This window comes from Sporosarcina sp. Y838 (genome assembly GCF_056786515.1).
Genome location: NZ_JBXCJD010000005.1, coordinates 124,789 through 240,131, shown reverse-complemented (window position 1 = coordinate 240,131; position 115,343 = coordinate 124,789). Strand labels below are relative to the sequence as shown.

At 39.6% G+C, this 115,343-nt stretch carries 109 protein-coding genes, 1 riboswitch and 2 other annotated features (2 of these 112 only partly in view); of the genes, 73 read left to right on the top strand and 36 right to left on the bottom strand.

The window, feature by feature from the left end:
* Positions 1-1,586 carry the 5' portion of a catalase gene (locus AC1TO4_RS09435; RefSeq protein WP_482105105.1) on the bottom strand. It extends 10 nt beyond the left edge of the window, so the window shows 1,586 of its 1,596 coding nt (coding positions 1-1,586); its start codon is at positions 1,584-1,586; the stop codon falls past the left edge of the window.
* Positions 1,587-1,802: 216 nt separating this feature from the next.
* Between AC1TO4_RS09435 and AC1TO4_RS09430 the strand changes: the two genes are divergently transcribed.
* On the top strand, positions 1,803-2,408 hold the full coding sequence (locus AC1TO4_RS09430; protein WP_482105169.1) for a YitT family protein: 606 nt from the start codon (positions 1,803-1,805) through the stop codon (positions 2,406-2,408).
* Positions 2,409-2,436: 28 nt separating this feature from the next.
* Here AC1TO4_RS09430 and AC1TO4_RS09425 read toward each other — a convergent pair whose 3' ends face one another.
* The 4 genes from AC1TO4_RS09425 to AC1TO4_RS09410 form a co-directional block, all read right to left on the bottom strand.
* Positions 2,437-2,799, bottom strand: coding sequence for a hypothetical protein (locus AC1TO4_RS09425; protein ID WP_482099882.1), 363 nt, complete (start codon positions 2,797-2,799; stop codon positions 2,437-2,439).
* 260 nt (positions 2,800-3,059) lie between these two features.
* On the bottom strand, positions 3,060-3,983 hold the full coding sequence (locus AC1TO4_RS09420; RefSeq protein ID WP_482105104.1) for a DsbA family protein: 924 nt from the start codon (positions 3,981-3,983) through the stop codon (positions 3,060-3,062).
* Positions 3,984-4,024: 41 nt separating this feature from the next.
* Positions 4,025-4,447 carry a nitroreductase family protein gene (locus tag AC1TO4_RS09415; RefSeq protein WP_482105103.1) on the bottom strand — a complete coding sequence of 141 codons (423 nt, stop codon included), beginning with the start codon at positions 4,445-4,447 and terminating at the stop codon, positions 4,025-4,027.
* A 12-nt stretch (positions 4,448-4,459) separates the two neighbouring features.
* Positions 4,460-4,594: a hypothetical protein gene (locus AC1TO4_RS09410; RefSeq protein WP_482105102.1), complete on the bottom strand. Its 135-nt coding sequence runs from the start codon at positions 4,592-4,594 to the stop codon at positions 4,460-4,462.
* A 164-nt stretch (positions 4,595-4,758) separates the two neighbouring features.
* Here AC1TO4_RS09410 and AC1TO4_RS09405 point away from each other — a divergent pair, with 164 nt between their 5' ends.
* The 8 genes from AC1TO4_RS09405 to AC1TO4_RS09370 all read left to right on the top strand — a co-directional run bounded on the left by AC1TO4_RS09405 (position 4,759) and on the right by AC1TO4_RS09370 (position 12,423).
* Positions 4,759-5,979, top strand: a complete 1,221-nt coding sequence (locus tag AC1TO4_RS09405) for an MFS transporter (protein ID WP_482105101.1) — start codon at positions 4,759-4,761, stop codon at positions 5,977-5,979.
* 11 nt (positions 5,980-5,990) lie between these two features.
* Entirely contained in the window at positions 5,991-6,461 is a 471-nt protein-coding gene (locus tag AC1TO4_RS09400; protein WP_482105100.1) for a DinB family protein, read from the top strand.
* Positions 6,462-6,721: 260 nt separating this feature from the next.
* Positions 6,722-7,132 (top strand): MarR family winged helix-turn-helix transcriptional regulator, encoded by a 411-nt coding sequence (locus AC1TO4_RS09395; protein WP_482105099.1) that lies wholly within the window; start codon positions 6,722-6,724, stop codon positions 7,130-7,132.
* A gap of 4 nt (positions 7,133-7,136) precedes the next feature.
* Positions 7,137-8,312 carry an MFS transporter gene (locus AC1TO4_RS09390; protein WP_482105098.1) on the top strand — a complete coding sequence of 392 codons (1,176 nt, stop codon included), beginning with the start codon at positions 7,137-7,139 and terminating at the stop codon, positions 8,310-8,312.
* 322 nt (positions 8,313-8,634) lie between these two features.
* Positions 8,635-10,236, top strand: a complete 1,602-nt coding sequence (locus tag AC1TO4_RS09385) for a BCCT family transporter (protein WP_482105097.1) — start codon at positions 8,635-8,637, stop codon at positions 10,234-10,236.
* 154 nt (positions 10,237-10,390) lie between these two features.
* Complete coding sequence (locus tag AC1TO4_RS09380) at positions 10,391-11,065, top strand: SOS response-associated peptidase (protein ID WP_482105096.1); 675 nt, start codon at positions 10,391-10,393, stop codon at positions 11,063-11,065.
* A 15-nt stretch (positions 11,066-11,080) separates the two neighbouring features.
* The gene (locus tag AC1TO4_RS09375) at positions 11,081-11,788 is read left to right on the top strand and encodes an NAD-dependent deacylase (RefSeq protein ID WP_482105095.1); all 708 of its coding nucleotides are present in this window, start codon (positions 11,081-11,083) and stop codon (positions 11,786-11,788) included.
* A 71-nt stretch (positions 11,789-11,859) separates the two neighbouring features.
* On the top strand, positions 11,860-12,423 hold the full coding sequence (locus tag AC1TO4_RS09370) for a hypothetical protein (RefSeq protein ID WP_482105094.1): 564 nt from the start codon (positions 11,860-11,862) through the stop codon (positions 12,421-12,423).
* 57 nt (positions 12,424-12,480) lie between these two features.
* On the opposite strand, the gene AC1TO4_RS09365 is transcribed toward AC1TO4_RS09370, so the two are convergent.
* Positions 12,481-13,095: a DUF3298 and DUF4163 domain-containing protein gene (locus tag AC1TO4_RS09365; protein WP_482105093.1), complete on the bottom strand. Its 615-nt coding sequence runs from the start codon at positions 13,093-13,095 to the stop codon at positions 12,481-12,483.
* Positions 13,096-13,784: 689 nt separating this feature from the next.
* On the opposite strand from AC1TO4_RS09365, the gene AC1TO4_RS09360 reads away from it, so the two are divergent.
* Positions 13,785-14,216, top strand: a complete 432-nt coding sequence (locus AC1TO4_RS09360) for a YkvA family protein (protein ID WP_482099871.1) — start codon at positions 13,785-13,787, stop codon at positions 14,214-14,216.
* 79 nt (positions 14,217-14,295) lie between these two features.
* On the opposite strand, the gene AC1TO4_RS09355 is transcribed toward AC1TO4_RS09360, so the two are convergent.
* Both AC1TO4_RS09355 and AC1TO4_RS09350 read right to left on the bottom strand, forming a co-directional pair.
* On the bottom strand, positions 14,296-15,156 hold the full coding sequence (locus AC1TO4_RS09355) for an SAM hydrolase/SAM-dependent halogenase family protein (protein ID WP_482105092.1): 861 nt from the start codon (positions 15,154-15,156) through the stop codon (positions 14,296-14,298).
* A gap of 662 nt (positions 15,157-15,818) precedes the next feature.
* Positions 15,819-18,935 carry an efflux RND transporter permease subunit gene (locus AC1TO4_RS09350; protein WP_482105091.1) on the bottom strand — a complete coding sequence of 1,039 codons (3,117 nt, stop codon included), beginning with the start codon at positions 18,933-18,935 and terminating at the stop codon, positions 15,819-15,821.
* 145 nt (positions 18,936-19,080) lie between these two features.
* Here AC1TO4_RS09350 and AC1TO4_RS09345 point away from each other — a divergent pair, with 145 nt between their 5' ends.
* The 6 genes from AC1TO4_RS09345 (at position 19,081) to AC1TO4_RS09320 (ending at position 24,608) form a co-directional block, all read left to right on the top strand.
* Positions 19,081-19,920 carry a TetR/AcrR family transcriptional regulator gene (locus AC1TO4_RS09345; protein ID WP_482105090.1) on the top strand — a complete coding sequence of 280 codons (840 nt, stop codon included), beginning with the start codon at positions 19,081-19,083 and terminating at the stop codon, positions 19,918-19,920.
* Between the two features lie 78 nt (positions 19,921-19,998).
* The gene (locus AC1TO4_RS09340) at positions 19,999-20,373 is read left to right on the top strand and encodes a nucleotide excision repair endonuclease (protein ID WP_482099867.1); all 375 of its coding nucleotides are present in this window, start codon (positions 19,999-20,001) and stop codon (positions 20,371-20,373) included.
* A 149-nt stretch (positions 20,374-20,522) separates the two neighbouring features.
* Positions 20,523-21,785 (top strand): hypothetical protein, encoded by a 1,263-nt coding sequence (locus tag AC1TO4_RS09335; protein ID WP_482105089.1) that lies wholly within the window; start codon positions 20,523-20,525, stop codon positions 21,783-21,785.
* 257 nt (positions 21,786-22,042) lie between these two features.
* Positions 22,043-22,783 (top strand): metal ABC transporter ATP-binding protein, encoded by a 741-nt coding sequence (locus tag AC1TO4_RS09330; protein WP_482105088.1) that lies wholly within the window; start codon positions 22,043-22,045, stop codon positions 22,781-22,783.
* The gene (locus AC1TO4_RS09325; protein WP_482105087.1) at positions 22,780-23,640 is read left to right on the top strand and encodes a metal ABC transporter permease; all 861 of its coding nucleotides are present in this window, start codon (positions 22,780-22,782) and stop codon (positions 23,638-23,640) included. The genes AC1TO4_RS09330 and AC1TO4_RS09325 overlap by 4 nt, the downstream gene beginning before the upstream one ends.
* Positions 23,641-23,672: 32 nt before the next feature.
* Positions 23,673-24,608: a metal ABC transporter substrate-binding protein gene (locus AC1TO4_RS09320; RefSeq protein WP_482105086.1), complete on the top strand. Its 936-nt coding sequence runs from the start codon at positions 23,673-23,675 to the stop codon at positions 24,606-24,608.
* A gap of 48 nt (positions 24,609-24,656) precedes the next feature.
* Here the strand turns inward: AC1TO4_RS09320 and AC1TO4_RS09315 are convergent, their stop codons facing one another.
* Genes AC1TO4_RS09315 through tenA form a run of 4 tightly spaced genes read right to left on the bottom strand, consistent with a single transcriptional unit; the run spans position 24,657 to position 27,793 of the window.
* A complete protein-coding gene (locus tag AC1TO4_RS09315) occupies positions 24,657-25,631 on the bottom strand; it encodes an ABC transporter substrate-binding protein (protein ID WP_482105085.1) in 975 nt (324 codons plus the stop codon).
* Positions 25,628-26,368, bottom strand: coding sequence for an ABC transporter permease (locus tag AC1TO4_RS09310; protein ID WP_482105084.1), 741 nt, complete (start codon positions 26,366-26,368; stop codon positions 25,628-25,630). The genes AC1TO4_RS09315 and AC1TO4_RS09310 overlap by 4 nt, the downstream gene beginning before the upstream one ends.
* On the bottom strand, positions 26,365-27,114 hold the full coding sequence (locus AC1TO4_RS09305; RefSeq protein ID WP_482105083.1) for an ABC transporter ATP-binding protein: 750 nt from the start codon (positions 27,112-27,114) through the stop codon (positions 26,365-26,367). The genes AC1TO4_RS09310 and AC1TO4_RS09305 overlap by 4 nt, the downstream gene beginning before the upstream one ends.
* Entirely contained in the window at positions 27,101-27,793 is a 693-nt protein-coding gene (gene tenA, locus AC1TO4_RS09300; protein ID WP_482105082.1) for a thiaminase II, read from the bottom strand. Before tenA ends, AC1TO4_RS09305 begins: the two co-directional genes overlap by 14 nt.
* Positions 27,794-27,900: 107 nt before the next feature.
* Positions 27,901-28,004, bottom strand: a riboswitch (TPP riboswitch).
* 148 nt (positions 28,005-28,152) lie between these two features.
* Here tenA and AC1TO4_RS09295 point away from each other — a divergent pair.
* The 3 genes from AC1TO4_RS09295 to brnQ all read left to right on the top strand — a co-directional run bounded on the left by AC1TO4_RS09295 (position 28,153) and on the right by brnQ (position 34,103).
* Complete coding sequence (locus AC1TO4_RS09295) at positions 28,153-29,313, top strand: exonuclease SbcCD subunit D (protein ID WP_482105081.1); 1,161 nt, start codon at positions 28,153-28,155, stop codon at positions 29,311-29,313.
* Positions 29,310-32,387 (top strand): AAA family ATPase, encoded by a 3,078-nt coding sequence (locus tag AC1TO4_RS09290; RefSeq protein ID WP_482105080.1) that lies wholly within the window; start codon positions 29,310-29,312, stop codon positions 32,385-32,387. Before AC1TO4_RS09295 ends, AC1TO4_RS09290 begins: the two co-directional genes overlap by 4 nt.
* Before the next feature lie 360 nt (positions 32,388-32,747).
* Positions 32,748-34,103: a branched-chain amino acid transport system II carrier protein gene (brnQ, locus tag AC1TO4_RS09285; RefSeq protein ID WP_482105079.1), complete on the top strand. Its 1,356-nt coding sequence runs from the start codon at positions 32,748-32,750 to the stop codon at positions 34,101-34,103.
* Positions 34,104-34,471: 368 nt separating this feature from the next.
* Here brnQ and AC1TO4_RS09280 read toward each other — a convergent pair whose 3' ends face one another.
* The 4 genes from AC1TO4_RS09280 to AC1TO4_RS09265 all read right to left on the bottom strand — a co-directional run bounded on the left by AC1TO4_RS09280 (position 34,472) and on the right by AC1TO4_RS09265 (position 37,333).
* Entirely contained in the window at positions 34,472-35,113 is a 642-nt protein-coding gene (locus AC1TO4_RS09280) for an ISL3 family transposase (protein WP_482099855.1), read from the bottom strand.
* A 357-nt stretch (positions 35,114-35,470) separates the two neighbouring features.
* The gene (locus AC1TO4_RS09275; protein WP_482099854.1) at positions 35,471-36,133 is read right to left on the bottom strand and encodes a GntR family transcriptional regulator; all 663 of its coding nucleotides are present in this window, start codon (positions 36,131-36,133) and stop codon (positions 35,471-35,473) included.
* Between the two features lie 93 nt (positions 36,134-36,226).
* Positions 36,227-36,799 carry a VanZ family protein gene (locus AC1TO4_RS09270; protein WP_482105078.1) on the bottom strand — a complete coding sequence of 191 codons (573 nt, stop codon included), beginning with the start codon at positions 36,797-36,799 and terminating at the stop codon, positions 36,227-36,229.
* 15 nt (positions 36,800-36,814) lie between these two features.
* The gene (locus AC1TO4_RS09265) at positions 36,815-37,333 is read right to left on the bottom strand and encodes a GNAT family N-acetyltransferase (protein ID WP_482105077.1); all 519 of its coding nucleotides are present in this window, start codon (positions 37,331-37,333) and stop codon (positions 36,815-36,817) included.
* Positions 37,334-37,459: 126 nt separating this feature from the next.
* Between AC1TO4_RS09265 and AC1TO4_RS09260 the strand changes: the two genes are divergently transcribed.
* The 4 genes from AC1TO4_RS09260 to AC1TO4_RS09245 all read left to right on the top strand — a co-directional run bounded on the left by AC1TO4_RS09260 (position 37,460) and on the right by AC1TO4_RS09245 (position 40,768).
* Positions 37,460-38,056, top strand: a complete 597-nt coding sequence (locus tag AC1TO4_RS09260) for a 3D domain-containing protein (RefSeq protein ID WP_482105076.1) — start codon at positions 37,460-37,462, stop codon at positions 38,054-38,056.
* Positions 38,057-38,301: 245 nt separating this feature from the next.
* Positions 38,302-38,976, top strand: a complete 675-nt coding sequence (locus AC1TO4_RS09255; protein ID WP_482105075.1) for a 3D domain-containing protein — start codon at positions 38,302-38,304, stop codon at positions 38,974-38,976.
* 190 nt (positions 38,977-39,166) lie between these two features.
* Positions 39,167-39,622 (top strand): helix-turn-helix transcriptional regulator, encoded by a 456-nt coding sequence (locus AC1TO4_RS09250; RefSeq protein ID WP_482099849.1) that lies wholly within the window; start codon positions 39,167-39,169, stop codon positions 39,620-39,622.
* 414 nt (positions 39,623-40,036) lie between these two features.
* Positions 40,037-40,768 carry an SDR family NAD(P)-dependent oxidoreductase gene (locus tag AC1TO4_RS09245; RefSeq protein ID WP_482105074.1) on the top strand — a complete coding sequence of 244 codons (732 nt, stop codon included), beginning with the start codon at positions 40,037-40,039 and terminating at the stop codon, positions 40,766-40,768.
* Positions 40,769-41,214: 446 nt separating this feature from the next.
* On the opposite strand, the gene mnmM is transcribed toward AC1TO4_RS09245, so the two are convergent.
* Complete coding sequence (gene mnmM / locus AC1TO4_RS09240) at positions 41,215-41,802, bottom strand: tRNA 5-(aminomethyl)-2-thiouridylate-methyltransferase MnmM (protein ID WP_482105073.1); 588 nt, start codon at positions 41,800-41,802, stop codon at positions 41,215-41,217.
* Positions 41,799-42,758 (bottom strand): tRNA modification radical SAM protein MnmL/YtqA, encoded by a 960-nt coding sequence (gene mnmL, locus AC1TO4_RS09235; protein WP_482105072.1) that lies wholly within the window; start codon positions 42,756-42,758, stop codon positions 41,799-41,801. Before mnmL ends, mnmM begins: the two co-directional genes overlap by 4 nt.
* Positions 42,759-43,095: 337 nt before the next feature.
* Between mnmL and AC1TO4_RS09230 the strand changes: the two genes are divergently transcribed.
* The 3 genes from AC1TO4_RS09230 to leuS all read left to right on the top strand — a co-directional run bounded on the left by AC1TO4_RS09230 (position 43,096) and on the right by leuS (position 47,405).
* Entirely contained in the window at positions 43,096-43,785 is a 690-nt protein-coding gene (locus AC1TO4_RS09230) for a CoA transferase subunit A (RefSeq protein ID WP_482105071.1), read from the top strand.
* A gap of 16 nt (positions 43,786-43,801) precedes the next feature.
* Positions 43,802-44,461 carry a 3-oxoacid CoA-transferase subunit B gene (locus AC1TO4_RS09225; RefSeq protein ID WP_482105070.1) on the top strand — a complete coding sequence of 220 codons (660 nt, stop codon included), beginning with the start codon at positions 43,802-43,804 and terminating at the stop codon, positions 44,459-44,461.
* A gap of 42 nt (positions 44,462-44,503) precedes the next feature.
* Positions 44,504-44,730 (top strand) — a binding site (T-box leader).
* Positions 44,731-44,993: 263 nt separating this feature from the next.
* A complete protein-coding gene (leuS, locus tag AC1TO4_RS09220) occupies positions 44,994-47,405 on the top strand; it encodes a leucine--tRNA ligase (protein ID WP_482105069.1) in 2,412 nt (803 codons plus the stop codon).
* A 99-nt stretch (positions 47,406-47,504) separates the two neighbouring features.
* Here leuS and AC1TO4_RS09215 read toward each other — a convergent pair whose 3' ends face one another.
* The gene (locus AC1TO4_RS09215; RefSeq protein ID WP_482105068.1) at positions 47,505-48,788 is read right to left on the bottom strand and encodes a BaiN/RdsA family NAD(P)/FAD-dependent oxidoreductase; all 1,284 of its coding nucleotides are present in this window, start codon (positions 48,786-48,788) and stop codon (positions 47,505-47,507) included.
* A gap of 321 nt (positions 48,789-49,109) precedes the next feature.
* On the opposite strand from AC1TO4_RS09215, the gene AC1TO4_RS09210 reads away from it, so the two are divergent.
* The 3 genes from AC1TO4_RS09210 to AC1TO4_RS09200 all read left to right on the top strand — a co-directional run bounded on the left by AC1TO4_RS09210 (position 49,110) and on the right by AC1TO4_RS09200 (position 52,425).
* Positions 49,110-49,421 (top strand): hypothetical protein, encoded by a 312-nt coding sequence (locus AC1TO4_RS09210; RefSeq protein ID WP_482105067.1) that lies wholly within the window; start codon positions 49,110-49,112, stop codon positions 49,419-49,421.
* A 662-nt stretch (positions 49,422-50,083) separates the two neighbouring features.
* The gene (locus tag AC1TO4_RS09205) at positions 50,084-51,706 is read left to right on the top strand and encodes a putative polysaccharide biosynthesis protein (protein ID WP_482105066.1); all 1,623 of its coding nucleotides are present in this window, start codon (positions 50,084-50,086) and stop codon (positions 51,704-51,706) included.
* Positions 51,706-52,425 carry a pseudouridine synthase gene (locus AC1TO4_RS09200; RefSeq protein WP_482099840.1) on the top strand — a complete coding sequence of 240 codons (720 nt, stop codon included), beginning with the start codon at positions 51,706-51,708 and terminating at the stop codon, positions 52,423-52,425. Before AC1TO4_RS09205 ends, AC1TO4_RS09200 begins: the two co-directional genes overlap by 1 nt.
* 235 nt (positions 52,426-52,660) lie before the next feature.
* On the opposite strand, the gene AC1TO4_RS09195 is transcribed toward AC1TO4_RS09200, so the two are convergent.
* Complete coding sequence (locus tag AC1TO4_RS09195; RefSeq protein ID WP_482100110.1) at positions 52,661-52,882, bottom strand: DeoR family transcriptional regulator; 222 nt, start codon at positions 52,880-52,882, stop codon at positions 52,661-52,663.
* Positions 52,883-53,154: 272 nt separating this feature from the next.
* Here AC1TO4_RS09195 and pepV point away from each other — a divergent pair, with 272 nt between their 5' ends.
* Genes pepV through AC1TO4_RS09170 form a run of 5 tightly spaced genes read left to right on the top strand, consistent with a single transcriptional unit; the run spans position 53,155 to position 57,977 of the window.
* Entirely contained in the window at positions 53,155-54,558 is a 1,404-nt protein-coding gene (pepV, locus tag AC1TO4_RS09190) for a dipeptidase PepV (protein ID WP_482105168.1), read from the top strand.
* 2 nt (positions 54,559-54,560) lie between these two features.
* Complete coding sequence (gene dat, locus AC1TO4_RS09185; RefSeq protein ID WP_482099839.1) at positions 54,561-55,415, top strand: D-amino-acid transaminase; 855 nt, start codon at positions 54,561-54,563, stop codon at positions 55,413-55,415.
* Positions 55,416-55,447: 32 nt separating this feature from the next.
* A complete protein-coding gene (locus tag AC1TO4_RS09180; protein WP_482105065.1) occupies positions 55,448-56,425 on the top strand; it encodes a nuclease-related domain-containing protein in 978 nt (325 codons plus the stop codon).
* A gap of 29 nt (positions 56,426-56,454) precedes the next feature.
* Positions 56,455-57,102 (top strand): tRNA (guanosine(46)-N7)-methyltransferase TrmB, encoded by a 648-nt coding sequence (trmB, locus tag AC1TO4_RS09175; RefSeq protein WP_482099837.1) that lies wholly within the window; start codon positions 56,455-56,457, stop codon positions 57,100-57,102.
* Positions 57,103-57,128: 26 nt separating this feature from the next.
* Positions 57,129-57,977 (top strand): YtnP family quorum-quenching lactonase, encoded by an 849-nt coding sequence (locus AC1TO4_RS09170; protein ID WP_482099836.1) that lies wholly within the window; start codon positions 57,129-57,131, stop codon positions 57,975-57,977.
* A 49-nt stretch (positions 57,978-58,026) separates the two neighbouring features.
* On the opposite strand, the gene AC1TO4_RS09165 is transcribed toward AC1TO4_RS09170, so the two are convergent.
* Positions 58,027-58,341: a hypothetical protein gene (locus AC1TO4_RS09165; RefSeq protein WP_482099835.1), complete on the bottom strand. Its 315-nt coding sequence runs from the start codon at positions 58,339-58,341 to the stop codon at positions 58,027-58,029.
* Positions 58,342-58,518: 177 nt separating this feature from the next.
* Between AC1TO4_RS09165 and AC1TO4_RS09160 the strand changes: the two genes are divergently transcribed.
* The 9 genes from AC1TO4_RS09160 to AC1TO4_RS09120 all read left to right on the top strand — a co-directional run bounded on the left by AC1TO4_RS09160 (position 58,519) and on the right by AC1TO4_RS09120 (position 68,238).
* Entirely contained in the window at positions 58,519-59,592 is a 1,074-nt protein-coding gene (locus tag AC1TO4_RS09160; RefSeq protein WP_482105064.1) for a M42 family metallopeptidase, read from the top strand.
* 96 nt (positions 59,593-59,688) lie between these two features.
* A complete protein-coding gene (locus AC1TO4_RS09155) occupies positions 59,689-60,210 on the top strand; it encodes a DUF84 family protein (protein ID WP_482099833.1) in 522 nt (173 codons plus the stop codon).
* Positions 60,211-60,310: 100 nt separating this feature from the next.
* On the top strand, positions 60,311-60,844 hold the full coding sequence (locus AC1TO4_RS09150; RefSeq protein ID WP_482105063.1) for a hypothetical protein: 534 nt from the start codon (positions 60,311-60,313) through the stop codon (positions 60,842-60,844).
* A gap of 43 nt (positions 60,845-60,887) precedes the next feature.
* Positions 60,888-61,706, top strand: a complete 819-nt coding sequence (locus AC1TO4_RS09145; protein WP_482105062.1) for a DUF1444 family protein — start codon at positions 60,888-60,890, stop codon at positions 61,704-61,706.
* Positions 61,703-62,308: a YtpR family tRNA-binding protein gene (ytpR, locus tag AC1TO4_RS09140; protein ID WP_482105061.1), complete on the top strand. Its 606-nt coding sequence runs from the start codon at positions 61,703-61,705 to the stop codon at positions 62,306-62,308. The genes AC1TO4_RS09145 and ytpR overlap by 4 nt, the downstream gene beginning before the upstream one ends.
* A gap of 112 nt (positions 62,309-62,420) precedes the next feature.
* Positions 62,421-65,363 (top strand): DNA translocase FtsK, encoded by a 2,943-nt coding sequence (locus AC1TO4_RS09135; protein WP_482105060.1) that lies wholly within the window; start codon positions 62,421-62,423, stop codon positions 65,361-65,363.
* A gap of 112 nt (positions 65,364-65,475) precedes the next feature.
* Complete coding sequence (murC, locus tag AC1TO4_RS09130) at positions 65,476-66,789, top strand: UDP-N-acetylmuramate--L-alanine ligase (protein WP_482105059.1); 1,314 nt, start codon at positions 65,476-65,478, stop codon at positions 66,787-66,789.
* 183 nt (positions 66,790-66,972) lie between these two features.
* Positions 66,973-67,455 carry a DUF948 domain-containing protein gene (locus AC1TO4_RS09125; protein WP_482099827.1) on the top strand — a complete coding sequence of 161 codons (483 nt, stop codon included), beginning with the start codon at positions 66,973-66,975 and terminating at the stop codon, positions 67,453-67,455.
* A gap of 51 nt (positions 67,456-67,506) precedes the next feature.
* Positions 67,507-68,238, top strand: a complete 732-nt coding sequence (locus AC1TO4_RS09120) for a YtxH domain-containing protein (RefSeq protein WP_482105058.1) — start codon at positions 67,507-67,509, stop codon at positions 68,236-68,238.
* A 50-nt stretch (positions 68,239-68,288) separates the two neighbouring features.
* On the opposite strand, the gene AC1TO4_RS09115 is transcribed toward AC1TO4_RS09120, so the two are convergent.
* Complete coding sequence (locus tag AC1TO4_RS09115; RefSeq protein ID WP_482105057.1) at positions 68,289-70,379, bottom strand: cell division protein FtsA; 2,091 nt, start codon at positions 70,377-70,379, stop codon at positions 68,289-68,291.
* Positions 70,380-70,588: 209 nt separating this feature from the next.
* Here AC1TO4_RS09115 and AC1TO4_RS09110 point away from each other — a divergent pair, with 209 nt between their 5' ends.
* Positions 70,589-71,674, top strand: coding sequence for a bifunctional 3-deoxy-7-phosphoheptulonate synthase/chorismate mutase (locus AC1TO4_RS09110; protein WP_482099824.1), 1,086 nt, complete (start codon positions 70,589-70,591; stop codon positions 71,672-71,674).
* Between the two features lie 74 nt (positions 71,675-71,748).
* Positions 71,749-72,747: a catabolite control protein A gene (gene ccpA, locus AC1TO4_RS09105; RefSeq protein ID WP_482099823.1), complete on the top strand. Its 999-nt coding sequence runs from the start codon at positions 71,749-71,751 to the stop codon at positions 72,745-72,747.
* Between the two features lie 154 nt (positions 72,748-72,901).
* Here the strand turns inward: ccpA and AC1TO4_RS09100 are convergent, their stop codons facing one another.
* Genes AC1TO4_RS09100 through AC1TO4_RS09090 form a run of 3 tightly spaced genes read right to left on the bottom strand, consistent with a single transcriptional unit; the run spans position 72,902 to position 75,364 of the window.
* Positions 72,902-74,068, bottom strand: coding sequence for an acetoin utilization protein AcuC (locus tag AC1TO4_RS09100; protein WP_482105056.1), 1,167 nt, complete (start codon positions 74,066-74,068; stop codon positions 72,902-72,904).
* Positions 74,065-74,712 carry an acetoin utilization AcuB family protein gene (locus tag AC1TO4_RS09095; protein WP_482105055.1) on the bottom strand — a complete coding sequence of 216 codons (648 nt, stop codon included), beginning with the start codon at positions 74,710-74,712 and terminating at the stop codon, positions 74,065-74,067. The genes AC1TO4_RS09100 and AC1TO4_RS09095 overlap by 4 nt, the downstream gene beginning before the upstream one ends.
* A 19-nt stretch (positions 74,713-74,731) precedes the next feature.
* Entirely contained in the window at positions 74,732-75,364 is a 633-nt protein-coding gene (locus AC1TO4_RS09090; RefSeq protein WP_482099820.1) for a GNAT family N-acetyltransferase, read from the bottom strand.
* A gap of 177 nt (positions 75,365-75,541) precedes the next feature.
* Here AC1TO4_RS09090 and acsA point away from each other — a divergent pair, with 177 nt between their 5' ends.
* Positions 75,542-77,260 carry an acetate--CoA ligase gene (gene acsA / locus AC1TO4_RS09085; protein ID WP_482105054.1) on the top strand — a complete coding sequence of 573 codons (1,719 nt, stop codon included), beginning with the start codon at positions 75,542-75,544 and terminating at the stop codon, positions 77,258-77,260.
* Positions 77,261-78,144: 884 nt separating this feature from the next.
* On the opposite strand, the gene AC1TO4_RS09080 is transcribed toward acsA, so the two are convergent.
* From AC1TO4_RS09080 to AC1TO4_RS09070, 3 genes are all read right to left on the bottom strand, one after another.
* Positions 78,145-80,985: a transglycosylase domain-containing protein gene (locus tag AC1TO4_RS09080; protein ID WP_482105167.1), complete on the bottom strand. Its 2,841-nt coding sequence runs from the start codon at positions 80,983-80,985 to the stop codon at positions 78,145-78,147.
* A gap of 195 nt (positions 80,986-81,180) precedes the next feature.
* On the bottom strand, positions 81,181-81,666 hold the full coding sequence (locus tag AC1TO4_RS09075) for a site-specific integrase (RefSeq protein WP_482105053.1): 486 nt from the start codon (positions 81,664-81,666) through the stop codon (positions 81,181-81,183).
* 379 nt (positions 81,667-82,045) lie between these two features.
* Positions 82,046-82,201, bottom strand: coding sequence for a Spo0E family sporulation regulatory protein-aspartic acid phosphatase (locus AC1TO4_RS09070; RefSeq protein ID WP_482099814.1), 156 nt, complete (start codon positions 82,199-82,201; stop codon positions 82,046-82,048).
* A gap of 223 nt (positions 82,202-82,424) precedes the next feature.
* Here AC1TO4_RS09070 and AC1TO4_RS09065 point away from each other — a divergent pair, with 223 nt between their 5' ends.
* The 5 genes from AC1TO4_RS09065 to tyrS all read left to right on the top strand — a co-directional run bounded on the left by AC1TO4_RS09065 (position 82,425) and on the right by tyrS (position 85,608).
* Positions 82,425-82,532 (top strand): DUF6877 family protein, encoded by a 108-nt coding sequence (locus AC1TO4_RS09065; RefSeq protein ID WP_482105052.1) that lies wholly within the window; start codon positions 82,425-82,427, stop codon positions 82,530-82,532.
* A 274-nt stretch (positions 82,533-82,806) separates the two neighbouring features.
* Positions 82,807-83,046 (top strand): hypothetical protein, encoded by a 240-nt coding sequence (locus tag AC1TO4_RS09060; RefSeq protein ID WP_482105051.1) that lies wholly within the window; start codon positions 82,807-82,809, stop codon positions 83,044-83,046.
* 238 nt (positions 83,047-83,284) lie between these two features.
* Positions 83,285-83,527, top strand: coding sequence for a hypothetical protein (locus AC1TO4_RS09055; RefSeq protein ID WP_482105050.1), 243 nt, complete (start codon positions 83,285-83,287; stop codon positions 83,525-83,527).
* Positions 83,528-83,676: 149 nt separating this feature from the next.
* Positions 83,677-83,862 carry a hypothetical protein gene (locus AC1TO4_RS09050; RefSeq protein ID WP_482105049.1) on the top strand — a complete coding sequence of 62 codons (186 nt, stop codon included), beginning with the start codon at positions 83,677-83,679 and terminating at the stop codon, positions 83,860-83,862.
* A gap of 231 nt (positions 83,863-84,093) precedes the next feature.
* Positions 84,094-84,290 (top strand) — a binding site (T-box leader).
* A 52-nt stretch (positions 84,291-84,342) separates the two neighbouring features.
* Entirely contained in the window at positions 84,343-85,608 is a 1,266-nt protein-coding gene (tyrS, locus tag AC1TO4_RS09045) for a tyrosine--tRNA ligase (RefSeq protein ID WP_482099807.1), read from the top strand.
* 150 nt (positions 85,609-85,758) lie between these two features.
* Here tyrS and AC1TO4_RS09040 read toward each other — a convergent pair whose 3' ends face one another.
* On the bottom strand, positions 85,759-86,571 hold the full coding sequence (locus AC1TO4_RS09040) for a cobalamin-binding protein (RefSeq protein ID WP_482105048.1): 813 nt from the start codon (positions 86,569-86,571) through the stop codon (positions 85,759-85,761).
* Between the two features lie 169 nt (positions 86,572-86,740).
* Complete coding sequence (locus AC1TO4_RS09035; RefSeq protein WP_482105047.1) at positions 86,741-87,046, bottom strand: DUF3243 family protein; 306 nt, start codon at positions 87,044-87,046, stop codon at positions 86,741-86,743.
* Positions 87,047-87,220: 174 nt separating this feature from the next.
* Here AC1TO4_RS09035 and AC1TO4_RS09030 point away from each other — a divergent pair, with 174 nt between their 5' ends.
* Positions 87,221-87,406, top strand: a complete 186-nt coding sequence (locus tag AC1TO4_RS09030; RefSeq protein ID WP_482105046.1) for a hypothetical protein — start codon at positions 87,221-87,223, stop codon at positions 87,404-87,406.
* Between the two features lie 263 nt (positions 87,407-87,669).
* On the opposite strand, the gene rpsD is transcribed toward AC1TO4_RS09030, so the two are convergent.
* Positions 87,670-88,272 carry a 30S ribosomal protein S4 gene (gene rpsD / locus AC1TO4_RS09025; protein ID WP_482099804.1) on the bottom strand — a complete coding sequence of 201 codons (603 nt, stop codon included), beginning with the start codon at positions 88,270-88,272 and terminating at the stop codon, positions 87,670-87,672.
* 559 nt (positions 88,273-88,831) lie between these two features.
* Here rpsD and megL point away from each other — a divergent pair.
* Positions 88,832-90,043, top strand: a complete 1,212-nt coding sequence (gene megL, locus AC1TO4_RS09020) for a methionine gamma-lyase (RefSeq protein ID WP_482105045.1) — start codon at positions 88,832-88,834, stop codon at positions 90,041-90,043.
* 54 nt (positions 90,044-90,097) lie between these two features.
* Here the strand turns inward: megL and AC1TO4_RS09015 are convergent, their stop codons facing one another.
* Positions 90,098-90,577 (bottom strand): GAF domain-containing protein, encoded by a 480-nt coding sequence (locus AC1TO4_RS09015; protein WP_482105044.1) that lies wholly within the window; start codon positions 90,575-90,577, stop codon positions 90,098-90,100.
* 192 nt (positions 90,578-90,769) lie between these two features.
* On the opposite strand from AC1TO4_RS09015, the gene ezrA reads away from it, so the two are divergent.
* The 8 genes from ezrA (at position 90,770) to rarD (ending at position 98,818) form a co-directional block, all read left to right on the top strand.
* Positions 90,770-92,461: a septation ring formation regulator EzrA gene (ezrA, locus tag AC1TO4_RS09010; protein WP_482105043.1), complete on the top strand. Its 1,692-nt coding sequence runs from the start codon at positions 90,770-90,772 to the stop codon at positions 92,459-92,461.
* A gap of 94 nt (positions 92,462-92,555) precedes the next feature.
* The gene (locus tag AC1TO4_RS09005; protein WP_482105042.1) at positions 92,556-93,686 is read left to right on the top strand and encodes a cysteine desulfurase family protein; all 1,131 of its coding nucleotides are present in this window, start codon (positions 92,556-92,558) and stop codon (positions 93,684-93,686) included.
* 3 nt (positions 93,687-93,689) lie between these two features.
* Positions 93,690-94,892, top strand: coding sequence for a tRNA uracil 4-sulfurtransferase ThiI (thiI, locus tag AC1TO4_RS09000; RefSeq protein WP_482105041.1), 1,203 nt, complete (start codon positions 93,690-93,692; stop codon positions 94,890-94,892).
* Positions 94,893-94,972: 80 nt separating this feature from the next.
* Positions 94,973-95,182: an alpha/beta-type small acid-soluble spore protein gene (locus AC1TO4_RS08995; RefSeq protein WP_482099798.1), complete on the top strand. Its 210-nt coding sequence runs from the start codon at positions 94,973-94,975 to the stop codon at positions 95,180-95,182.
* A gap of 176 nt (positions 95,183-95,358) precedes the next feature.
* Positions 95,359-95,568, top strand: coding sequence for an alpha/beta-type small acid-soluble spore protein (locus AC1TO4_RS08990; RefSeq protein ID WP_482099798.1), 210 nt, complete (start codon positions 95,359-95,361; stop codon positions 95,566-95,568).
* A gap of 176 nt (positions 95,569-95,744) precedes the next feature.
* Positions 95,745-95,957, top strand: a complete 213-nt coding sequence (locus tag AC1TO4_RS08985) for an alpha/beta-type small acid-soluble spore protein (protein ID WP_482099796.1) — start codon at positions 95,745-95,747, stop codon at positions 95,955-95,957.
* 173 nt (positions 95,958-96,130) lie between these two features.
* Positions 96,131-97,702, top strand: a complete 1,572-nt coding sequence (mbcS, locus tag AC1TO4_RS08980; protein ID WP_482105040.1) for an acyl-CoA synthetase MbcS — start codon at positions 96,131-96,133, stop codon at positions 97,700-97,702.
* 186 nt (positions 97,703-97,888) lie between these two features.
* The gene (gene rarD / locus AC1TO4_RS08975) at positions 97,889-98,818 is read left to right on the top strand and encodes an EamA family transporter RarD (protein ID WP_482105039.1); all 930 of its coding nucleotides are present in this window, start codon (positions 97,889-97,891) and stop codon (positions 98,816-98,818) included.
* Positions 98,819-99,062: 244 nt separating this feature from the next.
* Here rarD and AC1TO4_RS08970 read toward each other — a convergent pair whose 3' ends face one another.
* Positions 99,063-99,863 carry an NAD kinase gene (locus tag AC1TO4_RS08970; protein ID WP_482105038.1) on the bottom strand — a complete coding sequence of 267 codons (801 nt, stop codon included), beginning with the start codon at positions 99,861-99,863 and terminating at the stop codon, positions 99,063-99,065.
* A 104-nt stretch (positions 99,864-99,967) separates the two neighbouring features.
* On the opposite strand from AC1TO4_RS08970, the gene sppA reads away from it, so the two are divergent.
* The 8 genes from sppA to AC1TO4_RS08930 all read left to right on the top strand — a co-directional run bounded on the left by sppA (position 99,968) and on the right by AC1TO4_RS08930 (position 109,151).
* A complete protein-coding gene (sppA, locus tag AC1TO4_RS08965; RefSeq protein WP_482105037.1) occupies positions 99,968-100,981 on the top strand; it encodes a signal peptide peptidase SppA in 1,014 nt (337 codons plus the stop codon).
* 12 nt (positions 100,982-100,993) lie between these two features.
* Positions 100,994-101,584 (top strand): RDD family protein, encoded by a 591-nt coding sequence (locus AC1TO4_RS08960; RefSeq protein WP_482105036.1) that lies wholly within the window; start codon positions 100,994-100,996, stop codon positions 101,582-101,584.
* A 30-nt stretch (positions 101,585-101,614) separates the two neighbouring features.
* Positions 101,615-102,121, top strand: coding sequence for a thiol peroxidase (gene tpx, locus AC1TO4_RS08955; RefSeq protein ID WP_482099790.1), 507 nt, complete (start codon positions 101,615-101,617; stop codon positions 102,119-102,121).
* A gap of 59 nt (positions 102,122-102,180) precedes the next feature.
* Positions 102,181-103,092, top strand: coding sequence for a class I SAM-dependent methyltransferase (locus AC1TO4_RS08950; RefSeq protein WP_482099789.1), 912 nt, complete (start codon positions 102,181-102,183; stop codon positions 103,090-103,092).
* A 63-nt stretch (positions 103,093-103,155) separates the two neighbouring features.
* Entirely contained in the window at positions 103,156-104,346 is a 1,191-nt protein-coding gene (locus AC1TO4_RS08945) for an acetate kinase (RefSeq protein ID WP_482105035.1), read from the top strand.
* A 283-nt stretch (positions 104,347-104,629) separates the two neighbouring features.
* Complete coding sequence (locus AC1TO4_RS08940; protein ID WP_482105034.1) at positions 104,630-105,550, top strand: HNH endonuclease; 921 nt, start codon at positions 104,630-104,632, stop codon at positions 105,548-105,550.
* A 660-nt stretch (positions 105,551-106,210) separates the two neighbouring features.
* Positions 106,211-107,416, top strand: coding sequence for a quaternary amine ABC transporter ATP-binding protein (locus AC1TO4_RS08935; protein ID WP_482105033.1), 1,206 nt, complete (start codon positions 106,211-106,213; stop codon positions 107,414-107,416).
* A 1-nt stretch (position 107,417) separates the two neighbouring features.
* Positions 107,418-109,151 (top strand): glycine betaine ABC transporter substrate-binding protein, encoded by a 1,734-nt coding sequence (locus AC1TO4_RS08930; protein WP_482105032.1) that lies wholly within the window; start codon positions 107,418-107,420, stop codon positions 109,149-109,151.
* A gap of 263 nt (positions 109,152-109,414) precedes the next feature.
* Here the strand turns inward: AC1TO4_RS08930 and AC1TO4_RS08925 are convergent, their stop codons facing one another.
* Positions 109,415-109,867, bottom strand: a complete 453-nt coding sequence (locus AC1TO4_RS08925; protein ID WP_482099784.1) for a universal stress protein — start codon at positions 109,865-109,867, stop codon at positions 109,415-109,417.
* A gap of 305 nt (positions 109,868-110,172) precedes the next feature.
* Here AC1TO4_RS08925 and ald point away from each other — a divergent pair, with 305 nt between their 5' ends.
* Positions 110,173-111,291: an alanine dehydrogenase gene (gene ald, locus AC1TO4_RS08920; protein ID WP_482105031.1), complete on the top strand. Its 1,119-nt coding sequence runs from the start codon at positions 110,173-110,175 to the stop codon at positions 111,289-111,291.
* 76 nt (positions 111,292-111,367) lie between these two features.
* Here the strand turns inward: ald and AC1TO4_RS08915 are convergent, their stop codons facing one another.
* Positions 111,368-112,465, bottom strand: a complete 1,098-nt coding sequence (locus AC1TO4_RS08915; RefSeq protein ID WP_482105030.1) for a M24 family metallopeptidase — start codon at positions 112,463-112,465, stop codon at positions 111,368-111,370.
* A 107-nt stretch (positions 112,466-112,572) separates the two neighbouring features.
* Here AC1TO4_RS08915 and AC1TO4_RS08910 point away from each other — a divergent pair, with 107 nt between their 5' ends.
* Complete coding sequence (locus AC1TO4_RS08910) at positions 112,573-113,253, top strand: metal-dependent hydrolase (protein WP_482105029.1); 681 nt, start codon at positions 112,573-112,575, stop codon at positions 113,251-113,253.
* 162 nt (positions 113,254-113,415) lie between these two features.
* Positions 113,416-114,723 carry a DRTGG domain-containing protein gene (locus tag AC1TO4_RS08905; RefSeq protein WP_482099780.1) on the top strand — a complete coding sequence of 436 codons (1,308 nt, stop codon included), beginning with the start codon at positions 113,416-113,418 and terminating at the stop codon, positions 114,721-114,723.
* A gap of 36 nt (positions 114,724-114,759) precedes the next feature.
* On the opposite strand, the gene AC1TO4_RS08900 is transcribed toward AC1TO4_RS08905, so the two are convergent.
* Positions 114,760-115,080 (bottom strand): YtpI family protein, encoded by a 321-nt coding sequence (locus AC1TO4_RS08900; RefSeq protein ID WP_482099779.1) that lies wholly within the window; start codon positions 115,078-115,080, stop codon positions 114,760-114,762.
* A gap of 92 nt (positions 115,081-115,172) precedes the next feature.
* Between AC1TO4_RS08900 and AC1TO4_RS08895 the strand changes: the two genes are divergently transcribed.
* Positions 115,173-115,343, top strand: partial view of a DHH family phosphoesterase gene (locus AC1TO4_RS08895; RefSeq protein ID WP_482105028.1) — the 5' end (the start) only. Its footprint extends 765 nt past the window's final position; 171 of the gene's 936 nt are visible here — the first part of the coding sequence; its start codon is at positions 115,173-115,175; the stop codon falls past the right edge of the window.

The following is a 115,343-nucleotide window of genomic DNA, read 5'->3' as shown; positions in this document are numbered from 1 at the left end:
TCGGCTTTATGACCCTTTCGCACCGCTTCATCAGGTGCCTTATCACCGTCTCTATTACCGAGAGGTTTTTGACTCGAACCTTCTTTTGTCGAGTGGGCCAATCCGTCACGTAAACGACGCCCGTATTCTTCGTCAGCTTCTTCTGCAAGAGCAATCATTTTTTCTTGGATGCGCTGGTCGCAATTGGAAAGGTCTGACACCAGGTTTGATATTAAATCATCTCGTTCCCAGTCTTCAAACATGCGATACGTATCCCCTGCTTGTTTTGTATTGCTTTGTCGATCAATCGACTCCCTAACGAGATTACCTTGAATGTAAGGTGAGTGTTCTGTTCCATCCTGTGTAGCTTCTTTCAATCCGCCTAAAATTGAAGGCTCATAGTTAATATGCGGGTTCTGACCAGGGGCTCGGTCAACTTTAAGCTGCATCTGCCCACCGCTCTGATTCGTCGCAACCCGTTTTTTTGGTGCGTTGATCGGAAGTTGCAAATAGTTTGCACCGACGCGGTGTCGCTGCGTATCAGAGTAGGAGAATGTACGCCCTTGGAGCATTTTATCATCAGAGAAATCGAGGCCATCTACAAGGACACCTGTACCGAATGCAACTTGTTCCACTTCCGTGAAGTAATCTTCAGGATTTTTGTTTAGGACCATTTTGCCGACAGGTAGCCAAGGAAACTGATCCTCAGGCCATAACTTTGTATCGTCAAGCGGATCGAAATCAAGTTCATGATGTTCATCGTCGCTCATAACTTGGACTAGCAGCTCCCATTCGGGATATTCGCCGTTTTTGATAGCGTCATATAAATCCTGTGTCGCGTGATTGAAATTAGTTCCTTGGATTTCACTTGCTTCTTTTTGAGTCAAGTTTTTAATACCTTGTTTCGGTTCCCAATGATACTTAATAAGTACAGCGACCCCGTCCTTATTCACCCATTTATACGTATTGACACCGGAGCCTTGCATCATGCGGTAGTTGGCAGGAATGCCCCAAGGTGAATAAACGAATGTTACCATATGGAACGATTCAGGTGAGCTCGCACAAAAGTCGAAAAATCGTTCACTGTCTTGAATATTCGTAATTGGATCGGGTTTAAAAGCATGAATCATATCGGGAAACTTAATCGCATCTCGGATAAAGAAAATTTTTAAATTGTTCCCGACAAGATCCCAGTTACCGTCTTCTGTATAAAACTTTACGGCGAAACCACGTGGGTCACGAAGTGTCTCAGGCGAGTGCCCACCATGTATTACGGAAGAAAAGCGAACAAATACAGGTGTTTGTTTCCCTTTTTCTTGAAAAAGTTTCGCGCGTGTATACTTGGAGACCGGTTCCTTGCCAGCTGTTCCATATGCTTCAAAATAGCCGTGTGCGCCCGCTCCACGAGCGTGAACGACGCGTTCAGGAATTCGTTCTCTGTCGAAGTGACTAATCTTCTCCAGAAAATCGTAGTTTTCCAAAACGGCAGGACCTCGATTGCCGACAGTCCTTATATTCTGGTTGTTTGTAACAGGGTGCCCCTGTCTATTCGTCAATGTGTCTTCATGTTCTTCAGATGATTTGTTATTAGATGGATTTTCAGACAAATGATAGCCTCCTCTTTGATGTGACGAAACGTAGGCGATGCAACTCAACCGCTGATTTATCTTAATAAGGTATTTCATTCATTCTTTGCACTATTTTAAAGGGATTAATTCCCGTTCCTTCTTTAATTATAATGAATTGTCGTTATTGGGTTAAGAAATGTCCAAGTCAATCATATACATCTATAAAGTAAATAAAATAGGTGGGATCCTGTGTACATGTTCGAAAAAGCGTTAACTATATTTCTAGGCAGTTTGTTAGTCGCAGTTGGTGTGAATATGTTTCTTGTTCCGTTTGAGTTGTTGGATGGCGGTGCACTTGGAATTAGTTTGATTTTTCATTATGCGATGGATGTTAAGGTGGGTCTTACGTTTCTTATCGTAAGCATTCCAATCTTCATGTTGGCTTGGAAGTACTATCGTTCGTTTTTCTACCACGGAATCCATGGCATGTTACTTTCATCCCTACTTATAGATCTATTGTATCCATTACATATGATTGGAAGGGAATTGGTAACTGTTCCACTAGTAAGCGCGATTTGTGGCGGAATCATTATCGGTACGGGAATAGGCATGATGCTCCGTCTCGACATTAGTATTGGAGGAACTGATTTACTGGCACAAATGATCGCAAGAAAATTGATGATTAATCCAGGCATTATGATATTTAGCGTTGATATACTGATTGTTACAATAGGAAGTCTGCTGATACCTTCAATTCACATAGTATTGTCAATTGCGACAGTGTTCTTTGCCGGTCTAACAATGAGTCTGATTGTAGCTAAAACTGGGAAAGTAAGAGGTGCAATTATGGAGCTGAATTGAACAAATATGTTGAATGAAATTAAATCTTTTATGTTTCTTCTTTAACTCCGACATTATTGAATCCGTTGTAAATATCAATTGAATTTGTCACGATGATCGCTAATAAGATGGAAGTCTTACTTATGTCGATTATGAAAGTGATTTTCTCTGTAGTGCTGTCGTAGAGTTCTACCATATACGGTACAAATTCAGGATTGAACAAGTTCGGATTTAATATAATGGACAAAAGGAGCGCAGTCCAAAGTACATTGACAATAAAATTTCCGCCTGCAATTCTAGTTGTCCATTCTAAACCAGTGGATTTATAAACAGACAAAGACAATTCAAACGTAATTAATATTAATAAGAAAGGAAAGTAATAAAGCATAGTATCCCCATTCAAAGCAAACATGAAAGCATTCCCTTCCGCCGTTGTATGATTATCCTAAAGTATTGCCAAATTAATGATGAAAAATAAGCTCGCGGATATGTTTTTTGAGACAAACTAGGAATGATTGATATGTATGAATAACTTAACCGGAATTTGGAGTTGGATAGTGAAAGAGGGGATACAAAAACAAGACCGAGTGTCGATCAACTAGGTCTTGTTTTTGTCATTATTCATGATTTCAAATACTATCGATGTCTCGCTGCATTGATCATCGAGTAGTGCTATCCGATGATTGTAATATACTTTTCGCCAAGTACTTCCTTTGTTTCAAAATCGGTATTGACCAATTGTTCACTTACGAAAGCTTCAAAATCTTTTTCCTCAATTGCAAAAAACTCTTCGATTTCACGTGAGAATAACAGTTTCTCTTTTTGGATTAAGGTCAATAAGTTGGATAGTTGTTTCGGTTGTATAGTATCCCCCGGGAGGATTTGTTGTAGTGCTGCAATGTACTGTTCAAGCGCACGTGCTCCTACAATTTTGACACCTTTTTTCTCTTCATTCAATATAACGATTGTAGGGAAGCCACGAACGCCTAGTTGCCGCACAAGCTGAAAATCTTCATGCAAAGAAGTTTCCGCTTCTGGCAGTTTCGATTGTCTGATGATTTCTTCCCCGTTAAGTCCGACACTATCGACAAGCTCTATTAACATGTCGTCTTCTGCAATGTTTCTATTGAAAGCGAAAAGAGCCTCCCGTGCACGTCGTAAAAATGCGTTTGCAAGATCCGGGCCTTGCTGATCTATCACTTTAAAAACGCGGGAAGGAATGAAGGAAGATTTGATTGGATTATCATGCCAGAGAGTTCCATCAATCGGCATGCGGGAATGTTCACCAACCTCTCTCCAGTGATCGGCAACGTCCACAGGCCCATTGATGCCATTTGCAGTATCCGAAAAGCCATCCCAGTTTTCCAATAATCCACCCATCAATGTATGCATATTGAAGTATTGACCGTATTGCGATTCAAATTTGCGGAGTACGGGTTCCAATGCCCAGCAATGGGAACAAATTGGATCCGTTACATAATACAGATCGGCTTTTTTTGTAGGTGCAGAGAGGTCGATGAATTCCATTACGGTATCACCACCAGGCCCGCATATGCCTGTTTCTAAGTCGCACATCATGTTGTTTTTCGTTTCCATTTCGATTCCTCATTTCTATATTATGACTACTTCAAATTTTTTTAATCAATCCAAGTTGTGAATTCACTAAAATTGGTCTTTTTAAAAGACTTCGGTTCCATTTCGGGATAACCGAGGTAGATAAATGCAAGAACTTCACCTTTTTCGGATAGTCCAAAAAAGTCTCTTACATTCGGATGATAACAAATTGCACCTGTTCGCCAGATTGCACCTAGGCCTAACGCGTGAGCAGTCAACAGCATATTTTGGATACTGCTACTGACAGCGGCATATTCTTCTTTTTCAATGATATTCTCTTTTTCTCCCGGTTCCATACCAACCGCGATAATAACGGGGGCGCGCAGGGGATTCCTTTTGCTTCGTTCAATTTTCGATTGACTACTCTCGGACGGCGGATCTTCCTGTTCAGCACTTGTAATCTCTCCTAGGACTTTACCTAACTTTGTTCTACCATTTCCTCGCAATACGAAGAATCGCTAAGGTTCCGTCCTATGATGGTTGGGTGCATAAGTACCCGATTCAATAATCTTTTCAATAAGATCCACTGGTACAGCCTGTTCCGTTACTAGTGGAATGCTTCTTCGTGTTTTGATTGCTTCATGTATGTTCAAATGAGTCGCCTCTTTCTATTGGTGGTCAATCATTACTACATAAGTATATCGACATAAGAAGCTATAATCATTAATTTCGAATTATAAAGCATCCAAATACTCTGAAATTGATATATACTTGTTCTATGAAGTTTTTATCAGCAAAGAAAGGACGTGAGAATCAAATGACAAAAATAAAAGAAGCAGGTCCACTGGGAAATCCCGTATATCCAATCATGTTTGCAATCGGTGGTGTCCATTTGCTGAACGATACGCTGCAAGCAGTGGTTCCCGCAATGTTTCCCGTCCTTGAAAAGGAAAGGGGACTTACCTTCACTCAACTTGGATTCATTTTTTTCGCTTTGAATATGGTTGCATCCGTTTTACAACCGGTTGTCGGGTATTTCAGTGACCGAAAACCGAAACCATATGCATTACCGATAGGGATGATGTTCTCATTTGTAGGAATAGGAGGGATTGCCCTTTCCCCGGACTACTGGATGATTATTGTCTCTGTTATGTTTCTCGGGTTCGGTTCCGCAATTTTTCATCCGGAAGGGTCAAGAGTATCTTTCATGGCGGCAGGATCGAAGCGTGGACTTTCTCAATCTATTTATCAAGTAGGTGGAAATTCTGGACAGGCATTAGCCCCATTGATCAGTGCATTTATTCTAGTGCCACTTGGACAAATAGGAGCGGCGTTATTTATGCTTGTCGCAGCACTTGGTATTTTCATCTTACTAAAAATATCCGCTTGGTATAAAAAACAGCTTGATCAGGAGAAGTTGAACAATCGCAAGAAAGTGTTGCTATCATCCATAGGAAAGCTAACAAAAAAACAAGTGGGAACAGCGCTTGTATTACTGCTTGTCATCATTTTTGCCCGTTCATTTTACGTTACGAATATCACTAGCTTTTTCATCTTTCATTTAATGGATAAGTATCAGCTTATTGATAAAGAAGGGCTATTATACATATTCTTGTTTCTTGCACTCGGAGCGGTGGGGACGTTTTTCGGCGGGCCAATGGCTGATAAATTTGGCAGAAAGAATATCATAGTTCTTTCGCTCGCTGTGCCGATACCCTTATGTCTACTGCTCCCATACGTCCCGTTATGGGCTGTTGCCCTATTACTCATGACCATTGGGTTTTTCATTATGCTCAGCTTTTCAGTTACGGTCGTCTATGCCCAAGAACTTGTTCCGAGCAAAATTGGGACGATGGCAGGGCTGACAGTGGGTCTGGCATTTGGTATGGGAGCGATTGGATCCGTCGTCATCGGAATGTTGATGGACCAGCTTGGTATTTTCCCGACAATGATTATCGTTTCATTTTTACCTATTATTGGTCTTGTCGGTTTAGCGCTACCACGTGATCGGAAAATGACGGCTGAAACTGCTTTGTAAGGAGAAAAGTGATGAATAAATATTGTGGATATGCACTAAATCAGCTGAAGGTTTCCATTAACTCCATTCGTGAGTTAGTAAATCAATTAGATGACCATTCATTACAAATTAGACCTACGCCTAATAAATATTCAATTGGAGAGTTATTGGAGCATTTGGCAACAATTTGTGTAGCAGATTACCAAATCGCTGAAGGTGCAAGCAGGGATGAAATGACAGCGTATTATTCAACGATTAAATTGGCTTCTCTAGAAGAAATTAAAGATGCATTGTTGAGTAATTATACTTTTGTAGAAGAAAAATTCGCCACATTTAATGCTGAAGAATTGCATATGAAAATGACTTCTTATTGGGGGACTACATATTCAAGATATGAATGGTTGCTAGAAATAGTGGCTCATGTCTATCATCATCGGGGGCAACTTCATTCAATGCTAGTCCATTGTTGTGGGGTGGATCATGACGTACAGCTATTTGAATAGTTGTAGCTAAACATGTGTATAGATACTTAGAAATTAGTTGTGTATTGTTAAATTTTATCTCCATATATTATAAGGTTGGCAGTATTATTACTTACACTGTTCATCTAGATGAAGCGGAAAGGTTCTATAAACCTATTGAATTATTATGACAAGTGATCCCCGTACATTGGGATTGCTTGTTTTTTTCTGTTTACTTTACAAGCTTTGGTTGGCGAAGTATGATTAAATAGTTAGCTAGGTAAACAAAGGAGTTAATATGTATGAATCCACTATTTCATGAACTATTTCAAAAGACCCGTATGTTGAGTAAAGAGTTAAATAAAACGCTGAAAAAATATGATTTATTTGCGGCGCAATGGACGGTGTTATATTGTGTTAAGCAGCATGAGGAAATGAAATTAACAGATATATGGAAGTATTTAAATGTGGAAGCCCCAACAATTACGAGGACTGTCAGTCGCCTTGAAGACCTCGGGTGGGTCAGGACATTTGAAGGAATAGATCGAAGAGAAAAAGTTGTATGTCTTTCTGAAGAAGCGATAACAAAGTTCCCGCTAATAGAGGCATCAATTATTGAATTTGAGAATGAGTTTCTAAAAGATCTGTCAAAAGAAGATGAGCTGTTATTAATGGGTTTATTGAAAAGCCTTGATAAGGAAAGGAGTGAGTAAATTAGTGAAAAAAGAACCCATTTGGACTAAACCTTTTATAAGTTTATTTTTCACAAATATTTCAGTTTTTACTGTATTTTACGGACTCGTCACTACATTGCCACTTTATGCGGTTGGCGTGTTAAAGCGTACAGACGAAGAAGCGGGTTTATTAATGACGATATTCTTACTATCTGCAATTGTTGTCAGACCTTTTACGGGCAAGATATTGGATATTGTAGGGAAGCGGAAAATGTTATGGAGTGCCCTAGTCCTCTATTTGATATGCACAATCCTCTATTATTTTATCCAACCATTTGCAGGACTTCTAGTATTGCGGTTTGTGCAGGGGATATGGTTTAGCATTATCACTACGGCGGCGCTGTCAATAGCTGCAGACATAGTGCCCATGAAACGAAGAGGCGCGGGCCTTGGTTATTTTAATATGTCGACCAATTTAGCTGTTGTTCTTGGCCCATTAATTGCGTTATATCTAATTCAAAATTACTCGTTCGATGTGTTGTTTATTGTTCTAAGTATTCTAATGGTTATAGGTGTCCTTACATCCTTATTGACGCCGGCTGGAAATATTTCAGCAAAAAGTATTGGACTAACTAAATTGAAAATAGGAGACTTATTTGAAAAAGGAGCGTTGCCGATAGCTATGCTTGGTAGCTTAATCGCTTTGTCATATGCAAGCGTATTGTCGTATCTATCAATTTACGCACAGGAAAAAGGTCTCCTAGCACTCGCAAGCGCTTTTTTTCTAGTGTTTGCAGCTGTGATGCTCCTGACTCGTCCATTTACAGGTATGCTATTTGACGAAAAAGGTTCACAATATGTAATCATTCCCGGATTTATTTCATTTGCACTTGGTCTTTTCCTATTAGCAAATATGGATTCGGCAGTGTCCTTTTTAGTGGCAGGAGCGTTTATTGGATTTGGTTATGGAGCGCTCATACCTAGTTTTCAAACACTTGCTGTACAGTCGACAAAGCATGAAAGAAGTGGATATGCGACTGCTACATTTTTTACGTTTTTTGACACGGGACTTGCTCTTGGATCGTACGTTTTAGGTTTGGTGGCTTTCCATTATGGTTATCAATCAGTTTACGTCATGTCAAGTGCTCTAGTATTTGCTGTATTTATCCTTTATTTACTAATTATACGAAGAAGAAAAAGAAACGAACAAACAATATAATTTGATAGAAAAGTCGAGTTGATAGGATGCACTTCGCCTAGATAGTCTCATTCCCTATAAAAATATGTTTTAAACAATTTCTTTTTCTTGGCCGCCTCAAGTGGTTTAACCACTAGTCTAACGGCTTCGGCTCCCCCTAAGAAGGCATTAGCGCTCAAAATAGATAAGTGAAAGTTGAACCTGGAATATATGGGTTCATCTTTTTTTTTGAAGAAAAACTGAGATATTTTAAATATATTTCATTTAGGTAGACATTTGCACTTTAGAGTGAAGTGCTTTAGGGTATATAGTTATTAACTAAATTAATAGGGGTCGGTTTTCTTTGGACAAAAAGTTTTGGAAGAATCCAGTATTTTCAATTTCAGCATCAGTTATTTTTGTGCTAGTGCTATTAGGAGCGGTTTCACCGATACAATTCGGATATGTAGCAAATTTATTGTATGATTTTACAACGGTGAACTTTGGCTGGTTTTACCTGCTTACTGTATTTATTATAGTCGTATTTCTAGCTGGTCTGGCAATCAGTAAATTTGGTGCAATTAGAATAGGTGGAGATGAGGAGCGACCTGATTATCCATTTTTCACATGGATTGGTATGTTATTTTCGGCAGGATTTGGAGTAGGTCTTGTTTTTTGGGGTGTAGCGGAACCGATGAGTCATTATTTCACCTCACCGATTGAGGGCGTCGAGCCGCATTCAGAACAGGCGGCGCGGGTTGCGATGGGTTACTCATTCTTCCACTGGGGCATTTCACAATGGGCAATTTTTGGAATTGTCGGATTAGTAATCGGTTTTCTGCAGTTCCGAAAGAAAAAAGATGGACTCATTTCAACTGCATTAGAACCACTCATTGGAAACAATAAAAAAGTGAAGATTGGCATTGATTCCTTTTCTGTCATAGCCACTGTCATGGGTATTGCCACCTCACTTGGGCTCGGAATTTTACAAATGAGTGGGGGATTAGAGTCAGTTTTCAAAATTGAAAGTACGTTCACTATACAGTTAATCATCATTATTATTGTCTTTATATCTTATATGATTTCCGCATCCTCAGGATTGAATAAAGGTATTCGGTATTTGGGGAATTTCAACTTAGTATTGGCAATTGCGATGCTATTATTCTTCTTTATTGTAGGTCCAAAAGTATTTATTTTAGAAACGTTCACTTTAGCACTTGGTGATTACATAACGAATTTCATTCAATACAGTTTACGTTTGCAACCTTATCAAGGAGGAAGCTGGGTACAAGACTGGACAATATTCTATTGGGCATGGACAATTGCTTGGTCACCTTTCGTGGGCGCTTTTGTTGCACGTGTATCCAAAGGGAGAACGATTCGAGAATTCATCGTTGGAGTGATGGTTCTTCCACCGGTTTTCGCATGTATGTGGATTGCAACTTTGGGTGGGACAGCGCTTTACAGTGACTTGAATAACGGCACAAAAATAGCAGAAGCTGTAGAAGCGGATGTTACATCGGCAATTTTTGCGACATTTGAACACATGCCTTTTACAGGATTAATGTCCGGTTTGGCAATTCTATTAATATTCACATTCCTTGTCACTTCCGCAGATTCTGCAACATATATCCTTGCTAGTATGACAACAAATGGGAGTCTATTTCCGCCCCTAATTGTCAAGATGACCTGGGGAGTACTTATGTCCGCAATCGCAGCGGTGTTATTGTACGCGGGAGGTCTGGATGCGCTCCAATCCGCTTCTCTAGTGGCTGCCTTGCCATTCACGGTACTCCTTCTACTACTGGTATTCGGAATGGGGAAATTGTTGAAAAAGGAACCTATTACAGTCAGACCTTCAGATATTAGAAATTTTGAACGTGTGGAAAAGGAAGCGAAGAAAAAGGCAGGAACTGATAAACCGCAAGTACCTTCATCTAAAAGAAGGAACCAACAGAAAAAGTAAATTATAATCAAAAAATGCAAGCCTCTAGGTGATTAGGGCTTGCACTTTTTTTTATTAGACTACATACTCATCAGTTAACGACGTTTCACATGATTCAAACATACAACAATGGTAGAGTTAGGTAAACAAATTCCATTTACAAAGGAGGATTTCTATGTGTGGTCGATTTACATTGTTTGCCCCTTATTTTGAAATGATCGAACGCTTTGACATTGAAGTAGCATTTCAGGAAAATGATTATATTCCGAGTTATAATATCGCGCCTTCCCAACAAGTTGTTGCCATTATCAATGATGGGAGGAAAAATCGATTGGGTCATTTGCGGTGGGGGCTTATCCCTCCTTGGGCAAAGGATGAGAAAATTGGATATAAAATGATCAACGCAAGAGCTGAGACTGTTTCAGAAAAACCGAGTTTTCGAAATTCATTTAAGAAGAAACGATGCCTTATTCCAGCGGACTCCTTTTATGAATGGCAGAAAGTAGAGGATGGAAAAGTACCAATGCGCATCAAATTGACATCTGATGAGGTATTTGCTATTGCGGGTCTATGGGAGTCATGGGTTTCAACGGATGGAAGTATCATTCATTCGTGTACAGCCATTACGACAGTGCCAAATGAGTTAGTAAAACCTATTCACAATCGTATGCCTGTCATACTAAAACGTGAAAATGAGGCGGCTTGGCTTGATCCTAAAAATGAAGATATCGAGTTATTAAAAAGTCTATTGATGCCATTCGATGAAAAACAAATGGAGGCATACATTGTTTCTACTGCAGTTAATTCGCCGAAAAACAATGAAAAATCTCTAATTATTGAAGTTTGTTAAGAAGGAGGACTTCGAATGTTGGCGGAGTTAATGGAGAAATCAAATTATACTATTGTCTATACAGGTGCTGGTATGTCCACAGAAAGCGGTTTACCTGATTTTCGGTCTGCAAAAACTGGGCTATGGGAAAATGAAAGTCCTGATCAAGTTGCAAGTACAGAAGCTTTAAATCTTGATGTAGAACGGTTTTTTTCCTTTTACCGTCAACGTGTGCTTGGAGTAAAAGATTGTAGTCCGCATAAAGGCCATAGTATCTTAGCTAAATGGGAAAAGGATGGGCTTATACAAGGGGTAATTACCCAAAATGTTGATGGGTTTCATTCTGTTGCTGGCTCGAAAAATGTGATGGAACTGCATGGCACGCTGCAACAAGTCCATTGTGAATCTTGTGGGAAAGAATTCGGAAATGAGATGTATGAAGAAGAACGTTTCTATTGTAAATGTGGTGGCAAATTGCGACCATCTGTTGTTCTATTCGGAGAAGGGCTACCGGAAGATACTTTCATGAAGGCAGTGGAAGAAAGCGAACGGGCCGAGTTATTCATTGTATTAGGCTCATCACTGACTGTCACACCCGCAAATCAGTTTCCGCTTCTAGCAAAACAAAATGGGGCAAAGCTCGTTATAGTTAATATGGAACCAACGTTATTTGATGATTACGCAAATCTAGTCATTAATGGTCGACTGATTGGTGAAGTATTAATGGAAGCGGACTTCAATTAATCTCGTGAAGTAGCGAAACTTACTCGTCTGCAAAACGAACTAATAATAAATCGACCGAGAGGAGGTTTATTATGAAAAAGAAATTGATTTTAATTCCCTTGTGTTTATTTTTACTTTTGCTAGTGTTTTATAGGCCATTGCCCGTGGTAGCTTGTTCGTGTATGGAGCTACCTCCTCCAGAAGAAGCGCTTACTAATGCAACAGCTGTTTTTAGTGGGGAAGTAATTGCAATTAAAGATAGTAAGGGGATATATGGGGAAATGGGGAAAACGGTCAGTTTCAAAGTGAGGGAAGTATGGAAGGGCGACAATGGATCGGATATTTCCGTAGTTACAGGAAGTGATTCGGCAAGTTGTGGAATAGACTTTATAATTGGAGAAGAGTATATAGTGTATGCTCACGCATCGGATATGTATGGCAAGACGGTGCTTTCAACTACACTTTGTGACCGGACGACTGAGTTAAAGAATGCTACTGATGATATTTCTATGATTGGCCAAAGCCAAGTTCCGAAACAGCCTGAAAAAACTACTGAAACGTATGATGCGAATTACTTATTATACGCCGGATTCATTTTTGTTGCAGGATTAGTTGGTATTTTTGCTTGGACGCGTATGAGGAAAACTAAAGAGTAAGAAAAAAGCCTAATACTTTTTAGTAGTCTTAGTATTAGGCTATTTATTGCGGAGAAATTAAGTGAATGCCATCATCCGGTCTAGTGGGCCATCTGGCTGTATAATATCTGCCAGATCTTTAATGGGAATCGGGAAGTATGGGAAGCCCCAATAATATGGCGTAATTTCATAAAGCTGAAAATAGATGACAAGAGATGTATCTGCAATATAAAAGTCTTGGTCGCCGCGAATACCTTTGAAAGGAGGATCTAGAAGGTCGATATCCCAATCTTTAATTCTTTCTTCAATAATACCTGACAATTTTTTCACATAATCACTGTCCGTTTTGAATAATTCTTTCAACGAATACGCTTTACCTGTTTTTGTATCAAATGTGAGTGACTTAATGATAGTCATCCCATGCGCACCGCCTGTAAATGAATAAACGATTAAATTCAAACTGAGGATACCGCGCTGATTGTTTTTTAACTCGTAATAGGCTATCAATTCCACAAGGTCTTTATCGTAAAAACTTTGCTCTACTAGTATTTTATTCAGTGCAGATATAATAGCGTGATTAATTTTGCTTTGAACATTTGAGTTGGGCAATTGAGTAACAACTGGATAATAGACTTTGACGTTTGGTATAGCGTGGGGCAATTTTTTTGTTGCAATTGATACAGGAAAATCCATAGCAGCAATCCTTTCCTTTATATGAGGTAGTTCATCATATGTAAGGATGGATTAGGAAAGTCAAAAAACAGAGAATGAAATCCTAATGTTATTAGAATTTCACACACACACTCTTTTGTAGGACACAGCAAATTTCTGAATTCGGTCTTTAATTTCATCCCGTACTTTTTGAAAAACCATCCATTTCTCTTCTTCAGATCCTGTCGCACGAGCAGGATCATTGAAGCCCCAGTGCAAGTGAGAGATGTAAGGAGGAGTTATCGGACAGTTGTCGTTAGGATTTACACATAGTGTGATGACGTAACTAAGCCATAACTAGAACATTTTCATCAATTAGCTGAGAAGATTATTCGCTAATATCAATTCCAATCTCGCGCATTGCATCTACAGTTTTCAGATTTTAACCTTGAGCTTCAATTTCTGCTGTTTGGACTTCAAACGTATTACTCAAAATCTATCTCCCGAAACTTTTGGCAAGCGTTTTTAAATACTATTCAAGTTGAATTGTGATTCATAAACTTCCCCTTACGTAAAATTAGGGCTTAATCAAACTTCATTCATAACCATATAAGCAATTGGTTATGTATTGAAATGGTATTTTATAGGCAACTCGCTTATCCTGTCGAATGACACTCCACGCTGTTCCGTGTACAATTAAGGGAACGGACATTTAAGGTGGAGGTTTAGGTATGCATAAAAAACAAAAAGATTATGAAGATACTATGAAGAATTTCAATCCGGAACTATCTAACCATGTGGCAGAAAACCATTACTCTGATGAAAACTTTTGGAACAAAGTGAAGAAGCACGGGAAGCAAGCAGGGAAGACAACCGTTTATTACAGTTTGCTCCTCTATTATGCGGCGAAAAGTCCAGCGGTACCAAAATCAACGAAATTGATAATTGTAGGGGCGCTTAGTTATTTGATATTCCCAATCGATCTCATTCCAGATTTTATACCTGCAGTCGGATTGGTTGATGATGCGAGTGTCATTGCAACTGCTGTATATAAGGTTATCTCTCATATTGACGCTGATATGAAATTAAAAGCAAAAGTGAGATTGGAAAAATTATTTGGTGATAAATTACACGATGAAGAAATAGACAATCGATTCTTATAAAGGAAAATGCTAACGTGGGAATGAATTCCGCGTTAGCATTTTTTGATTGGTATAATGGTTTTCTTGGAATAATAAAAAGTTAATCATACCCAATTCGCGTTGTTTTACGAATAACAACCTCCCAGTTTGTTCCTGTGCCAACACGGTATGCGTCCGCAAAAGAACCTTGATTGATGGCGATACCGATATTGTCGAGTGAATTTACATAGACGAGGGGCTCACCGATATGCAAATCTGCAAATGACCTTCCGAAGGTCATTATATTGTTATATATGGTTCGGCCATCTGTTGTTATAGAAACTTCAATTGAATCACCGTACTGCTCCACAATTTCCCCGAATTGTAACCTGCTAATATTCGTCCACAGATTGCCGAATGGGCGATCGATAATATCGACTATCCCTGTAATTGTTTCATTCGTAATTGTCGACATTTTTAAAGGTAGTGTAATAATCGTTGAAGGATCAGCTGAAGGACCAATATCTTCAAATTGGATTACCCCAGCAGCAAGCCGGGCACCCGTGTAAGCAAAAATATCACGGCCATGGAACGTATGGGATTCGCCAGAGTTAGGGAGCCGGTTTTTTGTTTCATCGATTACCCGGACTTCAGTAATGTTGATGAATTGCGAAACGTGCGTTAATGTTCCGTTATCCGGTGTAATGATGTATTGGTCATTTACTGTTTTTGCAACTACAGCACGCCGATCAGAACCTACACCAGGATCTACGATGGATACGAATACGGTTTCGCTCGGCCAATAACCAATCGATTGCAATAAACGATAGGACGCTTCCCAAATATTATATTGAGGAATTAGATGTGTAATCTCAAAAATCGGAATTCCACGTTGAACTGAGTTTGCTACTCCATGCATTGCACTAACTGCACCATCACTTTTTCCGAAATCCGATTGAAAAACTAATAAACCTTTTGTCATTATTAAACCACTCCTCATTTTTATATAATATGTACTTCTAAACAAAAAAATCCCGCCCAAATCAATCGCCAATCGATTGAAAAGGACGAGATATAAACTCGTGTAACCACCTTTTTTCGCTACTCATTCACATGCGTAGCCTCAACAAGTGCAGAATCCAATCATAACGGATTCTAAACTGTGGTTTTGGTAACGGGTACCAAAACCCGCAAACATCTACTAATGCTAAATTGCACGTTCAATGAAGAGCTCAGAGACCATTTTTCTAGTGGAACCTTTCTGCTTCTTTTCATCTGCCGAAGCTTTCTGTCAGAAATGTACACACTTTACTTTTCTCTTCATCGCCTATTCATATTAATGAATAATTTACATGGTTTCGAATGAAAAGTCAAATGATTCGAGGTTAATGAGATACCAAGAAAAAACCAGTCACTGGATGGAGGGCACTGAAAAAGTCCGATATCCTTCAATTCCGTTGATTTTCGTTCCGAGCGGACGCTTTCCGCGGGCACGGCTTCAGCCTCCTCGTCACTGCGTTCCTGCGGGGTCTTCCGCTCGCGCTGTTCCCGCTGGAGTCGCCGCTCTCCACTAAAATCAACTAGTTCTTATTATAATAAAGAACTTTTTCAGTGGTCTCACTGGATGGACTGGTTTTTTCTAAGTTATACTATTTTCTTGTTTTTCTTGCGGAACTTCCCTAAAAACTCATAAACAATTGGAACAAAAATTAGTGTAAGCAATGTCGAGCTTGTTAGGCCACCGATAACAGTAACACCAAGTCCTTTGGAAATGAGTCCGCTACCTTCTCCACCGATAGCTAGAGGAATCAATGCACCTATTGTAGCGAGTGCTGTCATTAGAATTGGACGCAGTCTTGTAGTGCCCGCTTCCAAAATGGCGTCTCTAGTTGCCATTCCTTCATTTTCTTTATTTATGACGCGGTCAATTAAAACAATCGCATTTGTTACGACAATACCGATTAGCATTAGCATCCCAATCATTGCCGAAACACTGATTGTTTCACCAGCAATCCATAAACCAACCAACGCTCCAATTACTGTGAAGGGAAGAGAGAATAAGATTGCTAATGGTGCAAGTCCGCCGCCAAAAGTTACGACCAGGATCAAGTACACGATAGCAATGGCAGCAAGCATTGCAAGCCCAAGCTGAGTAAACGCCTCTGCGATATCTTCTGTTACGCCTGCCGTATTAACTTCTATATTTGAAGGGATATCGAGATTGTCTACTTTTTCCTGGATAGCTGTAGACGCTTTTGCAACATCTTTTGTTGTTATTTCCGCTGAAACACTCGCGAATAATTTACCATCTTTACGAGAAATTGTATCGGAAGTTGTGCCTTCTTGTAAGTCAACTAATTCAGAAATGGCGATTTCCATACCAAGTGGTGACTGTACTTTTTCTTCAAGTAATTCAGTGATTGTTTTATGTTCTTTCTTATCTTCATTGATTAATACTTCGATTGTATTATTACCATCTTCAATTTTAGTCAACACTTCTTGCTGGTTGTTCGGATAGAGGACCATTCCGACTTGTGCAGCAGTTAAACCATACTGTGTTAACTTTTCTTGATTGGCAACGAGTGTATATTCTTTATATTTTCTAGTTAAACTTGTTTTGACATTCTTTAAGTCATTGTTATCATTCATAATCTTTTCGATGTCTTCAACAACAGGTTCAATTTCTTTTAAGTTATTTCCGTAAACGTAATAACTCACTGCATTACTGGAACCGCTTGTTGAAAAGTCCTGTGATTTCCATTCACCTTTAGTTGCGCGTTTTTGGAGTTCTAAGATTGTTGTTTCTTTCACCTTCGTAAAATCAGCCGTATCATTATCGAACGTCACAAACAGGAGAGCCCCGTTTGAAGCGCCAGGCGCCATCGGATTTTCTCCGCCGACGGAAGCTTGAACGACGTTAACATCTTTCAAATCCAATAGATACTCTTCCGCTGATTCAACATAATTGTTTACAGTTTCAAGCGTTTCGCCAGGTTCTGGGGTAAACGTAATATACATTGTTTTCTGTTCTTCATCTGGAAGGAAACTCACACCGATAACAGGAGCAAGGAATAAGCTACCAACCAAAAGTGCGATTGAAACGAGAGAAGTAATCAGTTTATGATTTAATGTCCAATTTAATATCTTTCTATAAGAAGCGGCCATTTTACTCGGTTTTTCTTTGTGGCTACTCGTAGTCGAGTAAAGCTGTTTTTTGAATAATGAATGTGCAAGCATTGGCACGATTGTAATCGCTACAATTAATGAAGCAAGCAGTGCAAATACGATAGTCAAAGCGAAAGGCATGAACAATTCGCCAATCATGCCGTTAACTAAAGCGATTGGCAAGAAGACTGCAATCGTAACGAGTGTGGACGACATGATTGGTTTAAACATTTCTTTTGTCGCTTCTCGTACAAGTTCTTTACCTTTTAACTTTTCTGTTGGAAGAGACATACGTCTAAATATATTTTCTACAACTACAATGGAGTCATCGATAACACGCGCAATTGCAACAGTCATTGCACCAAGTGTCATCATATTCAATGTAATACCCATCTGATTCAAGAATATGATTGCAATTAGAAGAGACATTGGAATAGACACAATTGAAATTAGTGTCGATTTAAAGTTACGTAGGAACAACATAATAATAATTACCGCAAAGATTGCACCGAACAATGCTTTACTAATCATTGTATCAACGGATTGTTGAATGGGTTCACCTTGATCAAGTGTTGTTGAAATTTTGACGCCATCGTTCTCTTTTTCAAAATCTTTCATGAGGTCTTTTACTTCTTCGACCACCACTAATGTATTGGCATTTTGAGATTTTACAACTTGAACAGCGATCGCTTCTTTACCATTCATTCTTGAAATGGATTCGGCTTTTCCGATATGTTCAATCGTTGCGATCTCACCCAGTTTAATTGAAGGCAGTTGTGCAGTTGTAGGATTCGTGCCGACAGAGGGTGTAGGTGATGCTTCGGGTTGTATTGCAGCGCTTGGAGTACTAGCTGGCATTACTGGAATCAGTATGTTCTCCAAATCTTCAACAGTCGCGATATTACCATCAATGACTACCGATTGCTCTTCTCCATCAAATTGGAACAAACCAAGCGGCATCGTCACATCAGAGCCTTTTACAATTTGTTTCACAGTATCTTCATCCAAGTTGTTTGCGGCTAGTTTTTCTTGATCGAATGTCAGAATGACTTCTTCAATTTGTTGCCCGGAAACTGCAACACTTGAAACGCCGCTAATTCCTTCGAGGTCAGGTACCAAAGAATCTTGAACTTTTACAGTTAACGCTTCTAGGTCAACATTGCTGTCAGAAACACTAAGGGCTAGAATCGGAAATGCATTGATGCTGATTCTTCCTACAGTTGGATCCATCGCGTTTTCCGGCAATGTGATTTTAGAAAGAGCTTCGTTTACGTCATCTTCCGCTTGCTTCATGTCAGTCCCAAACGAATATTCAATTTGTAGAGAGGAAGCATTTTGGTATGATGTGGAGCTAACCGATGTAACTCCGTTTAAGCTATTTAATGCTTTTTCAAGTGGTTCTGATAGTTCATTCACCACTTGGTCAGGTGTGGCACCTGGGTAAACCGTTGTTACACTAACGATAGGAATTGTAATATCTGGTATTGTTTCCAAATTCATTTTCGAACCGGAATAAATACCGGCAGCAGTTATAATAAGTGTGACAAGCCATACAGCTAATTTGTTCTTCATTACAAAATTAATAATTGAATTCATATGTACCTCCATTGAAATTTTTGCTTTGACCTACTAGTCATTATGGTTTATCATTGGATATAATTAGTAAAACTATGCCTTTTCATAATAACTGACCGGTCAGTCATGAGTCAAGTTAAACAATATTAGACGTGGGGGTTTTAATTTGTCAGATAAAAAGTTATTGATTATCGAAAAAGCATCGGAGCTTTTTGCGAAACATGGTTTTGAGGCAACGTCGGTTCAAGAGATTACAGATGCATGTGGAATTTCAAAAGGTTCTTTTTATCTCTCATTTAAATCTAAAGAGAGTCTTTTTTTTTCGATATTTGAATACTTTAGTACAAAGTTACTTGACCGAATGAGTGGTATCTATCAAATGGAAATCACACCAAGAGGTCGTTATGAACAATTTTTCATTATTCAATTTGAAGAAATAGCCCGTTATTCGGATTTTATTCTAATGCAGATGAAGGAAAAAACCAGTCCTATTAATGAAGAAATGCTTCGCCTCATGAATAAATTACGTGGAAAAGCATATGAGATGTTAGAAACACTTCTATTAGGAGTGTATGGTGAAGATATTCGTGTGCATTTGCCTGATCTCGTTGTCATGTTGAATGGTATTATCCATGGTTATGCGGAAATTGTTGTGTTCAATTTAAAAATGCTGAATTATCCAGAATTGGCAAACTACATCGTTGAACGGTCGGATTCCATTGTTAATGGGTTAACACAACCTTTGTTAAAGAAAGAACAGTTAATAAGTACTGGCGGAGTTGTGTGTTCGATTAAGCTTGAGGAAATAGTTAAAGATATTGACATGATTAAAGAGAAAATTGAAGATAAGGATGACGGGATTTATATAAGTTTAGATGTAATTGGAGCAGAACTTTTAAATAACAATATTCGAAAACCCGTCATTTTCGGTATGATTTCAAATTTGCGGGAAAGTGACTTAACAGAGGAGCTAGTAAATAAAATAACACAGTTCCTAAATCAGTGACTACTTAGCCATTCTTCGCTTTCTAAGCAGTTTTATGGTAGAATTTAAGTTCATAAAAGAAGAGGACGTGACGTTTAATTGATCACAATTACAATACCAAATCCTGATGTAACGATTGTACAACGCAAACAAGAAATGGGTCCGGATGCTGCGCCAATCAAACCAGTTTATGGATTTATTGATTTACATGAAATACCGCGTGATAAAGGCGGAATCATCTTGTTTTATAACAACAAAGATGAATTGTTATTTGCAGGAAAAGCCCGCAAACTTCGTCAGCGCGTGAAAAAGCACTTTGAAGATGCTGTCTCACCAATTAAAGACCACCGCAATGAAGTGAATAAGATTTCAATTATCGTTGTCGAAGAACCGATGGACCGTGAAATTTATGAAACGTATATCATTAATACACAACGCGCGAAATACAACGTTGATAAAGTATTTTTCGAATAAACAAAAGCGGAAGCGCCTATGCGTGAAATCACCATGTTAACACTTATCCAATATACATGATTTTATTATTATCTAAGCAACTACAGAGCTGACTGCCATGTGCAATCAGCTCTTCTTTTTGACTACATACATAGGAAAAGGGTGGAGACATGGACAAGAGATTACAAAAGATTGTCGATGAAGCGCAAGAAATTTTTGGTCTAGATGCGTACAAGTTGGAAAGACATTCGATCCGTAAAGAAAGGGACACTTCGGGGAATGCATATTATTTGTTCAATATGGAGTGGTTTCCTAAAGCGTTAAATGAGCCAATCGAAGAAGATTATAATCCTGAGGGTACAGCGATTGTTGAATATGCTATTCAAAAGCAATGCTTTAGTTCTGTGTTATTCGTGCAAGGTAAATCATTTTCCACAAAAACTCACTTTCCCAATCAAAGCGTGGAGGAAGTAACCGTGTGGCTTGAAAAAGAAACTGGACTGCTTTACAAACGAGATTTCAAATTAACGCGAGCGAGTGCAAATGGTTTTCAATTTAAATCAGATATCGACGGAATCTATATTTCTCCGAGCTGTATGATTGAAATTGATTTTGATAACGCAGGAAAACTGACTTCGTATCATTGGTACGGAACACCGCCTTCCCAGGAGCTCGTTGAGCAAAGAAAATTCACGTTGACACTTGAAGAAATTGAACCCATTGTAAAAAAACAGCTTCAACTCGTAAAATTACCATCTGAATCGGAGAAACGGTTTATTCCTGTCTATGCAATGGAAGAAGTATATGTAACGGTGGATGGAGAGCGAGTAATCCCGTTTATGGAACATGAACGTTCTGAAGTGAAAATTGAAGAAATAATTGAATGGGACAAGCCGTTGGAAGAGCCTATCAATCGGGAAGAAATCACATTTTTTAATGACGCAAGCGTAGAAGATGCATTCAGAAACGTTGGTGCATTTGATAAACTGACGTTGTCAGATGAACAAATTGAACGTAGCAAACATATCGTTCGTGATGTCTTGCGGACAGAATATCCTAATGACACTGGAAAATGGACGCTATCCAAAATTCAGCTTCAAGAAAAGCTCATCGAAGCACACTGTAAATTTATTGAATTAGATTCAACGTCTTTCAATCGGAAAGTAGTAGTATTCATGAACCCGGAAACGATGGCGGTACTAAATTATTTTGATAATGGATCGATGTCCGAAATGTTTGATGCATTTTCACCTGCAGAAGATGCTGTAGTGACACATGAAGAAGCTTTCGAAAAAATGGTTTCCTATATTACACTTGACCCTACATATGTCTATGATGAAATCACAGGTAAGTATATTCTATGCGGTTTGCTTGATGCGGCAGAAGCGGTAGATGCAGTAACTGGTGAAATTATTTTATTGGAAGATATATAAGACTTTACTAAACGTGAAAAAAGAGGATGCCATGAAAATGGTATCCTCTTTTTTTGACAGTGTAAATAATTGCTAAACTAATACTTTACATTTAATCTGTTATAACTTATTATGAAGATAATAAGTTTCCTTAGGGAAACAAAAGTGAGGTTCATTTTTTTAACCATAAAGTTTTCCTAGGGCAAAAAAAATTTACTATAAAAGTTGCCTTAAGGAAACTTTTGCATATATATATAGATATATGGAGGTGTGTAAATATGAAAGATGCAATAATAGTTTCGAATTTGCATGTGTCGTATTTCGGAAAAGAAGTGTTACATGATATTGGATTTACGATAACCGAGGGGAAATCAGTTGGGATCATTGGACCGAATGGAGCAGGGAAGTCCACTTTGCTTAAAGTATTACTAAATTTGATTTCAAAAGATAAAGGTGATATTACAATCCTTGGCTCCACGTTGAAAGACGTACGGAAACGAATTGCATACGTTCCGCAACGCAGTACAATTGATTGGGATTTCCCTATTACTGTAAAAGATACGGTTCTAATTGGTACGTATCCAACAGTTGGACTATTGAAAAGACCCGGTCGGAAAGAGAGAGAATTGGCTCTGAAATGTCTTGAAAAGGTAGATATGAAAGAGTTTCAGAATCGGCAAATTGGAGAGTTATCTGGCGGCCAGCAGCAGCGTGTTTTCTTGGCCAGAGCACTTGCTCAGCAGGCGGATTTGTTTTTACTCGATGAACCATTTGTAGGGATTGATGCTACGAGTGAAGAGATGATTGTGAAGATTTTAAAAGAGTTACGAGATGAAGGGAAAACGATCATTGTTGTTCACCATGATTTGAATAAAGCGGAAAAGTATTTTGATGAACTGCTGTTATTAAACAAAGAGTTAATTGCGAAGGGCAGTGTCAAAGAGGTATTTACGCCTAAAATGATTTCAAAAGCGTACGGCGGACAATTATCATTCCTTGATGAGGTGATGGCGAAATGATTCATTTCTTTGAAGCTGTCATGCAATATGGTTTTCTGCAAAAAGCGCTCATTACATCTGTGATGGTTGGTATCATTAGTGGCGTTATTGGTTGCTTTATTATATTAAGAGGAATGGCCCTCATGGGGGATGCGATATCTCATGCTGTATTACCTGGTGTCGCAATTTCCTTTATGCTGGGCATCAATTTCTTTATCGGGGCAGTAATAACAGGTATTTTAACGGCTGTAGGTATCGGTTTCATCAACCAGAATAGCCGTATCAAAAATGATTCAGCAATAGGCATCATGTTTACAGCAGCATTTGCTACTGGGATTATTCTAATCACTTTTCTAAAGAGCAGCACGGATTTGTATCATATCCTCTTTGGGAATGTGTTGGCGGTTAGACCTTCTGATATGTGGATGACACTTGTTGTTGGTATTTTCGTTTTGTTAAGTGTGTTTTTATTTTATAAAGAATTGCTTGTCAGCTCGTTTGACCCGATTATGTCTCAGGCATATGGACTTCCGACTAAAATGATTCATTACTTTTTAATGGTTTTGCTAACACTTGTCACTGTTGCATCGTTACAAACAGTGGGCATCATTTTAGTAGTTGCGATGCTCATTACACCTGCTTCTACAGCTTATTTATTGACTGACCGACTATCTTCAATGATCTTCTTATCAGCAATATGTGGAACGATTTCAGCGGTCATCGGTTTGTATTTGAGTTTTACGTACAATCTCGCTTCTGGCGCAACGATTGTACTCGTCGCAACTGCATTATTTTTTACGGCGTTTATATTTTCACCGAAACAAGGACTATTGTGGCGGGCTATTCGAACAAATAAACAAAAATCAGCAGTTTCTTAAATGCAAATTCAAAATAGGGGGAAAGTTTTTTTATGAAAAAAAATATTATGCTGGTTGCGATGATTGTTGTAGGAGTCTTTTTGTCGGCATGTGGCCAAGGTACGTCTGCTCCAAAAGAGAAGGGTGAAAAACTGCAGGTTGTTGCAACGTATTCAATTATCTACGATATTGTAAAAAATGTCGGAGGAGACTTGGTTGATGTTCGAAGTCTGGCGCCGATTGGATCAGACCCACACCAATACGATCCACTTCCGGAAGATGTCGTTTTGACGACAGATGCGGATGTTGTTTTTTATAATGGGCTAAATTTAGAAGAAGGAAATGCATGGTTTACTAAATTGATGGAAACGGCCGGGAAGTCTGGCGTTGATGCGCCAGTATATCGTGTAAGTGAAGGAGTTAAGCCGATGCTCCTCAATTCGGAGGACCATAAAGGGGAAGAAGATCCCCATGCTTGGCTCGATGTACGAAATGGCATAAAGTACACAGAGAATGTCCGTGACGCATTGAAGAAATTAGACCCAGATAATGCGGCTAAGTATGATGCTAATGCGGATGCTTATAGTGCTGAACTTCAAGCCCTTCATGAAGAGATTATACAAAAAATGAATGAAATTCCTAAAGAACACCGTATACTCGTAACTAGCGAAGGTGCGTTCAAGTATTTCTCAGATGCGTATGATTTTAGTGCGGCTTACATTTGGGAAATCAATTCACATCATGAAGGAACTCCTGAACAGCTGACAAATATCATTTCTACAATTAAAAGCGAAAATGCTCGGGGCTTATTTTTAGAAACGAGTGTCGATCCCCGAAGCATGGAAATGGTATCTCGCGAAACTAATGTGCCAATTAAAGGGAAAATATTTACAGATTCCTTAGGGAAACCAGGTGAAGATGGGGATACGTATATAAAAATGTTGAAATGGAACACGGACATGATTTTTAATGGTTTGAATGACCAATAGACTACAAAGCGGCCTGAACTTTCAAATGGAAAGTTCAGGCCGCTTTTGTCATTTTAGATTAATAAAAATACCATCTAGATTTACATCTTTCTTTAATAATCCATATTCCTTCATCCATTCGGCAGTTACTTTCCATGTTTCTTCATCTTGTTCCCCAAATGTATGAGGAGCTTTCATTTTGGGCAGTAGAATTGACAGAGATTCTTTTTCAACCTCTTCTACGAGTGGGAAATTGGCTGTATCCTGATTTTTCAATAGAATCGATAGTGCTGCTTCAGGATCTTTTTCAATATCATCAAACGCTCTTGCGGAAGCTCGCCAAAATGCTTCAATGTTCTTCTGATCTTTCTCCCATGTATCATCACTCGTTACGACAACAAGCTCATAAAACGAGGGTACGCCGTAATCTGTAGGATCCATCACCCCAGTTGGGTAACCTTCAAATTCGAGCAGGGGTACTTCATGATTGATGTATGCACCAATTACAGCTTCTGCACTTTTCGAAACGAGTGATGAATTCAATTCAAATCCTACATCTACCATTTTCGTTTTATTATAATCGGCTCCGTCCGCTTCCATCACTGTTTGGAGAATGGCTTCGTTCAGTGGAATCCCTGTATAACCAATTGTCTTCCCCTCTAAATCTTTAGGTGTTTTAATCCCGGTTTCTTTTAAAAATGCGACATGATTAAGCGGAGATCGGACTAGGGCTCCGACCGATTTAACATCTATGTTCTGCTCGGATTTTGCAATAATGACATCCGGTTGATAGGTGATTCCCATAGTTACTTTACTAGCGGCTGCAAGATTAATGGGATCTGTTGGATTTGCAGGAAATTGAATATCAACTTCAATTCCTTCTTCTTTAAAATAGCCTTTTTCCTGTGCGACATACAAGAAACTGTGAACTGCATTTGGATACCAGTCGAGCATGATGCTTACTTTATTGTCTTTTTCTGCATTACAAGCGCTCAGCAGTAAAATAAGTGCGATGCATGATAGGGATAATATGATTTTCCTCAATTTTTAGTCCTCCATTTTAACAGTCGATTTTCAATGAATGTGATTCCCATGAAAAATGTAATTCCAACGAGGGTCAGTACAAGAATAGGTGCAAATACAGCTGCACCATCGAACTGCGTCATCATTCGGCGACTAAAGTATCCAAGACCAGCCTGCGCCCCGAGCCATTCCCCGATTGCTGCGCCAATCACACTCAGTGTAACGGCAATCTTCAATCCTGAAAAGAAGTGGGGTAGGGCAGTGGGAACAGAATATTTCAAGAAAATATCCTGTTTTTTTGCGCCCATTGTTAAAAAAAGCTCGCGCATTTCTTTACTTCCAGAAGATAGCCCGTCGTATGTATTTACAGTAATCGGGAAAAAGGTGATGAGTACTGTAACTGCGACTTTACTCCAAATTGTGTATCCGAACCAGAGTACAAAAATAGGTGCAAGTGCAATAATAGGAATCATTTGTGAAGCTATTAAAATCGGATAGAGCGCTTTTCGAACTCTGGGACTGGAAGACATCCAAACGGCGATTGCAACTCCTGAAATAATTGAAATGGCTAGTCCGATGATAATTGTTAGCAAAGTCATCGGTAAGTGCTTTAACAACAGTATTTCTTTTAGCTCCCAAAAACGGATTAAAATTTGAATAGGAGAAGGCAAGATGAATGGTTTATCGTAAAGTCTTGCACCTAGCTCCCAGATGCTACCGAATAATGCAATGATCAGAAGGGGGGTAATGTTTTTCATTGCATTACCTCCCTACGTAGCGTATTTAGCAATTGTTCCTTTAGCTCAAGCAAATCCGTTCGATGTAAATCACTTCTTGTTCTAGGCCTTTCAAGTGGAACTCTGATTTCTTCGAATGAAGTCACCGGCTCATTTCTTAACAGGAAAATACGGTCTGATAAAAATAGCGCTTCTTCAACGTCATGTGTAATGAATAACACAGTAGATTGATGTATCTTCCATTGATCAATTAGCCACTCTTGCATTGATAACTTAGTTATCGCATCTAATGCAGAAAAGGGTTCATCCAGCAGGAGAAGGGCATTTCCGGAAAGGACAGCGCGCAAAAAAGCGACTCGCTGTTTCATCCCGCCAGAAAGTTCTGTCGGATATTTTTTTTCTGTACCGCCAAGACCGAACTCCTTTAATAACGGTAATACCTGATTGCTTGCAGACTGCTGTTTCATCCCTTTTAGTTCAAGTGGGAGACATGCATTTTCTAAAATCGTGCGCCAAGGCAGAAGCAAATCCTGCTGCGGCATATAACCGACGCTACCAAGGCGGCGGTTGTTTTGAACCCCATCGAGTGAAATGGTGCCAGAAGTAGGTTCATCTAATCCTGTTACAAGTCGGAAGATGGTACTTTTACCGGAACCACTAACCCCGATTATTGAAATGAATTCACCGGGTAGTACATTAAATGATAGATTTTCCAGTATGTTGTTGCTTGAATGATAAGCGAATGATACATTGTCAAACGATAACATTGGAGTTTTCAACCTCGGGCCACATCTGTTTCGTATTGGCCATATCCCAAAACATATATTCATAGCGAGTTGTATTAAGGAAGATTTCTTCGAGCTTTAATAGTTCATGTTCAGGTTTTCCTTCTGCAGATTTATTCATCAAATCGATACACCAGATTGCGAGGTCGCCGAAATCTTCGGACGAATACATGCGTATCCAATCACCGTATAACGGATGTTCAGCTGCACCTGGAATCGCATTTAGCTCTTTACCTATTTCCCAGTAACTCCACGCGCATGGAAGAAGTGCAGCCATAACTTCGGCGACAGTACCGTTTTGGCTGACATGTAACATGTAGTGCGTATAGGCAAGCACGATAGGAGAGGGCTTTGCATTTTCTAGTTCATGTTCAGAAATACCGAACCGGAGCGCATAACTACGATGTAGTGCCATTTCTGTATTCAGTGTGCCATCAAGTAGCGTAGCGAACTTGCCCATTGTTTCCAAGTCGTCGGCTTTTACAGCACCAATTGCAAAAACTTTTGCATAATCAATCAAATATAAATAATCTTGTACCATGTAGAATCTAAATTTATCGGGGTCTAGGGTACCATTGCCAATCCCTTGAACGAACGGATGGCTGTGATTCTGTCTCCAAATTGGTGTTATTTTTTCCAGTAAGCGGTCAGTAAACTTCATCTCTCCAACACTCCCTAAAATTGATAGCCAACCAAAAAAACCACTCCTTGAAAAAGAAGTGGGTTGTAGACTGTCAATTGTATCTGCAAAAACAGACTGGCAGAAATATTGTGTCAGCACCTCTTCCTTACGCTGGTATTAACCAGTTCAAGTTATAAGGGTCAAGACACATGCCTCTCTCAGCTCTGTTAGAGCACCCCTAGCGGTGGATCTTATGAAATTGGATTCATCTCTAATATAAGCATAGAAAAATTGGGAGGTCAACCTTAATTTTGGAATTGAAAAAAGGAATGCATGTTTCATTTTTCTCGGTTTGTCCTGTAAAGTAGTAGAAAAGATCATTGAAAGGGGAAATGACAGTGAAGTTTTTCCATACTGCAGACTGGCATTTAGGTAAGCTTGTTCAAGGCATTTACATGACAGACGGACAACGGTATGTTCTTGACCAATTTATAGAGGCAATCATAGAGGAGAAGCCCGATGCGGTCGTCATCGCAGGGGATTTGTATGACCGGGCAGTACCGCCAACAGAAGCCATTGCGTTGCTCGATGAAGTGCTCGAACGAATCACCATAGAACTAGGGACGCCGGTCCTCGCTATTAGCGGTAACCATGATAGTCCTGGGCGTCTCCATTTTGGCAGCGGATTGATGCGAGCAAACGGTTATCATATAGCCGGTCAACTGACGAAAGTTATTGAGCCGGTCGTTTTGACGGATGAATTCGGCGAAGTCCATTTTCACCTGGTTCCATTTGCAGATCCTTCCGTCGTGAAACATATACATGGAGATGAAACGATTGCGAATCATAATGACGCGATGAAAAAAGTGATAGAAGGGATTCGCTCCCAGATGTCAAATAGTGCGCGACACGTTTTTGTTGGACATGCGTTTGTAACACCTCATGGAGAAAGCGAAGACAACACAAGTGATTCGGAACGGCCACTCGCGATTGGCGGTGCGGAATACGTATCGGCACATCTTTTTGAACCGTTCCATTACACGGCACTTGGTCATTTGCATCAGGCGCATTATGTATTGAATGAGTCAGTCCGTTTTGCAGGTTCGCCGATGAAATATTCGATTTCAGAAGAACATCATAAAAAAGGTTTTTTCATTGTCGATATGGACGCTGATGGACACACCATTATTGAAAAACGTGAGTTGAAACCGGAACATGATATGCGGACGGTCGAAGGTACGATGGAAGATATCTTATTGCATCCTATAAGTGAGGATTATGTTTTCGTGAAATTGCTGGATGAAACGCCGGTTTTATTTCCAATGGAAAAAGTTCGTTCGGTCTATCCGAATGCGATGCATGTTGAGCGTAAAATGGTCAAGCTGACTGCGAATAGAGTGGACGAACAACAGAGGACGGAACATGGTAAACACGATGATTTAACATTATTTAAAGCATTTTACGAAGAAATGAAAGGCGAGGCGGCAGATGCGGAAACGGAAGAATTGTTTGCGCAAGTTCTCCATGAAGTTATGCAGAAGGAGGGGACGGGACTTTGAGACCTATTCAATTGACGATGACAGCGTTCGGTCCGTATAAAGGGACGGAAACAGTCGATTTTAGGGAATTGAAAGACAATCGGCTATTCGTCATTTCAGGTGCGACCGGGGCTGGGAAAACGACGATATTCGATGGAATTTGTTTTGCATTGTACGGCCAGGCGAGTGGAGAAGACCGGACGGATATCCGGGCGATGCGAAGCGACTTTGCTGACGATACAGTCCAGACAGCCGTCGAGCTGACATTTGAGATACATAACAAGAAGTACCGTATCATGCGTCAAATCCCTTATCTGAAAAAAGGAAACAAGTCCGAAACGGCTGCGCGCAGCGAGTTTTATGAACTTACGGTAAACGGGGAAGTACCGCTGGTCGATAGGCAAATCGTTTCTGAAATCAACAAAAAGGCGGAAGAACTGATTGGTTTCACACAGGCGCAATTCAGTCAGATTGTTATGTTGCCTCAAGGAGAGTTCCGGAAATTTCTGACATCTGATACAGAAAACAAAGAAACAATTATGCGTAAAATATTCAAGACGGATCAGTACCGTGAAATTGTGGAGCAGTTGAAAGGGCAGAAAGACGGTGCACAGGCGACGCTTACCAAAGAAATGCAATTAAGCGAAGGGCATATTGGTCAAATAACATCCTTACTGCCGGAACGGGAATCCTCAGTTTTTACTGTCTTGGCAAATGAATATTATAACGTGAACCAAGTCGTACTAGGATTGGAAGAGGAACTCACATTTTATCAAGAAAATACAGTTATCGTTAAAAAAAGCTATGATGACGCATATTTGAAGCATACAAAAATGCAAGAAATGTATCACGCTGCGAAAAGCATGAATGAACGCTTCGTTGAACTGCAGCAAAAAGAGTCGAATTTAAATGGGTTAATAGAACAATTGCCAATTATGGAGCGTAAAGAGCACCAGATAGTCAATGCGGAACGGGCTGTTTCCATTGGTGAAATCGAGATGCAGTTTCTCTCATTGAAAGCGGAAGCTGTAACCAAATCAAATGAATTTAAGATAGCCAAGCAAGCAGTGCAGGTTGCAGCAGAAAAGATGGAAGATGCTAAACACCAATTTCATGTTGAAGAAGGAAGAAAAGTGCAACGTGAAAAACTGGCTGAAAACTTGACTCGATTAAATGACTATCTTCCGGCAGTTGCAAGTTTAGCGGCTAAAGAAGAGGCTTTAGATGTACTGAAAAAAGAAAACATTCGTTTAGAAAAAGAGCTCGCTGCATTGGTTGGGAAAACAGAAGAAGAAAATGTTAAGCTTGACAGTTTGAAACTAGAAATCGATAACTTTGAAAAAAGGCTTGTTATGTATGATGAACGTATTGATCAACTAAATGAAGTGAATGAAAAATGTAAAGTGCTGGATGAATTCATCGCCATGCAAAATCGGGTGAATGTATTGGAAAAAGAAAAGAGCGTCCAAGAAACGAATTATAAGACGTGTAAATCGGAATATGATGCAGTGGAACAACTGTGGTTGGATAACCAGGCAGCGATGTTGGCAGAGTCACTTATAGACGGGGAATCGTGCCCGGTGTGTGGAAGCGAACATCATCCCGTCAAATCGCATAAAACAATTGAAGTGGTCGTATCAAGGGAACAGCTTGAGTCGGAAAAAGCTCGGTTAACAGAAGTCGAGGGGCAATTCCGAAATACGACAATCACCTATCAAAATGCAGTCGAACAGAGAAATGGCATAGAATTGGAAATGAAACGGCTTACAATAGAAGTAGATGAAAATAATCTGCATGAGTCCAGAGTAAATTTAGAAAGAGAAGTAGCTGTTCTTCGTAATGAAAGGAAACTACTGGTTGAACTAAAAGAGAAAGCAAAAAAGCAAGAAATAATTGCCACGCGATTCGTGACAACTAAATCTGAGATGGCACTTACATTGTTTCAACAGCAATCTTCTTACAATACTCAATTAGCCGTTTTGCAATCGACAGTACAGACAATCCCGGAAGACGTCCGCATCCATTCTCTTTTACAGCAGCGAATTCTCGAAACAGAAAAGAGTAAATCGGAGTTGGACCGTGCTTGGGAAACGGTGCAGAAAGTACGTGAAGAAGCAATACAACAACTGACAACGGCAAAATCCTCTGAAATTCATGCAGTAAAATCTTTAGAGGAAATAGAAGAGAAGAGAAACCATGCCGAAAATAGATTCAAAGAAGTATTACAGAAATCGGCGTTTCCGACTGAACAGGCTTATCGTGAGTCAAAAATGACTGAAGCAGACCGTAATTCATTGAAGGAACAAGTTGTGGAGTTTAAACAGCGGCTTCATACTTTGCGCGAAACTGTAGCTGAGTTACGATTGATGCTCGAAGGAAAAGAAATGACGGATCTAGCTACCCTGGAAATAAAAGTGACTGAATTAAAAAATGGTTATGAATCAGCCCTTACTGATTACAATGCATCATCGGAATATGAAAAGATTGCATTTGGTTTGAAAGCGAAACTTGTGGAATCGTCTGCAAAAGTGATTGAACTTGAGCGGATATACGGAAAAATTACTGACCTTTACGATGTTGTTAGAGGACAGAACGGATTGAAGCTATCATTCGAACGCTATATTCAAATTGAATACTTGGAACGAATCATTCAATCTGCGAATGAACGGTTGAAAGAAATGTCGAATGGCCAATTTGCCTTAATCAGAAGTGATAGGCAGGAAGTGAGAGGCAGGCAAAGTGGGCTAGGTCTTGACGTTTACGATGCTTATACAGGGCAAACGCGGGATGTGAAGACACTGTCAGGCGGTGAAAAGTTCAATGCATCTCTCTGCTTGGCATTAGGTATGGCGGATGTCATTCAAAGCTTCCAAGGATCGGTTTCAATCGATACGATGTTCATTGATGAAGGATTCGGTTCACTTGATGAAGAGTCACTGAACAAAGCGATTGATACGCTAATTGACCTGCAAAAGTCAGGGCGCATGATTGGTGTCATTTCTCACGTTGAAGAACTGAAAGCGGCATTCCCTGCGATTCTTGAAGTGAAAAAGTCGAAAGAAGGGCATAGTCAAGCAGAGTTTTTGATTAAGTAACCCATTGAGTAGCTTAGGTGAAGTTAACTTTCTACGGAATCAGGATTGTAATTAATGCTTCGGACGAAATCGTTATTTGTCAGGGCGTTGCGCATTTTCGAGATTGCTACATGAGTTAATTTAGATCTCGGACTAAAGTTGAATAAGGGTTCCAGAAAAGGGTAGACTGATGACGTTCTTAAGGATAAAAGGGAATATTTAGAGTTGTAAAAAGATACCTGTTGCTGTTATGAGCTACAACAGGTATCTTTAATTAACTTAAAGTGATATATTGCATTTAGGAAGAAATAAGCGTATTATTATTTTAGCAATATATTGCATACATAAAATGGACGCTAACATCGAGGGGGAACTAGAATTATGCAAAAGCAGTTATCATTTTCATCGTATCTTGCCATCGGCTTGATGCTATTCGCACTATTTTTCGGAGCAGGGAACCTTATTTTCCCAGCACAGCTTGGACAATACGCTGGAACGAACATGTGGCCGGCTGTAATCGGGTTTTTGATTACTGGCGTTGGGCTTCCATTTCTCGGTATCCTAGCGATGGGCTTCTCAGGAAGCCAAAATCTACAACAACTAGCAAGTCGGATTCATCCAGTTTATGCAATTATTTTCACATCACTTCTCTATTTAACAATTGGTCCGCTCTTCGCAGCTCCACGTACTGGTGCAGTTGCATTTGATATCGGAATCGCTCCATTTATTAGCGAGGATTATATTCAGATTGGTTCAATCATCTTTACTTTGTTATTCTTCGGTCTAACATTATGGTTATCATTAAATCCCGCGAAAATTGTTGATCGGGTTGGTAAAATCCTTTCACCAGCACTCATCGTTCTGCTGATGGCTTTGTTGGCCATGGTTATTATAAAACCAATGGGTGTAATTCAGCCCCCGCAAGGCGATTATACAAGTGGCGCATTAGTAAAGGGAGTAATGGAAGGCTATAACACTATGGACGCACTCGCTTCACTCGTCTTCGGAATCATCGTCATTAACGCAATCCGTGCGATGGGTGTGACAAGTAAGCGTGATATTTTACTAGCTACAGCCAAAACAGGAGCGATTGCGACAGCGTTTCTTGGTCTTATCTATGTAGGGATTGCTTACTTAGGGGCGACAAGCACGGAATTATTTGGTCTGCTAGACACAGGTGGCCCAGTCTTGAGTGGCGCATCTTCTCATTACTTAGGGACATTTGGATTAGTTATGCTCGCTGTTGTAATCATTCTCGCATGTTTGACCACGAGTATCGGATTGATCACAGCATGTGGTGAATATTTCAATACAATTCTACCGAAAATCAGCTACAAAGCATTCGTAATTTTCTTCTCAACATTCTGTTTTGTTATTGCGAATTTTGGATTGGCAAATATCATTACTTATTCAATTCCAGTTTTGATGTTTTTGTATCCGCTCGCGGTTGTATTAATGATCCTTACGTTCTTATCACCATTATTCAACCATTCACGTATGGTTTATGTATCAGCTACGGTCGTAGCATTTATGATTAGTGTAATTGATGGATTCAAAACACTTTGTACTTCACTGGAAATAGATTATTTTGGTTGGTTAGCGCCAATTGTATCATTTTATGAACAAGTGCTTCCTTTCTATAGTCAAGGACTTGGCTGGTTACTACCGGTTTTCATAGTCATATTAATAACTGGAATAATTGCACGCATACAGAAAAAAACGATAACAGAAGCATAATAAAAAGTCGGTCCTCATTGAGGGCCGGCTTTTTACATGGTTCTTTGTCAAATGACGTTGGCGAAGAATAGTAGCCAACCATAATTTGGTTATTGTAGGGCTATCCAAGAAGTCAGTAAAGCTGATTTTTTAGGATAGTCCTTTTTCATATAGGCCTCCATGTATCCCGTTGTTTTCCGTTCCAGATGGACGCTTTCCGCGGGCACGGCTTCAGCCTCCTCGTCGCGAAAAGCACGCTCCTGTGGGGTCTTCAGCTCGTGCTGTTCCCGCTGGAGTCGCCATCTTGCACTCCAAACAACTACTATTGCACTTGTATAGGACACGAAAATAGACAAATGAATTTCAAACCTATAAAACCCACATAAATGTTATGCAGCTTCAAAATGGGATTGTCCTTGTTTTTGCTGTTTAACCGATGGTTTTAACTTAAAGTGTAATAGGATTCGTTTTCTGTAGTTCTGGAAGTTTCTATATCCATAGGCGACACGATTCAATACTTTAATCTTATTGTTATTCCCCTCAATTCTTCCGTTATTATAGGGGTAAATAAAACTATTTTCTATAAACGGAAGATGTTTTCTCAACGTATTTAAATTCGTTCTCATATAATTTGAAATAAAAGGTGAAACAGGTGTTGTCAAACAAGACGATAGTGCCGGGAAGTTCTTATTTGACATGAATTCCATTATCTCTTGATAAAGTTCATAGTTCTCTTTTAGTGCAGGATCATAATCCAACATCTCGTCTACAATACTTTGTCCTGTACGTTGTCCAAACAATGAGTAATACTTATATTCTACGCTGGATAATTGTGTCCCGTTTTTATAGAATGTAAAGTCGGTATTTTTCACACCGCATTTCACGCAATGTGTGGGAGTATAGGTTAACTTCCCGGAAATGTATTTACACCTTTTTCCTTTATAGGTTCCTTCTTTTACACAATTTTCGTCAACATTAATGTTTTCGTCTTGAATATCAAGCAAAGATTTAATACTATTAGAATATGACAAGTGAATTCCCTCCTGGATGATGGTTTTAGTCGACTTTTATTCTACAGGGAATCTCACTTGTCTTCTATTTATATTGAACTTATGACTCCTACACTTTCTAGCTTATTGGAGTGCAGAGCGGCGACTCCTGCGGGAACAGCGCGAGCCGAAGACCCCACAGGAGCGCGATCTTCGCGACGAGGAGGCTGAGGCCGTGCCCGCGGAAAGCGTCCGCTCGGAACGGAAATCAGCGGGTTGCAGGATTACTTTGTCCCATATATTTATAAAAAATGACGTTAGTGAAGATCCTCCTCATCTCCTTTAAAAGGGATGGGGGTTTTCTTTCACCAACGTCATTTATTGTACAACCTTTTACATTTATTCGGATTTTATAGAATGAAATTCCTCGATTGCACGTAACCAATTTCCACGCATAATAGAGGAAACTGCCAAAGCATCTCGTTCTTTCATTGAATTGATGATTAAATCATGCTCATCAATCGACTTTTCAGTCAAAATAATCGAGTTATGGAAGAATAATCGTCTGACGTGTGCTTGAAGTGATGCTACCATTGTTGTGATGTATGAATTATTCGCTACATCAACGATGATCTGGTGGAACTCTTCGTCGATTTTCAATGCTGCAAAATAATCTTCCGTATAGACTGCACGAGCGAATCTTCTATTCGTGCTATCAAGTAAGTTAATCGTCTCTTCTGTTAGCTGGGGAATTGCCAATTCAGCGGATAATGCTTGTAACGCGGCAAGCGGTGGTAAAAGGTCTGTGATGGAGTCTTTTTCCACTTCTGTCACTTGCGTTGCTTTACCAGGGTACATCTTCACAAATCCCTGTACTTCAAGCAGTTGCAGGGATTCCCGGATAGGTGTCCTGCTTACGCCCAAAGCCTGAGCGAGTTCTGTATCATTCAGCTTTTCACCTGGATGTAAAGTACCATCAATAATCCATTGCTGTAATTGGTTAAATGCATTTTCTTTCGCTGAAACTCGAAGCGGCATTGCATGATTTGTCGGTACCGGCATTGTGAATCACCATCCTGTATTTGTCGTCGCTTCTCTAGTATACAATAAATTGAAGCTGGTTGGAAGATATGCAATATATTACGTTCGATATTTTTATTTTTTATAAAGACGGACAAATGCAGGGGAATATTTTCTAACAATACGGTAGGCACTGTAACCAAGTATGCTACCTACTGTATTCAACCATAAATCATCGATATCACTGCTTCGAGCCTGAAATAATTGAGTTGTCTCTATAAAAAGAGAGAGAAGGAAACCGACAAGTGCAACTTTCCAAAATTGGTTGAACCTGATCCATAATAATGGAACCATAAAGCCGATTGGCACAAAGATACATATATTACCCAAAAAATTAATGATGAACGGCTGCCAAAAGTTTAATTCTGTAATGGCATAATAATTATCCTGGAAAACTCTGAAAGGTATTAGATTTAAATTTGAAAAAGTACGTGTAACAACTGGTCCTGTGTAGAGAAAGGTTAGGATTGTTTGAGATAATACCGCAGTCATGAATAAAAGAAAGACAACGACACCGGTTTCGTGGAACCCATTAATTTTCTCGGAACCATGGAATTTATTGTAAACAATCCGAAAAAACAGTATGAAGGGCAAAGCAATTAGTAAATAAGGAATCATTTCCAAGATATATCCTATTATAGTTGTCATCGCATTCACCTAACTTTATTTTATGTATCGCTTATACTTCAATGATATATCTTGATCTTCTACGGATGTACCATATGCAAGCTCTTCGTATTGAAAGATGAATCCGCGTGCCTCATAAAAAGGGATGCCGTAATCGTTTCCTTTTGCGACAGAAACCCACTGCTCGCTTGCCCCATATGAATGCTTTTGTATTTTAGTGGCAAAATCCAGTAGACGTGTACCAATTCCCATTCCACGCATTTCAGGATCCAAATAAAAGACATATATTTCGCCAGAATTACTATTCGTCATACCGCCAGCGATTGCTCCGACAATCTTCCCGTTCATTTCAGCTATAAAGTAACCGTGCCACTCATTACTAATTGAGACGATTTCCTGTTCAATACGTTGCACGTTGTAATATTGTTTAATCAATTTTTTAATATAATCTTTGGAATATAGCCTATCATATGTGAACCAGTGACTTTTCACGAGTAGTTCAGTAACAGCTTTGGTGTCATTTCTTGTCGCATTACGAATAGATATTTTTTTCATTACATACCTCTCTTTGTTTGTAATATGTGTCCTGTTTTTGTAACGCTAAAGGTAGCTAAATGTAATGTTCTTGTAATAAACGATTGTTAGTATTAATTATAGACTAAATAGCAGGGAGTAGAAAAATTGAGAAAACTTCTATTGACACTCGTTCTTACGATGGCATTGCTAGTCAGCGGTGCTCAAGAAAGCATGGCAGCATCTTCAAATTACACAGTGAAGAAAGGCGATTCGTTATATAAAATTGCCAAGGTTCATAATGTATCTGTTTCTAAGTTGAAATCATGGAATAACCTCAAGTCAAACACAATACACCCGAATATGAAACTGAAAGTCATTTCCGCAGGGAAAGTAGTTAAGAAGAAAGCTACACCCAAAAAAGCAGTCAAATCCACTAAAAAAACACCATCTCGGTCAGACTCCGATAATGTAGTTAAAGAATTCACGGTTTCAGCAAGTGCTTTTACTGCGAGTTGTAATGGATGTTCGGGGATTACAAAAACAGGTATTAACCTGAAAAGTAATCCACACTTGAAAGTAATTGCTGTCGATCCGAAAGTCATTAAACTCGGAACAAAAGTATATGTAGAAGGTTACGGTTACGCAGTCGCCGGCGATACAGGAAGCGCCATCAAAGGAAATAAAATCGATGTGTTCTATCCGACAAAAAGCGAAGCGTTTAAATGGGGCCGAAAAAACGTGAAAATAAAAATACTTAAATAACAAAAGGCCATTATTCCAATTGGGATAATGGCTTTTTTGTGAGTTGCTAAGTTACGTAGTATCGCACCTTGATTAACTACAATAAGAGAAATGTTGATTCTGGTTATAAACCGCTTCGATTCTAGAGAAATAATTTAATGGGCTTTTTTGGTTATTTGTAATGAAAAAGATAACTCGTTGTAACGTTCTTGTAATACAAGGTGGGGAAGCTGACACCTTAGAATACAAAACAAGGAGACGAGTAAATGAAAAACTATCTTTTGGCACAAGTATTGACAATCGCTTTATTGGTTGGTGGAGCACAGGCGGTTTATGCATCATCTCAAACAGATATAGTTAGAATCGGAGATACGCTATACCAAACACCCAAAATGTTAAATGAAACAAAGAAGGAGTCTACATCAATTTCAAACTATACAGTTAAAAAGGGAGACACGCTTTTCAATATTTCTAGAATGCATAATACAACAGTCGCAAATATTAAATCAAGTAATAATTTACAGTCGAATATAATATCTCCAAATCAAGAAATAATTATTGATTCAAATGCGAAGGCAAGTGGGGAATCAACCGCAGCTGCAGAAAAGCCTACTTCAAAGATTGTATCGCGTTCAGCTGCCACTAATGTCGTCAAAGAGTTCACCGTAACAGCAACTGCTTATACAGCTTATTGTAGCGGTTGTTCCGGTATAACGAAAACAGGTATTAACTTAAGAGAAAATTCAAATCTGAAGGTGATTGCAGTTGATCCGAATGTTATAGAGCTCGGTACAAAAGTTTTTGTCGAAGGATATGGATATGCAATCGCAGGTGATATTGGCAGTGCCATCAAAGGGAATAAAATCGATGTCTTCATTCCTACAAAGAGCGAAGCATTTAAATGGGGACGCAAAACCGTTAAATTATCTATTATCGAATAAGTGTATTTTTACGTCAAAAACATAATTTGAACGTGTAAATATGATAAGGGCTAGTATATAAACTGTACCTCCAATTGAGTTACAGTTTATATAGATAGCCCTATTTTTGTTTGCATATATTTGCTATATAATAAATTCGGGTGTAAAATTACACCAATTGGTGTAATTAGTAACCTAGGAGGTGGAAATGATGAATAAAGGGCAGGTAATAGAAATTATTTCAATAAAAATGAGACTAATTCGGTTGGAAAAAAGTTATTCACAAGAGAAAATGGCAGACATTATAGGTATTTCAAAAAAGACACTTATTCAAATCGAAAAAGGAAGAACGTTAGCGGGTTGGACAACTGTAATTACGGTTTGTGCATTATTCAGGGACAGTGAAATTTTGCGGTCTGTTTTAGGGGATGAACCACTAGAAATCATTGAAACACTTGCACATAACGGAATAGATAGGCCAAGAGATAAATCCATGGGGGGCAGAATTTGGTGGAATGAAATTGATTGTAAAGGGAATTTTCGATTGCAACAAAATGTGATCAGCAAACATTATAGAATTTTAGATAACAATAATTATCGTTGGTTTAGTTCGTTTGAAGAGCATGAAGCTATCATGCGTTTAAGCGAGTTGTCGATTGGGGAGTGAATGGATAGTTATAAGGGGTTTCATGAAAATACTATGGTTGATTGTTTCATTAATACCGGTATCTTTCCTATTTCACTACTATGAATATGGGCAGCATATTAAGCGAGAGGAAGCAAGATTTCTATTTGTTGGTTCTATATTATTCATTCTAGTAACAGGTTTATTATCGAGAAATATAAAATTAAGGTATGTTTTCTTAGTCAATATTGTTACTGGAATAGGATCGTTATTGTTGGCTTCAAATTTCATTGATGACGGTGGTTGGTTTAAACCCGTTGGCAGAGATGGGGCAGTTATAATTAGTTCGTTCGTATTTCTGATAGGACAGCTGTTAGTAAGATTGATTTCTCGAAATTTCTTAAAATGATTAACATGGAATTTTTGTTGAGTATGTATACAGAAAGGGTGGAATGAATGAATATGTATATTGTTACAGGTGCGTCAAAAGGGATTGGCTATGAACTTATAAAACAATTAAGTGCTAAGGGACATTATGTTATTGGAATTGCACGCACTGTAAGGGAACTGGATGGGGTAAAGTTTGTCGAAGCAGATCTTACTGAAACAGATATGCTAGAAACTCTTATGGATGAAATTTTATTTACCGCTCCGGAGAAAATTACTTCATTCACACTTGTTAATAATGCCGGAACGGTTGACCCCATAGGGTTGATTGGGACAGTGAATGCAGAAGAAATGACAAGTGCTTTAGCGCTCAATTTGACAGCTCCTATGATTCTTTCAAATGCATTCATTAAGAAATTAAAAGATTGTGAAGGATTGAAGCGAATTGTGAATATATCTTCCGGAGCGGGCCGCAATGCTTATGAAGGCTGGGGGACATATTGCACAACGAAAGCTGGACTTGATCAATTTTCGCGCGTGATCACACTAGAACAGGAAAGTGCGGCGTTTCCCGTGGGAATTGTATCTATCGCGCCGGGCATTATTGATACCGATATGCAGGAGACTATTCGGGGAAGTAAGGAAGAGGCATTTCCACTCCTTGGGCGTTTTATAGACTACAAAGAAAAAGGCTTGTTAAGCAGTGCAGCACAAACAGCCACGAGTCTGATAAAGTTTATGGAGAATGTAGACCTGAAAACGATAGATCCGATTGCCGATTTGCGGGATTATGAAAAGTGAATAGTTGAACTTAATATGACGCGTATTGAATAGCCATTAACTAGCATAAAAAATGGCGAGAAGGGATTGTAAATCGCCATTTTCATGGGACTATTTCCGGCTCGCTTTCGGCGAAATAATTACGACACTATTACCGAGGAGCAAATGTGGCTAGAAGTGACTCCATCACGTCTAGCCACACTGTGCGCCCATGCTGGGCGCACGTAAATAGGGATGCGACGAAGTCACATCCCTACTTTTCAAGACTTCTCGATAATGGTTTAGAAGTTGTTCAATTCAAAGCGAACCAAAAGCAATTCTACACGTAGTGCCCAGTATTTGATCAAGTTATTTTATGGTTAATCAACAGCCGTGACTCAAGATACAATATTTCCAGCTATTCCATATCTAATTAAAGATAATAAAAGGTTGCAACTGATTTAATAACAATCAGAGCAACCTTTTATTTATTCCACTTGTTTAACTATTTTAAAGTCTTTCATTTTTTCCATAGCAATCAAAAATGGAGGGTTATTTCGTTGATTGATCATCTGGTAACGAATTACGTGTACGTCTGCCTGGTGCAAACTTGTTACATAATCTAAAAGTGCGTCCCGTTCTTCAGCGCCGCCTTCATGTCCATCATAGACAGAAATCGCAATTATACCGCCTTTTTTTAACAATCCAAGCATCTTGTGGATAGCTTGAATTGTGGATTCTGATTGTGTAACAATCGATAGATCTTGACTATGTGGCAAATAGCCGAGGTTGAAGACCGCACAACCAATTTGCCCATCGACGTACTTTTCAACGTTCGCATGACTATCCAATATGAGTGAGACCCGTTCTTTTAAGTCGCCTAAATGTTCAGCAGTTGAATCGAGTGCGGATTGCTGTATATCGAAAGCAAAGACGCGGCCAGTTTCACCGACATGTTCTGCTAGGAAAAGCGTATCATTCCCGTTCCCAGCCGTTGCGTCGATAACGGTTTCTCCTACATGAACTGTATCTTTGAATAATTGTCTTGCAAAAGGGAGAATCCGATGCAACTTCAAATCAATTCGACCGCCCTTTTGTAATGTTTCCCTTGCCAGCTATCACGACGTTCGAGTTCTTTGTCAATGCCGTTTAATACTTCCCATTTTGTGACACTCCACATCGGTCCTATCATCAATTCAATCGGACCATCGCCTGTAATACGGTGAACAATCATTTCAGGAGGGAGGATTTCAAGTTGATCAGCTACAAGATCAATGTACTCCTGCTTTTCTAGAAATTCAAGCTGACCTTTTTCGTATTGCTTTACCATTGGTGTCCCTTTTAATAAATGCAAAAGATGAATTTTTATACCCTGGACGTCAAGTTTTGCAACTTCACGTGCAGTTCCCATCATCATATCGTAATCTTCAAGTGGTAAACCATTAATGATATGGGTACATACCCTGATGCCATGTTTACGCAGTTTCTCGACACCTTCTACGTATGATTTGAAATCATGAGCTCGATTGACAAGATTTGCGGTCTTTTCATGGACGGTTTGAAGTCCTAGTTCAACCCACAAATAAGTACGTTCATTCAGTTCTGCCAAATACTCCACAACATCATCGGGCAAGCAATCTGGACGCGTCGCGATTGACAATGCGACAACACCTTCTTGCGCCAATGCTGCTTCAAACTTCTCTTTTAACTTAGGGAGTGGAGCGTGTGTATTTGTATACGCCTGAAAATAAGCCATGTATTTGCCGTCTTTCCATTTCTTATGCATTCTTTCACTAATCTCTGCAAATTGGACCTCGATTGGGTCAACACGATCTCCGGCAAAATCACCAGAACCTGCAACGCTGCAAAATGTACAGCCACCGAAAGCGACCGTACCATCTCGGTTGGGGCAATCAAAACCTGCATCAAGTGCAACTTTCATCACTTTAAATCCGAATTCATCCTTTAAGTGTCGTGACCATGTATGATATCGTTTCCCTTCAGTAGGGAATGGTAAGTTCAATTTATCCACTTCATTCACTCCTCTAACAGTTGATTATATCATGGTTTTACATTGTAGTAACATTTGAATTATGGAACATAAGGTGTTTGTCTTGTCGGAATATAAAGAAAGTCATTAGCTTCAGTTGCTTTGAGTGTGAACAGAGGCGGTCTGTTTATCTAGAAAGTATGGCATCTCATTATTGGGATGTTTATTAACGTCATCGAAAATTCACTTTTATTAAATTTAGAAATGATTAATACCATTTTGATTAAATGCTTTCATTGCAAGATCTTCTATAGAATGATTTAATTGAAGGGATAGATAATTGTGACTTAATTAGCAATATTTAAAAGGGGGATGTAAAATGAAACCGATTTATAAGTCAGCAAAAGATGCTGTTGCACAGGTAGAGGATGGCGCAACATTAATGGTTGGTGGATTTGGGCTCGTAGGGATTCCTGAACAGCTCATTTTAGCACTAGTTGAAAAAGGCGTAAAAGACCTTACTGTCATTTCAAATAACTGTGGAGTCGATGAATGGGGACTTGGACTTCTACTAAAGAATAAACAGATTAAGAAAATGATTGGCTCATATGTGGGAGAAAATAAAGAATTTGAACGACAAGTGCTTTCCGGTGAAATTGAAGTCGAGTTAACGCCCCAAGGAACGTTAGCCGAAAAAATCCGTGCAGGCGGAGCTGGTATTCCGGCATTTTTCACGCCGGCCGGTGTTGGTACATTGGTAGCTGAAGGAAAAGAAGTTCGGATTTACGATGGCAAAGAATATGTCCTAGAAGAAGCGTTGCGCGCAGACTTTTCACTTGTCCGTGCAGCAACAGCCGATCAATTTGGTAATCTGATTTACAGTAAAACAGCACAAAACTTTAATCCGATGATGGCGGCAGCAGGGAAGTTCACGATTGCTGAAGTAGAGGAAATCGTTGAAACGGGAGATTTAGATCCTGCAGCAATTCATACACCGAGTATCTATGTGCAAGGACTTCTACAAGCTAAACAGGAAAAACGAATTGAGCGTCTGACGACTCGCGAATGAAAGGGGAATGTGTGATATGGGAGAAGTGAATGTAAGGGAAAGAATTGCTAGACGGGCTGAAAAGGAAATCGAAGATGGGAACTATGTCAATCTTGGAATAGGTATGCCAACGCTTGTCGCAAACTATATTTCGCCGGATAAAACAGTCGTGCTTCAATCAGAAAATGGACTACTAGGTATCGGACCTTATCCGAGCTCCGATGAAGTCGATCCGGACCTGATTAACGCAGGAAAAGAGACGGTCACATCAATTCCAGGTTCTGCATACTTTAACAGTGCAGAATCGTTTGCGATGATTCGCGGAGGACATGTCGATGTTGCCATTCTAGGTGCCATGGAGGTTTCCGAAAATGGAGACCTCGCCAACTGGATGATTCCTGGTAAAATGATTAAAGGAATGGGAGGCGCGATGGATCTCGTTCATGGCGCTCGCAAAATAATCGTTATAATGGACCACGTTGCAAAGGATGGATCAGCAAAAATTAAAAAAGAGTGCTCGCTACCGTTAACAGGTAAAGCAGTCGTTCATAAAATAATTACAGAGCGTGCTTTAATAAATGTGACTCCTGAAGGACTTGAATTGAAAGAAGTGTTTGAGGGTTTTACAATTCAAGAAGTTATCGATTCGACGGAAGCTGAATTAATTGTAAAAGACGTTATTGAAGGCGTGAAATGAAGGTTGTTAAAGTGCCACAATTCGGGTAAACTAGAAGCAATAGCTTTGGCGTAGATGAGGAATAGTAATCTTTGCTGTCGATTTTAGAGAGCAGGCGGTTGGTGAAAGCCTGTATGACGGAGATGAACTCGCCTCGGAGCCTGCATTGGTGAACTACTAAACAGTAAATCAGTAACCCGTGCCGTTGTCCGCGTTAAGGAATCAAGTTGGGCGGTTTTTCCGTCAATTTGGGTGGCACCGCGGGAATCTATAGTACTCTCGTCCCTTATCTTTTTAAGGGACGGGAGTTTTTTATTTTCATCCAGCCGGTGTTCATGCACCGGCTGAATGAAAATAAAGCCTCCGGCGGATGTCACAGATTTTGAAGGGAGTTAAGAGGGCAGTCTAATTTCGCGACGTCCTGTCGCAACGACTGCATGACCTACAAGGAAGGATGTAGTTCAATCCTTCCCCCCTGTAGGCCTCAAGCTCGATTCAAAATCTGGACGCAATTACGCCGAGGCGCAATTGATTTAAATAGGAGGAATTGTAAATGAGTTATAATCACGGGCAAATTGAAAAGAAATGGCAACAGCACTGGAAGGACAATAAAACATTTAAAATGATGGATGATCCATCAAAACCGAAGTTCTTTGCGTTAGATATGTTTCCATATCCATCGGGGGCGGGTCTTCATGTTGGGCATCCCCTAGGCTATATCGCGACAGACATTTTAAGTTCATTCAAACGGAAGCAGGGCTATAATGTCCTTCATCCGATGGGCTGGGATGCCTTTGGACTTCCGGCCGAGCAATATGCGCTTGATACAGGAAATGATCCCGCTGAATTTACAGCGAAGAATATAGCGACGTTCAAGCGTCAAATGAATGATCTCGGATTTTCATACGATTGGGACCGTGAAATTAATACAACGGATCCATCTTATTATAAATGGACGCAATGGATTTTCATCCAACTTTACAACAAGGGCTTGGCTTATGTTGATGAAGTAGCTGTTAACTGGTGCCCAGCACTAGGTACGGTTTTAGCGAATGAAGAAGTGATTGACGGCAAGTCAGAACGTGGCGGTCATCCAGTCGAGCGACGTCCGATGCGCCAATGGGTACTGCGTATTACAAATTACGCAGATCGTCTTCTTGAAGATTTGGATGAACTGGACTGGCCGGAAAGCTTGAAAGATATGCAACGTAACTGGATTGGTCGTTCAGAAGGGGCGCAGCTGACGTTCGAAATTGATGGAACTGATCTGACGTTTGAAGCATTTACAACACGTCCGGATACGATTTTTGGTGCGACATATGCAGTGCTTGCACCAGAATTAAAATTGGTTGAACAAGTGACTACTGCAGAACAGAAAGATGCAGTCGAAAAATATCTAAATGAAGTGAAAATGAAAAGTGATCTTGAACGAACAGATCTTGCGAAAGAAAAAACTGGTGTCTTTACGGGGGCTTACGCAATCAACCCTGCAAGCGGTGAAAAAATGCCAATCTGGATCGCGGATTATGTTCTTGCGACTTACGGAACGGGTGCAATCATGGCGGTTCCTGCACATGATGAGCGTGACTATGAGTTCGCAAAAGAATTTGACCTTCCAATCATTGAAGTTGTAGCAGGCGGCGACGTTTCTGCAGAAGCGTATGTTGGAGATGGCAAACATGTCAATTCAGGTTTCCTTGACGGATTAGGGAAAGATGAAGCAATTGAAAAAGCGATCGCTTGGTTTGTTGAAAATGGCAAAGGCGACAAGAAGATTACATTCCGTCTTCGTGACTGGCTGTTCTCAAGACAACGCTACTGGGGCGAGCCGATTCCAATTATCCACTGGGAAGATGGCACGATGACACCAGTTGAAGAAGCGGATTTACCACTCGTATTACCGGTAACGGATAATATCAAACCAAGTGGAACGGGTGAGTCTCCACTTGCAAACATCGAGGAATGGATAAATGTGACACATCCTGAAACAGGTATGAAAGGTCGCCGCGAAACGAATACGATGCCGCAATGGGCGGGAAGTTGCTGGTATTACTTGCGTTACATCGATCCGGATAACGATGAGATGATCATCGACCCTGAACTTGCGAAACGTTGGTTGCCTGTAGATATCTACGTAGGTGGCGCAGAACACGCGGTTCTACATCTGCTTTACGCACGCTTCTGGCATAAAGTACTTTACGATATCGGTGTTGTACACACGAAAGAGCCATTCCAGAAGTTGTTCAACCAAGGAATGATTCTTGGTGAAGGCAATGAGAAAATGTCGAAATCTAAAGGCAACGTTGTCAATCCTGATGATATTGTTCATTCACACGGGGCAGATTCACTACGTCTTTATGAAATGTTTATGGGACCTTTAGAAGGTTCAAAAGCATGGACGACAAATGGTCTCGATGGTGCTCGTCGATTCCTTGACCGAATCTGGCGCTTGTTTGTCAATGAAGATGGATCTCTAAGTACGAAAATTGGTGGAAAAACAGGTGGGGCACTTGAAAAGGTCTACCATCAAACAGTGAAAAAGGTGACGGAAGACTTTGAGGGAATGCGTAATAATACTGCGATTTCTCAGTTGATGGTTTTCATAAACGAAGGCTATAAAACAGATACAATTCCAAAAGAATATGTAGAAGGTTTCGTGAAAATGATTTCTCCAGTGGTACCCCATCTTGCAGAAGAGCTATGGGAGAAGTTGGGCCATACGGAGACGATGACGTATGAAACTTGGCCAACATATGACGAATCGAAGCTTGTCGATGATACTGTCGAAATGGCTGTTCAAATTAATGGGAAAGTGCGTGCTAAAATCATCGTATCGAAAGATGTTACGAAGGATGAGCTTGAAAAGCTTGCACTGGAAGATGAACATGTGAAAACACTTCTTGAAGGCAAAGAAGTGAAGAAAGTCATCGCGATTCCAGGAAGACTTATTAATATTGTTGCATAGGATAAAGAAAGAAAATCCGCCGAAAGAGATGTATCTCTTCCGGCGGATTTTTTTAGTTGGGTTTCTTGAATCTGGCGTATAGTTTTCTATTCTCAATGTTTATAAATCAGTCGCGTGCTGTCCTGCATTCATGCCTGCAATTCTGCCGGTAACAAGTGCAGAAGTGATGTTATAACCGCCTGTATAGCCGTGAATATCCAAAATTTCACCACAGAAGTAGAGTCCTTCTTTCTTGCGGGAACCTAACGTTTTTGGAACGATTTCTTTGACGGAGACCCCACCGCCTGTGACGAATGCTTTTTCAATTGGTTGAGTACCATTGACGTTCATTGAAAAAGCCTTTAATAATTTCGTCAAAGTACGAATTTTTTCTACTTGCATCTGGGCTCCGGTTTCAGCTGGGTCAATTCCCGCCCGGTCGAATAAAAACAGCATCCAGCGTTCAGGTACAATTCCTTTTAACACATTCTTCACGGCTTTCGTTGAATCCGTTTTTAATGATGTGTTGAGCAGTTGGAAAACTTTTTCTTCATTCAGTGCAGGCATTGAGTCGATTCTCATTTCAACGGGCTTGTTGCCGTTTTTCATCCGTTCTTTCACAACGAATTGACTGCATCGTAAAATCGCAGGACCGCTTAAGCCGAAATGGGTGAACAACATGTCCATTTGATGCGTGATAAGGTTTTTGCCTTTGGCGTTTAGGACGGATACCGCCACGTCACGAAGCGCAAGACCTTGTAGATCCTTTGAGACAATGAAAGGTTCATTTGATAGTAAAGGAACTTCTGTTGGATAAAGTTCTGTCACGGTATGGCCGGCTTTTTCCGCCCATGGATAGCCGTCGCCTGTTGAACCGGTTTGAGGAACCGCTTTTCCACCGACCGCTACAACAACAGCATGCGAGCGGATTTCCTCGCCAGAATCGAGTCTGACACCAAGAATTTGTTCTTCATTCATCAAAAGTTTTTTTACGCGCGTTTCTAATCTCACTTCAACATTTAAACGATCCATTTCTTCAAGCAATGCATTGACAACATCCTTTGCTTTATTCGAAACGGGGAACATTCTACCGTGATCTTCTTCTTTTAATGCAACGCCAAGACCCTCGAAAAAGGTAATGATGTCTTCATTATTAAAAACGGCGAAGGGACCGTACAAAAAACGTCCATTGCCTGGAATGTTTTTAACGATTTCTTCTTGAGGCAAACGGTTTGTAACGTTACAACGTCCGCCCCCTGAGATGGCCAGTTTAGTGCCAAGTTTTTTACCTTTTTCAAGCAGGAGAACTTTCCTTCCGTTTTCAGCAGCAGCGATTGAAGCCATCAATCCTGATGGGCCTCCGCCAATGATGATGACGTCTGCATCAACATAATTAGTAGTCATTATTTTATCAAGCCTTTCGGTAATGAATTATTAAGTATTAGTTTAACACAGCATCATTAAAAAGCATTGAGGTGGTTGAAAAGGAGAAAAGTAGCAGATGAAAAAATAGCAACCGCATGTGGTACAATTATCATACATGTGAGATTTAAGTGAAGATGTCTTAGAATGGGTACTCAAGCGGATTTGATGGTGTTTTTCATTTGGTTGAAAATTTCTTTACCAAGACTGAGACGGTACATGTATTGAATTTTAAAGATGAGGAAGCAAAGTTAATGTACATGAGTATATTTGCTTTGACGAAGAATCGGGAGAGTGTACGGAATGACTAGAGATGAAAATAGCGAAGTTGAAGGACATAGTAGTGAGCAAGTTGAACATCAAGAGAAAACGTATTTAACAAGCGCAGAGAAAGAGCAAATAAGACACGAAGCGTTTCAACAAAAAGAGTGTCAGCGCATCTATAATAAACTGATTAGCCATGCAGGAGGTACGGATATAGTCAGGAAAGGCAGGAGATTGATAGCGAAAAAAATTGCTACAACTTGCTTCCTAAATGCAACAGAGCCTGACTATGAAGAATTTAAGCAAGGTGTACTGATTGCTAACGAAAAAATTAAGTTAAAACGAGATTAACCACGTTAAACTTGCCTAGCGTTATGAGACATATATAGACTCCCTTCAGGTTGTCTTTTTCCATGACTAAATGGATGAAGGTAGCCTGATTTATCTTTATTCAGCAAATGTTTTTGTACTGAAAGCGAAGCGTCAGCTACAGAAAACTCTTGCCTCCATAGGTGGGAGATGAATACGGGTTTTATTCCTATTCAGCGGGTGTCCATAGGCCCGCTGAACAAAGAAAAAGTCTCTGGCGGATGTCACAGATTTTGAAAGGAGTTAATGAAGGCAACCTAAGATCGCCGCGTCCTGCGGCAACTAGGAAGGATGCAGTTCAATCCTTCCCTGTTGCATGACCTACAAGGAAGGATGGAGTTCAATCCTTCCCCCCTGTAGGCCTCAAGCTCGATTCAAAATCTGGACGCAATTACGCCGAGGCGTAATTGATCTTTAATTTAATCCCCATTATACGAACTCTGCGATTTTTTATTTGGCGACTGCCCCTTTGTTTCACTGGTCTATACGTTTTACTCAAACCTTTGTAAGATGCCGACGTCATACATATTGTAAACCACGCTTACAGTTTTTTCAATTCGACACATTTCGCCGTTATTCATTGTGAAAAACGGCGTGTGGGGGTAAACTGTTAAGTAGATTTAGGGAGATTGGAAGGATTAATTATGTCATCAAATCTTGTAAAAGGGACCGCCATACTTACGGTGGGGCTGTTTTTATCTAAAGCACTTGGGCTTTTGTATTTAATTCCGCTTTATGCAATTGTTGGAGAAGAAAATATCGGATTATATCAATACGCTTATATTCCTTACAATATTGCATTGGCCATCGCTATTTCTGGAGCACCATTAGCAATATCAAAATATGTCTCGAAATATAATGCCTTAGGCGATTATGCAACCGGACGGAAATTACTGAAGTCTGGAATGCTTGTGATGACGCTGACAGGTATTGTTTCATTTATTACTCTCTATTTATTGGCTGAGCCAATTGCCCACCTCGTTCGTAGAGATGAAGAACAAATATTTACGATAGATGATATTGCCGGCGTTATCCGTTGGGTTAGTTATGCACTTCTTGCTGTACCACTTATGAGTATCGTGCGTGGCTTCCTTCAGGGATATCAGAAAATGGAGCCGACAGCAGTGTCGCAACTTGTCGAACAGATTGTTAGAATCATTGTCGTTCTTGGGGGCGCATTTATTGTCGTTAATGTCCTGGATGAATCTCCAAAAGCAGCAATCAGTTTTGCAGTATTCGCAGCATTTATCGGAGCACTAGCAGGTCTTGTAGTCCTCTTTAAATACTGGAAGTCCTATAAGCCTGAACTGGATCATCTACTTTCGAATAGTCCTCCAGCGAGTAATATTTCTTTCAAAGAGATGTATACAGAAGTATTTGCTTATATATTGCCATTCGTTCTCGTTGGCGTGATCAATCCTCTTTATCAGTTCGTTGACATGATCACATTTAATGAAGCCATGAAATCAATCGGAATGTCTAAGGTTTCCGATACTTACTTAGGGATGTTGAATCTACTGACCCATAAGTTTGTTATGATTCCGGTGATGGTAGCAACTGGATTTTCAATGGCTTTGATTCCGGTCATAACTAGTTATTATGCAAAAAAAGACCAAAAAGGAATCACACGTTCACTTGATCAAACATTTCAAATTATGTTGTATTTGACAGTTCCGATGGTTATCGGATTAATCATCTTATCAAATGAGCTTTACCAATTTCTTTATAGTGAAAGTGCTGTCGGAGCAGGAATTCTGGCAAGTTATGCACCAGTCGCTGTTTTGTTTGGATTATATTCAGTGACAGCTGCAATTCTTCAAGGTATTGATCGGCATAAGTGGATTGTGTTTACTTCTTTACTGGGCCTGTTATTTAAGCTTGCACTCAATATACCGCTCATTCAAATGTTTGAAACGAATGGTGCTATTCTTGCAACTGCAATTGGATACTCAGTCGCAGTAGGCATCAATATTGCCATCATTTCAAAAACCCTTCATTATAAATCGAAGATGGTATTTAGAAGACTAATCCTAATCGCTATATTAAATATCATTATGTTAGTTGCGGTTATGTTTACGCTGAAAGGCTTGACGGCGCTCAGTCCTGCTGACGGAAAAATGCAGTCTCTCTTGTACATTTTTATATGTGCAACAGTTGGTGCAGTCATTTATGGGTATCTGTCACTTAAAACTGGTCTCGCACAGAAGTTGTTCGGTGAGCGATTGACTAAATTCACGAAGAAATTAGGCTTTTTAGGAGGGAAATAATGCGTTTAGATAAATTATTGTCAAATATGGGATACGGTACTCGTAAAGAAGTTAAGCAACTTATGAAAAAAGGGGCTGTTCGAGTAAATGAAGATACAGTAAAGGATTCCTCAATGCATGTCAATGTGGACAGTGATGTAGTAACGATACTCGGTGAGCGGGTTGTCTACAAAGAATTTATCTACTTGATGATGAATAAGCCACAAGGTGTGTTATCTGCAACGGAAGATTCGAGAGATAGGACAGTTGTTGATCTGCTGGATGAAAAGTATCAGATTTTTGAACCCTTTCCAGTGGGTAGGTTAGATAAAGATACGGAAGGTTTTCTTTTGCTGACAAATGACGGCAAGCTTACGCATAATTTATTGTCTCCTAAAAAAGGTGTTCCGAAAACGTATTATGCACATATCGATGGGATTGTTACGGGGGAAGACGTTGAACGGTTTTTAGAAGGTGTTACATTGGATGATGGCTACGAAACGAAGCCAGGTCAACTGAATATTTTGAAGTCAGATGTCATTTCTGAAGTTGAATTAACAATTACAGAAGGAAAATTCCATCAAGTGAAGCGGATGTTTGAGGCGGTTGACAAGACGGTCATCTACTTAAAACGCTTATCAATGGGACCTTTATCTTTGGATGAAAGTCTAGCACTAGGGACATACCGAGAATTGACAGTAGAGGAAATAGAACAGCTCATGCAGATTTCAAAAAAATAAAAAGGGCTGAGCCGTTAGATACGGCTCAGCTTCTTTTATAGTTTAACTAATTCTATAATCTCGTACCGTAGATAACTTCTATTATGGATATTGTGCTTATAGCCCACGGGCGCCTTTTTAGAGGGCGTCAGGCGCGTACGCTTAAGATTGTGCCCAGACTGCAGGCGCCAGCCTATATGCCTGCGGAAGCAGGGTTAAGAGCTGGCGCCTTTCGCTTTTCAAAATTACGTGCGGGTCAAGAAGATAATTTCACTTTTTTTGCTGTCGTTGTCCATTTACCTCGCACCGGGCTCATTATAAGCTCGTTGTATTCCAGGACGTTTAAGTCCCTTTGGACAGTACGGTGAGTGATACCAAATTCTTCTACCAGGTTTTCTGTAGTTACAGTTCCATTATCAAGGATGTAAAAATATACATCTTTGATGCGTGTAAGCATACGATCAGTTGCAGGTTTCAAGTGTGGAATCACCCCTTCATCTTCATTATCCAAAATCATTGGTCATGAGACTTATGAATGTTGCCTAAAGCACGTTGAAATTATTCCTGACACCGCACATCCTTTCGAAAAGGTTGGTACGTCAGATTATTTTTTCTGACAATACCAGTATAACTTATTTATGTAAAGATTGCATGAATTTTTTGTGAAGATTCAGTGAAAGTGGTTTCCACTTTATTTTCTTAGTCTAACGTGTGAAAATAGGCTTATTAAGAAGGAGGGTGTCTTGATTGATGGATTGGAAAATTGAGGTCTTGAAAAACAAAGAGAAGCTGATAGGGGATTTACAGCAATTGATTGCCATTCCTTCTATTTTAGATGAAAGCGCAGCTACGGAAGAAATGCCATTTGGGCCAGAACCGAAACGCGCCTTAGACTGGATATTAGAAGAAGGTAGAAAAGCTGGGATGCTTGTAAAGAATATAGATAATATGGCGGGACATATTGAAATGGGTCAAGGGGATGAACTTTTAGGAATTCTTTGCCACGTTGATGTGGTTCCTGCAGGGAGCAATTGGAATTATGGACCGTTTGCCGGGACGGTGGATGATGATAAGTTATTTGGGCGTGGTGCTATAGACGATAAAGGACCGACAATTGCAGCATGGCACGCGATGAAAATGGTTCAAGAATCTGGAATTATGCTGAATAAGCGAGTGCGCCTCATTATAGGAACAGATGAAGAAAGTGGATTCCGTTGTGTGAAACGATATTTTGAAAAAGAAGAAATGCCAAAGATTGGCTTTGCTCCTGACGCGGATTTCCCAATTATAAACGCTGAAAAAGGAATTGCCTCTGTCCTATTTAAACAAAAAGCAGTATTTGCTGATCAACAACTCCTGTACTTCAAATCAGGCAATCGGACGAATATGGTTCCTGATTATGCTGAGGCACATCTTGCGGGGGAAGTCGAAATTGATAATGAGCAATTCGTTACATTTTTAAATATTCATAATGTGACGGGGGGCATTGCCAATGAAAGCGGTCATACTGTCATCAATTTAAATGGGAAATCTGCACACGCGATGGAACCTAACAATGGAATAAATGCAGCTGTACTTTTAGCTTCCTATTTGAATCGTATACTTAAAGAAGGCCCATCGAAGGACTTCACTCAATTCATGTTTGATGCATTTGCAAATGAGTCGCGCGGACTGTTTCTTGGTTTAGCATTCAATGATGAAATGTCGGGAGATACAACGCTGAATGCGGGTATTGTTACCTTTGATTCTAAAACCGGTGGTGAAATCAACGTTAGCATGCGTTATTCAGTCACCTATTCGTTTGAAGAGAAAATAACGACATGTATGGAAAGGTTGGCAGATACGCCATTTTCAATGGATGTAGGATCGAACTCGGAACCCCATCACGTCGATGCTGCTGATCCTCTCATAAGGACTTTACAAGAGGTGTATACTAAGCATACCGGAGAACACGCCGGGCTATTGGCGATTGGCGGTGGCACCTATGCACGCGTCCTTGACAAGGGAGTTGCTTTTGGAATGTTATTCCCTGGTAGGGAAGATGTAGCTCACCAGGCTGATGAATATGTTTATATAGACGATTTAGTGAAAGCGACAGCCATTTATGCAGACGCAATTTGCGGTCTGGCGAGTGGAGAAACGAAAGGGGAATAAAGATGACAGTGTATTTTGTTGACGGACAGTTTACTGAGCGTGAAGGATTAAACATTTCGATTGACGATCGTGGATATTATTTTGGTGATGGTGTCTATGAAGTGATTAAAGTATATGGTGGAGAATTGTATACGGCAGAAGAACATATCAATCGTTTGTATCAAAGTGCTAGAAAAATAAAGTTAGCAATACCTTATGCAGAAGTCCAATTGATGGAGATTGCACGTCAATTAGTAGCTGCTAATAATATTTTAGTTGGTCATGTCTATCTGCAGATTACACGCGGCTCCGCACCTCGACTTCACCAATTTCCTGATTTATCGGTTTCGCCAGTCGTTACTGCATATGCGGTCAACAACCCAAGACCTTTAACAGATATTGAAAACGGAGTCCGAGTTAAAACCGTGGCAGATGTTCGCTGGTTGCGCTGTGATATTAAAAGTCTAAACTTGCTTGGAAATGTTCTCGCTAAACAAGAAGCTATAGAAGCAGGTTGTAGCGAAGCACTACTTCATCGTGACGGTGTTGTGACGGAAGGATCTGCATCGAATATGTTCGGCGTAAAGGATGGAGCAGTTTATACTCATCCGGTTACGAATCTTATATTGAATGGAATCACGCGACAAGTTGTGCTTGAGCTCTGTAAGGAACAAGGGATTCCATTTATAGAAAAATCATTTACATTGGACGAAGCATTCGAAATGGATGAATTCTTTTTAACGTCAACAAGTTCTGAAGTAATGCCAGTCATTTCAATCGACGATCGGCTTTTAGGGTCAGGAGTACCGGGTCTTGTGACGAAAAAGTTACAAGAAGCATTTGTGGTACAGATTCCGACTTTCATCTCGGGTAATTAATGATAGACAGTATGTGATCGGAGTGATTGGACATGGCGCAACTTGTCAAACTTCTCGACTATGTCTCCCGTTACGAACAGGATCTATCACGTTACTCTTCACAGTATATCCGCTTAAAAAGATATCAATGGGAACGTATGAAGACCCAATGGGAAAGTGGCGCAGATTTATCAGAATGGCAACAGGGGATTCAAGATAATCCAGTAGAACCGATTGAAGAAAAATGGTTTTCCCCCCTAGTCCGGCTCTTTGGTCAACGGAGAACGGGACTGACAGAAATGAATCCTGCCAACGAAGAGATTGTAAGCGAAGATGAAGAAGACAATTTCGGCTTTAACCCGAACTTAATTCATAACCCATCCAATTTAGAACAACTAAGAAGTCTGTATTTGGATCAACTTTTTCATTTTCAGATAAAATGGGCTAGCTCTACGTTAATGGATAAGTCCAAAGTCAATACTCGTTTTACGCGAGATACCCTTTTAAGGAGTTTCGCCCAGCAGCTTCCAGACAATTATTTATTGTTCTATTACCCGATTCTGTTATTAAAAAAAGCGCCTGTGGAACTCGATATTATCATCGTGACACCAGTTGAATGCCAATGCATAACTGTACTTGAATCTGAGAATCTTGCGGCTTATAGCGGTAGCGGGGACAGATTCTGGCTAAAGAAGTCAGGTAACAAAGATTCGAAAATACTAAGTCCGCTTATCGCGCTAAATCGAACTGAAAAAATTATAACTAGCATATTTAATGCTCAAAAAATTGATTTTCCCATTCGAAAATATTTGGTTTCACGAAATGGGTATATCGATCACCCTGGAAAGGCATTCGATGTTGAAATTATTGATAGGCGATCCTACGAGGAATGGTTTTCTAGGCTCAGTAAATCGTCTGTACCAATGAAATCGACACAGTTCAAAGCAGCCCAATCAATTCTTAATGTGGGACAAACAACTTCGATTAGCAGATTATTTGGTCCTAATGACGAACAACCCGCTGAAGAATAATTAATTATAAATAGAAAAGAGTGTATATAATGCGACTTCGCAATAAACCATGGGCGAGGGACTATATGGCAGAACACCCCGATGTCCTTTTAGCAGAACCAGAAAAAATGATAAATGGGTGGCATACCCTTTTTGGAAACGACAATCCGATTCATATTGAAGTCGGATCAGGAATGGGTCAATTTATTATCGGCATGGCAATTGCCAACCCAAATGTGAATTATATCGGTATTGAACATTTTGATAATGTGATTGTTTCAGCACTTGAAAAAGCGGTGGAAGCAAATAAACCATCAAATTTACGATTGTTTCGTGCAAATGGAATGGATCTTGCAAAGATCTTCCATAAAGGAGAAATCGACAGAATATATTTGAATTTTTCCGATCCTTGGCCGAAGGCTAGAAATGCAAAACGGAGATTAACACATGAAACATTTTTAAAGTTATATGAAGAAGTACTCGCGCCCGGAGGGGAAATTCATTTTAAAACGGATAACCGTCTTCTGTTCGAATACTCACTTGTATCTATGTCACAGTACGGTATGAAACTTTGTTTAGTATCCCTCGATTTACATGCAGAAATGCCGGAGGATAATATAATGACGGAATACGAAGAGAAATTTTCAGCTAAAGGTCATCCGATATACAGACTTGAATCCAGATTTACAAACACGTAAGTTAATTAGGGAATGGGGGCTGTTTCATGGATACATATACATTTCATGCAATGAAGTTGACATGGCTAGATGGCAGCGGAAATTATTTAGACGGTGGGACAATGTTTGGTGTTGTTCCAAAAGCTCTCTGGTCGAAGCGCTATGAATCAGATGAACAAAATCGTATTAAAATGAGAAATGATCCGATTCTGATTCAGTTCGCAGGGAAAAATATATTGATTGACACTGGTCATGGAAATGGAAAAATGTCTGAAAAGACGAAAAGAAATTTGGGGATTTTCGGAGATTCGAAGGTGGTAGAGAATCTGTCCCAGCTCAACCTGTTAGCTGAAGATATAGATATAATTTTAATGACGCACTTGCATAATGACCACGCGGCTGGTTTGACAGAATGGCGTGAAGGGAATCTAGTTTCCGTTTTTTCAAATGCAACTATTTTTGTTTCGAAAATTGAATGGGACGAAATGCAAAGCCCGAATATCCGATCCAGAAATACATATTTAAAAGAAAACTGGGAGCCTGTTCAACAGCAGGTAAAGACATTTGAAGAAAGCATGACGATCATGCAGGGGATTGAAATGGTTCATACAGGCGGTCATAGCAATGGTCATAGTATTATCAAATTGACGCAAGGTGGCGAGACGATTCTTCATATGGCTGATATCATGCCTACTCAGGCACACAGTAATCCATTGTGGGTATTGGCTTTTGATGATTACCCGATGACATCGATTTTTGCAAAAGAGAAATTGATGAAAGAAGCACTTGCGGGGAGTTATAGATTCACTTTTTATCATGATGCTTATTACAGACTAGTGAGATGGGATACAAGCGGAAAAGAAATTATCGAATCAATTAAAGTTTCAGGTAAGTAAAAAAAACCGTCACACGCCCGCAGACTTCCGGGCGTATGACGGTTTTTTATTAGGCTTTTACTAGTTCAACAACTGTACCCGTTTTTGCGTCGGCCGCAAATTCGAATTGTTCCAGTACACCTTCTTTAATCCGTGATATGCCACCACGGTAAACATCCATTGTAATTACATTGTTCGTGTATGGCTCAGTTTTCATGACAATCCATGAACCATCTATTGGACCTTCGTTTTTAAAAGCATCTTTAATTGTGTTTAAAACCGAGTCTGCAGAAACATTCTGATTCATACGGTCGATTGATTCACTGACAATAACTCCAGCAGCAACACCTGTCAACACACCAGCTAGGAAATCTTTTAACTTCATATTCATTACCCCCTACAATCGGTATTTCAACTAGTGTACCACAAATTTACTTATCTTTGCCAAGCTAGCCAATGGAAATAGTAATTCGATTAACGAATTAATCGTTGGAAAGTTTCTGACTAATCGACTACACTAATTACAGAAGATTAATACATGATAAGTAGGGGGCAATATTCAATGCACAAAGATACACTTGAGATGTTTAAAACGTTGACTGAACTTCCGGGCGCACCGGGTAATGAACATGCTGTGCGTGATTATATGCGGGGTGAACTTGCTAAGTATTCCGATGAGTTGATTCAAGATAATCTGGGTGGTATTTTCGGTGTCAGAAAAGGTCCTGAAGATGGTCCGCGTATTATGGTTGCTGGCCATATGGATGAAGTCGGATTCATGGTGAGTCAAATAACGGATAATGGAATGATCCGTTTTCAGCCGCTTGGCGGATGGTGGAGCCAAGTCCTTCTAGCGCAACGTGTTGAAATTATAACGGTAAACGGTCCCGTAACCGGTGTGATTGGTTCGATTCCACCGCATTTGCTAAGTGATGCAGTGCGGAACAAGCCGATGGACATTAAAAATATGCTAATCGATATTGGTGCAGATAATAAGGAGGACGCAATAACAATCGGCATCCGTCCTGGTCAACAAATTGTACCTGTTAGCCCGTTCACACCACTGGCAAATAACAAGAAAATACTTGCTAAAGCATGGGATAACAGATATGGCTGTGGTCTAGCCATTGAGTTACTAAAAGAAGTACATGGTGAAGAGTTGCCAAATAATTTGTACTCAGGAGCAAACGTACTTGAGGAAGTCGGTCTCCGTGGAGCCGCAGCGGCTGCAACAATGATCAATCCAGATTTGTTTTATGCGTTAGATGCGAGTCCTGCAAATGATGCTGCTGGTGATAAGAGTGAGTTTGGTCAACTTGGAAAAGGTGCATTACTTCGTATTTTTGATCGCACGATGGTAACACATCGTGGCATGCGCGAATTTATCCTTGATATGGCAGAAACACATAACATTCCTTATCAGTACTTCATCTCACAAGGTGGAACGGATGCTGGTCGAGTTCATACATCCAATGAGGGAGTTCCAAGTGCTGTGATTGGCATATGTTCACGCTATATTCATACATCGGGATCTATCATCCATACAGATGACTATGCGGCGGCAAAAGAACTACTTGTGAAATTAGTACAAGCAAGTGATAAAACGACAGTGGAAACAATCAAAAGCAATGTTTGAGTATTGCGCTATCATAGACTGATTAAGGTCGTCCTAGCACTCCCTAGTGATGTGCCAGGACGACTTTCTAAATGGATAAATCGGAGGGGAAGTTGAATGGATTTTATGATTGGTTCTGTCAATGTGGCAAAAGTAACAGCTGCAAATGATGTTATTTCTCACTACTTCCCACATTCAATCATTTCAAGCGTTGAAGTAGGTTCGGGCGTTTCTAATCAACCGTACGGTGACGAGGAGACAAGGTTAGGAGCAATCAATCGTGCTTTACGAGCTGCAGGCAAGAACGGAGAAACGATTGGAATCGGGCTTGAGGGTGGCGTTCGTTTAATCGATGAGCAAATGTATCTTTGTAATTGGGGAGCTCTCGTACTTCCTAATGGAAAAAGGTTTACGGCTGGTGGAGCACAAATACCCTTACCGCAAGAAATTGCTGTAAGGGTGGCAGCGGGAAACGAACTTGGCCACGTTGTCGATACCTATTTTGAATTGAGTGGAATCCGAAGTAAAGAAGGAGCGATAGGCATGTTTACTGCAGGTGCGGTAAATCGTAATGACCTATTTAAACATATTATGCAACTACTAATCGGACAATTAAAATACTATCAACGTTCACAGTAATTACGAAGTTGCCACATCTATAAGTTGTAAGAGGTTGCAACAGGAGAGTAACATCTTTAAAATGGTTATGGAGTTCAAATTAATGATTGGAGGAAATCGAATGTTCCGGAAATGGAAATTCATATTCCTGATGATGATATCCATTATACTGCTTACAGCATGTGGAAAATCGCTTGATGAAAGAGCTGCTGCAGGAATCGAGGCGGCGCGAGAAGCATTTCAATTGAATGATAAAAATCCTACTGAAGAAATAGATGGTATTAAATTATACAAGCCTGCCGGGTTTGCGATGAATGATAGTTCAGATGAGCAAAATATCGTCTTTACAAAAAATGATGAGACGTTCATCCTTTTTATTAATCCAAATGAGAAGAGTGACAGTAAACTATTTTATGATTTGCTCCTAATCGATAAGAGTAAAGAAATTATTGAGCAAGCCACATTCTCTGATGATGGCACGTTCGGTTTCGCAGCGGTTGTAAAAAGCGGTGAGGATAATGTGGAGCTTATTGTAAGTGTAGGTGGATCCAAAATCACGACAATGACAAAAAAGAAAAAAATTGAAGAAAACTTACCGAAGATGATGGAAATCGTACGGTCTATTCAGCAGAGTTCTACTACAACTGCCGAGTAGGCAACATGATTCAGTTATCCGATAAATGGAGGCAAATAGATCTATGAATTCTCAAAAACTGGTATCAATCTTAAAAGAACAACTTCCATCCGAACATTTTATTTGGAAGTTCGACCGGAAAACGGATAAGGTTCGTCTTGAGCATTCGATTCTTAAAAAAGGAATGGATATATCGCTCCCGGAAATTCTGGTTAAATATGAACGCAAAAAGGAAGTAGCTATAAAAGAAATAGTCTATACAATTGGGGAAACATTTAAAGCGATGGAAAAAGAACAATCAGAAGGATTTGTAGATAGCGCAGTCATTTTCCCGGTTATTAGATCATCTTCATTTCCTGAGGAATCAGCTGCTGGGCATCGATTTCTAATGAAAGAGCATACTGCGGAAACGCGTATCTATTATGCACTCGACCTTGGAACTACTTACCGATTAGTTGACGAAAGTATGCTTGAATCAATCGGAATGTCTGAAATGGAAGTAACAGAATCTGCACTTTTCCGTGTTAGGGCATTGCCAACTGCTATGAAACAAGATGAAGTGTCGGGGAATATCTTTTACTTTATCAACAATAATGATGGCTACGATGCCAGTAGGATACTTAACAGTGCATTCTTGAAAGAGATGGCAGGAAAAGTTGAAGGACATATGACCGTTTCCGTCCCACATCAAGACGTGCTAATAATTGGTGATATCCGAAATGATACAGGTTATGATGTGCTGGCACAGATGGCTATGCATTTCTTTACAACAGGCGCTGTTCCAGTAACCTCTCTGTCATTCATCTATGACGATGGTAAACTGGATCCAATTTTTATCATGGCTAAAAATCGTTTGGCAAGAAGGGAAGGCAAGAAAAAATGAATGTATTTTATAATTTAGATGGTGTTGGGGATGTATTGCTATTTCAACTTACACTTACACGGCCGCAAGCGGTTATCTCGAAATCATCAGGAGATGTAACGTTAATTCAAGATGAGGCGACTGAAGAAGTAATTGCATTTAACCTCTTCAAAGCATCGACTTATTTGGATATTCAAACAGTCGGCGAAGTTGAATTAACTGAAGACGTAGTTAAACGACTTCAAGAAGCGCTTTTGAAGAATAACGTGGAACTTAAACTTGATGTTGATTTTACTCCGAAATTTGTTGTAGGGCATATATTGAAAAAAGAAAAACATCCTGACGCGGATAAATTGAGTGTTTGTCAAGTAGATATAGGAGAAAAGGCGGTCCAGATTGTCTGTGGTGCACCGAACGTAGAGGAAGGGCAGAAAGTTGTTGTCGCAAAAGTTGGCGCCGTTATGCCATCAGGAATGGTTATACGAGATGCGGAACTTCGCGGAGTCCCTTCGGCTGGGATGATATGCTCAGCTAAAGAACTTGGGTTGGTTGATGCCCCTGCAGAAAAAGGGATTTTAGTTTTAGATAGCCAGGCTATAGCTGGAGAAGCATTCAATAAGTAGGAGACTAGAAGCGTACCGATTATGGTACGTTTTTCTTATTTATGTTATTGATTTGATTTAGTCGTGTCAGTACTGTTAAAATAGAGTGATTGACATGAAAAGAGTGATAGTCTTGAGTTGGTTAAAAAAGATTACTAGCAGGTTATTTGGAACGGATGAAATTAACGAACAAGAAAATGTACATTATGAAAAAAGTGAAATTGAGGATTCGTTACATAAACTAGACAGAAAGAATAGTGCATCCTTTCGTTTTCCAATTATCTCGGATGCAGAAATTTATGGCTGGGACGATGGACCAACGAAAGAACATGAAAAACCTGAATCTAAACCTCATACGGAAAAAGAAGAGATTGATAGCTATGAAACAAAACCACTTTATGAGAACGATAAATGGCCGAGTGATACTAGACCTGTAAATGTATATAGGTCTGAATCGGCATTGAAGTATGGAAAGGGAAAAGAAGTAGTTAAAAGACCTTCTTCTCCACCGGATAAAACGAATAAAGATAAATTGCCTTCGAGAGCAAGTACGACCGTCCAGAAACGTTCAAGTAAACCATTTACACCGACTGCGGTACCTTCTCCCGTTTATGGATACACAAACCCTGGGAGGACAGCGTCGAAAACAATTATTGTGGAAGACATGAAACAGAGACCGCTGAATTTTGAAGTTGAAAATATTAACAAAGAGCAACTGTTGCCAGGGAATGAAGAGAAAGCGTTTATAGTAGCATCATCGGAAAAAGAAATTGTGCTTGATCGAACCGACATAATTGAAGTAAATACTCAAGCTGAGCTAGTTAGAATGGAGTCAACAGTTGAAGAAGATACTCAAGCTGAGCTTGTTAATACGGAATCAATAATTGAAGTAAATGCTCAAGCTGAGCTAGTTAAAACGGAGTCAACAGTTGAAGTAGATACTCAAGCTGAGCTTGTTAATACGGAATCAATAATTGAAGAAGATACTCAAGCTGAGCTTGTTAATACGGAGTCAATAATTGAAGTAAATACTCAAGCTGAGCTAGTTAAAACGGAGTCAACAGTTGAAGTAGATACTCAAGCTGAGCTTGTTAATACGGAATCAATAATTGAAGTAAATGCTCAAGCTGAGCTAGTTAAAACGGAGTCAATAATTGACGTGAATACTCAAGCTAAACTTGTTAATACGGAGTCAACAGTTGAAGTAAATATTCAAGATGAACTCATTGAAATGGACTCAAGAATAGTAGAAGATGTGATTTCGGAAGCAGCAGCAGATGTTACAGAGATTCCTGAAGTTGAAGTTGTTGAAATAGAATCTAGAGTAACAGAAGAAGACTTCGTAGGAATTATTAAAGGCACACCGGAACATACTAATACTGAGTTAACAGAAATGACGGAGCATCCTATTACAGAGGAATTGACAGTAGAACCATATCCGGAAAAAATAAAAGAACGCATTGTTCCTTTTAATGTATTGATGCTGAAATCCGATAAAGAGAAAATGAAGTCAGTAATAGCTGATAATCCGAAAAAGGTTATTAAAAATGATACTGTAATGAAAAAAGATGTAAAACCTGACGAACCAATACTTGACCCAAGAGAAAAAAGTTTAATCAATCCAGACAGAATAGATAGCGATAATAAAGAAGAGGAAGAGCCATATTACGCTTTTCCATCACTTGACTATCTGATTCCGCCCGAAGCACAAATCGAGGACACCGAATGGCTTGAATCGCAGTCGGGAAAACTTGAGGAAGCGTTGTCTCATTTTGCGGTCAAGGCAACTGTCATTGAAGCGATGCAAGGTCCGACAGTTACTCGTTTTGAACTTACTGTCGGAGTTGGTACAAAAGTAAGCAAAGTAAGGAACTTGACCGATGACTTGAAACTTGCGCTTGCAGCGGAAGACATTCGGATACAAGCGCCAATTCCAGGGAGAAGTTCCATCGGTATCGAAATCCCGAATCGAAAGACGAGAGCAGTTAGGATATCCGAGGTTATCGCAACTGATCAGTTTAGAACATCTTCCTCACCTTTAGAAGCTGTGCTTGGTCTAAGTCTGACGGGAACACCCGTAACCTTGGATTTACGGAAAATGCCGCACGGGATGATTGCGGGCGCTACAGGTTCAGGTAAATCCGTCTGCATTAATTCGATATTGGTCAGTTTGCTTTACAAAGCTACACCAACAGATTTGAAAATGATGCTTATAGATCCAAAAATGGTTGAACTTGCACCATTTAACGGTATTCCACACCTAATCAGCCCAGTAATTACAGACGTCAAAGCAGCAACTGCTGCTTTGAAATGGGCAGTTGCAGAAATGGAAAGACGGTATGAGTTACTTGCTCATGCAGGCGTCAGGGATATTGAACGTTATAACAAAGCAGTTGTAGAAAGTCGCCGATTCTCATTGAAAATGCCTTATCTGCTTATTGTAATTGATGAACTTGCCGATTTGATGATGATTGCGCCGGCAGATGTCGAAGTGTCGATTAGTCGCATCGCACAGAAAGCACGTGCATGTGGTATTCACTTAATCATCGCCACTCAGCGGCCTTCTGTCGATGTAATCACGGGCACAATTAAAGCAAATATTCCTACACGTATTGCATTCTCAGTTTCATCCCAAATTGATTCAAGAACAATTATTGATTCTCCTGGAGCGGAAAGACTGCTTGGAAAAGGAGATATGCTTTATATTGGAAATGGACAATCTTCAAATGTTCGTCTGCAGGGTACATTTGTCACGGACGAGGAAATAGAACGTATAATAGAACACGTACAGAACGAGGCGTCACCCGAGTATTTATTTGGTCAAGATGAACTTCTAGCAAGTAGTATTGAAGAAGAAGAAGGCGATTCACTTTTCGAAGAGGCTTGTCTCTTTATTCATGAAGCAGGTAGTGCATCTACATCATTATTACAACGTAATTTCAGCATAGGATATAATCGGGCTGCCAAACTGATTGACCGAATGGAAAAGAACGGTTTCATTTCAGGTCAGCGAGGTAGTAAGGCACGGGATGTTTTTTTAACAGAGAGTGATTTAGAGCGGCTTACAGAACGTTAGGAATAATAACCGGCTTGGTGAAGTATAGGTAAAGGGTTAATAGTCCATGAAATTTGGAAAAAGATAATTAGTATAATTAAGGGGAACAGAAATGATCCCGGGAGGTTTCAATATGACGTTGTTTCATTTTACTGGCATTAAAGGATCCGGAATGAGTTCGCTTGCACAGATACTCCATGACTCTGCCCATGAGGTACAAGGTTCAGATGTAGAAAAATGGTTTTTTACAGAAGATCCACTACATGAAAGAGGAATACCTATTTTAGCATTTGATGAAAAAAATATTAAACCAGGAATGATCATTATTGCAGGAAATGCTTTTCCTGACAGTCATTCGGAGCTTGTTAAAGCAAAAGAGCTAGGTCTCGAGATTATTCGCTATCATGACTTTTTAGGCCAATATATGAAAAAATTCATTTCTGTCGGAGTGACGGGGTCACACGGTAAAACGTCGACTACTGGTTTACTTGCCCATGTATTATCCGGACATTCACCGACTTCATACTTAATAGGAGATGGTACTGGCAGCGGTCCGATAGATAGTGAATATTTTGTCTTCGAAGCATGCGAGTACAAACGTCATTTTCTTGCATATGAACCTGATTATGCAATCATGACGAATATCGACTTTGATCATCCTGACTACTTTAAAGATTTAGCGGATGTGATGGACGCCTTTGGAGAAATGGCGCTACGGGTGAAAAAAGGCCTGATAGCTTGTGGTGATGATAAGCACTTGCAAAAAATTCAAGCAAATGTACCTGTCGTTTATTATGGGTTTGATGATTCGAATGATTTTGCAGCTAATAATATTACCAAAACGGTAGAAGGATCGACATTCGATGTCTATGTACGCAATGAATTTTATCACACCTTTTCAATTCCGCTAGCTGGGGATCATGCAATCTTAAATTCACTTGGTGTTATCGCTCTTTGTCATTATGAAGGGGTTAAAGCATCGATTATCCAAGAAAGGTTATCTACTTTTAATGGTGTGAAAAGAAGGTTTACTGTAATTGAAACGGAAGGCAGAATTATTGTAGATGACTATGCTCACCATCCGACTGAAATTCAGGCGACATTACAGTCAGCTAAGCAGAAATATCCGGACCGAGAAATTGTAGCTATATTTCAACCGCATACATTTACGAGAACGGCAGCCCTTATGGGAGGATTTGTAGAAAGTCTTTCAACTGCTGATCACATCTATCTATGTGATATATTTGGATCAGCACGTGAAGAAGCTGGAAATCTAACCATTAATGATTTAATCAGTAAGATTCCAGGCGCTAAACACCTGGAACTCGAAAATATCGAAGAACTTGAAATGAATAACCCAGCAGTTTATTTATTCATGGGTGCGGGTGATGTTCAGAAATACTTGAACGCATTCAAATCATTTATCGAAACAAAGGAAACAGCTTAATCCTACGGGATTGGCTGTTTTTTCCGTTTGTAAAAACAATAAGACGTATATTTTGTTAAATTGATTTTCGTTACCATGAAGGAAATTGAAGATTTGTGTCGAAGTAGTTCTAGAGACATAACGTTTACTTTGTCCCGAAAAAGGGTATACAAAGATATATGAGCAATTGAAGGAGGCAGTGCCTTGGAAAATCTTCTGTACATAGCGGCAATTGTCGCTGCAATCGCATTCTTAATTTTATGCGTAAGCCTAGCGATGACACTGTTCTCATTGAAGAACACATTAAAGGGTGTTTCTGAAACGATGGAAGGGCTAACCTCACAACTTGAAGGAGTAACAACTGAAACGACAGAGCTTCTTCATAAAACCAACAACCTTGCCGAAGACATTCAGTTGAAAGCAGAAAAGTTAAACACAGTAGTGGATGCTATGAAAGGGGTAGGTGAGTCCGTGACGGATCTTAACTCTTCCGTTCGTCGGGTTTCCGCCAACATAACTACTGAAGCAGAACGAAACAGCGATAAGATTGTCCAGGTCGTTCAATGGAGCAGTGTAGTTATGGGCATAATGGATAAGCTGAAAGAACGAAAGACAAGCAGTACTGGTTGGACAGCTTATACACCTGTACCTGGACAAAAAAGATTACCCAGCCCTATTGATCGTTAATAGGAAAAGGTTAAAACATGACACTGTATTTAAAAATAGGAGGAATCGATTATGAATGAAGACCGCAAAGTGAAACCGAACTATAATGACCCTAATTACAACAAAGACTACAATTCAGGGAGCAGCAAAGAATATGAGAATTCTTATGGCGAGCCATCTTACTTGCCGGCAAATTATGATCACAATCGAGTCTATACCAATTCTTTTTATGAAGATGAAGAAAGTTCAGGAGCAGGTAGTTTCCTAGCCGGCGCATTAGTCGGGGGAGTGATAGGAGCTGCGGCAGCACTTTTCCTTGCACCGAAATCAGGAAGTGAAATGCGTGGAGATCTTACAACACAGGCGTCACACTTAAAAGATAAAAGTATTGAAATCAGTTCAGTGGCAAAAGAAAAAGCAACGGGATTGACTTCAGCTGCAAAAGAGAAAACTGGAGAATTTTCAAAAACAATTCAGGAACAATCTGGCCAACTGGTCGATAAAGTGAAATCGATGAAATCAAAAACTTCTGTTCCGATGGATGATGGAACAGCATCCTCCGAAGGAGAAGAATCGGTTGATTTCATAGATACTGCTAAAACGAAATTAGAGGATGCATATGAGGCTGGTGAAGAACAAGTAACCGCTACTGCGGATGCATTGCAAAAAGCAGTTGCTAAGTCATCTAATGACGCTGAAAAGGCTGAAACAGGTAATAGCGATGTTGCGTATAGCAATAGCGAAAATCTTGGGAAAGATAAAATCACAAACCAGAATTATGTATCAGACACGCTTGGTAAATAAAAAAATGCACTTTAAAAAGTCCGTCTACCCAATTTAGGTAGACGGACTTTTTATGTGAAGACAATCTCCAAGATATCTCCGCCATCTATCGGATCGTTGAATCCGATTGGTTTGCTGTTTCGTAGCAGCTGATACTGGCTTGGCAAATTTTCAGGCATACTATAATCGGTAAATGCAAAGATATCACTGAAGCGGATAGGACTTTCAGTCAATGTAACAAAATCGAGACGGTCGCCTTGTTTTGTAGTTTGGGATCCTTGAACAGTAAGTCCATTTAAAGTAATAGCAAGTCGCTGTTTTTGAATTGCAACTTCCTCGTTATTGAAAAAAACCGTTATGCTATCATTCGTTTTTTTTCCTATTTCTAAAATTACTTCATCCACTGTGGGGAAAGGGTGGATTTGTATATTAATTTCGTCACCCTCATTGATAACTTGTTGAAGTCGCGCAGGAATCCCGTTGACGAAAAGTTCAGCAGTCTTTCTTTTCAATGTGATTGGTTTCTGATTGACTGTTATTGTGAATGTATTTTTATCTAAAAAATTACTATGATCGGTATTTTCTAATATTGCTGCGAGTGTTTTAGTATGGGAAGCAGAAATCTTATCTCGATCTTTAATAGAGGTGTGTATACTTCTAGGAATCCCATTAATATGAATGGATGGTTCCAATTTAACAGGAACTCCATCAATTGATGCATTGATGGGTATCAAATTTTCGAGAAGATCACTTACTTTAGCGGATGCATCTAAACCGTTAATACCAGGCATCAACTCGATTACGTCTCCGTTTGTAATCGGTTTTTTTGTACTAACAGGTAAGCCATTTAACAGAATAACTGAAGGGGTACCATGCTCGCCAGGTATTAATATGTCATTATCATTTACCGTAACGGTCATCCCGAGACCTGGCCTTCCATATAATTGGCGGGCCTTAATATTTGCCGCAAGAAGCGCGTCTCCGACAGTCATTTCCTTCAATTCAAATAGTCTAAGCATTTTGTTATTTACAGATATTGACATGTATTGGATTGGCGCTCTTCTTGCAGCAATAGCGATTCCAATCGGAGTTACTAATTCAGGTGAAGAAACGATACTAGGCTCTAAAGTGACTCCAGTAAGTGCATCTAGTCCACGGATTCCGACTCTGTTTTCAGGTAAATCTAGACATATGCTAATTTCTTTGGCTAGTCCGGGTGTTAAGCTACCGCCACCCACAAGCATGATTGCTTTCGGTGATTTTGCATTATTAAGTCGTTTGACCTCACCTGAAATCGATTTTGCTAGTAAATCTACAGCAGGCTTGATAATAACAGCTACTTCACTGGATTCAACTTCTTGCTCGCAGCCTAGAATATCAGTCATGATTACAATTTTATCTGTGGAAATTCTTTTTTTTGCGCTTTCAGCTAACGGGAAATCCAATAAGTAATGATTGCTTAATGCTTCAGTAATTTCATCCCCCGCAACGGGTACCATGCCGTAAGCGACAACGGTGTTGTTATCGGTGATTGCGATGTCTGATGTACCTGCACCTATATCGACAAGCGCGATGTTTAAACGCCTCATGGAAGGCGGAATCAGGACATTGATAGCAGCTATCGGTTCAAGTGTTAATGCTTCCATTTCGAGACCGGCATGTTTGAGTGCTGAAAGAAGAGATTCAACAACTACGCGAGGAAGGAAAGTGGCGATAACGTCGACAGATGCTGACCTTCCCGCCTGTTCAATCAAGCTACCGATTACCTCACCTTCAAGCTTATAATGAAGGACCGAATAGCCGACACAATAATAATAGTCATCTGCTGTAACGGCATCTGAGGACAATAGTTTTTGTTGGGCTTGCTGGACTGCGGCAAGTTCCAGACGATTGACATCTTCAGAGGAAATAAGTGACCTTTCTGAAATATCGACAGCCATTGATCCCTCTGAAGTCTTCAACGCTCTGCCCGCAGCTGCGACACTAACCCGTTTTAAAGGACCATGCCGTTCCTCAAGTAGTTTTTTAATTTCAGTTATGACTCCTGCAACACTTAAAATATTATGTATTTGTCCATCAATCATTGAACGCTCTATGTGTTCAATTGAAACGAGGTCAGCTACATGGAAGTTTCCCTTGTCTTCTGTTAGGATGATTCCCACGACGGAACGTGTTCCGATATCGAGCGCAAATAATGTGGTAGCCAGAACTTTTCCCCCTTTCTGTCGTTAAATGTAACGTATTTAGAAGAATAAGTAGAAATAACGTGACTTTTCAAATAGTCTTCTTTATAATAGGTCTATTATCAAAAATGTAACATATATTCTTCTCTACTGAAAGGGAATAATATGTGCGGGGAGGAGACGGACTGATGAGACAACATGATTTAGATGAATTACGCGGCCGTGTTAACGAGCTGAATGTCAAAGTATTGGATTTGATTAACGAAAGAACTACAGTTGTCAAAGAGATTGGGAAAGTTAAAGAAAAGCAAGGTGTAAACAGATATGATCCGCTACGTGAACGTGAAATGCTTAATTTCCTGAAAGAATCTAACAATGGTCCGTTACCTAACGGAGTTCTTGAACAGATTTTTAAAGGTATTTTCATGTCAGCACTTGAAATACAAGAAGATGAACAGCGCAATGCATTGCTTGTATCCCGTAAACGAAAAGCGGAGGATACGATTGTAGACATTAATGGACATAAAATTGGTGATGGAACACCATCTTTCATTTATGGTCCTTGTGCTGTTGAATCATATGAGCAGGTCTTAGCCGTTGCACAGTCTATCAAAGCAAAAGGACTGACAATGATTAGAGGCGGCGCATATAAACCCCGTACTTCGCCATATGATTTCCAGGGACTCGGTCTTGAAGGTTTGAAAATACTGAAACGTGTTGCTGATGAAACAGGTCTTTCGGTTGTAACGGAAATCATTACACCTTCTCATCTAGAAGAAGCTCTTGAATATATCGATGTTGTCCAAATCGGTGCACGTAACATGCAAAACTTTGAATTGCTGAAAGAAGCAGGTATGATTAATAAACCGGTTCTTTTAAAACGTGGATTAGCAGCTACAATCGATGAATTCATTCATGCAGCTGAATATATAATTTCAAAAGGCAATAGCCAAATCATCCTTTGTGAACGCGGTATCCGTACATATGAACGGGCAACTCGCAATACATTAGATATTTCTGCTGTTCCAATCTTGAAAATGGAAACACATCTGCCGGTCTTTGTTGATGTAACACACTCAACAGGTAGAAAAGACTTGTTACTTCCAACGGCGAAAGCTGCGATAGCAGTAGGCGCAGATGGCGTAATGGCTGAAGTGCATCCAGATCCGGCTGTAGCATTATCCGACTCTGCACAACAGATGGATCTGCAACAGTTCGATGAATTTTACGAAGCAATTCAGCAATTCATGAACACGCACACAACAATCTCTTGAGTAGACGCCGGACCTAATAGGTTCCGGCGTTTTGAATACATAAAGTAAGTATGAGTATGGAAGGAGAAAGGCAAATGGCTATAACGATTTACGACGTAGCCAGGGAGGCGAACGTTTCAATGGCGACGGTCTCCCGTGTCGTTAATGGTAATCAGAATGTAAAACCCGCGACTAGAAAAAAAGTGCTCGATTGTATTGAAAGGCTAGGCTATCGCCCTAATGCAATAGCAAGAGGACTTGCCAGCAAGAAAACAACAACAATCGGTGTGATTGTCCCTGACATTTCTAAAAGCTTTTATTCCGAGCTTTCCCGTGGAGTAGCGGACGTAGCGACAATGTATGAATATAATATAATTCTTTCAAACTCCGATGAAAGCTCAGATAGGGAAGTCGAATTGTTAGAAGACCACCTTGGTAAACAAGTAGATGGACTTATATTTATGAGTGATTCAATTTCCGATGAAGTGCGCACTGAAATGTCAAAAGCCAATGTACCAATAGTTTTGGCCGGGACGTCTGATGTGGAAAATCAATTAGCAACAGTGAACATCAACTACCAGGAAGCTGCGTATGAGGCGGTCAATAAACTGATTGAGAATGGTCATGAAAAGATTATTTTTGTATCAGGTCCATTCTCCAAGGATATTAACCGAATTAATAAAAAGGCTGGATACATTAGAGCTCTTCAAGATAAAAATATTATGGTAGATGCACAATACATTGTAGAAATGGAAAATACATACGATGGTGCATATGAAGGCTGGAAACAAATTCGTGAATTACCTGGAAAACCAACGGCAATAATTGCAGGAAGTGATGCAATCGCTGTTGGTCTGTTAAATGCAATTGTGGATGCAGGACTGTCTGCACCAGGTGATTATGAAATCATTTGTTTTGAACACTCGATATTAGCTAGGGTTGTAAGACCTCAATTAACTTCAATTGTCGTTCCGCTCTATGATTTAGGGGCTGTATCAATGCGTCTTCTGACAAAATTGATGAACAAGGAAGAAGTTGAAGAACAACAGGTTATTTTACCTTTCAGGCTTGAAGATCGTAATTTAATAAAGTGAAAAAAGGACACTCTTTTCAAACGGATGCATCCGTTTGAGAAAGATTGTCCTTTTTTGTTGCTAAGAAAATTATATAGAATTGCATTATGAAAAAAGAAAAATATAGTAATTCTCCCGCTAGGGTCCTAATACTATTATTTAGTCGCTCGATTAACTAGTTATTCAGTTTTTCATTTCGAATTACATGTAAGGCACGACTGAGCATGTGCGCATTTTTTTCATTTATTTCTGCTTTTCTAGGAATGGGTTCATAAAGTGGTATGGGGTCTTCCCATGTTGGAACTAAGGTAACTGGAGACTGTTCCTGCCACTTTGACAGCCATTCCTTAGGAAGTGGACCTGTAGGTGCAGATTCATTTTTCATCGCTAACCAGACATGAGCCCAGGCTCTTGGTACGACTCGCCAGATGTCATATCCGCCTCCGCCCACAGCTATCCATCGTCCTTCACAATATTCTTCAGCGATTTCACGAGCAACACGGGGAATTTCTTTGTAAATGTTCATCGTTCCATACAGATGTGTTAGCGGATCAAAATAATGTGCATCAGCACCATTTTGGGTAAGAATTACGTCGGGTTTGAAAAATTCAGTCACTTCTTTCATGGCTGTCCTATAAATGGAAAGGAAAGACTCGTCCTCCGTAAAAGCGTCAATCGGGAAATTGAAGGAAGTGCCATAGCCGGCACCGTTGCCGCGTTCTGTAATCGCCCCTGTCCCAGGAAACAAGTAGCGACCGGTCTCGTGTATGGAGAGTGTACAAACTGTAGGATCATCATAGAAACTCCATTGGACACCATCACCGTGGTGAGCATCGGTGTCAATATAGAGTACACGTGCACCGTATTTGCTTTGTAAATACTTAATAGCAACCGAACTGTCATTGTATATACAAAAACCGGAAGCACGACCATGGAATCCATGATGCAGCCCGCCGCCTAAGTTCAGCGCATATTTAGAACGACCCTGCATTACTTCATCGACTGCTGTCAAAGTACTTCCGACCAACATTGCACTGGCTTCATGCATATTGGGGAAAATGGGGGTATCCTCTGTGCCGATACCATAGATGGGGCCAACATCCTCACGCAATTCCCCTTTACCTGCTTTCTTTACAATTTCAATATATTTCTGGTCATGCGCAAGAAGCAACTCTTCATCTGTTGCCATGCGAGGCGCAATGATATCGCTTTCCTGAATAGCTCCTGACTTCATTAAAAGATCGAGTGTCAATAAAATTCTTTTTTGATTGAATGGATGCGTATCTGAAAAAGAGTATTCAAGCTGTTCTTCTGAAAAAATAAAAACGGCATCCTTCTTCATATGTCGATGCCCGGAACATTAGGCCATAAGACATCAAAACCACTATCCTTCAATCCTTTAATAACCTTAAGTGGATTCATTGAATTAATCCGAATTACGAGAACTTTATTTGCCTCGTTCTCTTTATCAGGGTAGACAAGTACACTCAATACATTTAGATTTTGTTCGTGGAACACTTTCGATACTTCGAAAAGGATACCGGGTGTATTTGGAACCTTAACTTCAATTTGTGAACCTGGTTGGTGAGCACCCGTCAATTCAATGTATTTATATAATAAGTCCGTTTCGGTAATTATACCAACCAGCTTATTGTTTGAGACAATGGGAAGGGAGCCGATTTTATTGTCGTAAAAGATAACAGCTGCTTCTTCAACAAAATCCATCGGGTGACCGATGATCGGATGCTTCGTCATGACTTTCGCTAGTGGTGTATCATAATAACTATTATCCATTATTTCGTAAATTGAAGACGGTACAAACTCTTTCAAGTCACGGTCTGAAACGATACCTACTACTGTACCGTCTGACGACAAAATCGGTAAATGCCGTATTTTCTTGACCCGCATGGTATGTAATGCATCATTTACTGTGTTCTCCGGAGACAATGTAATGACATCTATTTTCATTATTTCTTCAATTAGCATTCATTTACCCTCCCAATTTTCAATACATGAATCGGTTCATAAATCGTAAACCATCAAACTTTTGGACGGAATCTTGATCAATTCTATTACCGATGCGCGCCATCAAACAATTGGCAGGGTGGGAACTAATTTCTGGATCGTCGGTTGCATAGTATTCCAATCCGCCCGCGTTCATCATTTTCTCCATTATTTTTCGGTATTCCCATACGTTAAGCTTCGTACCTTTCAAATCCCAATGCCAGTAATATTCAGTCGTTAAAATGATATAGTCTTCCATCGCATCATCCATCATTGAAACGCGCAATAGTGTTTTTCCGACACCAGCACCCCTAAATTTCGGAATGACCTCAATTGCTCCAAGCTCGATTAAGTTTTCAATTTTCCCTTCAGACCATCGCTCCAGGGGATCAGGATATAAATAAGTGACGTAACCTACGATTTGATTGGCGTCACGAACGATAAGAATACGTCCTTCCGGAAGTGCTGCAATCTCAATTAATGCTTTATGTTGCTGAGCAGGAGGCCTGAATGCAACAAGCCCTTCATGAAAGTCGAGACTTGCGAGATAGTCAGCGGTAATAGGTCCTTCAACAACGATATTGCCATTTTTATGTTTAATTTCCATTGCATTATAAGTTTTTATATGTTCCAAATGGATCACCTCCCATTAATTGATTAATCTACTCCTAGTATACAACAAATATGATAAAGAGTAGTCCGCTGATTACAAAAAAGCCGGAACTATTGGAAAAATTAAATTAGTTAGACAGGTAGGTTTAAAGTAAGGTAGAATGATATTTATAAAATGTATTTTGAAAGGGTGTTATGAATGGTTATGAAAACGGTGCCTGTAATTCAGGGAGATTATCAGTTAAGAGATTACGATAGTACAGTCAAGCAATTTAATTGGGCGGATGCTGAGAAAGAATTCAGCTGGTTTGAAAGCGGTCTCATTAATATCGCACATGAAGCAGTGGATCGTCACGCAGATTCTTATAGAAAAAACAAAGTAGCTCTCTATTTCCAAGATGCTAATAGAAAAGAGACATATACGTATAATGAAATGAAAAAAATGTCTAATAAAGCGGCAAACGTATTGCGCAATCAATCCCCTCTAAAAAAAGGCGATCGGATTTTCATCTTTATGCCGCGTTCACCTGAATTGTACTTTTCACTATTGGGTGCGTTAAAGTTGGGTGCTATTGTCGGGCCGCTTTTTGAGGCATTCATGGAAGGCGCTGTCTATGACAGGTTGTCGGATAGTGAGGCAAGCGCGATCGTTACAACTCCAGAACTTCTTGAAAGAATTCCAGTAGATAGATTACCACATTTAAAGACAATTTTTATTGTCGGTGAGAATGTTGTCGAAGAAGGAATTGTGGTTGATTTTAACAAACATATGAAAGATGCTTCACAGTATTTCCAGGTTGAATGGATGGATAGAGAGGATCCAACACTTCTTCATTACACGTCCGGTTCAACGGGAAAACCAAAAGGTGTCGTGCACGTTCAGGAAGCAATGGTACAGCAATTGCAGACAACACGTTGGGTACTTGATCTGAAAGATGAGGATGTTTTCTGGTGTACAGCAGATCCGGGTTGGGTGACAGGGACAGCTTATGGTATTTTTGGCCCTATGCTTGCCGGAGCTACGAGTCTAATTCTTGGCGGAAGATTCTCCGCTGAGGGCTGGTATGGTGCGATTGAAGAATATGGCGTCACAGTCTGGTACAGTGCTCCGACAGCATTCCGGATGCTGATGGGCGTTGGGGAAGGTCCGTTACGTAATTACGATCACTCAACACTCCGCCACATTCTTTCGGTAGGTGAGCCGCTAAATCCTGAAGTCATCCGCTGGGGGTCTGAAGCATTTAACTTACGCATTCACGATACATGGTGGATGACAGAAACAGGTGCCCAAACAATATGTAATTTCGGATGCATGCCTATTAAACCAGGCTCGATGGGAAAGGCGGTTCCTGGAATCGAAGCGACAATTATTGATGATCAAGGAAACGTTCTCCCTCCGAATCATATGGGGAATTTAGCGATTAAAAAAGGTTGGCCGGCTATGATGCGTCAAATTTGGAACAATAAGGAGAAATATGATTCTTATTTTATTAACGATGAATGGTACGTTTCTGGCGATTCAGCATATATCGATGAGGACGGTTATTTCTTTTTCCAAGGACGAGTCGACGATGTAATCATGACTAGTGGGGAAAGGGTGGGGCCATTCGAAGTGGAAAGTAAACTTCTTGAGCACCCTGCGATTGTCGAAGCGGGTGTTATTGGTAAACCTGATCCAGTTCGTGGAGAGATTATCAAAGCTTTCGTCGCGCTTCATGACGGCTATGAACCTACGGAGGAACTAAAAGAAGACATTCGTCAGTTTGTTAAAAAAGGACTGGCTGCACATGCTGCGCCGCGTGAAATAGAATTTAAGGATAAGTTGCCGAAAACGAGAAGTGGCAAGATTATGCGTCGAGTACTGAAAGCGTGGGAACTTAATTTGCCGACAGGTGACCTGTCGACGATGGAGGACTAATATCAATTTAATTAATAAAAAGAGCTTATTCGCTAGAAATAATAGCGGACAAGCTCTTTTTTGTGAAAAGATACTATCCGTTTTCCTCGTAAGTAGGTGTATAGATTACAGGTGTGCTTTACATCATTTCTGTTGATTAGCCATTTATTTGCATAAAATGCTAGCGAGAAGAGCTTGTTATAAGTCATTTTCATTGGGCTATTTCCGGCCCACTTTCGGCAAATTAATCACGACAGTTTTACCGAGAGGCAAGTGTGGCTAGAAGTGACTCCGTCACTTCTAGCCACACTCTTTAGGGAGGAATTGCAGTTCATTCCTCCTTGGTTATCCTATTGTGAATAATAGGCTACCGCGTACCTACAATATTCAAGTGAAAAATGCAGTTGCTTATAAAAAAAGAATAGATGAGCTATTTTAAAGATTGTAAGTACCCGGAGATGTAATTTCGGGCACTCTAGTACGTTGTACATTGTGTTCTCTGCTAACTTTTAGCAAAGACTATGTGATGCTTTATAAGAAAGTGACACTTCCTTAAACTAAAAAAGAGATATGGTAGTAGAAGGCCTGAGCGGTCAAAATTGTATCTTTGTCCGCTTCTCTCTAGGTGAGCAGTGAGCTATTCTTTCGTCCCGAAAAGCTTCGGAACTTCTTGTAGCCGTGTCTTTGGAGAGCGTAGGATGAACAAACATTAAACGATTACGGAAAAAATAAGTAGGGATGCGACGAAGTCACATCCCTACTTATTAAGAAATCTTGATAATGGCATAGAAGTTGTTCAATTCAAAGCAATCTCAAGCAACTATACACGTAGTGCCTAGTGTTTGAATGAATTATTTACTATTTATTTTTGGTTAATCAACAGACGTTTCTTTATATATTACAAATCAATCACCAGAATCTCCATCTTCAGCTTCGTCTGCTGGAGGTGTTTCGACCTCATCGTTTTCAGGAGGAGTTGTAACGGGTGGTGGTACGTTTTCAGTAGTAGGAGTCTCAACAACTTCCTCTACGGGTTTAGATGCACCAAGAGTGATAATGTTTGAATCAGCTGAAAGTTTTCCTGTAATATCAACAGCTTTAACTGAATAAGAGCCCGGACCAACAGAAAAAGCATTTGAAGATAAGTCTCTGGTTGTTCCGATTCGTGTGCCACCGCTATAAACGTAATATCCAATCACATCATTGGATGGAGAGTCATTCCATACCAGCGTTGATCCATTTATTGAAACGTTTACAGGCGCTGGTGCAACGTTATCCGCGTTAAATATAGCACCCGATACAACTCGAGATGCGAATAAAGAGTTCGCAGGGAACAATTTTGACGCATCACCTTTTAAAGATCCAAGCATGCGATTAATATAAACTTGATTCACGCCGGTACCACCAGCTGTAATAAATTCGCCAGGCGTTGATGGTAATGCCTGATATCTCGTTCCTTTAACAGATACATAGGATGATGAAGTGATGCTGTCATCAGGCTTAGTAGGCAGCATTGCTTTTGAATTAAATAAATCTGTTTTTACAAGGCCGGCAGATGAGCATGCGGCTGAAGGCGCAAGTCCTGAAATGCCACAAAATGATCTGTCGACAACACCTTCTGGTCGTTTAAATTTCGAACCGGCCCCGATAGTTTCAGGTGCTACCTCATTGGCTGCGTTCATTAGTCTGGCAAACAACATGCTAGTCCTTTTAGTAGGGTGCATCGCGCCGCTTCTTGAACCACTATAAAGACCTCTTTTAAGGTCTTTATATCCCAGCCAGACCCCCATTGAGACATTTGGATTATATCCCATTATCCATGAATCTGCATAATTTTGAGTGGTACCTGTTTTTACAGCTAAATCTGGAGAGAAATTTAGATATTCTGGAATCTGAGAGCCTGTTCCACCTTGCTTCAGCACATCTCGTAGCATGTCTGTAACGATATAACTTGTCGCGGCACTGAAAACATCAACAGGTTCCACTTTGTGCTGATAAATGAGATTCCCGTCCATATCCTCAATTCTCTCAATGAGATAGGCGTCGACAAACTGTCCATCATTTGCAAATGTTGCAAATGCATTTGTATTCTCCTCAACACTTACGCCTTTACTAGTTCCGCCAAAAGATGCTGATAGATTAAAATAATCGCTGGGTTGTAATCTTGAAAAACCCATTTTTTCTAGGAAATCAGCAGGCTTTCTGTCGATAATGTCATTGTATAATCGTACAGTAGCAAGATTTAATGATTTAGAAAGTGCATCTCTTGCTGGAACGATTCCTAGTTCCATCGTTTTTGTATAGTTGTTTGGAGACCAGACGGAACCATTGGGTTCTTTTTTATAGAATTTGACGTCGACGACAGGACTGCCGGCACCGATTACACCGTATTCAATTGCGGGAGCATAGACGAGCAATGGCTTCATAGAAGAACCATTTTGTCTGAAAGCTTGTGTTGAATGATTGGTTGCTTCTTTTGAATGATCGCGTCCTCCAACGAATGAAAGAATTTTACCTGTATTATTCTCAATCATCATTGCTCCGACCTGGACTGGATCATCCACTAATTCAATTTCTCCTGAATCACCATCTTTCACTTCTCGTGTATATGTGAAACCGTAATGCTCAAAGGAATTGGCGATTTCATTCATTTTGTCATTTAATTCTTTATTGACAGTTGAATAAATTCTAAAGCCATCATTTCTCATAGAGCGTTCAGCTAAAATTGAATACTTTTTCATAACTTTCGACTCTTTTTTTAGTCTTTCGGAATCAATTCCGTCCTTTTCTGCAATCATCATAGCGAGAATTTCGACTGTACGTTTCTGTATCTCTTGCGTCAAATAAGGATATCTTTCATCCGCACGCTGAACAGGCTGACGGAAGTCCTTTGTAATGTCATAGGCAACTGCTTTATTATATTCTTGATCTGTTATGTATCCAGTTTCTTTCATTCTGAAAAGAACAGTTTTCATCCGATCTATTCCAGGTTGCAAGAATTCTTTTTCTTTTGTTCCGCCACCACTTTTAAAAGGGGTATATGCGAATGGTGCTTGTGGTAGTCCAGCAATGAATGCTGCTTGCGGTAAATTTAAATTAACAGCCTCAATGCCAAAAATACCATCAGCTGCTGTTTCAATTCCGGCAATATTTTGCCCATTTGAATTACGTCCGTATGGAATAATATTCAAATAAGCTTCGAGAATCTCATCTTTTTTCATGAAATGTTCAATTCTCATTGCGAGCAAGATTTCTTTCGCTTTTCTTTCATACGATACTTCATTCGTCAGAATCTGGTTTTTAATAAGCTGTTGGGTCAGTGTCGAGCCGCCAGTCTGGCTATCTGAGTTTGAAACGTCCTGGAAAAGCCCGCGGAAAATTGCTTTAGGCACAATACCGTTATGCTCTTTGAAATATTCATCCTCTGTGGCGAATACCGCATCGATGACATAAGGTGATACACTTTCAAGCTTCGTTTCTTTGCGCTCTAAATCAGAGTTTATCTTTCCGATATAAACTTTGTTAGCAAGATAAAGTTCAGACGTTTCTTCATACGTGAAGATTGCATCCCGCATATCCTCTTTAGAGCGGAGAGGTTCTTTAGCTACCAATGAAGCGAAATAACCAGCACCAACTGAACCGACAAAAACGGTAAACGTTATACCAACTACTAAGAATATAAGAAAAAGGTTCCAGGTGACACTAGATGATATGCGCATACCTTTTGCCCATTTCGTTTTATTCATTCTGTCCAAATTCTCTTCTATTAAATTAATTCGATTCTTTTTCTGTTTGCTCAAGTAAATCAACCTCCTGAAATCTATCCTATTATTGCAATAGGCTTGTAAAGTACTGATACATAAGGCTTTCAGGCGTTAAGGATGATGATTATCCCCCAATTTGCCCCTCGGCTACTAAAATTCTAGGTAGTCCTCAAATTTTTACATAGAATTTCTCTCGTGGTTGTCCGAAACGTGCAGATACACGTTCGAGATTATTTGAATATTTTTGTACCCTAAACGTCGGCTCACTGTTTTTATATCGACGCCAGCCTCTAACAATAATACCGCATGGGTGTGTCTAAGTAAATGAGTAGATTGGCGAGTGGGAAGACCTGCTATTTTGAGTAGCATCATCATCATCATTAAGTATTGAGGTTGTGAATAATAGAATTCTTTTCCTGTTTCGTTCACCATCACATAATCAGAAACAATATAATGTAGATTCTCTTCCTTATTGTCATCTTGCCATTGTTTATACTCTTTTAGTATGCCGATGGTAACGTCATCCAAAAATATCGTCCTGAGACTGCTGCTTGTTTTAGGTGGGCCTAGACCTGTCTTTGATCTTTGACGGTTTACTGCACGAGTTTTCTTTTCGAAGTCTATCTCGCCCCATTGTAACCCTAATAGCTCGCCACTTCGCAAACTCAACTTGAGTCTATGAAACTTTGAAAGGGTGAGGATTGTAAATCACGAATGGCAATGGCAGCAGGAAAATGAGAGGTTACGATGCGTATTAGCTTTTTACGCCGACAAAGCAAATTGTAAACGAAATAGTACAACGATAATGAATGTGCGGTTTAGCGAATTTGATTGGGATAAGGGTGGAAAAGCGAGAAAAGTATTGTATGCACTTGGGTGAATAACAACGTGGCGGTGACAGAGTTGACATCAAAAGGGCTGTAGTAGGGGGCAGTGTTTACTGCTTAGAGAAGGTGAACAATAAAGCCAATCAAAACGAATTTGATATTTCTCTGACTGGCTTTATAGAGTACTGAAATTAGGGTAATAAATATTCCTCCTTTTAATGAGCAGCTTGATCCAAATAATTATTAAGTAATACATCTAATTCTTGACTGCAATTTACTACTTCTGGATGTGTAAATCCTAAATCTTTTGCTTTTTTATACATGTCTTTTCTTTTTAATTCAATTTTAAGTTTTAACATTTCACTTTTCATAAAAATTCCTCCATCCAATATTATTAGCTTTATTCAACTGTGAAGTGTGGTTGAGATAAAACACAACTTTTCTATTGTAGCCTACTCAAAGTGTATAGAGTGTCGAATTATGCAAAGAAATAGTGATTTCATAATATTGTCATAATCAAAGAGTTTTATGTTAGATAAACCGATTTAGTATTGACTTTAATATTTCTATTGGATAGACGGAGGAGTTAACCTAGTGATCGCATATGAAGAAACAATATTGTTAGCAGAACAGATACCGTTCGAGGTACTAAAAGACGTTGAAAGGCGTACTGGAGATTGGCTGGTATCGGGCGGTAAATAGGATGATCCGTATATTTATCAGCCGTTGCGGTATGCGAGACGTTTTGTTTCAAAAAAGGAGTGAGGGAAATGAAATCGTTGCGGAGTAAATTGATTGAAAAAGGATTTTCTAGTGCTCGGACATGCGAGATAGAAACGCAGACTATAGAGCTAAGGGCAAGACTAAAGAACGGCTATCTGATAGGGAATGGGCTGAATTGATGGGGAGTAATCGACAGACCTACAAACGTGGACCAGGCGGGGCAATGCGTAGACGATAAATAGGGGGCGGGCTTATGACGGAGAAGCAGATTGAACAGTTGCTAAAGGGCTATCACTGGATGATTAATAGCGTGAAGATCATGCGCGAGGAGCTGAACGATATCTGCGGTAATTTGACGGATCAGTTCGGATTAGAGGCAGCTATGCCAAAAGCAGCTGTGGGTCATAGCAATCCTATTTATCAAGAGTTTTCAAGACGGGAAAAGCTGTGGAAGAAGATTAGTGATTATAAACAAAAAATAAAGATGGTTTAGGATAAATTTCATTTGATTACAATTGACCGTGAGATTGAAGTGTTGCATTGCTTGCTTGAAGAGAAAAGTATGCGATTGAAATGTGGATGGAATTTATTGATTAGTGCATCTGTGATGTGCTTAAGTAGAATGAGCTTCAGAAAGAATGGGGAAACAACAAAAATAACCCTTGCTGTTTTACTCTTGGTATAGAGGATTTACACCTTACTTGGCGAATGTTGTAATGGGGGTGAATAGGTTGAAACACACTACTTATAACACCACTTTACATATAGTGGAGATTGAACGCAAAAGTTTGTTTAGTTTTTCCGATGCCCCGAAAGAACTGTGGTATTGGGAAATTACGTTATGCACCAATGGCACTGTTACTAAGAGTAGAGCGTATGAACAAAGCAGAGACGCTACAATTCCGTGGACGGAGATACGAAGTGCGAACCCGTTGACGGAAATGATTGATGCATGCAAGAAGTATATGGTGTAGCAATTATTAAGCCTAGGCATCCCACGGGGTGCTTTTTCTATGCCTAAAAATAACGCTTGCTGTATTAGCTGAGAAGTATGATGTTAAACTCGGGACGTTAAAGAGTAGAAAAAGTCGCGAAGCTTGGGTAAGAGGTCCATCAAATATAGATGCAACTAAAAAGAAAAAGGATGCAACCGAAAGAAGCCATTATGGAGTCGGATGATTTAACTGATAAGCAAGTGCTTTTTTGTATTTACTACATTAAGAGCTTTAATGCGAAAGGATTCTTATCAAAACAGATGATAGAGAAGATTAATAACTACAAAGAAAATGATGAAGACTATTGGAATTGATGTATCGCGGTTTGGTTATTGGTATGGGCGATAATATTTACAATTTGAACCACCTCCAACCGTTGTAGGAACTACCAAATAATGATCCCTCTATCTTCATTTGTGTAAAAAAACAAAATATATCTAGAAATATTGAATTGTAATTTATCCTGTTATGTCAAATATCAATAATTGTAAGCCGAAAATGTTTGACAACTTCTCGATTTCGTTTAGAATGATGGTTATATATATATTCACACCTTGAAAGAGTCGAAGTAGTGTTGGTAGCACCGTTTAGAGAGGCAGCGGTTGGTGAAAGTTGCCCGGTTTACCATTCATGAATTACAGCTCTGGAGTGTGACGCTTACGCGGTGATATTGCGTTTTTAAGTGGAGAAGTAATTCTCAAGCCGGGTGGTACCGCGTTAATACATAATTAACGTCCTTGCATGATTTTTTTATAAATCGTGTAGGGGCTTTTTTAATTTTAGGAGGGAATAGAATGAAAGAAAAATTGATGGAAGATTTAAAGTGGAGAGGTTTATTGTATCAGCAGACAGATGAAGCGGGTCTTGAAGATTTACTGAGTAAAGAAAAAATTTCTCTCTATTGTGGTGTTGATCCAACAGCAGACAGTATGCATATTGGGCATATCGTTCCATTGCTCACACTTCGCCGTTTCCAGATGCATGGACATCGTCCGATTTTACTTGTCGGTGGAGCTACGGGGATGATTGGAGATCCATCAGGCCGCTCGGAAGAAAGACAGCTACAAACGACTGAGCAGATAGATAAAAACGTTTCGTCAATTAAAAAACAGATGGAACAGATTTTTGATTTCAATTCGGATAATGGTGCACAAATGGTGAACAACAATGACTGGATCGGTTCAATGAGCATAATCGACTTTTTACGTGATTACGGAAAATTGTTAGGTGTCAATTACATGCTTGCAAAAGACAATGTTGCATCGCGCCTTGAGGGTGGTATTTCCTTTACTGAGTTTTCTTATATGCTTATTCAAGGAATTGACTTTAATCATTTGTTCAACAATTATGGTTGTCGTGTCCAAATTGGTGGATCAGATCAGTGGGGTAATATTACGACTGGACTTGAAGTGATTCGTAAAACGCATGAAGAAGAGGTGAAAGCATTCGGAATCACAATTCCACTTGTCACGAAAGCAGATGGCACGAAATTTGGTAAGAGTGCAGGTGGAGCGGTTTGGCTAGATGCGAAAAAAACCTCTCCTTACGAATTCTATCAGTTCTGGATTAATACAGCAGATGCCGATGCCGTTAAATATATGAAGATTTTCACATTCATGGAGCGAGCAGAAATTGAAGCATTTGAAATTACCGTTCAAGAAGAACCACATTTACGAAAAGCACAATTGAGACTGGCAGAAGAAATGACGCGGCTGATTCACGGACAGGATGCATTAGACCAAGCAATCCGTATATCAAAAGCATTATTTAGCGGTGAATTGAAAACACTTACTGCGATTGAAATGAAAGACGCATTTAAAGATGTTCCTTCCTTTGATATGGCTAAGGAAGACAAAAACATCGTAGACTTCCTTGTTGAAGCGGGTGTGTCACCATCTCGACGACAAGCACGTGAAGATGTGACTAACGGAGCGATTTCATTGAACGGGGAACGCGTGACGGATACGGCTCACGAAGTAGGAGCAGTAGATCGTCTGGATGACGCATTTACAATAGTTAGACGCGGTAAGAAAAATTATAAAATGGTTAAATTTGTTTAATTCTAGGTATAAATGAAGACCAAATTCGCAAACTTTCAATTCAGCTGATAATAATATTTCGTTAAGGAGCAATTGTTTCGAAGGTTTGGACTTTATGAGGTATACCAAAAGGCTGTTTTCCTAATAATTAGGAAAACAGCCTTTTGCAATTCATACATAGGTAATCCATTTAGGTAACTCCAAATCTTCATATGTTTCAGGATGAATCATTTTCGCTAATTTCAATGCTCCTTCGAGTAAACGCGGAGAAGGTCGACAATACAATTCTTCTTCCATTATTGACATACAGTCGTTTTTTACCGCAGTAAGTTCCTTCCATCCTGGCCGTTTTAAAACGACTTCTTTCTTTACTTTATCAGTCCGTACTCCGACCCAGGCGAGAAGAATATAATCAGGTTCTCTTTTCAGCACATCTTCCCAGTCAGTCTGGACGCTCGCTAATTCAACGTCCCGGAACTCGTTCAGACCACCGGCAATGGCACTAATCTCAGTCAACCAATTTACTTCACCAGGTGTAAATACCGGTTTCGGCCACCACTCCCAATAGAGGGTTGGGGTAAACTCAACTGTTTTTGCCCTTTCTTCCATTTGCTTTATGAATGATATATATTCCGCTTTTATCTGGAGAGCATGTTCTTCGATACCACAAGCTTTACCAACAGATAATAGATCATCCGCTATATCGTTCAAACTTTGTGGATTCAATACAATATGAGGAATTTGACGTTTCTCAAGCTCTTCGATGTTCTTTTTCATACCGGGTACACTGAGGGAAGCGAGAACCAAATCAGGATTATACAATTCCAGTTTATCCATATCGATTGATAAGTCTGGCCCTAGCTTCGGTAAAGTATTGATTTCGCTTGGCCAATCGGAAAAGTCATCAATTGCAATTAGCTGATCAATGAGACCGAGATAAGCAAGCAGTTCGGTGTTGCTAGGACAAATCGAAATAATTTTCATATTTAAGCACCTCGTATATCTTAGTATATCATTGTTTATTAGTTAGGGAGTCCATACTCTGAAAAATTAAATAATTGAATTGCTATTCAATAAAAAAATCGACCAATCCATAATGGACAGGTCGAAGGTTGTTGTTTTAGACTTTAATAAAGTGAGTATATAACCAAATTTAATCTCTTCTTACCATTTCCAAGAGCATATGGGCAAGCATCCCTTGCTCCTCTTTAGAACCGGATTTCCAAAGTTCCATTAGCACTTTTTCTTCACGGTTGCGAGGTTCTTCGTGTTTTGCTAAATAATTTGCAACTAACTCTGTTGTTTTAGTGAGTTTTTCCTCGCTTAACCCCATATTTTCACCTAATTCAACTTTACCTGATAGATATTGCTTGAATCGATTAAAATTCACCAAAATTTCGTCTTTTGTTTCGTTATTGATTTCTGCTAATTCACTCTGCACTTTATTATTAATATCCATTTAAACAGCACTCCCTTTTCGTTATACACGCATAATTTACATAAAACAACCAAAGTAAACATGGAAAAGAAATGAATAAGTGCTACAGTTTGTAGCTAGGTCAATTTTTTGCCTATTCAGAACCGGGACTGTTGAATACGTTGATTAAAGACGAAAAGAAAAAGGAGAGAATAAATGGACCCGCGTTTAGCAGAACTTCTTCAAAAGACAAGTTTATACGGTACTTTAGCGAAATACTATGAACATTTGGATCCGAAATGGCATATGTATTTTTATGAATTGCACTTTAAGTATGAGAATCAACTTATTCAACACTATTGGATGCTCCGCAAACAAAATCCAAATATGGATAACGAATAATCTTAAACAAAATAATATTTTACAGTTGTATTGTGGTTAGTCGTTAAGTGTATAGTTGCAGTAAGAAGTAAAGTCAACGGGGGAGCCATTCTGAGGGAGGTAGCTGTTTTTCGTTATAATTCGTGTGCCTGTCCCAAACGTGCACCAGTTCGTTTCGTTTCGTAGGAATTCGATTCATGGCTAATTAATAGAAAAAACCCCGGAGTTGTTGATGTTACTCAACTTCCGGGGTTTTAGATATTGCTTTGTAGAGCAATAATTAATTAACGTGAGTAGAATTCAACGATAAGTGCTTCGTTAATTTCTGCAGCAAGTTCACTACGCTCAGGGAAACGAACAAATTGACCGACTTTCGTGTCGTTGTTAAATGTAACGTATTCAGGAACATAGCTGTTCACTTCAAGCGCTTCATTTACAACATCAAGGTTTAGAGATTTCTCACGAAGAGAAATTTCTTGTCCTGGTTTAACGCTGAAAGAAGGAATATCAACGCGTTTTCCATCAACCAAAATATGGCCGTGGTTAACAAGTTGGCGAGATGCACGACGTGTACGTGCAAGACCCATGCGGTATACAATGTTATCAAGACGAGTCTCAAGAAGAATCATGAAGTTAACACCGTGTTTACCAGGCATTTTACCAGCTTTGTTGAAAACCGTTTTGAATTGACGTTCGTTTACGCCAAACATGAAACGGAGTTTTTGTTTTTCTTCTAATTGCATTCCGTACTCGGAAAGTTTTTTACGTTGGTTAGGACCGTGTTGTCCCGGGCCGTAAGGGCGTTTTTCGATTTCTTTTCCAGTGCCTGTAAGTGAAATCCCAAGACGACGGGAAAGTTTCCAAGATGGACCTGTATAACGAGCCATGAAAGACTCCTCCTCTATTGTTGGTTTTATTTTGTTGTAAAATAAGAACCAGATGTGTTCAATTCAAATGCCATTCTATTATCTTGCATCCTCGCCTCCGCAGCCAGGAAGTTACTCGATGCACCTTGTAAAAGGAATAGACTGGACAACCTGAAACACACAACTGCTGCAACTATTTTACACAAGTTTCATCATAACAAGTATAGATCTAAGAGTCAAGCATCATCAATGAAAATGAAAATAAGTAAAATGATTCATATAAAGAAATAGCATCCATAGTTCGAATGGTTTAGTATGAAATCATACTTATTTGAACTTTCATACAATATAATATAGGTGTGATTGTGTGATGGGTTATCATTTGACGAATTTCGATAGACCAAACAACTTAGTGAGAACTTTCCAAATACTATGGGTAGAGTGTTATATATTTAACTGGGGATAATGGTGGAAAGCAACTTGTGTTCGATGGTTCAACGTGTGGATCCTTTTCTTGACTACTATTAAATGGTAAACTAGGAGAGGAAATGTGAGCGGCGGCAAACTAGGGGGGAATAAAATGAGCGATAAGAATTTGCATAAAGATACGATCGTCATCCATGAAGGGTATGATGATAAGGCGCACCAAGGTAGTTTGGCAGTTCCGCTATACCAAACATCGACTTTTTCATTTGAAACAGCATTGCAAGGCGAGAACCGTTTTTCAGGTGCTGAAGAAGGTAATATATATTCAAGACTGGGCAATCCGACCGTCCGTGTTCTAGAAGAGCGCATGACAGCACTTGAGAATGGAAAAGGTTCACTTGCGTTCGGTTCAGGGATGGCGGCTGTGAGCACAATTTTAGTTCATTTGACAAAATCCGGAGATCATATTCTTTGTTCGCGCGGTATTTATGGTTGTACATTTGGACTTTTGGGCATGTTGAATCAGAAATACAAAATTACACATGATTTGGTTAGGATGGGTACTGAAGAAGAGATTGAGCGAGCTATTAAGCCTGAAACGGTCTGTATATACATTGAAACGCCTATCAATCCGACAATGGAACTTGTAGATCTTCATGCGGTCGTCAATGTTGCCAAGCGTCATGGGCTTCGCGTAGTCGTTGACAATACCTTCTCTTCACCTTATCTGCAAAATCCCCTAGATATTGGTGTGGATTTCGTTTTGCACAGCGCAACTAAATATATTAATGGCCATGGTGATGTCATAGCTGGTCTTCTCGTTGGAGCGGATAAAGATGAAATAGAAACAATTAGAATGTCCGTTCAAAAAGATTTTGGCGGTATTATCTCACCTTTTGATGCTTGGCTTTTAATCCGTGGCTTGAAAACATTGTCGGTTCGAATGGAGCGTCATTCTGCCAATGCGGAAAAATTGAAAGCTTTTTTAAAAGAACAAAAACTTGTTGAAGTAATCTATTACCCGTTTGATGAAGACAATCCTCAATATGACATAGCAAAACGTCAAATGCGTGCAGGAGGCGGCCTGATTTCATTTACCATTAAAGGTGGAAAAGAAGGGGCACAGCTGTTTATGAATAGCCTTTCACTTATTAAAATTGCCGTCAGCCTCGGAGATGCAGAGACACTAATTCAGCATCCTTCAACGATGACACATTCAGTTGTGCCTGTGGAAGAACGGCTGCAAATGGGAATCACGGATTCATTGTTGAGGCTATCAGTTGGCCTTGAACATGCTGAGGATCTCATAGCTGATCTCAAATCGGCATTCTCGATAATGGAAGCAGCAATTACTGAACAAGCTTAAATTGAAAAAACTGCTTTGGCGACCGAATGTACGGTAACCAAAGCAGTTAAAAGGTCAAAGATGTTTTACAAGGGTTTCTACAAAAAGTTCAAGGCCCAACCGATCTTGTTCAGTGAAGCGATTCAACTCAGGACTATCGACATCTAGAACGCCTAAAATAACATCTTTTTTCACAATTGGAATAACAATTTCAGACTGCGAAGCTGCATCGCAAGCAATGTGTCCAGGGAAAGCCTCGACATCAGCTACGATAATGGATTCTTTCGTTTCGGCCGCGGTTCCGCAGACGCCTTTTCCAAGAGGAATACGAATACATGCTGGAAGACCTTGGAATGGACCGAGTACGAGTTCACCGTCATCTATCAAATAAAAACCTACCCAATTGATACGGTCTAAAAATTGATTCAGTAAGGCTGATGCATTACTCAAGTTGGCATAGACGTTTTTCTCTCCGGTCAGTAATGCATCTAATTGACCTGCCAGTTGTTTATATTTCAGATTTAAATCCGTAGCATAATTTATTTCTTGAAACAATTAGAGCACCCCTTTTAGTGAATAATAAAATTCAGTATACATATTTAGGTGATTATAAACAAACTTTGTTGATTATTTGAGGGGGAAACAGATTTTTCGCTATAAATCATACATATTCGCAACCAATTGTCTTTAAACGTGGTACTATATAGGATAATATCATGGTACAGCGACTCGGACAGGGGGACTACGATGAAAACCTTCATCATAGCTATTATCGCACTAATCATATTGACGACAATCGCCTTCTTATTCAGGCGTAAACATATCCAAGAAATCGGTCGATTGGAACAGGAAAAATTACAGATTCAGCACAAACCGATTTTAGAAGAGATGACGAAAGTGAAACAATTGAACATGACAGGCGAAACCGAAGAAAAATTTGAACGGTGGCGGACTGAATGGACAGAATTGATGGATATACATATGCCGAAAATCGACACGCTCTTATTTGATGTCGAAGATATGGTTGATCGTTTCCGTTTTAAGAAAGCCACATTGCTGGAAAAAGAAATCCGGGAGAACATTCATTTCTGTGATAAAAAAATGAATGATATCTTATTTGAATTGAACGAGCTTGTCGGCAGTGAAGAGAAAAATCGTATTGAGATGGAAAAACTAAAAGAACAGCATCGTGCAGCTCGCAAATCAGTTCTTGCTCACCAACACTCATTCGGAATGACGGCGAATCCGCTTGAAAAGGAGCTGGAATCATTTAATTCGAAGTTTGAAGAATATGATGAGTTGACTGCTAATGGTAATTACTTATTAGCTCGTGAGATTGTCATTTCATTGGCCGTAAAAGGAAATCGTGTATTTTCACTGATTCATGAAATTCCATCATTACTTTCGGAACTGCAAAGTAAAATTCCAGCATCGATTCGAGAACTTCGAAATGGGACGAGAGAGATGGAAGAGCAATCCTATTATCTACAACATCTTGACTTAAAGAAAAATTTCAGTGCAATTGAACTCGAAATAGAAGAATTGTTGTCGAAAATGGCAGGGCTTCAAATTGAATCTGTACAACAGCGCGCAGCTGAAATGAATGACCAAATTGATTCATTCTATGATGCGCTTGAAAATGAAGTAAATGCAAAGCATTACGTAGATGAATATTACAATCAGATTGCTGAAAGGCTGTATGAAATAACCACATTAACAAGAGAAACGTCGGATGAGGCGGCATTTGTTCAGAAAAGTTACCGATTGGATGAAAAGGAAGCCCAAATTCCACAAAAATCGCTTAACGAGTTGACCAGTCTTGAGAAACAATTTGAAGTACTTACTTCACGTGTTGAGGGGGGTGCTTCTGCCTATTCAATTTTACAGGAAGAATTACAACAAATTTCCGATGTACTTGAACAAATAGCCGATGAACAAGCAAATCTTGCAAATCGTATGAAAAACTTACGAATTGATGAGAACAATGTACGAACTAAACTCAACGAATTATCACGTAAATTACAAAATGCGGATCGGATGCTCCATAAAGGAAATATACCGGGAATACCGGACGATATGGAAGCCCGTCTCGAAGAAGCAGATGAACAAATCTATATCGTGACACAAAGTTTACAGGAAGTACCGCTAAATATGGCGCTTGTCGATTCGTATTTGGAGAACGCTGAGAAAGCTGTACGTGATGTTAGCGAAAAGGTAGAAGAGATGTTAGAAAACGTGTTGCTTATTGAATGGATTATTCAATATGGAAACAGATACCGTGCCTCAAATCCGGAAGTGCATAGCCGACTGCTGAATGCTGAAGAATCTTTCAGACAGTTTCGTTACGCAAAAGCATTGGAAGAAGCGGCAACAGCCGTTGAAGAAATAGAACCTGGTGCAATGAAACGAATTGAGGAACTTGTAAAAGAACATGTCTAAGGTAAGATTATGAATTACAGAAAAATAGCCACCGGCATTTAATGCAGGTGGCTTTGTCACGCACATAATTGTTTCACTTGAGAGGAAGACACCAATGATCTATTTTGATAATAGCGCAACGACAGCCCCAGATGAAGGCGTACTGACATCGTTCATGGAAGTAAATAAACGTTTTTATGCAAATCCTGCTTCGTTGCATCTTGCTGGAAAGGAAGCCGAAGCACTTCTTAAACGTTCAAGAGAACAAATTTTGTCAATTCTAGGTGCAAGTGATGGAGAGCTCCTATTTACGTCGGGTGGAACGGAGGCGAATAATTTAGCTATAATCGGTTTCGCCCGTTCTTTGCAATCCAAAGGGAATCACCTGATTACGACAAAAATTGAGCATCCATCAGTTCTGCATTCAATGGAATATTTAGAGTCACAGAAATTTGAAGTGGATTATTTGTCAGTTGATGAACAAGGGATGATATCTGTTGATGAGTTGAAAAGTAAGCTGAGGAAAGATACAATTCTTGTCAGTATCATGCATGTCAACAATGAAATTGGGACTGTGCAACCGATAGCCGAATGTGCACGAATCATTAAGGGACATTCTAATGCTGTATTTCATTCAGATATGGTCCAAAGTTTTGGGAAATTGCCGGTTTCAATTGAAAATGACGGTCTTGATGCAATAACAATTTCAGCTCATAAAATAAATGGTTTAAAAGGTTCGGGCTTACTTGCTTTAAGGAAAGGTAAATTACCGCAGGCGATAAATTATGGGGGCGGACAGGAAAATGGTCTTCGTAGCGGTACAGTTTCCGTTCCAGACGCGGTGGCGTTAGCAAAAGCGATACGGATTAGTTCGGTTGAAACCGAACGTCAAGACTTCAGACAGTGGAGAAAGCAACTAATTGATTTTATAGGTCAATTTGAGAAAGTTCTTATACTTGCACCAGAAAAGGGAGCACCACATATATTATCTATCGCTTTTTATAAAATAAAAGGTGAAGTAGCTGTTAATTTCTTTCAAGAAAATGGCATTACTGTTTCTACTTCGAGTGCATGTTCCTCAAAAGACAATAGTGCGGGACATGTAATAGAAGCAATAGGTGTCAATGGGAAATACAAAAATGGAGTAATTCGCATCAGTTTTGGGAAAAATAATGTAGAACAAGAAGTCATAGAACTAAAGCAAGTATTCGCAAAGTTCATGGATTTACTTGGAGGGGGAAAATAAGTAATGGAATGGAATGAACTATTAATTCGTTACGGAGAAATGTCTTTAAAAGGTCGGAATAAGAATGTGTTCGTAAAGAAGTTGCGTAATAATATTAAAGATGCACTAAGTGATTTAAAAACAGTCGTCATAAAACCTGAACGTGACCGTATGTTTCTATATGCAGAAGACAAACGAGATATGGAAGAAGCGATAACTCGTTTGCCACATGTTTTTGGTATCCAATCATTCAGTCCAGTTGCTAAATGCGATGCGACAGTAGAAGCGATTAAAGAAAAAGCGATAGAGGTTATTGGAGCAGCTGAAACTGCAGGAAAAACTTTTAAAGTTGAAGTGAGACGAACGGACAAAAGATTCCCACTGGTGACCAGTGAATTGCAACTTGAAATCGGCTCGCATGTGTTGCGAAGCTATCCTGAACTAGGCGTAAAAATGAAAAAACCTGATATTGTCCTTCATATTGATATTAGGATTGAAGGGGCTTTCCTGACAGCCAAAATATATGAAGGTGCAGGAGGAATGCCGATTGGGTCGAATGGCCATTCTCTTTTAATGTTATCGGGCGGTATCGATAGTCCGGTTGCTGGATATCTGATGATGAAACGTGGCGTGTCGATTGATGCGATTCATTTTGCCAGCCCTCCATTCACAAGCGAGCTGGCTAAAAAGAAAGTGATGGATCTTGCAGAAAAGTTAAGCTCTTTTGGTGCTGCTGTTCGACTTCACATCATTCCTTTTACTGAAATACAGCAAGCAATTATCAAACAAGTACCAGATAACGTTTCGATGACGACAACGCGGAGAGTAATGCTTCAAATCGCTGATATAGTACGTGAGGAAGTGAATGCTTTTGCCGTAATCACAGGAGAAAGCCTTGGTCAAGTCGCAAGTCAGACACTAGAAAGCTTAACAGCCATCAATGCTGTTACTTCGACCCCTATTTTGCGTCCGCTCATTGCGACAGATAAACTTGAAATTATTGATATTGCACAAAGTATTGGGACATATGAAATATCAATAAGACCCTATGAGGATTGTTGCACAATTTTCTCGTCTTCAAATCCGAAAACTAAACCGAAACTCGAAAAAGTCGCTTATTATGAAAGCTTTGCCGATTTTCATCCAATGATACTTGATGCAATTGAAAAACGAGTCACGATTGAATTACCGCTTGTAGAGAAAGACGAATTCGAAGATTTGCTTTGAGGATGAAGAAATTACCATATATACGTCCTGCATGAATTTATCTTTTCTGTACATTCTATATGTACAAGGAGGTGTCAAACATGCCAAACAACAACAGCGGTAACTCAAATCAGCTTCTAGTTCCAGGTGTACGACAAGCTCTTGATCAGATGAAAAATGAAATTGCATCAGAATTTGGTGTACAAATGGGACCAGATGCTTCATCGCGTGCCAACGGATCCGTCGGCGGAGAAATTACAAAGCGATTAGTGCGTCAGGCTCAATCACAAATGAATGGATCCCAACAATAATACTTTAAATGAAAAGCTGTTTTGGACATTGTCCGAAGCAGCTTTTCGCTTATAAAGTATTACCAAAGGTCAAGCTATTTAATCATATCTTAAGCAGTTTACAGTATTTACCGCCTCTAAATAGTGCATCGATTTCTGTTTCTTGCACATTCTATACTTAGAAGGAGGTGTCAAACATGCCAAACAACAACAGCGGCAACTCAAATCAGCTTCTAGTTCCAGGTGTACGACAAGCACTTGATCAGATGAAAAATGAAATTGCATCAGAATTCGGTGTACAAATGGGACCAGATGCTTCATCGCGTGCCAACGGATCCGTCGGCGGAGAAATTACAAAGCGATTAGTGCGTCAGGCTCAATCACAAATGAATGGATCCCAACAATAATACTTTAAATGAAAAGCTGTCTAGGACATTGTCCGAAGCAGCTTTTCGCTTATACAGTATTATCAATAGTAAAGGCATCTAATCACATCTAACGCAGTTAACAATATTTACCGACTCTAAATGGTGCATTAATTTCTGTTTCTTGCACATTCTATACTTAGAAGGAGGTGGTAATCATGGCGAACAACAATAACAGCGGTAACTCTAACCAGCTTCTAGTTCCAGGTGTAAGACAAGCACTTGACCAAATGAAAAATGAAATTGCATCAGAGTTTGGTGTGCAAATGGGACCAGATGCTTCAGCGCGTGCCAACGGATCCGTAGGCGGAGAAATTACAAAGCGCTTAGTGCGACAAGCCCAGGAACAAATGAAAGGAAACAACCAATAACAATCAATAGAAAAGCCATTCCGGTAATTTTTCCGGGATGGCTTTTCCTATTTTTTTATAGTATCTTCATTTATCAATCATTTTAACCATTCCATTTTAGAATTAGTAAATTTGTTTTGAATTGTCGGTCGTTTATTTGTATACTTAATTTAGACATATAAGGGGGAATCGTTATGAAACGTGAACAATTGATTGCACCTGAAGAATATAATCTGGTAAGTGAGTTCGAAAAGTATGCAACAGGTACTGGGAAAAAAGCACTTATATACGTAAATTCGGAAGGGCAAAAGCAACAACTAACATATGATGAATTAATGGAATCGGCAAACAGAGTCGCCAATGTATTTCAATCGAAAGGTCTATTAAAAGGCGATGTTGTATTAGTTATGGTACCTCGGAATATTGAAGCGTATGTTACATATATCGGAGCACTCAAGGCGGGTCTAGCTGTAATTCCAAGTTCTGAAATGTTGAGGTCGTCAGATATCGAATATCGTATAGCGCATAGCAATGCAAAAGCAATTGTAGCATTTGATGCATTTACCGATCAATTCAGTGAAGTGAGGAATATGGATGATGTTCAGCTATTTGTTGTCGGGGAGGCAAAGAATGATCAGCTTTCTCTAACTGAACTTATGAAGACTGCATCAACGGAATTCGCTAGACCGGAAACAAAGAGTACAGACATGGCCTTTCTATCATATACTTCGGGCACAACAGGAAAACCAAAAGGAGTAGTACATACACACGGTTGGGGATACGCCCATCTGCGGACAACAAGTGCAAGTTGGCTAGGCATTGAAGAAGGAGATATAGTTTGGGCGACTGCCGCGCCGGGTTGGCAGAAGTGGATATGGACACCATTCCTCTCTGTATTAGGTAGTGGAGCGACTGGACTCATTTATGATGGCAAATTTGAAGTAGAAACCTATTTGAATTTGATTAGAGACTATCGAGTGGATGTTTTATGTTGTACGCCTACTGAATATCGATTTATGGCGAAGGCAGAAAAACTTGAGGCTTACGATTTATCCTCAATAAGAAGTGCAGTTTCCGCAGGAGAACCGTTGAACCGAGAAGTCATTGAAATATTCGATAAAGTATTTTCTCTATCAGTAAGAGATGGGTATGGACAAACAGAAAATACGCTTCTTGTAGGAACAATGATTGGTATGGAAGCGCGTCCAGGTTCGATGGGAAAACCGACGCCTGGAAATAAAGTTGATATTATTGATGATGAAGGCAATCCTTCTGCCATTGGAGAAGTTGGAGATATCGCAGTACATGTATCGACTCCCGCGTTATTTAAGGAATATTTAAATGATCCTGAACGAACAAAGATGCAGTTCCGAGGCGAGTATTACGTGACAGGTGACAGGGCAAAAATGGATGAAGATGGTTACTTCTGGTTCGAAGGCCGGGGAGATGATATTATTATCAGCTCTGGTTATACAATTGGGCCGTTTGAAGTGGAGGATGCATTGACGAAGCATTCAGCAGTACGTGAATGTGCTGTCGTCGCAAGTCCTGATGAAGTGCGCGGAAATATCGTAAAGGCATTCATTGTTCTCAAAAACCCTGAAAGGGAAAATGAAGAAGGTCTTATCAGAGAATTACAAGAGCATGTGAAGACATTAACGGCACCTTATAAATATCCACGGAAAATCGAGTTTTTGGATAAACTGCCTAAAACAGCTTCAGGGAAAATTATGCGTATAGAATTAAGAAAACAAGAACAAGAGTAAGTCATTATTGTTAGCAGGCCGCTTTTCCGGTACGGAATAACCGTGACTGGAAAAGGGGTTTTTATTATGATTAGTGAATCTTGCATTAATATCAAACCGATATTTAATATCTTCTTTACGAAACTTTTCCAAAAGAATATACTGAGTAGATTATTTCGGAAATCAAAATATAAAGGAGGCTAAGTAATGCAAATGGAAAAAAACGGTGTTCTTTGGGCGATAGGCTCCTATTTAATTTGGGGTATTATGCCGATTTATTGGAAAAGTCTCGAACATGTCGGAAGTACCGAAATAATGATGAGTCGAATTGTATGGGCATTTGTAATTACTCTATTAGTAGTATTACTAATGAAAAATGGTCGTTATCTAAAAGAAGACATTAAGGCACTTTGGAAATCACAACGAAATTTTTGGGCATTGTTCGCAGGTTCGGCACTTGTTTCATCCAATTGGTTCATCTACATATGGGCTGTGAATAATGACTATATTATTCAAGCAAGTCTAGGTTATTACATAAATCCGCTAATTTCAGTTTTACTCGGAATCTTTTTCTTAAAGGAAAAACTTTCGAAGTCCCAGCAAGTAGCTTTTTTGCTAGCTGCGACTGGCGTTACAATTTTAACAGTTTCATATGGTTCGTTCCCATGGCTGGCATTCGCTCTTGGCATTACATTTGCAGTCTACGGGCTTATCAAAAAACAAGTCAAACTCGATGCATTACGCGGCTTAACAATTGAAACACTTTTCATTGCTCCGTTCGCAGTTATTTACTACATTATGTTGTTTAAAGATGGGAACGCTGTATTTTTGCATTCAACTATCAAAACAGATATTCTGCTGATTTTGACAGGTGCAGCAACAGCATTGCCGCTTCTTATGTATGCAAAAGGAGTGCAGAGAATTCCTCTTTACATGGCAGGGTTTCTTCAATACATCGCACCAACGATGATGTTATTCCTTGGGGTTATCGTTTATAAAGAAACTTTTGGAGGAGTTGATTTGTTATCATTCGCCTTCATTTGGTCAGCGTTGCTCTTGTTTACTGTGTCGAAAATTTTAGAAGTGGTGAAAGTGAAAAAAGCGCGGCTGCAAGAAGCTTCTGCAAATGTAGATTAATGAAATTTGGGATTACTATAGAAGTGGATAATCAGGAGGCTAAAGTGGCGACGATTTATTGTCTTGTGCCTTTCGGTGCTAAACCTTCGCTTTACTTGTTGTCTAGCTATGGTCGCCAGTCCCTCGGGTCACAGGTCAGTTAGTTAGGGAGGGATTGAACACTTCAACCCTCTTAGGTGGCTTGAGATACCCTCCTTGCAAACTGCCTTGCGCCTGTCGGGGCTAAACGGCGCCCTACGCTTTTCTAGAGATACATCCGTTGTACTTTTTCCCAGAAGGAGTTATTTTTCATCTTAACTGTTTTCACGGTTCTGTCGCTCAAGCAGATTTCCACGTTTTTGACCTGGCGTATGCCAAGTGCTTCATTGTCAGCGGCGATTATAGGGAAGACGTTGCCATCCTGGTGAACATTAAGCTTTAGTTTTCGTTGACCACTCATGATGAACGAAGATCCAAGCGTTCTATAATTATTGTTATTTACGGATGCAAGTTCAGTTACTTGAAAACAGCTGAGTAGTGGATCTACTACTGCACCATTGACGGATTTATTGTAAGCGGTACTGCCGGTCGGCGTAGAAATGATAAGACCGTCGCCTAGGAATACTTCAAATAGCTTATCATCAATAATGACATCCATGACAAATGTCCGAATGATATTAGAGCGTATACTCAGTTCGTTCAAACAGTAGAATGGTTGGTGATTGTCAATTTTCACTTCAATTAGCGGATACTTTCTTACTTTAAGTTCTGCAGCACGAATTGTTTGTGTCATTTGAAATAGGTTATTGAAATTGAAATCACAATAGAGACCAGGTTTGGCTGTTAAAGATATGCCTGCGTATAAGCAGTCTTGGCGGAAACCAGTTTTGCGGACCGCCTGTAAAAATGAACCATCACCACCGATGCTAATAATAATATTCGCATCTATATCACTCTCGGTCATAGTAAAACCTTCATGGATTAATGCATCTTCCACCTTTAACTTTTTATCAAGTGAGACTTCATCATGTTTGCTATAAATAAAAATATTCATCCGATCTGTCATTGCACAAGCTCCTTCCGAATGAGTTATACTCATTTTAGCATGTAATGAAACATTTTAGTGTATGGTAACGTATAAAATAGTGATATAAAAAAGGAGGAATTTAAATGACAATGAAACGATGGATTGCAGTTATTGTCGCTGCGGCACTAGTTTTTGTTTCGGTAGGTATTAATTCATTATCGTACATATTTACGAGAGACTTCGATGGTTTCTTTGAAGAAATGATGGCTACTTCATCCGAGGGATATGAAGAATCGATTATAGAAGAAGGTAGTGGGGGAGAAAGAATTGCTGTCCTCACACTCGATGGGATTATCCAAGACTTAGGGACTTCGACATCTTTATTTCAACCTTCGGGCTATAATCATCAATTCTTCATGAGTCAGTTGAATGAGGTATTAGAGGATACTAGCGTTAAAGGAGTGGTATTGAAAGTGAACACACCTGGCGGAGGTGTGGTTGAATCAGCAGAGATTTACGATGCTCTTCGCTTAATTCAACAAGAGAATAAAACACCTCTGTACATTTCGATGGGAGGAATGGCGGCTTCAGGTGGTTACTATGTGTCAGCACCGGCTGATAAGATTTTCGTTAATCCAGAAACAATTACAGGTTCAATTGGCGTCATTATGGAAAGTGTAAATTATGCGAAACTCGCTGAAAAATATGGTATTGATTTTAATACCATCAAAACAGGACCTTACAAAGACATCATGAGCGGATCACGTGAAATGAAAGACGAAGAGCGTGCGATGCTACAGGAAATGATTAATGATTCTTATGAACGCTTTGTCGATATTATTGTAGACGGAAGGGGTATGAGCGAAGCGGCAGTGAAAAAAGTTGCTGACGGCCGTATCATGAATGGACGTCAGGCAATTGAAGTTGGGCTTGCGGATGAATACGGTAAAGTAACAGATGTAATAGCGGCCATGAAGGAAGATAATAATCTTCAGAATGCAACAGTTTTCGAATATACAACTCAAGACAGCTGGGCATCCTTAATTGGAGTGAAAGCTGGAAATCTATTCGGAAGTAATATTGAATCAGAATTGATTGGTAAGTTGTTGAACGATTATAATGCACCAAGAATGATGTATTTATACGGTGAAAGATAAGGAGGGACAAATATGTCGGAATATATTGAACGACAACCGGATCTGACGGATAAAACAATTGTCACAGGACAGCCTAGCGATTATGAAACTGTTGAAACAGAACACTTTCATGCGAAATATGCGGGGTTTTGGACGCGGCTATGGGCGTACACAATAGACTTGATTGTTCTCTCTGCCATCAGCGGAATTATCATTAAACCGATTTTTCGAATTGCTAGTTGGGAAATAACAAACCCTTCATTCTTCTTATTCAGCCCCTATAAAATCACGGTGTTAGTGTTGTTGTTGCTCTACTTCATGCTAATGACGAAGTATTTGCAACAGACAGTAGGAAAAATGATTATGGGTATACGAGTTGCATCAAAAGATGGAGGGCAACTGACTTGGGGAGCGATAATCTTCAGAGAGGGCATTGGACGTTTCATTTCCAAAATGCTTTTGGTTCCTTATTTAATAGTCATATTCATGCCGAAAAAAGAAGCGTTGCATGATTTGTTTGCGGACACAATTGTTGAACATGAGTCTTCGTATGAAAAAGAGTTGCGGATAAATTATCGCAAACGGAATGAGGGACAACAGTTGCAAGAAGGCACTCTGATTTAGTAAGATAGATATAGAAAAGGGGGCGTATTAATGGTTAACGTTACATTTCAAAACAATCCTATGACATTGCTCGGTAAAGAAGTTTCAGTAGGGGATACAGCAAATGATTTTACAGTGCTTGCTAACGATTTGAGCCCGGTTACACTTGCTGACTCAAATGGGAAGGTCAGACTAATCAGTGTGATTCCTTCTATCGATACAGGAGTCTGTTCAGCACAGACGCGTAAGTTTAATGAAGAAGCTTCGTCACTTGGAGATAACGTTCAAGTCTTGACAATCTCTGCCGATCTTCCGTTTGCACAGGCTAGATGGTGTGCTGCAGAAGGAATTGACAATGTTCAGACGCTTTCCGATCATCGTGATCTTTCATTTGGAGAAGCATACGGAGTTGTCATGAAAGAGCTGCGTTTGCTTGCACGCTCAGTATTTGTTATTGATAAAGATAATAAGGTAACTTATGTTGAATATGTCGGGGAAGGTACAGACCATCCTGATTACGAAAAAGCAATTTTAGCAGTAAAGAAACTAACAAAGTAATAAAAATTATGAAAGCCCACTCGGAGACGGGTGGGCTTTGTCAATTGAGGGATAAAGATATGAAAACAAATACGGAAATTATATTTTCATTTATAGATGCATATGCGGAATCTAAGGAAGAGCTTTACTTAGAAGCGATTGTTGAAGTCTGCCAAAAGTGGTTAGTAGGCGATATAAAACCCGAAGTAACAGAAAAGATCACTAAAGAGGATATCCGTAAAGGTATTCAGCTAGCTGTTTTGAAAGGCATGAAGCAAAATGTACAGCCTAATCACCAGATGACCCCTGATTCTATTGGGATGCTCATTGGACATATCGCTGGTAAATTAGCGGCAGATGAACAAAGTCTGACACTTTTAGATCCGGCGGCAGGCACAGGTAATTTGCTTTATACTGTCATGAATACAATTGAAAATGATGTCACTGCAACGGCAATTGAAATTGATGATTTACTTGTCAGGTTGTCTGCAGTTACAGCGGAACTCCTTGAACATCCTGTTACGTTTTATGTTCAAGACGCACTGCGACCGTTATTTGTAGATCCAGTCGATATTACGGTAAGTGATTTACCAGTAGGTTTCTATCCGGATGATGAAAATGCACTAAATTATGAATTGATGTCCGCTGAGGGACATGCATATGCACATCATTTATTTATTGAGCAATCGATGAAGCACACAAAACCGGGAGGTCATGGCTTATTCATCGTCCCTGCGAATCTGTTCGAATCCGACCAATCTTCTGTATTGCATCCGTACTTAAAAAACAAAACAATTATCCGAGCAATTATTCAACTACCTGATTCATTATTCAAAAATGCGGCTCATGCAAAAAGTATTTTAATACTGCAGAAACCCTTACCAGAAAAGAAAGTGGTGCATGATGTTCTTCTTGCTAAAGTTCCTAATATGACTGATAGGCATGCAATGGCGTTATTTCTTCAGAAAATTGATATTTGGGCTAATGAATAAAGTATTATTAACCTGACAATTGTGTCTGATACAAAAGAAATCAGTTGAAAAGGGGTACACTTTATGCGGAATATTTTAGCGATAAACGCTGGGAGTTCATCCTTGAAGTTTCAGCTTCTCAAAATGCCCGAAGAATACGTAACGACGATAGGACTAATAGATAGAATTGGTCAAACTGAATCATTGTTCACCATGAAATCCGAAGATGGTAAAATTGAATTAAAACAAGGTATCAAGAACCATACAGAAGCAGTAAATATATTGCTTGAAATGCTGATTAGCCAAGGAATCGTAACCTCTTTTGATGAGATTGACGGAGTCGGCCATCGTGTCGTACATGGTGGTGAAGTATTTAGCGATTCTGTGCTTATTAATGAAGATGTTGTCGCTGCACTTCAAGAACTATCTAATCTAGCGCCATTGCATAACCCGGCTAATATCGTAGGTATTAACGAGTTTAACAAAGCTTTACCAAACGTTCCGGCAGTTGCAGTTTTTGACACAGCATTCCATCAGACAATGCCGGAAAGTTCATTTTTATATCCGTTGCCATATGAGTATTACGAAAAATACGGTATCCGAAAATACGGTTTCCATGGTACTAGTCATAAGTATGTAACAGAGCGTGCAGCGTTGTTGTTAAACAGACCACTTGAAGATACGCGGCTAATTTCTTGTCATTTGGGAAATGGCGCGAGCATAGCAGCAGTAGAACGTGGTAAATCGCTAGATACTTCTATGGGTTTTACACCTCTTGCTGGTGTAACGATGGGAACACGTTCAGGAAATATAGATCCCGCTCTAATCCCTTATATTATGGATCAAACGGGAAAGACTGTTGAAGAAGTACTCGAAGTGTTGAATAAACAATCAGGAATGCTTGCGATTTCGGGTTTTTCGAGTGATTTGCGCGACATTGAAATCGAGGCTTTAAAAGGAAATACACGTGCACAGCTTGCGTTAGATGTCTTTGCGGATCGAATTCATAAATATATTGGTTCTTACGCTGCGAGGATGGGCGGTGTGGACGCAATTATATTTACAGCTGGAATCGGTGAAAATAGTATAGTTATTCGCGAAAAAGTTTTAGAAGGCCTTGAGTTTATGGGAGTCTACCTAGATCCTGATTTAAATAATATCAAGGGAAAGGAAGTACATATTAGTTATCCATACTCCCCTGTAAAAGTGCTTGTCATCCCGACGAACGAAGAGGTTATGATCGCCAGAGATACGATGCGGGTTGCGCAATTATAAGTTTGGAAGGATAGTGCAGTGTGCTTTGTTTTTAAACATTCAGTCCTAGATTCGGGTATTATCCACAATACATGTGAAAAAGAGTTGCCCATATAAAAATTGGGCAACTCTTTTATCATTAATTTACAGCTGGAATCAGCGAAAACAGTATTGTTATTCGTGAAAACTTTAAAAGAACGATTAATCCCAACAAACGAAGAAATCAGAATGGCGAGAGATACAATGAGGCTTGCAGGGGTATAAAAGGTTTAAGGGGTTTTACTATTTAGGGGGTGTTCTATATATGAAGAGCTTTTTTGTCATGCAAGGTGAAACATATCGAAAAGAAAAAGAATTAGGTGTTATTTGGTCTCCGCAACAAGATAGTGGAGGGCAGATCCCCCATTCATGGTTGCGGATGAAGGAAGTGAATGAAGGTGATCGTTTCTTCCACTATGTAAAAGGGAATATTGTTGCGATTAGTGTTGCTAAAACGGAATGCAGAGCAGCGACTAAACCATCAAAAGTGCAAAGATATGAACGCTCGAGTGATGACGGTTATTTGGTGAATTTAGAATATCATGAACTAGAAAAACCTCTAAACGTACACTCAAACTTTGATGAAATTTCACCACTTTTACCAATAAAATATTCTCCGTTTCAACAAGATGGAAATGGAAACTCAGGATATTTATATCCATGTAATGAAGAGTTGGTTATTAAATTATTAGAACTCATTAGTGATTTGAACATTTACCAAGTGGATGAGGAGCAGCTGGAGTTAGCGATTGGTACAGTTCTGCGTACAGAGCGCAATACATTTATTCCAATGATTGCTGAAACGGAAGCAGAAGTAAAATCAAAGATTCGTTTGGGTCAACAAAAGTTTAGGAGAGAGTTATTGCTGTTGTGGAATCATAAATGTGCTTTGTGTGATATTGAATTATCTGCTTTGCTTCAAGCGAGCTACTCCAAGCCGTGGAAAGACAGTACGGATCTTGAAAGAGTCTATCCTTATAATGGAGTACTATTATGTTGTAATCACGACGCCTTATACGATAAAGGGTATATTGCGTTTGATGGACAAGGCAGATTACATATTTCTACGTCTGTTCCTGAGAACGATTATTTAGTATATAATATCCATCCAAAAAAGAAGATTGCTCGATTTGAGGAAAATAAGCCTTATTTTAAGTGGCACCTAAAGAATATATTTCAACAATAAAAAGAAGTTTTTCGGTCACCTTTTTTTAACTTTCCTCATTTATCCTATTAACATAGGTTTGGTCCGTAGCGAATTGACTCATATAATGCGTGGTTTAGTTTTAATTTATTTCCCTCAAAACTACTTTTATTCAATAGGTCAAATGTATTAATTAAAAAAATATTCAAATCGATGATTTTTACTGAAATTTTATCGGTAAAAATTCTACTGAAGTCATCGGCATCAGGGGCTTATCGAATGTTATTTAAAGTTCATTTACATAGGTCTATTTAATCACATATTGAATATGAGAGTGGATAGTAAAATTGAATTGACTGCAAAACAACTATATAGTTAAAAAGTAAATCTCCTATTTCTTCCTGAGAAATTGAAATGACTGCAGTTCTGTCCTTTTGTTTTAAATTCCTCTCAATTTAAAATCTAAAGTTGGTATGAACAACTGTAATAAGAGAAATACTTCAATAGTATATTTGCAAAGTCTGCTTTTGAAGTATTATTTCATTTTATGTGTAATAAAGACAATGTGAACAATGAACGTCTCTATCTTTCATTGTTTGCATAACCTTTCTTTATTATCGAAAAAAATGTGCAATAATCTGCCTTCATGAAAAAAGGATGTATGGATCTTTACCTGAAGAGAATATTGATTGAGGTGTATAAATGAAACCAATTGTAGAAGTGAAAAACGTAACGAAGATTTTTGGTAAATCTCCAAAAGCTGCAGTAGAGTTATTAAAAAAAGGCAGTTCAAAGAAAGACATTTTAAAAGAAACGGGGCACACTGTCGGCGTTAAAAATGTAAACTTTAGCGTTTATCCAGGTGAAATCTTCGTAATAATGGGATTATCCGGAAGTGGAAAGTCTACATTAATCCGCATGTTCAACCGTTTAATTACGCCGACATTAGGTGAGATTTTGATCAATAATGAAGATATTGTAAAAATGGATGCTGCTCGTCTAAGAGATGTGAGACAGAAAAAGATAAGCATGGTATTTCAAAACTTTGCGCTTTTTCCACATAAAACAATTCTAGAGAATGCAGGATTTGGGCTTGAGATTCAAAAAATCTCCGATAAGGAGCGCCATGAAAAAGCAATGAATGCGTTAGAAGCTGTAGGGTTGAAGGGATATGAAAACCAGTTTCCCTCACAATTGAGTGGTGGAATGCAACAAAGGGTTGGACTTGCTCGTGCACTTGCTAGTGATACAGAAATCATCTTGATGGATGAAGCATTTAGCGCACTAGATCCATTAATTCGAAAGGATATGCAAGATGAGTTAATTGAAATTCAAGAAAGTTTCAAGAAAACCATTATTTTTATCACACATGATTTGGATGAAGCACTGCGCATAGGAGATCGAATAGCTTTAATGAAGGATGGAAGCATCATTCAACTCGGAACACCTGAACAAATAATGATAGAGCCAGCAAATGAATTTGTAGAGAAGTTCGTGGAAGATGTCGATTTGTCTAAAATACTAACTGCATCACACGTGATGAAACGTCCAGAGAAAATTAGTATAGACAGAGGTCCAAGGGTTGCACTAGAAATCATGGGAAGACAGGGTTATTCCAGTATATTCATTGTGGACCGTAAGCAAAAGTTATTAGGTGCGCTTAGTGCTGAGAATGCACGTCTTGCAATAGATCAAGGAAAATCAATTTCTGAAGTGATGACTGCTGACATCCCAACTGTAACAGAGGGTACCTTACTTGCTGATATTATGGAAGTGATGGCAACGTCAAGTATACCAATATCAGTTATAGATGAAGAGAACAGAATTAAAGGAATTATTATTCGGGGCGCATTAATTGGAGCTCTTGTCGGAAACAAAGATTCCTTGAATGATTTGGAGAGTGAATGATTTGAGTATATCCAAAATACCACTTGGAGAATGGGTTGATACCCTAGTTGATTGGGTAACCATTGTATTTGCAGGATTTTTTGAATTATTTACAAATGTAATTGATTGGGGCTTAGATCTTATAGTTGAGGTATTGAGTGTAGGGCCGCCTATCGTATTAATAATCATTTTAGGACTTTTAGTTACCTATACCAGTAAATGGCAATTAGGTGTATTTACCATAGTTAGTTTACTTCTGATTGATAATTTAGGTTATTGGGAGTCGACAATTCAAACACTTTCGATTGTGTTAGTATCAGGATTTCTCACAATTCTAGTAGGGATTCCAGTAGGAATATGGTGTGCACAAAACAAAACAGTACAAAAAATTGTTACACCTACTTTAGATTTTATGCAAACAATGCCAGCGTTTGTATACCTGATTCCATCGATTTTATTCTTTGGAATTGGCGTAGTGCCAGGGATTGTTGCGTCGTTTATTTTCGCGATTGCGCCAACTATCCGTATGACGAATCTTGGTATTCGAGAAGTACCTGAAGATCTTATCGAAGCATCAAATGCTTTTGGATCGACAACTAATCAAAAATTGTTTAAAGTTCAATTGCCATTGGCCATGCCAACGATTTTGGCAGGAGTAAACCAAAGTATTATGCTTGCTCTTTCGATGGTTGTAACTGCTTCTTTAGTAGGGGCACCTGGTCTAGGAGCAGAGGTATACAGAGCTGTCAGCCAAATTAATGTTGGTCAAGGTTTTGAAGCAGGATTGTCAATTGTTATAATCGCTATCATTCTTGATCGCATTACGCAAAACTTGCGCAAGCCAGCTTATGAACATGTTATTAAGCCAAAAATCGTCTTTTTAATTTTCGCTTTACTTATAGGCGGTACTGCGATTGTTTTAGCAATTCCTCAAGGGGATACTGTGAATGAGAATGCTAGTGAAATTGGTACTCAGACAGGATATGAAATAATTGGGATTGAGCCTGGTGCAGGACTTATGGGGCAAGCTAAAACTGCAATAACTGATTATGAACTAAATAATTGGACTCTAGTGGAAGGTTCTTCAGCTGCTATGATTGCAGAATTGAAAAAAGCTTATGATGCAGAAGAGCCGATTATTGTCACAGGATGGACTCCACATTGGATGTTCTCAGCATATGATTTGAAATACCTGGAGGATCCTAAGGGTTCATTTGGTGGAGCTGAAGACATTAATACACTTGTAAGAAAAGGACTCGAACAAGATGCCCCAGGTGCATATAAGATCCTAGACCAATTCATCTGGGAACCAAGTGATATGGAAAGTGTCATGGTGGAAGTTTCTAATGGATCGAGTGCTGCAGAAGCTGCTGAACAGTGGATTGAAAATAATCCGGACAAAGTAGCAGAGTGGACGAAGGGGGTAGCGGCAGGAAATGGCGAAAGTATAGATCTTGTGTTTGTCGCTTGGGATTCAGAGATTGCCAGTACAAATGTCATTGGTAAAGTACTCGAACAAAGTGGATACGATGTGTCATATGTTCAGGTTGAAGTTGGACCAATGTTTGCTGGTGTTGCTAACAATAGTGCAGATGCTATGGTCGGTGCTTGGTTACCAGGTACACATATGGAATATTATGAAACATATAAGAATGATTTAGTTGACCTTGGACCAAATCTTCAAGGAACAAAAAATGGATTGGTTGTACCTGCATACGTAGATATTGATTCAGTTGAAGATTTGAAGGATAATTGAGAAAGATTAAGCAAAAAGGCAGCTCACATTGAGTTGCCTTTTTGCTATGAATTTTGATTGGGTCATTATTATATGGGTTTTAAGGGTACATGAACCCTTACAACTAATTGATTCATTTAAGGACAATCTTGTAGAATAGAAAAATTGGATTGCTCATATTGATAATTTCAAATTAGAGCTATGGTTATTCAGCCTTAATTTTAGGTATTGTCTACAATATAAAAAAGAGTTGTCCATAGAACAAGTGGACAACTCTACTTTCATTATTTCGCAGATTCAGGTGTACGAATAACAAGAACGTCACATTTGGCGGAACGTACTATATTTTCTGATACACTGCCGATTAGGAATCGTTCTACAGCATTTAAACCGGTTGCACCACAAATGATTAAATCAGCCTCTAATTTTTTAGATAGATCTTTAGAAATCATTGTTTTTGGTGAGCCATATTCTACTATGACATTAACACGTTGCAATCCAGCTTTTTCTGCTTCTACTTTGTAATCGCCTAAAAGATCTTCAGCAAATTTTTGGGCACGTTCAGCAATTGAACGATCATAAGCTTCGATTGCAGCATAAGAACGTGTATCGATAATGTTTATTAGGTTTAGTGTTGCTTCGTTTCTATCAGCAATTGCCACAGCTTTTCTGAAAGCCCATTCGGATTCTTTGGAACCGTCTACAGCAACTAAAATTTGTTTGTATACTAAAGTCATTATTCCTCACTCCATCCTAATAATAGTATACTACCTTATTTCGACTTTTATAGTTGAAAAACCTTTTAATCATAGAGGGAAATGATAATCATTTAGTGATTTGACGAAATTGTGACAGTTGGGAGAAGTGGCTTAATGAAAATCTATCGTACAATTACAGAGTGGTTGTTTATTCAATATTCCGCAAATAGACAAAATAGAGCATAATAACTTACTTTCTGATAATATTGAATTGGATTGGTTCAGATGAATGCATGGATGTCAGGTGACCAACTAACTAAACATCATCTCGAGGAGGAATAGTAATGATTATTGGTGTCCCAAAAGAAGTGAAAAACAACGAAAATCGTGTCGCTATGACACCTGCAGGCGTATTCAACTTAAAGTCTGCAGGACATGAAGTTATTATTGAAAAAGGTGCTGGCTTAGGTTCAAGCTTTATGGACGAAGATTATAGTGAGGCTGGTGCTAGAATCGTAGCAACTGCTGAAGAAGCATGGAATGTAGATATGGTTATGAAAGTTAAAGAACCTGTTGCTTCCGAATACGGATATTTCAGTGAAGGGCTAATCTTATTCACATACTTGCATCTTGCACCTGAAGTAGAGTTGACTCAAGCACTTCTTGACAAAAAAGTTGTTGGGATAGCCTACGAAACAGTACAACTTCCAAATAACTCGTTGCCACTTCTTGCTCCAATGAGTGAAGTCGCAGGCCGTATGGCTACACAAATCGGTGCACAATATTTACAACAAACAAACGGCGGTAAAGGTATTTTACTGAGCGGCGTACCAGGTGTTTCACGCGGTAACGTAACAGTTATCGGCGGCGGACAAGCTGGAACGAATGCTGCTCGTATCGCAGTAGGAATGGGTGCGAAAGTAACAGTTCTTGACTTGTCAGTTGACCGTCTACGTCAATTAGATGAAATCTTCGGAAATGATATTCAAACACTGGTTTCAAATCCATTCAACATTGCTGAATCTGTGAAAGATGCAGATCTAGTTGTCGGAGCTGTTTTGATTCCAGGAGCGAAAGCACCGAAACTAGTTTCAGAAGATATGGTTAAATCGATGAAACAAGGTTCTGTTCTTGTAGACATCGCAATCGACCAAGGTGGTATTTTTGCAACTTCGGATCGCGTTACGACTCACGACGAACCTACTTATGTAAAACATGGTGTCGTTCATTATGCAGTAGCGAATATGCCAGGTGCAGTACCACAAACTTCAACAACAGCTTTAACGAACGTAACAGTTCCATATGCACTTCAAATTGCAAACAAAGGTTATAAGAAAGCTTGTCTCGATAACGTTCCTCTTCAAAAAGGTATTAACACGATGGAAGGGCATGTAACATATAAAGCGGTTGCAGATGCTCAAGGCGTGGAATATGTACCTGCTGAGACACTATTAAACCAATAAAGATATAGAAGAAGTTGTCCACACTTGTTAGTGTGTGGACAACTTCTTTTTGTTTTAACGAAAAACTGTGCAATCGTTAAGCTTTAATAATTTTCAATTCTTTGGGGAACTTTGTAAATACTTCAACGCCGTCAGCTGTTACAACAACATCATCTTCAATCCTGACCCCCGTAATTGCAGGATTATAAATACCGGGTTCAATTGTGAAGACCATGCCTTCTCTTAGAATAAGTTCGTTGGTACCTGTGATCGATGGAAACTCATGAACTGAAATACCAAGCCCATGTCCAATTCGGTGTGTGAAATATTCTCCGTATCCAGCCTGATCAATTACATCACGAGCAGCTTTATCGATATCCATCGCCTTGACGCCTGGACGGACTAAATCTACAGCAGCTTGCTCCGCTTTTCTAACTGTTTCATAAATTTCACGCATTTCAACCGTCGGCTCGCCGAATGCCACTGTACGTGTAATATCGGAACAATAGCCCTTATAGACTACGCCTAGGTCGAATAGGATGAAATCACCTTGCTGAATTTTACGATCACCAGGCGTACCGTGTGGAGAGGCAGTTTTAGGACCGGATAAGACCATTGTATCGAATGACATCTTCTCGGCACCTTTTTTCTTCATTTCAAACTCGATTGCCATTAGAATTTCAAGTTCAGTTTTTCCTTCTGCAATCTCCCTGCAACCCACTTCGATAGCGTAATCGGCAAGTTCAGCAGCAATGCGTAAGTTGTTTAGTTCCTCTTCACTTTTAATATTACGCATGCTATTTAACTGTTCGTCCAAGCGCACGAAATTAGCATTAGTAAACAGCTCGCTCATGCGTTCAAGACGCTCGACTGTCAAATGAGACTTCTCTACTGCTATTGAAACTGGAAGGTTACCACGTTTACGGACAGCCTCCATGACAATATCCCATGCATCATCGGTGTCTTCGTGGCCAACTGCATCGAAAGGCCAACCAGCTGCCTTTACATCAGGTATTTCCATTAAAGGACAAATTACAAATGGATTCTCATCTCTAAACACCATGACACCGAGAAGTCGCTCATGGGGATCGCTTCGGAATCCTGACAAGTAAAATACATTGTCTGGTGTAGTGATAAATGCTGCATCCAAATTTTCTTTTTGAAGAAATTGTTGTATTTCTTTTACTTTACTCATTACAATGACCTCCCAATACGTATATGCCTATTATAACAAAAAAGAGGGTTTTCAGGTTGTACGACGAAATTTGTCTAATGACAAGAAATATAGGAGGAGATTTTACGATGAAGATTTCATACCATGGTCATTCGATTGTTAAAATAAAAACTGGCGATTTTACGATTCTGATTGATCCATTTATTACAGGAAATAAGCTTACAGATCTAATAGTAGAAAATGAAAAACCAAATGTAATTCTGCTGACACATGGTCATAATGACCATGTTGGCGATACCGTTGCCATAGCGAAAGCCAGTAATGCACTTGTTGTAGCTCCGAATGAGCTTGCAGTCTATCTGTCGTGGCAGGGCTTAAGAACGCACGGCATGAACATTGGTGGAGCCTGTGAGTTTGATTTTGGGACAGTGAAATATACACAGGCGTTTCATAGTTCTTCTTACACGACTGAAGCGAATGAAATCATCTATACAGGAATGCCAGCAGGTATTTTGTTTATGGTGGAAGGGAAAACAATCTATCATGCGGGAGATACTTCGATTTTTGGCGATATGGAGATGATCGGAAAACGTCATCCAATTGATGTAGCTTTTGTTCCAATTGGTGATAACTTCACAATGGGCCCTCAAGATGCGGCCAGCGCTGTCGAATTACTAAATCCGAAGCTTGCTGTACCTATCCATTTCAATACATTTCCACCGATTGAGCAAGATCCGGAAACGTTCAAAGCCCTAGTTGATGGAAATATAGTGAAAATAATGAATGTAGGGGAAACGATAGAATTATGAACCTCCCACAACTGAAGTCACGGGTGTTCTTGGCTAAATTATAAAAATCCCGACTTTTTCATCAGTCCTCCGTTCAGTCGTCACTGTTCATGCAGTAAGCGCTTTTCTTAAACGTTTTGTGGTAGAATAGCCTTAAGGTCATGATAGAGAAAAGGTGAAGACATGGCGACAAAACATGAACTAATACTTCGTTATATCGAAGGACTTTCCGTTGGTGAGAAAATTTCAGTACGTCAAGTTGCGAAAGCACTTTCTGTAAGTGAAGGAACAGCTTATAGGGCGATTAAAGAAGCAGAAAACCAAAAACTCGTTAATACGATCGAACGTGTCGGTACTATCCGGATTGAAAGGAAAAAGAAGGAGAATATCGAACGACTGACATTTGCAGAAGTGGTTAATATTGTTGATGGTCTAGTGCTCGGAGGACGCAGTGGTTTACATAAGACGTTGACCAAGTTCGTTATTGGGGCAATGCAACTTGATGATATGCTGCGTTACATTAATGCAGGTAGTCTCTTGATCGTGGGGAATAGATTGAAGGCACATGAAACAGCGCTTCTAGCTGGTGCCGCGGTGCTTGTTACAGGTGGATTTGATGCTTCCGATGAAGTGAAACAACTGGCGGATGAATTGGACCTACCCGTTATTTCAACAAGTTACGACACATTCACAGTAGCAACGATGTTAAACAGGGCAATTTATGATCAGTTAATCGAAAAAGAAATCTTGCTGGTAGAAGATATTTTGACGCCTCTAGCAGAAACAATTACGATTTCAGCAAAAGATCAGGTCACACGCTTTCATGAAGTGAATGATAAATCAGCCCATACTGGTTATCCCGTTGTGGAGAAAAGTGGGAAGCTTGTCGGGGTAATAACATCACGTGATGCGATTGGTAAAATGAATGATGAATTAGTTGAAAAAGTAATGACCCGTCATCCAATTACTGTTACCGGTAAGACATCTGTCGCCTCCGCAGGACACAGTATGATCTGGGAAGGCATTGATCTTCTACCAGTAGTAACAGACGCAGGAATCCTCACGGGTATCATTAGTCGACAGGATGTTTTAAAAGCGATGCAGATGACGCAACGTCAACCGCAGCAGGGAGAAACAATTGACGACATTATAAAGAATCAGATGAAAACGATACCTGAGCAACCCCATACTATTGAGTTTACAGTAATTCCACAAATGACAAATCAGTTTGGTTCCCTGTCTTATGGAGCATTGACGACCCTTTTGACTGAGTCGGGTAATAGAGCCATTAAGATGCGGAAACGGGGGGAAAGTGTACCTGAAAACATGTCGCTGTATTTTATAAAACACGTTCAACTCGGCAGTGTAGTCGTTGTCATACCAAGGATTTTGCATATGAGTAGACGTTTTGTAAAAGTCGATTTTGATATTTTAACTGAAGGTGACTTAGTTGCCAAAGCGATGATTATGTATCAATTATTTGAACGATGAAGAAGTGGAAAATAAAAACTGATGCACATAAGCGCATCAGTTTTCATTCAACTCTGTTTCTTCTTTGACAAAACTTTTATAATGTTTGTAGGCTCGATAATTGAAAATGCCTACATAAGCTCCAAGGCCGATGAACAAGGCTGCAATGATATAAGTTGTGATGCCATTAAAAAGCATCAGCTGATTAATTCCAAAAAAGAGTAACAAGCTACCTAGAAAACCACCCGCCATACTCGCATACATTTTTTTGCGAATTGGAAATAGCTGTTTGGTACGAAATTGCCTGGTCTTGAAATAGAAATAAAAGACCGCAGATGCGATTATGAAAAATACTAAAAAGAAATTTATAGTTAACATGAAAGCCCTCCATTACATACAAACTTATTACATTGTAGCGGCTTTTCGAATAGATTGCGACCGGAATATATCGAAGCTTGGAGGAATCGTTTATGAAAAGACAAATCATCGACACAATTGAAAAATACGATAAAATCATTATTCATCGTCATATAAGACCTGATCCGGATGCGTATGGCTCACAGTCAGGGTTAAAAGAATTGTTAAGAGCTAATTATCCTGAAAAACAAGTTTTTGCAACAGGCCAACATGATGAGACACTT

Excerpts from the sequence above, each read along its gene's own strand:
- AC1TO4_RS09430 (WP_482105169.1), top strand. The coding sequence starts at position 1,803 with ATGTTCGAAAAAGCGTTAACTATATTTCTAGGCAGTTTGTTAGTCGCA.
- AC1TO4_RS09425 (WP_482099882.1), bottom strand. The coding sequence starts at position 2,799 with ATGTTTGCTTTGAATGGGGATACTATGCTTTATTACTTTCCTTTCTTA.
- AC1TO4_RS09420 (WP_482105104.1), bottom strand. The coding sequence starts at position 3,983 with ATGGAAACGAAAAACAACATGATGTGCGACTTAGAAACAGGCATATGC.
- AC1TO4_RS09405 (WP_482105101.1), top strand. The coding sequence starts at position 4,759 with ATGACAAAAATAAAAGAAGCAGGTCCACTGGGAAATCCCGTATATCCA.
- AC1TO4_RS09400 (WP_482105100.1), top strand. The coding sequence starts at position 5,991 with ATGAATAAATATTGTGGATATGCACTAAATCAGCTGAAGGTTTCCATT.
- AC1TO4_RS09395 (WP_482105099.1), top strand. The coding sequence starts at position 6,722 with ATGAATCCACTATTTCATGAACTATTTCAAAAGACCCGTATGTTGAGT.
- AC1TO4_RS09380 (WP_482105096.1), top strand. The coding sequence starts at position 10,391 with ATGTGTGGTCGATTTACATTGTTTGCCCCTTATTTTGAAATGATCGAA.
- AC1TO4_RS09375 (WP_482105095.1), top strand. The coding sequence starts at position 11,081 with ATGTTGGCGGAGTTAATGGAGAAATCAAATTATACTATTGTCTATACA.
- AC1TO4_RS09370 (WP_482105094.1), top strand. The coding sequence starts at position 11,860 with ATGAAAAAGAAATTGATTTTAATTCCCTTGTGTTTATTTTTACTTTTG.
- AC1TO4_RS09365 (WP_482105093.1), bottom strand. The coding sequence starts at position 13,095 with ATGGATTTTCCTGTATCAATTGCAACAAAAAAATTGCCCCACGCTATA.
- AC1TO4_RS09360 (WP_482099871.1), top strand. The coding sequence starts at position 13,785 with ATGCATAAAAAACAAAAAGATTATGAAGATACTATGAAGAATTTCAAT.
- AC1TO4_RS09355 (WP_482105092.1), bottom strand. The coding sequence starts at position 15,156 with ATGACAAAAGGTTTATTAGTTTTTCAATCGGATTTCGGAAAAAGTGAT.
- AC1TO4_RS09350 (WP_482105091.1), bottom strand. The coding sequence starts at position 18,935 with ATGAATTCAATTATTAATTTTGTAATGAAGAACAAATTAGCTGTATGG.
- AC1TO4_RS09335 (WP_482105089.1), top strand. The coding sequence starts at position 20,523 with ATGGACAAGAGATTACAAAAGATTGTCGATGAAGCGCAAGAAATTTTT.
- AC1TO4_RS09330 (WP_482105088.1), top strand. The coding sequence starts at position 22,043 with ATGAAAGATGCAATAATAGTTTCGAATTTGCATGTGTCGTATTTCGGA.
- AC1TO4_RS09325 (WP_482105087.1), top strand. The coding sequence starts at position 22,780 with ATGATTCATTTCTTTGAAGCTGTCATGCAATATGGTTTTCTGCAAAAA.
- AC1TO4_RS09320 (WP_482105086.1), top strand. The coding sequence starts at position 23,673 with ATGAAAAAAAATATTATGCTGGTTGCGATGATTGTTGTAGGAGTCTTT.
- AC1TO4_RS09310 (WP_482105084.1), bottom strand. The coding sequence starts at position 26,368 with ATGAAAAACATTACCCCCCTTCTGATCATTGCATTATTCGGTAGCATC.
- AC1TO4_RS09305 (WP_482105083.1), bottom strand. The coding sequence starts at position 27,114 with ATGTTATCGTTTGACAATGTATCATTCGCTTATCATTCAAGCAACAAC.
- tenA (WP_482105082.1), bottom strand. The coding sequence starts at position 27,793 with ATGAAGTTTACTGACCGCTTACTGGAAAAAATAACACCAATTTGGAGA.
- brnQ (WP_482105079.1), top strand. The coding sequence starts at position 32,748 with ATGCAAAAGCAGTTATCATTTTCATCGTATCTTGCCATCGGCTTGATG.
- AC1TO4_RS09275 (WP_482099854.1), bottom strand. The coding sequence starts at position 36,133 with ATGCCGGTACCGACAAATCATGCAATGCCGCTTCGAGTTTCAGCGAAA.
- AC1TO4_RS09270 (WP_482105078.1), bottom strand. The coding sequence starts at position 36,799 with ATGACAACTATAATAGGATATATCTTGGAAATGATTCCTTATTTACTA.
- AC1TO4_RS09265 (WP_482105077.1), bottom strand. The coding sequence starts at position 37,333 with ATGAAAAAAATATCTATTCGTAATGCGACAAGAAATGACACCAAAGCT.
- AC1TO4_RS09255 (WP_482105075.1), top strand. The coding sequence starts at position 38,302 with ATGAAAAACTATCTTTTGGCACAAGTATTGACAATCGCTTTATTGGTT.
- AC1TO4_RS09250 (WP_482099849.1), top strand. The coding sequence starts at position 39,167 with ATGAATAAAGGGCAGGTAATAGAAATTATTTCAATAAAAATGAGACTA.
- AC1TO4_RS09245 (WP_482105074.1), top strand. The coding sequence starts at position 40,037 with ATGAATATGTATATTGTTACAGGTGCGTCAAAAGGGATTGGCTATGAA.
- AC1TO4_RS09230 (WP_482105071.1), top strand. The coding sequence starts at position 43,096 with ATGAAACCGATTTATAAGTCAGCAAAAGATGCTGTTGCACAGGTAGAG.
- AC1TO4_RS09225 (WP_482105070.1), top strand. The coding sequence starts at position 43,802 with ATGGGAGAAGTGAATGTAAGGGAAAGAATTGCTAGACGGGCTGAAAAG.
- leuS (WP_482105069.1), top strand. The coding sequence starts at position 44,994 with ATGAGTTATAATCACGGGCAAATTGAAAAGAAATGGCAACAGCACTGG.
- AC1TO4_RS09215 (WP_482105068.1), bottom strand. The coding sequence starts at position 48,788 with ATGACTACTAATTATGTTGATGCAGACGTCATCATCATTGGCGGAGGC.
- AC1TO4_RS09210 (WP_482105067.1), top strand. The coding sequence starts at position 49,110 with ATGACTAGAGATGAAAATAGCGAAGTTGAAGGACATAGTAGTGAGCAA.
- AC1TO4_RS09205 (WP_482105066.1), top strand. The coding sequence starts at position 50,084 with ATGTCATCAAATCTTGTAAAAGGGACCGCCATACTTACGGTGGGGCTG.
- AC1TO4_RS09200 (WP_482099840.1), top strand. The coding sequence starts at position 51,706 with ATGCGTTTAGATAAATTATTGTCAAATATGGGATACGGTACTCGTAAA.
- pepV (WP_482105168.1), top strand. The coding sequence starts at position 53,155 with ATGGATTGGAAAATTGAGGTCTTGAAAAACAAAGAGAAGCTGATAGGG.
- dat (WP_482099839.1), top strand. The coding sequence starts at position 54,561 with ATGACAGTGTATTTTGTTGACGGACAGTTTACTGAGCGTGAAGGATTA.
- AC1TO4_RS09180 (WP_482105065.1), top strand. The coding sequence starts at position 55,448 with ATGGCGCAACTTGTCAAACTTCTCGACTATGTCTCCCGTTACGAACAG.
- trmB (WP_482099837.1), top strand. The coding sequence starts at position 56,455 with ATGCGACTTCGCAATAAACCATGGGCGAGGGACTATATGGCAGAACAC.
- AC1TO4_RS09170 (WP_482099836.1), top strand. The coding sequence starts at position 57,129 with ATGGATACATATACATTTCATGCAATGAAGTTGACATGGCTAGATGGC.
- AC1TO4_RS09165 (WP_482099835.1), bottom strand. The coding sequence starts at position 58,341 with ATGAAGTTAAAAGATTTCCTAGCTGGTGTGTTGACAGGTGTTGCTGCT.
- AC1TO4_RS09160 (WP_482105064.1), top strand. The coding sequence starts at position 58,519 with ATGCACAAAGATACACTTGAGATGTTTAAAACGTTGACTGAACTTCCG.
- AC1TO4_RS09155 (WP_482099833.1), top strand. The coding sequence starts at position 59,689 with ATGGATTTTATGATTGGTTCTGTCAATGTGGCAAAAGTAACAGCTGCA.
- AC1TO4_RS09150 (WP_482105063.1), top strand. The coding sequence starts at position 60,311 with ATGTTCCGGAAATGGAAATTCATATTCCTGATGATGATATCCATTATA.
- AC1TO4_RS09145 (WP_482105062.1), top strand. The coding sequence starts at position 60,888 with ATGAATTCTCAAAAACTGGTATCAATCTTAAAAGAACAACTTCCATCC.
- ytpR (WP_482105061.1), top strand. The coding sequence starts at position 61,703 with ATGAATGTATTTTATAATTTAGATGGTGTTGGGGATGTATTGCTATTT.
- murC (WP_482105059.1), top strand. The coding sequence starts at position 65,476 with ATGACGTTGTTTCATTTTACTGGCATTAAAGGATCCGGAATGAGTTCG.
- AC1TO4_RS09120 (WP_482105058.1), top strand. The coding sequence starts at position 67,507 with ATGAATGAAGACCGCAAAGTGAAACCGAACTATAATGACCCTAATTAC.
- AC1TO4_RS09110 (WP_482099824.1), top strand. The coding sequence starts at position 70,589 with ATGAGACAACATGATTTAGATGAATTACGCGGCCGTGTTAACGAGCTG.
- ccpA (WP_482099823.1), top strand. The coding sequence starts at position 71,749 with ATGGCTATAACGATTTACGACGTAGCCAGGGAGGCGAACGTTTCAATG.
- AC1TO4_RS09100 (WP_482105056.1), bottom strand. The coding sequence starts at position 74,068 with ATGAAGAAGGATGCCGTTTTTATTTTTTCAGAAGAACAGCTTGAATAC.
- AC1TO4_RS09095 (WP_482105055.1), bottom strand. The coding sequence starts at position 74,712 with ATGCTAATTGAAGAAATAATGAAAATAGATGTCATTACATTGTCTCCG.
- acsA (WP_482105054.1), top strand. The coding sequence starts at position 75,542 with ATGGTTATGAAAACGGTGCCTGTAATTCAGGGAGATTATCAGTTAAGA.
- AC1TO4_RS09080 (WP_482105167.1), bottom strand. The coding sequence starts at position 80,985 with ATGAATAAAACGAAATGGGCAAAAGGTATGCGCATATCATCTAGTGTC.
- AC1TO4_RS09070 (WP_482099814.1), bottom strand. The coding sequence starts at position 82,201 with ATGAAAAGTGAAATGTTAAAACTTAAAATTGAATTAAAAAGAAAAGAC.
- AC1TO4_RS09060 (WP_482105051.1), top strand. The coding sequence starts at position 82,807 with ATGACGGAGAAGCAGATTGAACAGTTGCTAAAGGGCTATCACTGGATG.
- AC1TO4_RS09050 (WP_482105049.1), top strand. The coding sequence starts at position 83,677 with ATGCAACTAAAAAGAAAAAGGATGCAACCGAAAGAAGCCATTATGGAG.
- tyrS (WP_482099807.1), top strand. The coding sequence starts at position 84,343 with ATGAAAGAAAAATTGATGGAAGATTTAAAGTGGAGAGGTTTATTGTAT.
- AC1TO4_RS09040 (WP_482105048.1), bottom strand. The coding sequence starts at position 86,571 with ATGAAAATTATTTCGATTTGTCCTAGCAACACCGAACTGCTTGCTTAT.
- AC1TO4_RS09035 (WP_482105047.1), bottom strand. The coding sequence starts at position 87,046 with ATGGATATTAATAATAAAGTGCAGAGTGAATTAGCAGAAATCAATAAC.
- AC1TO4_RS09030 (WP_482105046.1), top strand. The coding sequence starts at position 87,221 with ATGGACCCGCGTTTAGCAGAACTTCTTCAAAAGACAAGTTTATACGGT.
- rpsD (WP_482099804.1), bottom strand. The coding sequence starts at position 88,272 with ATGGCTCGTTATACAGGTCCATCTTGGAAACTTTCCCGTCGTCTTGGG.
- megL (WP_482105045.1), top strand. The coding sequence starts at position 88,832 with ATGAGCGATAAGAATTTGCATAAAGATACGATCGTCATCCATGAAGGG.
- ezrA (WP_482105043.1), top strand. The coding sequence starts at position 90,770 with ATGAAAACCTTCATCATAGCTATTATCGCACTAATCATATTGACGACA.
- AC1TO4_RS09005 (WP_482105042.1), top strand. The coding sequence starts at position 92,556 with ATGATCTATTTTGATAATAGCGCAACGACAGCCCCAGATGAAGGCGTA.
- thiI (WP_482105041.1), top strand. The coding sequence starts at position 93,690 with ATGGAATGGAATGAACTATTAATTCGTTACGGAGAAATGTCTTTAAAA.
- AC1TO4_RS08995 (WP_482099798.1), top strand. The coding sequence starts at position 94,973 with ATGCCAAACAACAACAGCGGTAACTCAAATCAGCTTCTAGTTCCAGGT.
- AC1TO4_RS08990 (WP_482099798.1), top strand. The coding sequence starts at position 95,359 with ATGCCAAACAACAACAGCGGCAACTCAAATCAGCTTCTAGTTCCAGGT.
- AC1TO4_RS08985 (WP_482099796.1), top strand. The coding sequence starts at position 95,745 with ATGGCGAACAACAATAACAGCGGTAACTCTAACCAGCTTCTAGTTCCA.
- mbcS (WP_482105040.1), top strand. The coding sequence starts at position 96,131 with ATGAAACGTGAACAATTGATTGCACCTGAAGAATATAATCTGGTAAGT.
- rarD (WP_482105039.1), top strand. The coding sequence starts at position 97,889 with ATGCAAATGGAAAAAAACGGTGTTCTTTGGGCGATAGGCTCCTATTTA.
- AC1TO4_RS08970 (WP_482105038.1), bottom strand. The coding sequence starts at position 99,863 with ATGACAGATCGGATGAATATTTTTATTTATAGCAAACATGATGAAGTC.
- sppA (WP_482105037.1), top strand. The coding sequence starts at position 99,968 with ATGACAATGAAACGATGGATTGCAGTTATTGTCGCTGCGGCACTAGTT.
- AC1TO4_RS08960 (WP_482105036.1), top strand. The coding sequence starts at position 100,994 with ATGTCGGAATATATTGAACGACAACCGGATCTGACGGATAAAACAATT.
- tpx (WP_482099790.1), top strand. The coding sequence starts at position 101,615 with ATGGTTAACGTTACATTTCAAAACAATCCTATGACATTGCTCGGTAAA.
- AC1TO4_RS08950 (WP_482099789.1), top strand. The coding sequence starts at position 102,181 with ATGAAAACAAATACGGAAATTATATTTTCATTTATAGATGCATATGCG.
- AC1TO4_RS08945 (WP_482105035.1), top strand. The coding sequence starts at position 103,156 with ATGCGGAATATTTTAGCGATAAACGCTGGGAGTTCATCCTTGAAGTTT.
- AC1TO4_RS08940 (WP_482105034.1), top strand. The coding sequence starts at position 104,630 with ATGAAGAGCTTTTTTGTCATGCAAGGTGAAACATATCGAAAAGAAAAA.
- AC1TO4_RS08935 (WP_482105033.1), top strand. The coding sequence starts at position 106,211 with ATGAAACCAATTGTAGAAGTGAAAAACGTAACGAAGATTTTTGGTAAA.
- AC1TO4_RS08925 (WP_482099784.1), bottom strand. The coding sequence starts at position 109,867 with ATGACTTTAGTATACAAACAAATTTTAGTTGCTGTAGACGGTTCCAAA.
- ald (WP_482105031.1), top strand. The coding sequence starts at position 110,173 with ATGATTATTGGTGTCCCAAAAGAAGTGAAAAACAACGAAAATCGTGTC.
- AC1TO4_RS08915 (WP_482105030.1), bottom strand. The coding sequence starts at position 112,465 with ATGAGTAAAGTAAAAGAAATACAACAATTTCTTCAAAAAGAAAATTTG.
- AC1TO4_RS08910 (WP_482105029.1), top strand. The coding sequence starts at position 112,573 with ATGAAGATTTCATACCATGGTCATTCGATTGTTAAAATAAAAACTGGC.
- AC1TO4_RS08905 (WP_482099780.1), top strand. The coding sequence starts at position 113,416 with ATGGCGACAAAACATGAACTAATACTTCGTTATATCGAAGGACTTTCC.
- AC1TO4_RS08900 (WP_482099779.1), bottom strand. The coding sequence starts at position 115,080 with ATGTTAACTATAAATTTCTTTTTAGTATTTTTCATAATCGCATCTGCG.